Annotated in this window: 98 protein-coding genes, 1 tRNA gene and 1 rRNA gene (1 of these 100 running past the window's edge); 36 read left to right on the top strand and 64 right to left on the bottom strand. The window is 43.7% G+C overall.

Annotation, left to right across the window (positions count from 1 at the left end; all coding sequences use genetic code 11):
* Nucleotides 1-174, top strand: partial view of a sulfite exporter TauE/SafE family protein gene (locus L2748_RS04660; protein WP_220780535.1) — the end only. The gene continues 639 nt to the left of window position 1, outside the view; only the last 174 of its 813 coding nucleotides appear in the window; its start codon lies off the left edge, out of view; the stop codon is at nt 172-174.
* A 748-nt stretch (nt 175-922) separates the two neighbouring features.
* On the opposite strand, the gene L2748_RS04645 is transcribed toward L2748_RS04660, so the two are convergent.
* The 8 genes from L2748_RS04645 to L2748_RS04610 all read right to left on the bottom strand — a co-directional run bounded on the left by L2748_RS04645 (nt 923) and on the right by L2748_RS04610 (nt 6,899).
* Nucleotides 923-1,093 (bottom strand): DUF6435 family protein, encoded by a 171-nt coding sequence (locus tag L2748_RS04645; RefSeq protein WP_220780534.1) that lies wholly within the window; start codon nt 1,091-1,093, stop codon nt 923-925.
* A 158-nt stretch (nt 1,094-1,251) separates the two neighbouring features.
* Nucleotides 1,252-1,809: an imm11 family protein gene (locus L2748_RS04640; protein ID WP_220780533.1), complete on the bottom strand. Its 558-nt coding sequence runs from the start codon at nt 1,807-1,809 to the stop codon at nt 1,252-1,254.
* 226 nt (nt 1,810-2,035) lie between these two features.
* Entirely contained in the window at nt 2,036-3,013 is a 978-nt protein-coding gene (locus L2748_RS04635) for a transposase (protein ID WP_220780532.1), read from the bottom strand.
* Between the two features lie 87 nt (nt 3,014-3,100).
* On the bottom strand, nt 3,101-4,687 hold the full coding sequence (locus L2748_RS04630) for a hypothetical protein (protein WP_220780531.1): 1,587 nt from the start codon (nt 4,685-4,687) through the stop codon (nt 3,101-3,103).
* Between the two features lie 351 nt (nt 4,688-5,038).
* Complete coding sequence (locus L2748_RS04625) at nt 5,039-5,215, bottom strand: DUF6435 family protein (RefSeq protein WP_220780530.1); 177 nt, start codon at nt 5,213-5,215, stop codon at nt 5,039-5,041.
* Between the two features lie 262 nt (nt 5,216-5,477).
* Nucleotides 5,478-6,161, bottom strand: a complete 684-nt coding sequence (locus L2748_RS04620) for a lysozyme inhibitor LprI family protein (protein ID WP_246616121.1) — start codon at nt 6,159-6,161, stop codon at nt 5,478-5,480.
* Nucleotides 6,162-6,239: 78 nt separating this feature from the next.
* On the bottom strand, nt 6,240-6,614 hold the full coding sequence (locus L2748_RS04615) for a hypothetical protein (protein WP_220780528.1): 375 nt from the start codon (nt 6,612-6,614) through the stop codon (nt 6,240-6,242).
* Nucleotides 6,615-6,719: 105 nt separating this feature from the next.
* On the bottom strand, nt 6,720-6,899 hold the full coding sequence (locus tag L2748_RS04610) for a hypothetical protein (protein ID WP_220780527.1): 180 nt from the start codon (nt 6,897-6,899) through the stop codon (nt 6,720-6,722).
* Nucleotides 6,900-6,997: 98 nt separating this feature from the next.
* Here L2748_RS04610 and L2748_RS04605 point away from each other — a divergent pair, with 98 nt between their 5' ends.
* The gene (locus L2748_RS04605; RefSeq protein ID WP_220780526.1) at nt 6,998-7,168 is read left to right on the top strand and encodes a hypothetical protein; all 171 of its coding nucleotides are present in this window, start codon (nt 6,998-7,000) and stop codon (nt 7,166-7,168) included.
* A 313-nt stretch (nt 7,169-7,481) separates the two neighbouring features.
* On the opposite strand, the gene L2748_RS04600 is transcribed toward L2748_RS04605, so the two are convergent.
* From L2748_RS04600 to L2748_RS04550, 11 genes are all read right to left on the bottom strand, one after another.
* A complete protein-coding gene (locus L2748_RS04600) occupies nt 7,482-8,765 on the bottom strand; it encodes a winged helix-turn-helix domain-containing protein (protein ID WP_220780525.1) in 1,284 nt (427 codons plus the stop codon).
* A 226-nt stretch (nt 8,766-8,991) separates the two neighbouring features.
* Nucleotides 8,992-9,837 (bottom strand): ABC transporter permease, encoded by an 846-nt coding sequence (locus L2748_RS04595; RefSeq protein ID WP_220780524.1) that lies wholly within the window; start codon nt 9,835-9,837, stop codon nt 8,992-8,994.
* Nucleotide 9,838: 1 nt separating this feature from the next.
* Nucleotides 9,839-10,747: an ABC transporter ATP-binding protein gene (locus L2748_RS04590; protein WP_220780541.1), complete on the bottom strand. Its 909-nt coding sequence runs from the start codon at nt 10,745-10,747 to the stop codon at nt 9,839-9,841.
* A 59-nt stretch (nt 10,748-10,806) separates the two neighbouring features.
* On the bottom strand, nt 10,807-12,123 hold the full coding sequence (nosD, locus tag L2748_RS04585) for a nitrous oxide reductase family maturation protein NosD (protein ID WP_220780523.1): 1,317 nt from the start codon (nt 12,121-12,123) through the stop codon (nt 10,807-10,809).
* Nucleotides 12,124-12,190: 67 nt separating this feature from the next.
* The gene (locus L2748_RS04580; protein WP_220780522.1) at nt 12,191-12,679 is read right to left on the bottom strand and encodes a nitrous oxide reductase accessory protein NosL; all 489 of its coding nucleotides are present in this window, start codon (nt 12,677-12,679) and stop codon (nt 12,191-12,193) included.
* Between the two features lie 318 nt (nt 12,680-12,997).
* Entirely contained in the window at nt 12,998-13,945 is a 948-nt protein-coding gene (gene nrfD / locus L2748_RS04575; RefSeq protein WP_220780521.1) for an NrfD/PsrC family molybdoenzyme membrane anchor subunit, read from the bottom strand.
* 2 nt (nt 13,946-13,947) lie between these two features.
* A complete protein-coding gene (locus L2748_RS04570; protein WP_220780520.1) occupies nt 13,948-14,655 on the bottom strand; it encodes a 4Fe-4S dicluster domain-containing protein in 708 nt (235 codons plus the stop codon).
* Between the two features lie 78 nt (nt 14,656-14,733).
* Nucleotides 14,734-15,471 (bottom strand): tetratricopeptide repeat protein, encoded by a 738-nt coding sequence (locus L2748_RS04565; protein ID WP_220780519.1) that lies wholly within the window; start codon nt 15,469-15,471, stop codon nt 14,734-14,736.
* 31 nt (nt 15,472-15,502) lie between these two features.
* On the bottom strand, nt 15,503-16,306 hold the full coding sequence (locus L2748_RS04560) for an FKBP-type peptidyl-prolyl cis-trans isomerase (protein WP_220780518.1): 804 nt from the start codon (nt 16,304-16,306) through the stop codon (nt 15,503-15,505).
* A gap of 42 nt (nt 16,307-16,348) precedes the next feature.
* Nucleotides 16,349-16,777, bottom strand: a complete 429-nt coding sequence (locus L2748_RS04555) for a rhodanese-like domain-containing protein (RefSeq protein WP_220780517.1) — start codon at nt 16,775-16,777, stop codon at nt 16,349-16,351.
* Nucleotides 16,778-16,843: 66 nt separating this feature from the next.
* Nucleotides 16,844-18,874: a multiheme c-type cytochrome gene (locus L2748_RS04550; protein WP_220780516.1), complete on the bottom strand. Its 2,031-nt coding sequence runs from the start codon at nt 18,872-18,874 to the stop codon at nt 16,844-16,846.
* A 556-nt stretch (nt 18,875-19,430) separates the two neighbouring features.
* Here L2748_RS04550 and L2748_RS04545 point away from each other — a divergent pair.
* From L2748_RS04545 to L2748_RS04535, 3 genes are read left to right on the top strand one after another with little or no spacing between them, the layout of a single operon-like run.
* Complete coding sequence (locus tag L2748_RS04545) at nt 19,431-21,404, top strand: heme lyase CcmF/NrfE family subunit (RefSeq protein ID WP_220780515.1); 1,974 nt, start codon at nt 19,431-19,433, stop codon at nt 21,402-21,404.
* Nucleotides 21,401-21,859, top strand: a complete 459-nt coding sequence (locus L2748_RS04540; RefSeq protein WP_220780514.1) for a cytochrome c-type biogenesis protein — start codon at nt 21,401-21,403, stop codon at nt 21,857-21,859. Before L2748_RS04545 ends, L2748_RS04540 begins: the two co-directional genes overlap by 4 nt.
* Complete coding sequence (locus tag L2748_RS04535) at nt 21,852-22,436, top strand: TlpA family protein disulfide reductase (protein WP_220780513.1); 585 nt, start codon at nt 21,852-21,854, stop codon at nt 22,434-22,436. The genes L2748_RS04540 and L2748_RS04535 overlap by 8 nt, the downstream gene beginning before the upstream one ends.
* A gap of 178 nt (nt 22,437-22,614) precedes the next feature.
* Here the strand turns inward: L2748_RS04535 and nhaC are convergent, their stop codons facing one another.
* The 3 genes from nhaC to L2748_RS04520 form a co-directional block, all read right to left on the bottom strand.
* The gene (gene nhaC, locus L2748_RS04530; protein ID WP_246616120.1) at nt 22,615-24,159 is read right to left on the bottom strand and encodes a Na+/H+ antiporter NhaC; all 1,545 of its coding nucleotides are present in this window, start codon (nt 24,157-24,159) and stop codon (nt 22,615-22,617) included.
* A gap of 302 nt (nt 24,160-24,461) precedes the next feature.
* Nucleotides 24,462-24,920, bottom strand: a complete 459-nt coding sequence (locus L2748_RS04525; RefSeq protein ID WP_220780512.1) for a hypothetical protein — start codon at nt 24,918-24,920, stop codon at nt 24,462-24,464.
* Between the two features lie 12 nt (nt 24,921-24,932).
* Nucleotides 24,933-26,711: a S8 family peptidase gene (locus tag L2748_RS04520; protein ID WP_220780511.1), complete on the bottom strand. Its 1,779-nt coding sequence runs from the start codon at nt 26,709-26,711 to the stop codon at nt 24,933-24,935.
* Nucleotides 26,712-27,301: 590 nt separating this feature from the next.
* On the opposite strand from L2748_RS04520, the gene L2748_RS04515 reads away from it, so the two are divergent.
* Nucleotides 27,302-27,523 (top strand): hypothetical protein, encoded by a 222-nt coding sequence (locus tag L2748_RS04515; protein ID WP_220780510.1) that lies wholly within the window; start codon nt 27,302-27,304, stop codon nt 27,521-27,523.
* A 139-nt stretch (nt 27,524-27,662) separates the two neighbouring features.
* Nucleotides 27,663-28,241, top strand: a complete 579-nt coding sequence (locus L2748_RS04510; RefSeq protein ID WP_220780509.1) for a nucleoside triphosphate pyrophosphohydrolase family protein — start codon at nt 27,663-27,665, stop codon at nt 28,239-28,241.
* 95 nt (nt 28,242-28,336) lie between these two features.
* Here the strand turns inward: L2748_RS04510 and L2748_RS04505 are convergent, their stop codons facing one another.
* Nucleotides 28,337-29,494 (bottom strand): hypothetical protein, encoded by a 1,158-nt coding sequence (locus L2748_RS04505; RefSeq protein ID WP_220780508.1) that lies wholly within the window; start codon nt 29,492-29,494, stop codon nt 28,337-28,339.
* A gap of 217 nt (nt 29,495-29,711) precedes the next feature.
* On the opposite strand from L2748_RS04505, the gene L2748_RS04500 reads away from it, so the two are divergent.
* Nucleotides 29,712-30,713 (top strand): alpha/beta hydrolase, encoded by a 1,002-nt coding sequence (locus L2748_RS04500; protein WP_220780507.1) that lies wholly within the window; start codon nt 29,712-29,714, stop codon nt 30,711-30,713.
* A gap of 20 nt (nt 30,714-30,733) precedes the next feature.
* On the opposite strand, the gene L2748_RS04495 is transcribed toward L2748_RS04500, so the two are convergent.
* From L2748_RS04495 to L2748_RS04480, 4 genes are all read right to left on the bottom strand, one after another.
* Nucleotides 30,734-31,264 carry a hypothetical protein gene (locus L2748_RS04495; protein ID WP_220780506.1) on the bottom strand — a complete coding sequence of 177 codons (531 nt, stop codon included), beginning with the start codon at nt 31,262-31,264 and terminating at the stop codon, nt 30,734-30,736.
* A gap of 372 nt (nt 31,265-31,636) precedes the next feature.
* Nucleotides 31,637-32,503 (bottom strand): 4-hydroxybenzoate octaprenyltransferase, encoded by an 867-nt coding sequence (gene ubiA / locus L2748_RS04490; protein ID WP_220780505.1) that lies wholly within the window; start codon nt 32,501-32,503, stop codon nt 31,637-31,639.
* 208 nt (nt 32,504-32,711) lie between these two features.
* Nucleotides 32,712-34,877 carry a DNA helicase II gene (uvrD, locus tag L2748_RS04485; protein ID WP_220780504.1) on the bottom strand — a complete coding sequence of 722 codons (2,166 nt, stop codon included), beginning with the start codon at nt 34,875-34,877 and terminating at the stop codon, nt 32,712-32,714.
* 116 nt (nt 34,878-34,993) lie between these two features.
* Complete coding sequence (locus tag L2748_RS04480; RefSeq protein ID WP_220780503.1) at nt 34,994-35,347, bottom strand: RidA family protein; 354 nt, start codon at nt 35,345-35,347, stop codon at nt 34,994-34,996.
* Nucleotides 35,348-35,710: 363 nt separating this feature from the next.
* Between L2748_RS04480 and L2748_RS04475 the strand changes: the two genes are divergently transcribed.
* Nucleotides 35,711-37,738, top strand: coding sequence for a putative bifunctional diguanylate cyclase/phosphodiesterase (locus L2748_RS04475; protein ID WP_220780502.1), 2,028 nt, complete (start codon nt 35,711-35,713; stop codon nt 37,736-37,738).
* Here the strand turns inward: L2748_RS04475 and L2748_RS04470 are convergent.
* The 4 genes from L2748_RS04470 to L2748_RS04455 form a co-directional block, all read right to left on the bottom strand.
* Nucleotides 37,728-38,141 carry an NUDIX hydrolase gene (locus tag L2748_RS04470; protein ID WP_220780501.1) on the bottom strand — a complete coding sequence of 138 codons (414 nt, stop codon included), beginning with the start codon at nt 38,139-38,141 and terminating at the stop codon, nt 37,728-37,730. The genes L2748_RS04475 and L2748_RS04470 overlap by 11 nt on opposite strands.
* Nucleotides 38,142-38,264: 123 nt before the next feature.
* Nucleotides 38,265-39,200 carry an SPFH domain-containing protein gene (locus L2748_RS04465; RefSeq protein WP_220780500.1) on the bottom strand — a complete coding sequence of 312 codons (936 nt, stop codon included), beginning with the start codon at nt 39,198-39,200 and terminating at the stop codon, nt 38,265-38,267.
* Nucleotides 39,200-40,129: an SPFH domain-containing protein gene (locus tag L2748_RS04460; RefSeq protein WP_220780499.1), complete on the bottom strand. Its 930-nt coding sequence runs from the start codon at nt 40,127-40,129 to the stop codon at nt 39,200-39,202. Before L2748_RS04460 ends, L2748_RS04465 begins: the two co-directional genes overlap by 1 nt.
* Nucleotides 40,130-40,156: 27 nt before the next feature.
* Nucleotides 40,157-40,639, bottom strand: a complete 483-nt coding sequence (locus tag L2748_RS04455) for an NfeD family protein (RefSeq protein ID WP_220780498.1) — start codon at nt 40,637-40,639, stop codon at nt 40,157-40,159.
* Between the two features lie 396 nt (nt 40,640-41,035).
* On the opposite strand from L2748_RS04455, the gene L2748_RS04450 reads away from it, so the two are divergent.
* The gene (locus L2748_RS04450; protein WP_220780497.1) at nt 41,036-41,788 is read left to right on the top strand and encodes an outer membrane protein OmpK; all 753 of its coding nucleotides are present in this window, start codon (nt 41,036-41,038) and stop codon (nt 41,786-41,788) included.
* Between the two features lie 60 nt (nt 41,789-41,848).
* Here L2748_RS04450 and udp read toward each other — a convergent pair whose 3' ends face one another.
* Nucleotides 41,849-42,607, bottom strand: coding sequence for a uridine phosphorylase (udp, locus tag L2748_RS04445; protein WP_220780496.1), 759 nt, complete (start codon nt 42,605-42,607; stop codon nt 41,849-41,851).
* 492 nt (nt 42,608-43,099) lie between these two features.
* Here udp and L2748_RS04440 point away from each other — a divergent pair, with 492 nt between their 5' ends.
* Nucleotides 43,100-43,315, top strand: coding sequence for an HP1242/YdcH family protein (locus L2748_RS04440; protein WP_220780495.1), 216 nt, complete (start codon nt 43,100-43,102; stop codon nt 43,313-43,315).
* A 65-nt stretch (nt 43,316-43,380) separates the two neighbouring features.
* On the opposite strand, the gene L2748_RS04435 is transcribed toward L2748_RS04440, so the two are convergent.
* Nucleotides 43,381-43,842 (bottom strand): hypothetical protein, encoded by a 462-nt coding sequence (locus L2748_RS04435; RefSeq protein ID WP_220780494.1) that lies wholly within the window; start codon nt 43,840-43,842, stop codon nt 43,381-43,383.
* Between the two features lie 212 nt (nt 43,843-44,054).
* Between L2748_RS04435 and L2748_RS04430 the strand changes: the two genes are divergently transcribed.
* The 4 genes from L2748_RS04430 (at nt 44,055) to L2748_RS04415 (ending at nt 48,230) form a co-directional block, all read left to right on the top strand.
* A complete protein-coding gene (locus L2748_RS04430; protein WP_220780493.1) occupies nt 44,055-44,903 on the top strand; it encodes a mechanosensitive ion channel family protein in 849 nt (282 codons plus the stop codon).
* A gap of 252 nt (nt 44,904-45,155) precedes the next feature.
* Complete coding sequence (locus tag L2748_RS04425; RefSeq protein ID WP_220780492.1) at nt 45,156-46,196, top strand: outer membrane beta-barrel protein; 1,041 nt, start codon at nt 45,156-45,158, stop codon at nt 46,194-46,196.
* 166 nt (nt 46,197-46,362) lie between these two features.
* Nucleotides 46,363-47,295: a LysR family transcriptional regulator gene (locus L2748_RS04420; protein WP_220780491.1), complete on the top strand. Its 933-nt coding sequence runs from the start codon at nt 46,363-46,365 to the stop codon at nt 47,293-47,295.
* The gene (locus L2748_RS04415) at nt 47,292-48,230 is read left to right on the top strand and encodes a LysR family transcriptional regulator (RefSeq protein WP_220780490.1); all 939 of its coding nucleotides are present in this window, start codon (nt 47,292-47,294) and stop codon (nt 48,228-48,230) included. Before L2748_RS04420 ends, L2748_RS04415 begins: the two co-directional genes overlap by 4 nt.
* Nucleotides 48,231-48,255: 25 nt before the next feature.
* On the opposite strand, the gene L2748_RS04410 is transcribed toward L2748_RS04415, so the two are convergent.
* The 4 genes from L2748_RS04410 to L2748_RS04395 form a co-directional block, all read right to left on the bottom strand.
* Nucleotides 48,256-49,140: a radical SAM protein gene (locus L2748_RS04410; RefSeq protein WP_220780489.1), complete on the bottom strand. Its 885-nt coding sequence runs from the start codon at nt 49,138-49,140 to the stop codon at nt 48,256-48,258.
* A gap of 51 nt (nt 49,141-49,191) precedes the next feature.
* Nucleotides 49,192-49,656 (bottom strand): GNAT family N-acetyltransferase, encoded by a 465-nt coding sequence (locus tag L2748_RS04405; RefSeq protein WP_220780488.1) that lies wholly within the window; start codon nt 49,654-49,656, stop codon nt 49,192-49,194.
* A 135-nt stretch (nt 49,657-49,791) separates the two neighbouring features.
* Nucleotides 49,792-51,375: a DHA2 family efflux MFS transporter permease subunit gene (locus L2748_RS04400; protein ID WP_220780487.1), complete on the bottom strand. Its 1,584-nt coding sequence runs from the start codon at nt 51,373-51,375 to the stop codon at nt 49,792-49,794.
* Nucleotides 51,375-52,448 carry an HlyD family secretion protein gene (locus L2748_RS04395; protein WP_220780486.1) on the bottom strand — a complete coding sequence of 358 codons (1,074 nt, stop codon included), beginning with the start codon at nt 52,446-52,448 and terminating at the stop codon, nt 51,375-51,377. The genes L2748_RS04400 and L2748_RS04395 overlap by 1 nt, the downstream gene beginning before the upstream one ends.
* 94 nt (nt 52,449-52,542) lie before the next feature.
* Between L2748_RS04395 and L2748_RS04390 the strand changes: the two genes are divergently transcribed.
* Nucleotides 52,543-53,484: a LysR family transcriptional regulator gene (locus L2748_RS04390; protein WP_220780485.1), complete on the top strand. Its 942-nt coding sequence runs from the start codon at nt 52,543-52,545 to the stop codon at nt 53,482-53,484.
* A gap of 80 nt (nt 53,485-53,564) precedes the next feature.
* Here L2748_RS04390 and L2748_RS04385 read toward each other — a convergent pair whose 3' ends face one another.
* Together L2748_RS04385 and L2748_RS04380 are read right to left on the bottom strand one after the other, a co-directional pair.
* Entirely contained in the window at nt 53,565-55,400 is a 1,836-nt protein-coding gene (locus L2748_RS04385) for a multiheme c-type cytochrome (protein WP_220780484.1), read from the bottom strand.
* Between the two features lie 493 nt (nt 55,401-55,893).
* Complete coding sequence (locus tag L2748_RS04380) at nt 55,894-56,259, bottom strand: isochorismatase (RefSeq protein ID WP_220782045.1); 366 nt, start codon at nt 56,257-56,259, stop codon at nt 55,894-55,896.
* A gap of 221 nt (nt 56,260-56,480) precedes the next feature.
* On the opposite strand from L2748_RS04380, the gene L2748_RS04375 reads away from it, so the two are divergent.
* Nucleotides 56,481-57,356 carry a LysR family transcriptional regulator gene (locus L2748_RS04375; protein WP_220782044.1) on the top strand — a complete coding sequence of 292 codons (876 nt, stop codon included), beginning with the start codon at nt 56,481-56,483 and terminating at the stop codon, nt 57,354-57,356.
* A 164-nt stretch (nt 57,357-57,520) separates the two neighbouring features.
* On the top strand, nt 57,521-58,249 hold the full coding sequence (locus tag L2748_RS04370; RefSeq protein WP_220782043.1) for a YebC/PmpR family DNA-binding transcriptional regulator: 729 nt from the start codon (nt 57,521-57,523) through the stop codon (nt 58,247-58,249).
* Nucleotides 58,250-58,479: 230 nt separating this feature from the next.
* Here the strand turns inward: L2748_RS04370 and yedF are convergent, their stop codons facing one another.
* From yedF to fdhD, 3 genes are all read right to left on the bottom strand, one after another.
* Nucleotides 58,480-58,716, bottom strand: coding sequence for a sulfurtransferase-like selenium metabolism protein YedF (yedF, locus tag L2748_RS04365; RefSeq protein ID WP_012153712.1), 237 nt, complete (start codon nt 58,714-58,716; stop codon nt 58,480-58,482).
* A gap of 85 nt (nt 58,717-58,801) precedes the next feature.
* Nucleotides 58,802-60,073, bottom strand: a complete 1,272-nt coding sequence (gene yedE, locus L2748_RS04360) for a selenium metabolism membrane protein YedE/FdhT (protein ID WP_220782042.1) — start codon at nt 60,071-60,073, stop codon at nt 58,802-58,804.
* 236 nt (nt 60,074-60,309) lie between these two features.
* Complete coding sequence (gene fdhD / locus L2748_RS04355; protein WP_220782041.1) at nt 60,310-61,173, bottom strand: formate dehydrogenase accessory sulfurtransferase FdhD; 864 nt, start codon at nt 61,171-61,173, stop codon at nt 60,310-60,312.
* Between the two features lie 287 nt (nt 61,174-61,460).
* Here fdhD and L2748_RS04350 point away from each other — a divergent pair.
* Nucleotides 61,461-61,555: transfer RNA gene (locus L2748_RS04350), tRNA-Sec, on the top strand.
* On the opposite strand, the gene selB is transcribed toward L2748_RS04350, so the two are convergent.
* From selB to zntR, 9 genes are all read right to left on the bottom strand, one after another.
* A complete protein-coding gene (selB, locus tag L2748_RS04345; protein ID WP_220782040.1) occupies nt 61,533-63,449 on the bottom strand; it encodes a selenocysteine-specific translation elongation factor in 1,917 nt (638 codons plus the stop codon). The genes L2748_RS04350 and selB overlap by 23 nt on opposite strands.
* The gene (gene selA / locus L2748_RS04340; protein WP_220782039.1) at nt 63,446-64,942 is read right to left on the bottom strand and encodes an L-seryl-tRNA(Sec) selenium transferase; all 1,497 of its coding nucleotides are present in this window, start codon (nt 64,940-64,942) and stop codon (nt 63,446-63,448) included. The genes selB and selA overlap by 4 nt, the downstream gene beginning before the upstream one ends.
* A gap of 106 nt (nt 64,943-65,048) precedes the next feature.
* Complete coding sequence (fdhE, locus tag L2748_RS04335; protein WP_220782038.1) at nt 65,049-66,011, bottom strand: formate dehydrogenase accessory protein FdhE; 963 nt, start codon at nt 66,009-66,011, stop codon at nt 65,049-65,051.
* A gap of 2 nt (nt 66,012-66,013) precedes the next feature.
* A complete protein-coding gene (locus L2748_RS04330; protein ID WP_220782037.1) occupies nt 66,014-66,658 on the bottom strand; it encodes a formate dehydrogenase subunit gamma in 645 nt (214 codons plus the stop codon).
* A gap of 5 nt (nt 66,659-66,663) precedes the next feature.
* Entirely contained in the window at nt 66,664-67,566 is a 903-nt protein-coding gene (gene fdxH, locus L2748_RS04325; protein ID WP_220782036.1) for a formate dehydrogenase subunit beta, read from the bottom strand.
* 2 nt (nt 67,567-67,568) lie between these two features.
* Nucleotides 67,569-70,589 carry a formate dehydrogenase-N subunit alpha gene (gene fdnG / locus L2748_RS04320; RefSeq protein WP_220782035.1) on the bottom strand — a complete coding sequence of 1,007 codons (3,021 nt, stop codon included), beginning with the start codon at nt 70,587-70,589 and terminating at the stop codon, nt 67,569-67,571.
* Nucleotides 70,590-71,362: 773 nt separating this feature from the next.
* Nucleotides 71,363-71,758 (bottom strand): thiol-disulfide oxidoreductase DCC family protein, encoded by a 396-nt coding sequence (locus tag L2748_RS04315; RefSeq protein ID WP_220782034.1) that lies wholly within the window; start codon nt 71,756-71,758, stop codon nt 71,363-71,365.
* A gap of 124 nt (nt 71,759-71,882) precedes the next feature.
* The gene (locus L2748_RS04310) at nt 71,883-73,238 is read right to left on the bottom strand and encodes an SO_0444 family Cu/Zn efflux transporter (RefSeq protein WP_220782033.1); all 1,356 of its coding nucleotides are present in this window, start codon (nt 73,236-73,238) and stop codon (nt 71,883-71,885) included.
* A gap of 21 nt (nt 73,239-73,259) precedes the next feature.
* The gene (zntR, locus tag L2748_RS04305; RefSeq protein WP_220782032.1) at nt 73,260-73,745 is read right to left on the bottom strand and encodes a Zn(2+)-responsive transcriptional regulator; all 486 of its coding nucleotides are present in this window, start codon (nt 73,743-73,745) and stop codon (nt 73,260-73,262) included.
* Between the two features lie 370 nt (nt 73,746-74,115).
* Between zntR and purH the strand changes: the two genes are divergently transcribed.
* The 3 genes from purH (at nt 74,116) to L2748_RS04290 (ending at nt 77,827) form a co-directional block, all read left to right on the top strand.
* On the top strand, nt 74,116-75,705 hold the full coding sequence (gene purH, locus L2748_RS04300) for a bifunctional phosphoribosylaminoimidazolecarboxamide formyltransferase/IMP cyclohydrolase (RefSeq protein WP_220782031.1): 1,590 nt from the start codon (nt 74,116-74,118) through the stop codon (nt 75,703-75,705).
* Nucleotides 75,706-75,876: 171 nt separating this feature from the next.
* The gene (purD, locus tag L2748_RS04295; RefSeq protein ID WP_220782030.1) at nt 75,877-77,178 is read left to right on the top strand and encodes a phosphoribosylamine--glycine ligase; all 1,302 of its coding nucleotides are present in this window, start codon (nt 75,877-75,879) and stop codon (nt 77,176-77,178) included.
* 430 nt (nt 77,179-77,608) lie between these two features.
* The gene (locus L2748_RS04290; protein ID WP_220782029.1) at nt 77,609-77,827 is read left to right on the top strand and encodes a hypothetical protein; all 219 of its coding nucleotides are present in this window, start codon (nt 77,609-77,611) and stop codon (nt 77,825-77,827) included.
* A 20-nt stretch (nt 77,828-77,847) separates the two neighbouring features.
* Here L2748_RS04290 and L2748_RS04285 read toward each other — a convergent pair whose 3' ends face one another.
* Nucleotides 77,848-78,651, bottom strand: a complete 804-nt coding sequence (locus tag L2748_RS04285; RefSeq protein WP_220782028.1) for an SDR family oxidoreductase — start codon at nt 78,649-78,651, stop codon at nt 77,848-77,850.
* A gap of 99 nt (nt 78,652-78,750) precedes the next feature.
* Nucleotides 78,751-81,309 (bottom strand): putative bifunctional diguanylate cyclase/phosphodiesterase, encoded by a 2,559-nt coding sequence (locus tag L2748_RS04280; protein WP_220782027.1) that lies wholly within the window; start codon nt 81,307-81,309, stop codon nt 78,751-78,753.
* Between the two features lie 253 nt (nt 81,310-81,562).
* Here L2748_RS04280 and L2748_RS04275 point away from each other — a divergent pair, with 253 nt between their 5' ends.
* From L2748_RS04275 to L2748_RS04265, 3 genes are all read left to right on the top strand, one after another.
* Complete coding sequence (locus L2748_RS04275) at nt 81,563-82,264, top strand: spondin domain-containing protein (protein ID WP_220782026.1); 702 nt, start codon at nt 81,563-81,565, stop codon at nt 82,262-82,264.
* A gap of 11 nt (nt 82,265-82,275) precedes the next feature.
* A complete protein-coding gene (locus L2748_RS04270; protein ID WP_220782025.1) occupies nt 82,276-83,007 on the top strand; it encodes a spondin domain-containing protein in 732 nt (243 codons plus the stop codon).
* A gap of 87 nt (nt 83,008-83,094) precedes the next feature.
* Nucleotides 83,095-83,826, top strand: a complete 732-nt coding sequence (locus L2748_RS04265) for a response regulator transcription factor (protein WP_220782024.1) — start codon at nt 83,095-83,097, stop codon at nt 83,824-83,826.
* An 84-nt stretch (nt 83,827-83,910) separates the two neighbouring features.
* Here the strand turns inward: L2748_RS04265 and hemE are convergent, their stop codons facing one another.
* The gene (gene hemE / locus L2748_RS04260; protein WP_220782023.1) at nt 83,911-84,975 is read right to left on the bottom strand and encodes a uroporphyrinogen decarboxylase; all 1,065 of its coding nucleotides are present in this window, start codon (nt 84,973-84,975) and stop codon (nt 83,911-83,913) included.
* Between the two features lie 529 nt (nt 84,976-85,504).
* Here hemE and rsd point away from each other — a divergent pair.
* Nucleotides 85,505-85,972 (top strand): sigma D regulator, encoded by a 468-nt coding sequence (rsd, locus tag L2748_RS04255; RefSeq protein ID WP_220782022.1) that lies wholly within the window; start codon nt 85,505-85,507, stop codon nt 85,970-85,972.
* Nucleotides 85,973-86,254: 282 nt separating this feature from the next.
* On the opposite strand, the gene acnB is transcribed toward rsd, so the two are convergent.
* Nucleotides 86,255-88,852, bottom strand: coding sequence for a bifunctional aconitate hydratase 2/2-methylisocitrate dehydratase (gene acnB, locus L2748_RS04250; RefSeq protein WP_220782021.1), 2,598 nt, complete (start codon nt 88,850-88,852; stop codon nt 86,255-86,257).
* A gap of 401 nt (nt 88,853-89,253) precedes the next feature.
* On the opposite strand from acnB, the gene hxpB reads away from it, so the two are divergent.
* The gene (hxpB, locus tag L2748_RS04245) at nt 89,254-89,916 is read left to right on the top strand and encodes a hexitol phosphatase HxpB (protein ID WP_220783276.1); all 663 of its coding nucleotides are present in this window, start codon (nt 89,254-89,256) and stop codon (nt 89,914-89,916) included.
* Between the two features lie 82 nt (nt 89,917-89,998).
* Here hxpB and L2748_RS04240 read toward each other — a convergent pair whose 3' ends face one another.
* The 8 genes from L2748_RS04240 to ampD all read right to left on the bottom strand — a co-directional run bounded on the left by L2748_RS04240 (nt 89,999) and on the right by ampD (nt 105,830).
* The gene (locus tag L2748_RS04240; protein WP_220783275.1) at nt 89,999-92,215 is read right to left on the bottom strand and encodes a patatin-like phospholipase family protein; all 2,217 of its coding nucleotides are present in this window, start codon (nt 92,213-92,215) and stop codon (nt 89,999-90,001) included.
* A gap of 91 nt (nt 92,216-92,306) precedes the next feature.
* Entirely contained in the window at nt 92,307-96,770 is a 4,464-nt protein-coding gene (locus tag L2748_RS04235) for an EAL domain-containing protein (RefSeq protein ID WP_248957667.1), read from the bottom strand.
* A gap of 143 nt (nt 96,771-96,913) precedes the next feature.
* Nucleotides 96,914-98,341: a dihydrolipoyl dehydrogenase gene (gene lpdA / locus L2748_RS04230; protein ID WP_220763574.1), complete on the bottom strand. Its 1,428-nt coding sequence runs from the start codon at nt 98,339-98,341 to the stop codon at nt 96,914-96,916.
* 218 nt (nt 98,342-98,559) lie between these two features.
* Nucleotides 98,560-100,458 (bottom strand): pyruvate dehydrogenase complex dihydrolipoyllysine-residue acetyltransferase, encoded by a 1,899-nt coding sequence (gene aceF, locus L2748_RS04225; protein ID WP_220782793.1) that lies wholly within the window; start codon nt 100,456-100,458, stop codon nt 98,560-98,562.
* Nucleotides 100,459-100,471: 13 nt separating this feature from the next.
* Complete coding sequence (aceE, locus tag L2748_RS04220; protein WP_220782794.1) at nt 100,472-103,132, bottom strand: pyruvate dehydrogenase (acetyl-transferring), homodimeric type; 2,661 nt, start codon at nt 103,130-103,132, stop codon at nt 100,472-100,474.
* Between the two features lie 106 nt (nt 103,133-103,238).
* Nucleotides 103,239-103,991: a pyruvate dehydrogenase complex transcriptional repressor PdhR gene (gene pdhR, locus L2748_RS04215; protein WP_012153684.1), complete on the bottom strand. Its 753-nt coding sequence runs from the start codon at nt 103,989-103,991 to the stop codon at nt 103,239-103,241.
* Between the two features lie 362 nt (nt 103,992-104,353).
* Nucleotides 104,354-105,205: a beta-lactamase regulator AmpE gene (gene ampE / locus L2748_RS04210; RefSeq protein WP_220782795.1), complete on the bottom strand. Its 852-nt coding sequence runs from the start codon at nt 105,203-105,205 to the stop codon at nt 104,354-104,356.
* An 82-nt stretch (nt 105,206-105,287) separates the two neighbouring features.
* Complete coding sequence (gene ampD / locus L2748_RS04205) at nt 105,288-105,830, bottom strand: 1,6-anhydro-N-acetylmuramyl-L-alanine amidase AmpD (RefSeq protein ID WP_220782796.1); 543 nt, start codon at nt 105,828-105,830, stop codon at nt 105,288-105,290.
* Between the two features lie 232 nt (nt 105,831-106,062).
* Here ampD and nadC point away from each other — a divergent pair, with 232 nt between their 5' ends.
* The 9 genes from nadC to mutT all read left to right on the top strand — a co-directional run bounded on the left by nadC (nt 106,063) and on the right by mutT (nt 114,408).
* Nucleotides 106,063-106,947: a carboxylating nicotinate-nucleotide diphosphorylase gene (gene nadC / locus L2748_RS04200; protein WP_220782797.1), complete on the top strand. Its 885-nt coding sequence runs from the start codon at nt 106,063-106,065 to the stop codon at nt 106,945-106,947.
* 873 nt (nt 106,948-107,820) lie between these two features.
* A complete protein-coding gene (locus L2748_RS04190) occupies nt 107,821-108,246 on the top strand; it encodes a pilin (RefSeq protein ID WP_220782798.1) in 426 nt (141 codons plus the stop codon).
* A gap of 67 nt (nt 108,247-108,313) precedes the next feature.
* The gene (gene pilB / locus L2748_RS04185) at nt 108,314-110,023 is read left to right on the top strand and encodes a type IV-A pilus assembly ATPase PilB (protein ID WP_220782799.1); all 1,710 of its coding nucleotides are present in this window, start codon (nt 108,314-108,316) and stop codon (nt 110,021-110,023) included.
* Nucleotides 110,024-110,099: 76 nt separating this feature from the next.
* On the top strand, nt 110,100-111,368 hold the full coding sequence (locus L2748_RS04180; protein WP_220782800.1) for a type II secretion system F family protein: 1,269 nt from the start codon (nt 110,100-110,102) through the stop codon (nt 111,366-111,368).
* Between the two features lie 74 nt (nt 111,369-111,442).
* The gene (locus L2748_RS04175) at nt 111,443-112,354 is read left to right on the top strand and encodes a prepilin peptidase (protein WP_220782801.1); all 912 of its coding nucleotides are present in this window, start codon (nt 111,443-111,445) and stop codon (nt 112,352-112,354) included.
* Between the two features lie 20 nt (nt 112,355-112,374).
* Nucleotides 112,375-112,983, top strand: coding sequence for a dephospho-CoA kinase (gene coaE / locus L2748_RS04170; protein WP_220782802.1), 609 nt, complete (start codon nt 112,375-112,377; stop codon nt 112,981-112,983).
* A 4-nt stretch (nt 112,984-112,987) separates the two neighbouring features.
* Complete coding sequence (gene zapD / locus L2748_RS04165) at nt 112,988-113,722, top strand: cell division protein ZapD (RefSeq protein WP_220782803.1); 735 nt, start codon at nt 112,988-112,990, stop codon at nt 113,720-113,722.
* Between the two features lie 63 nt (nt 113,723-113,785).
* The gene (gene yacG, locus L2748_RS04160) at nt 113,786-114,019 is read left to right on the top strand and encodes a DNA gyrase inhibitor YacG (protein WP_220782804.1); all 234 of its coding nucleotides are present in this window, start codon (nt 113,786-113,788) and stop codon (nt 114,017-114,019) included.
* Entirely contained in the window at nt 114,019-114,408 is a 390-nt protein-coding gene (gene mutT, locus L2748_RS04155; protein WP_220782805.1) for an 8-oxo-dGTP diphosphatase MutT, read from the top strand. The genes yacG and mutT overlap by 1 nt, the downstream gene beginning before the upstream one ends.
* A gap of 600 nt (nt 114,409-115,008) precedes the next feature.
* On the opposite strand, the gene rrf is transcribed toward mutT, so the two are convergent.
* Nucleotides 115,009-115,124 (bottom strand): 5S ribosomal RNA (gene rrf / locus L2748_RS04150).
* Between the last annotated feature and the right edge of the window lie 219 nt (nt 115,125-115,343).

Genomic DNA, 115,343 nt, shown 5'->3' with positions numbered 1-115,343 from the left:
ACAGATGGTTTTGCAGGCTTCGTCTATTTGCCGGCACTGCTCGGCATTGTTTGCACCTCTTGGTTTACCGCGCCTTTAGGTGCCAAAGCCACTGCGAGCTTACCTGTACCATTAATCAAAAAGGTTTTCGCGGGCTTATTGCTAGCTATCGCTGCCAATATGTATTTTGGCTAAGATTTCCGAAAACAATGGCAATCATGACCCTGCACTGTCAGGGTTATTGCCATCGCGCTGTTTATTGGATCAATGGGTAATATCAGCCCAGACAGCGCCCATTTCTCACTAGCACAGGATTTTGCAGCTTCGTCTATTTACCGGCGTTACTCGGTATTTTGTGCACCTCTTGGTTTACCGCACTGTTAGATAGACGCTAAAGCCACTGCTAGCTTACCCATACCGCTGATTAAGAAGATCTTCGCATGCTTATTGTTGGTTATCGCCGTGAATATGTATTTTGGCTAAGATTTCTGAAAACGATGGCAATCATAGCCCTGCACTGCCGGGGTTATTGCCATCGCGCTGTTTATTGGCTTAATAGGCAATATCAGCCCAGACAGCGCACATTTCTCACTAGCACAGTGCTTTGCAGCTTCGTCTATTTACCGGCGTTACTCGGTATTTTGTGCAACTCTTGGTTTACCGCACTGTTAGATAGACGCTAAAGCCACTGCGAGCTTACCCGTGCCGTTAATCAAAAAGGTTTTCGCGGGCTTATTGCTAGCCATCGCTGCCAATATGTATTTTTGCTAAGATTTCCGAAAACAGTGGCAATCATGACCCTGCACTGCCGGGGTTATTGCCATCGCGCTGTTTATTGGCTTAGTCGGTAATATCAGCCCAGGCAGCGCCCATTTCTCACTAGCACAGGGCTTTACAGCTTAATACACTCGCAAAATCGTCAGCTGTTTTGAAGCTTTTTAGCTTATGGCTGCATCAGGTTCGATATTTGCTTATCAATTTCACCCGCTTCTGCCGTGAGTAGCGAGTAGGTTCTGATATCACCTTTTCTCTGTGCAAGCATCGCTTGTTCAAGCTTAGCAAAATACTGCTTTTTAAGTTTCTTAGCGGGATCTCGTTTAAATATTGAAAACACTGGCTATCTCCATTGATTCTCACATTTGCTCTGCAGCTTAGACACTGCTGCAATTGCTGATTGCAGCCAATTTTGTACAGTGGTTTGCTATACGCTGAATGAGTAAGAATGGATTAACTTAACAGCCAAAATCATTAAGCTACGCTCAAAGATGCAGCTTATCTTGCACCAGCCCAAGCACTCCAAGCTGTTACTGGAATAAATTGCACCCCCAATAGATTATGGGTCGCTAAGCTATCGACGATAGATTTGTGCACAACAGTCACAGGGCTGTGACCGACTTTAAATATCAACCTTTGACTGAGTTCGATATTGGAAAGCTCATCTGACAGCAAGAATCTATCAAGGTTTTTTATATTGCCTCTTATGATGGTCACTTTTGACTTTTTCTCATCAATCAACGAAATAAAGTTGATGACTTTCAATAGGTAAAACTGTTCAGATTTCTGGTCAATATTGGCAACGATAAATTGCACATACGGTAAATCAAACGAACGCAGCAGAGCGTACAGTTTTTCACTCAATAAAAACTTGGGTGAGTAATAAACATCGGCTAACTGTTCACTGTCACCTTTAGTCGTTATCCTGTACGCTAAAATCTCATCAACCGACAGCAATTCTCTTTTATTTTGCACGATTTCAGTCAACTCATTAGCGGCATCAAGCAAGCCAAACTGACAGTCTTCAGCCCAAACGTAATATTCTTGGTTAATCATTAATTGCTTTTTTATAGATTGCCACCCATTAATAATCAACAATATAACTGTTATAACGAAGCCTTACTCGAACTATAAATATGAGATGAAGCATTATTTGATGCCAAACAAGAAGTCTAATGATTAACAGGGTAAAACAGATGTGATTTGAGCAGAAAACCTAAAAAAAGAGCGTAGGAAAACAACCGTGATAGAACGATAAAACGAGTAATTAGTTTAGAATTTATTAGCCAACTTGTAGATACTGGCAACTATTCGCGAAGTGCCGTCGTCGCTTATCTAGGTGGTCGCAGTAATGAGTTAACTCCTGCAGTGAACCAACCGGACCAAGAAAAAGTTTGCCGAACTCAGTGGTAATTTTAAGCCAGTTATCACTTGGAATATTCAGCCTATCCAATATCTTTTCTGCGCTAGGAGAAACGGCTCCTCGCTTATCATCACGTATGATTTTGCCAGTTTCATCTACAAGCATTAAATAATCTTGTAGTGAAAAATTAATTCCTTTTGGTTGATATTTTTTCTCGTTGCCAATGAAGGGCAGCAATTTAGCAGGCTGCTTACCTTTTAGAGCCGCATGAACTCTTAATTTTAAGCTAGTGTAGTCCGATTTCTCTGGTGTTTTCGCCATCTTGGCACGAATAGGATTGAGCTCTACATAAGCCATACAAGCAAGCACTGCTGCTTCATCGAGCAATGCTTGGCTCTTGAATCGCCCCTCCCAGAAATGGCCTGTGCAGTTGTCTTCATAATTAGCTTGTCTAGCTATAGGCTCATTTAAACAACGCATAAACCAGCTGATATCACAGAGGCGTGAGCGATATGTCGCTATCTGGTGCTTGAGTGTAGCAACCATACACGCCTCTACCACATCACCTTTAGCAAACTTCTGACTTAAGTCAGTACCATTAAACAGTTTGTGCCACTGTTCAACTACCTCTCTATCTGACCAACGATTAACGGTTTCTAAATCGATATAAAGCACTACATGCAAGTGATTACTCATCACAGCATAGGCCGCAACATCGATGGCAAATATCTCTGTTAACTTGAGTATCTGAGCCTCAACCCAACCACGACGATGGTCGTAATTCTTGCCTGTGTATTTATCATCACCACACAAGAATGCTCGACGCACTACCCGGCTACAGCAATGATAATAAGGCGTGTCTTCAAGACTAATTAGCGTACTTCTAGCGCGGGGCATAACCACCTCCTACTTCAGCAATAACTAAAGCTTAGTAAGAGGTATACAAACATGCCATTTATCGTGGGTGTCTATGATTCCCAGTCTCTATGATTCCCAGTCGTCCTCATACCAGCCTCTGATGTTCTGCACTAAAGGCAAGTTTTCATCAAATACAACAGCTAACTTAGGGAGTAAATCATCTCTGACAAAACTCTCATGGTCGGTATCAATAAAGCTGACAAAGCGATTAATTAACGGCAGCTTAGTAACATCCCCTGTGGATGCCAGGGCATAGACAACATGGCATAAAGAGCCCGTACAATAATCCCCTTCCCACAAATTGTTTTTTAATCTAGTGGTGTCCAGATAATCACAATAGTTGGCGACCATTTCCTGCATAAGTTCAGCATGTTGCTGTACTGCTTGTTGGTAGAATGGTGTGGGTTCCACCTTATTGCCTGCGCTGTCGACTAGAGCGAATGAGAACAGATCGCCATAGCTTGCTGAACCGACATCTTTACAGAGCGCTAGCATTTGCTGCATCGCCTGTGGAATGTCATCAGTTTTAATCGGATGACAACCTGCCAACTGTTCAGCCAATATTGCCTCAGGCAAGTAACTGCGCTTTATATCTGGATGACTATTTGCAGGTTTGCTTGCTGCAGTAAATAGCTCAGCATGACCGTTAATATCGAGTAATAGACTTTGATCTTCAAAGGTCAGCAGCAGCTTATCTTCCTGCCAGCGCATCTCTTTCAGCTCTTCATAAAGATCTGCTAACTCCTCGAAATATTGCTCAGCATCCTCTTCTGGGCCTTCCTGCAATATATCAATGTCGACACTACGCTGTTGCAACTGCTCAAAGCTGTATGTACGCAGCGGTAGTTTACGAATAACCTCGCACAGCTCGATATCAAACAGTTCTAGCTGCAGTTGAATCGCTTGTTCGCCATTGTGTTCAGCACTTTGCGCTATGACAGGGGCCGCCTCCCAACTCAGCATGACACCAAGGTTGGCGGTCAAATTCAATGCTGGCATGCACAAGTCATTGTTAGCGTTACCTACTCCAGGTAGGGGAAGCAAAGACTCTTGCTGCGCCAGCAAATCCAATCGATAAAATTCATGCGCCGTGGCGTTCTCCCAGTTTGAATTGGTATTACATGCATACAACCACAGCTGCCCTGCTATTGGTTCTGTTGGGCGATAAACATCGAGGGTATAGCAGTCTATCTGAGGCTCAAACTCTTCATCATCGTCAGTGTCTAGTTCGCTATCTTCATCCTCTTCATCCTCTTCGTCATCTTCATCGTTGAGCTCAAATGGTATTCTGAAGTCACTGAGGATAGACAGGTTATTGCAATCTAAGCGAACCAAGGTCGGAATGCCGTAGTCATTTTCATTGTTCATGGCCACCATAATGGCAAAACCACCACGAGAAAGAACAGCACCAATGCTTACTTTACCCGTCAGCTGTTGAGTGTGGGTCAAGCTTTGGCTAGGAATATGAAAGCGGCTGAACTTGCCGTCCCAGTCCCCCAGCAGCAGATGCTCGCCTTGAACCTCTTGCAAAATAAGATGACTATGCTGAGTTTGCAAATACCAGATAACCGTCTCGCTGCCATCTTGGTGACGCTCAATAATCCTCAGTCCCGGGCTTGGAGAACTTACAGCCTGTTCTATGTAATAACGCATACTTTTCCTTGTAGGATTTCTTACTAGAATTTCGTTTTTCTCAAGACAATCAGCCTGAACCTGAATCAGCAACAGCCGTTCGCCAACATAAACAAGGTTTATTCAGAGCATAATATTGCGCATCAGGGTAAGTACTACTCTGATAGATATCAATGGCTTTGCAAAAATTAAAAGTTCGTAAAATACAAAAGGCGCTAATCTCAGGCAAACTGTGACCCTATGTCAGCAGTTTTGATAAGCCTCCATTAATGCTCAATCAATCTGTTATTTGCTGGAGATTTTGGCAGTTCGGCGAAGTTAGTGAGCTTGAGCTTAGTAAACTTTAACGTGGTGAACTTTATCGTGGTGAGCTTAGCTTGGCGAATTGTTGAGATTGGATATTTGCTTATCGATTTCATCCGCCTCGGCGGTGAGTTCAGAGTACGTTTTGATATCACCATTTCGCTGCGCAAACATCGCTTGCTCAAGCTTGGCAAAATATAGCTTTTTAAGTTTCTTGGCAGGATCTCGTTTAAATATTGAAAACATTAGTTACCCCATTAACTCTGGTGTTTAGTCTATTGCTCAGACAGGCAATTGCTTTAACACTTACCGGACGATGTGATTTGTCCATAGCTATACGTCGAAGAGGTAAGAAAGGATTAACTTAGCAGTTAAAATAGACATTTAGATGACGGCATTTACCACATAGCTAAAACAAGCGGCGCGAGAGCTTATAAATAAGCAAACTCCGCTTGTTTGTGAGGCTAGCTCGGCTTCATTGAGTCACTATCTTCCTCTACTCGCATTTTTACTTTGATATGCCTTGTGATGAATAAGCCACGCAATCTTCAGGCACGGCGATAAATGTCTCTAACGTGCGCCAGTCATTGCTATTTTTATCAAAGTACAGTCTGTGAGAAGACACAGAGTGATAAGTGCCTGAGGTGATTTGATTACCCATGGTAACGCGGTTGCCCGGCGCTATTGAAACTGTCCAGATATTATCACCGTCGATCATTTCAAGCTTAGTGTCAGAGATAACCCCCGGCGCTTTAAAGAAGTCTTTAGGGTATGACTCACAATAATACTTTAAGCGTTGGCCGTAGGAGCTATAAATGGTTCGCATATTACAATGCTGATAATAGTCTTTAACTGAAAGCTGTTTACCTTCAGATACTTGCATTAACAGTTCTGTAATGCGTCGCTGGTAAACATCTTTACAAGCTGGAGTATTATCACTGCAATCTTTATTGCGCTGTTTAAGCCAAGTTCTTTGCGAATGTTTTAGCTGCAATTTGTCATTATCAGTAAGCTGGGCTCGATACAGTTTGTAAGCAGCCATTAACTCGGTGTCTAGCTTACTCAGCTCATCATCAGCACAGATCTGCTTTTCAATGTTAGCCTTGGCTTTAGTGCAATCGAAACTGGCTGCATACCCGAAACTTGAATACCCGAGCAGACATGCCAGTAGAGTGATTAGCTTGAGGTTCATCACTTGTTTAACCCTATATTTATCATCCTATTATCTAATATGGGGTTGTCTCATAATCTCAGTTGATAAGCAATCAACTCAACAAGGCCTATGAGAGTCGGTTTTTGAATAGTTTACTCTGACCCAACTTTTACTGACCCAACTTTTAAATGTCGCAAATAGTGAACCAGAAATTTTAACGTATTTAGACGGTGTTGCTTTGTCGTGTGATTGATTATCAAACAGAGGAAAGGCTTCAAGCTCTTTTGAAAGTTTTTTCAACATTGCAGCTGTGGAAATGTTGAATGATTTAGTTTCCGAAGCTCTAACTCCAACGGAGGCGAACAAGGCTTTAATTCCAGCATTCATACTTTCTGTTTTAGTTAATTGAACAGAGGGAGATTCCCCCTCAACCTCTTCATACATAGAAGATATAAATTCTACATCTAAATACAAAATATCTTTAAAGTTCAAAGCTCAACCTCCAAGCCTGTTAACGCCTCATTAAAAATGAAAAGTTGTTGCCCTAAATTAACGATAAAAGAACGGCCAACTACTTTTTCCCTTATGAACTACTTACTAGGATCTTTTTACATACATTTTTAGATGCATCCTCGCTGAAGACTCGCTATCTAAGCCGCGTAGCTCCGTTACTCTAGTGCTACCATCGGGAAGGTAAACATGAAGCGTATCTTCAAAAACTGTGTAAGAAGCAGTTATGGTTTCACCATGGTGTTCTATGCTAATTTCTTCACTCATAATGGCATCCTTGTTAGATAACGAATTTGACTCAAAATAATTATAAATCATTGTTTTAAATAGTAACACCTAATATTTCTGACATAATAATACAGCGAATGTGCTTTTATAATACAGAAATAGATGATGTTCTCGGCGTAATACTGTACTCACAGAAAGCACCACTCCCCATCGAAGTTGCCGAGGTCATTGAAGACAAATCGCGTGAGCGAGTCATGGATGACGAGATAGCCTTAGGTGAGCCATGGACGGCGAATATGAGGCGGTAGCGATTTTAGAAAATGACTGAGGATCTACAACTTCGTCGGGGCGTCATGGTGGATGCAAGGAGGATAAGGACGAGCAGTCCTCCTTGCCCGGGTGTGGGATGGAATCCCACGACGTTTATCAGGCGCAGCCTGATAGGTGGCACAGCCACGACCTTTATCAAACACAGTTGGATTGTTCTACACCAACAAAGCTCAGCAGCAGAGCTACACGCAAAAAATGGGCACAAAAAAGCCCACATAACCGTGGGCTTCCAAAGTGATACTCTGCACTCAACAAACACGCCAAGCTCAACCAGCTCAGCTCGATATGAGCCTAAATATCGAATCTCTCATAATGGTACCAAGCCGTAACTTGCCCAAACAGCGGGATAGTCCACACCGCGGTTTTATGATCTTGATGCACACGGATAAAATACAACTCTTCATCCTTAATATCGCGTTTACGTAAATCGCGATAAAAACGCACTGCCGAGTCATTTAACTTATCCGGCTTTATCAAATCTTTTTGCTCAACCTTAACCTGGAAAATATCCACGTTTAAGTCATCAATCATGCCGGAATACTGCTTAAACTTACCGCGCAACTTGTACTTAATCGGCGTGGTTAAACAGTCTTGGTCGGTTATACAGGTAGAGGAGTAAAACTCGCCGGTGTCGTCTGAATCGTAAATCAGCGACATATTAATATCGGCGCGAATAAGTAGCTCATCCTTAACCGGAAAATACACATCCGCTTGGTAGTTATGCTCGAGGAATGCGCCGCTGGTGTCGGTACTTTCTGGCAGCATTACCCGGTTATAACGAATGCGCTGCTCCATCGCGGTTGATAACTCAACAAACTCTTTTAAGTTAAGATCTGCTGGATCTGAGTCGACAGAAGTTAAGTTTATCAATCCCTTACCTGCACACTGCGCTTCATCTTCACCTGGACACAGTGCCATCGAATAATTTGCACCGTCGGTCGCCGCAAACGCATAAAAGTCTTCGTAGCAGGTTAAAAAGTTAGTGTCTGGCTGCAGGTGTTTTTCCCACATAAACGGATGCAAGTGCGGCGCATCGTCTTTGTATAACAGCTTACCACTGCCTTTTAAGCTGCCCACTTGCAGCTCAAAATTATCTTGCACCGTCCAGCTGGCTAAATTCTGTTTAATCTTGTGGTAGTCACTGAAATACCACGCCATAACGAGCAATAGCAAAGCAACCACAATGCCTGATATTTTAACCAGTAGAGACACATCGAAAAATGCTGCCTTCATTGACTCAGCGTCATTTACCGCTAGCATTTTTACATGTGACTGAGTCGAAATATGCAGCTGATAACCGCGACGGGCGATGGTTTTAAGTTGTACTTCTCGGTAAGGATCGAGCTTTTTACGCAGGGTACTAATACATTGCGTTAATGAGGTGACGGCCACCACGCGATCGGGCCAGCCAGCACTGAGCAGTTCTTCTTTTGAACAAACAGGCTTAGAGGATAGTAACAGGCGATGTAATACGGCTGACTCAGAGAAAGTCAAAATCACTTTCTTACCGCTCATATGGTCAACAAGCTGGTTAGCCTCTGTATCCAACTCCAAATAAGGAGTAATTTTCAACACAATTAACCTCTTCTATTTATTCTACTTATCGATGTATTGGGTATTAAACCTCGCGGATTCTACAGCTAAGTACTTAAGTAGAATGTGATTATTGGCGCAAAACAGTCCAAGCATGCACATCATTTTCCGCTAATGTTCACAGTTTTATAAATGAGTGATATTACCTCTTTAGTAATAATGTTTTTTTCGGCGTAATATCACTTTCATCAGCATTAACTAAACCAGCCTAAAGCGGCTTATGCTTAAATATTCGGTGAGAAATCGCTGTCAGCGTGCCGATCCACGCAAACAATAATGCGTACATACTTGCTAAGCCCCAGTCTGAGCTTGCGAGCATAGTTAGACTGCCGCTGGCGCTATTGCCATCGATAGCCACTAGGTTAATTGCACGGTAAAGGTCGGTTGGGCTCATCGCGATAAGCGCATTGATAACGTACTGATTGGCGAACGAGAAATCTGATACCAAAATAGTCAGTAAAATAAGATCGTAAATCAGCACAAACAAAAACCAAACCAGCAGTAATCCACCTATCGCCTTGGCTTTTTCAGTGCTTTTTAAACTGACAATATAGCTGATCAAAATAAAGGTCAGGGCTAGCAAGTTACTGCTTACCAAGAACTGCACGAATGCGCTAATCAGATCCGCTTTATGATAATGCTCGCCAAGTAGCAAAAGCAGCACTGCGGTGATGCCAAAAGCGACCCCTGTAGCAAGCAGCATAACGGTCATATGCCCAAGCAGTTTGCCAAATAAGATCTGCATGCGAGTTAACGGATAAGACAATAACAGTAACAAGGTGCCAGACTCGTCTTCGCCAACAAAAGCGTCATAGCTGAGTAGAATCGCGGCTAACGGGATAATAAACACTGAGATAGTAGATAGACTGCTCATTAAGGCGTCGATTTCAGGCAAATATAAACTGCCAGTCACCGCGCTACCCGCAAAACTCACACTCAACGAAAGCAATAAAAACATGCTTCCCATAAAGGCTAACCAGCGGTTACGTGAACTGTCGCAAATCTCTTTATAAGCGATAATCAAAATTGGCGAGGTAAGTTTGTTTATATACATTTTAAGATTGCTCAGCTGGGGAGCGTAGAGATTGCCCCATTAAATCGTGGTAAATGTCTTCGAGTCTTGGCTGTTTAATTTCAAAGTCGAATATTTGGCATTGGGTAACCAGATGTTTAATGATGTCAGCCTTATGCATGGCGCTAAACTGCAATAAGCCTTGATCATAAAACTGCTGCAAATAAGCGTTGGTTTTAACCCGCTCGCTCAACTCGCTAAAGCCAATGGTGATCTTTAACGCGCTGGCTTTACTCAGCTCGCTGCAGCTGCCTAATGCTCGGCGCTGCCCTTTTGCCATGATAAGCGCAATATCTAAATGCGCTTCAACCAGTGACAATTCATGAGTTGAAATCACCACCGCACAACCAGACTGTTTTAGCTGATTAATTTTGCCATAAAGAAATTGTGACGCTTGAGGGTCAAGTCCGACGGTTGGCTCGTCAAGCAGCAGGATTTTAGGCTCAGACAAAATGGCCTGTGCCACGCCTAAACGCTGCTTCATGCCTTTTGAATAGGTTTTCAATTGACGATGCTGCGCATAACCTAAACCAAACTCTTCAATTAGCGACTCGATACGCGCTTGGTTAACGCCTTTTAGGGCGCCAAAGTAGCTTAATACTTCCCGCCCACTGAGCTTGTCGTAAAAGCTCACATCTTCAGGCAAGTAACCGATGTCGACGCAATTTTGTTGGTGATTGGTGTAAGCGCTCTGCCCCATCACTTCGGCCTTACCGACGGTAGGTGAAATCAGCCCTAGAATCACTTTAATTAAGCTCGATTTACCGGCGCCGTTGTGGCCTAGTAGTGCCATGGTTTGTCCGGCGTTGACCTCAAAGCTGACGTTATTGAGTGCGGTAAAATCGTTATATTGTAGGCTAACATCGGTTAGCTTAATTGACGGGGGAACCATCACGCTTCCTGTATTATTGTGTTCAAAAGGCAAATTAACTGCGGTGTACTGACCCATGTTTACAGCTCCCTGTCAGTGGTTAACAGCGGAAAACTATCGATGATGCCGGTAGCCGGACCAAATTCAAACTGACCTTGCACCCAGCGCAGCAGTGCTACCACCGGGCTGTTCATTAAGAATCGCGCCTCTGGGTAAAGCCAAAACAATTTGTCCAGATTGTCGTTTGGACGATAAGCTTTATCGGCAATGCCATCATGGTTGGTGTCCCAGCCCATATAACCACTCCAGTAATTGCCACGCCCATCATGACTCCACTCTAATAAGGCGTCGCCAACGTACTTGACTTGGGTCTTGTTATTCACAAACTGGTTGCCGTAAACCTTATTCTTCTCACCGCCCATCGCCATATAGATGCCAATATCGCTGGTTGAAAATAAGTTATAGGTAATTTCATTGTCGCGGGCGCCGTAGATAAAAATACCTTTCCCTTCGTTGCCAAGCTCTGGTGTGCCTTGTGGGTTATGCCCTAGACTCATACGATTGTTGCTGACGATACAGTGGTTACTGATATTAAGCAGTACGCCAAAATCTAGGGTATTTGCAGCCTGATTTTGATGCAGATTAACAAACTCTGAGCTCATGATGGCGTAGCCACCATCGACATTATTCACCTGATTACCGTAGGCTTCATCATGTTTGGTGTACATGTAATGAATGCCGTATTGCGCCGAGTGAAAGCGGTTATCAAACACTAAGCTATTAGTGCTGGTTTCTAGGTAAACGCCGTCTCTCACATCTGAAATTTGGTTGTCGTGGATGACTGAAACATCAACCCCTTTAAGGTAAACGCCATCGCCCCTGTCGAGCTTATAAAGCCTGCCATTACCGGTAATGACGTTATTGGCAACGGTAATATGGCTGGTGTTTTCGGCGTAGATACCAAAACCATCACCTTGCAGCTTGCTTGATTCAATACGCACTCGCTGTGCTTGCTCTTTAATTAAGATGCCAGCATTGAGCTCGTATAAGTCGCCGCCCCAATTCTGGATTTTTAAACTGGTTAAACTCACATCTGAGCTAAACACACTGATAGCGCTGCCAGTGCCCTTGGCATCAATAACGGCGCCCGGTTCACCAATAAGCTGAATAGGCTGATGGATTTCAAAATGGCCTAAGTAATTGCCCGCTTGCAAGGAGACAGTATCGCCGGCGCTAACGGTTTTTAATTGCTGGGTCAGCGAGTCACTGTCGTGTACAGAGTAGTTAGCAGCAAAGCTTGCCGGACAAAGCAGTAATCCTATCCCTGCGCTAACACAAAGCTGCTTAGCGGTGCGATAAAACAAACGAAAATTGACGCCAGATGTGACTGTATTCATAGGTAACTTCAACCTCAAAGGTAAGTAGTCACTTACCTTTGAGGTTATTTAATAAGGGATAAAACGATTATTCGCCGGCTAATAACGCTATGGTAATCTTGTCATAAGCTAGCACTGCGCCACCGAACTCTTCGGCAAATTTAGTCGCATCTGCTTGCTGCTTAAAGCTTGCCACTGCTGGCCCCATAACCGCTTTTTTACTGGTGCCGTATACATACCAAGCGGTCTTGGCATCAACAAAGGCATCATCTGTTGGCTTTTGCCAATCAGTCGCCCCAGCGTCATGGACAAATAAGGCTTCAATTTGGCGTTTGTTTTCGCTCTGTAGTGCGAAGTTAAACATATCGCGGGTTGAGCAAAACTTGGGAACCTGGGTTTGACCTTTAAGGTGTACTTGGCCTTTTGGACCAGGGTACTTAGTTATCATCATGCCGCAAAGGTGGCAGCGGTCATGATCATGAATAGCCTGAGCCGTATATTGAGTAGCATCAGCGCTGCTATCGCTGCATGCATTTAAAAAGGGCAAAAGAAATAACAAACAGATTAGCTTTTTCATTGTGTCTCCAGATTCAATCATGCTTTCAGGCTAGCCCTTCGATAGCCTTGCAGGGCGGCATATCAAAGGGCTAGCTTACTCGCAGTTAGTTCAAACAGAGCTCGGCGTATGTGCCATTGCGTACCATAGGGAAGCACTCAACAGCCCGTATTACCGCTTGCTAGAACTAACGTTCTTTGTATCGAGTTATTGGTCACTCTGGATGTGCTAGTCATCCTAACTCGCTAACCAGAGCGACCGCTAACTGTCTACATTTTGTCAATGCTCTCAAAGGCTTTGTTAACTCGGGGAAACTAACAAGCGCCTAATAACAAAAGACTAAATGGCATTTAACTGGCCGGCGTAAATCACAAACATACGCAAGCACATCATGCCTACTACTGCACATATGCCAGACATGTAGAAGGCTTTAGCTGAATGGCTAAAGGCTTTACCTGTGGCAAAGTTAAGCAGTAATGGACCAACAAAACCAATACCCACAACACCAATCCAGAACACGTTCGCCCACACACCGGTATGGAAACCAGCGAATGCCGCTTGTGCACCTGCATTACCTGTAGCCAAAGACATGATAATCATGAATAGGAACAGGGCTTCAGCTGCCATTACCGGCCACTCAATGGCGTGCAATGTGTGCATATCTTTGCTGTGTAAGTCTTCTTTGAATACTGATACTGCAATCATTTTCGCAGCTGCAGCACCCGCAGAAAGACCCGACGCAACAAATAGCGCAGGCAATACTGAAGTATTGATAATTGGGAAACGGATTAACGCTGAGATCAAGAAGCCGGTATAAGCACACACTGACATAGCAAGTACAAGTACTGCTTTTTCAGATGGCGAACGTAGGCCACGTAACTTGTCGATAATAGGCAGTAAGAAGTTCAAAGGCTTATAAGCTTTGATCTCTTCTTCCATTGCAAACAAGGTCACTAGCGCAACTAATGGAATGTATGCAGATAACGCAATAACACCCACTGACATCACTGAGTTTAGGTTGTAGAACACCAAAATACGCCAGAAGAACAGCGGATTAGTTAAGTCTAAAACCAAACAGATCATACCCAGTGCAATCGTTACTAATGAAACTAAAGACGCCGCCTTTAAAAAAGGTGTGTTTTCAGTTTGCTTTTTATAGAAACGAATGAACAAAGCAACCGATAGTGCGCCGCCAGAGATACCAGCAAAGAACAGGTAAACCGCAATTGGCCAAGGCCAAGCGATGCCTTGTGAAAGGCCCATTGTAAATTCAATATTACCGTCCATGATTACACTCCTAACTTCACAATAGGTATGTAACGCAAGCTAGGTTCTGTACCAAAACCTGGCTTAATACGCACCGAGTCCTTCACAGCTAATAACTTACTCACATATGAAGTCGGATCGTTTGCATCACCAAAGATAAGTGCGTCATAACGACACTGCTGCACACAAGCAGGTAGCTCGCCAATGGCAAGTTTGCTGTTTAGGCAGAAGTCACAGTTATCGGCAACATCAGTTTCTTTGTTGATGAAACGCGCATCGTACGGACAAGCACCAATACAGTACTTACAACCAGCACATTTCGCCGCGTCCATGGTCACAATGCCCGTCTTAGGATCGCGATGAGCCGCGCCCGTAGGACAAACTGTTACGCATGGTGCGTTTTTACATTGTTGACATGAAACACGGACGAACTTACGTTCACAACCACAACCCGTTGTTTTGCCACAATGCGGGCAAGGCTGACCTTCAACTGCGCCTGATTGCTGTTCCATTAGTAGTCGAGACTTGCCTTCAGGTAAGTGATTCGCCTTGTTACAGGCATCCTTACACTCACCACAACCGACACATTTGTTCTGGTCGAAAACCATTACATAATGCGGTGTGTTGGCACTTTCCTTTTCTTTGACCGAGCTGCACCCTAGCGGTGCTAATATCAAAGAGCTGGCTCCAAGACCTTTCAGGAACCTCCGTCTCTCTAGATTTTCACTCACAGCATCCTCCGATAATCGGTTTGAAACCGACACGTAATTTTTATAATTTAATATTTTTTCTGGTCGTTAAATTAGGTATTAATTAGCAACGACGGATTTAACCTGAGTTAATTTCTGCGTAGATTTATTAATTGCAAAGTTAATAGCTTCTCGATTAACAACTTGCACTTTATTGGTTAAAGCAATATTCCAGTTATCAATCGCTTTTTGATATTTACCGTTAAGGTAAGCATCGTTAGCCAATAATAAGCGGGTATTTAATTCTTCATGATGTAGAGTTAGCGCCCTCGCAATCACTAAAGAAGTCTCCATGTTGATTACACGATCATCTCGGTAATACATAGATGTTGCTTTAAGCCCTAAGGCTTGGCTGTTTTCACTATCAATTACAAGTAACTGTTCTAATGCTCCGATTGCGTCATTGTACAAACCGCCATCAATATATGACTGAGCGAGCCCTAACAAGACCAGTGGTTCTCCGGGATTATCTTGAGCAAGTTTCTGGCTTTTATTAATCTCAGCAACCAGTAAATAATCAATATTATAATCAGCTTTAGCCGAATCTAATTTTTGATAGCTACCAATGGTTAAATAAAGCAAAACAGAAACACTGACAAAAAATAAACCGATAAACCCAAAGTTGTAATTATTGCTTGCTTTAACATCATTTAAGCTGATGTTTAAATTAGAGCCAAAGATATCTCCAACATCTTTTTCAAGTTCGGCAAGCTTAGAGTCAAAATTAATATGATGACAAAAAAGGTACGCGAACGAACAGAATAAGATAATTGAAATACTAATAAGTAACGTGTTCATCTTGGCTCTATATCAATAATTAATATCAAATTTATTTGTGTGGATTGGCGCCCATAGAGCCGCCCATCATGCCACCCATACCCATGCCACTTAGTCCCATGCCGTGAGCACCTTCACCAGGCGCTTCAACTTTGACTAATTCAACCTCAAATACCAATGTCGAGTGAGGTTGGATCATGCCGACAACACGGTCACCGTAAGCAAGTGCAGGTGGAACTGTTAATTTAAATTTTGACCCTTGAGGCATAAGAGCAAGGGCTTCTTGCCAGCCTTCAATTACGGTAACTAAAGAGAAACGATTAGGTTCGTCACGATCATAAGTGCTGTCAAACTCAGTACCATCAATCAAGGTGCCTTTGTAATGCACAGTAACAACGTCATTGCCCGCAGGCATCGCGCCGTCACCCATGGTGATCACTTCATATTGCAGACCTGATTCAGTTTGCTTAACATCGCTGTTCTTAGCATTTTCAGCCATGAAAGCTTCACCCGCTGCTAAGTTCTTAGCAGTCAGTGCATCTAACTTAGCTTGCCTCGCAGCATTAAGCGTTTCAGCGCGTTGGTTAAGGTAAGTAACGATTTCCTCTTTAGACATTTTTGTCTCATCTTTCAAAGCATCGAGTAAACCATTAACGACCTGAGCCATATCAACTTCTGCACCTAACTGAGACTGGCCATATACCTGACTAGAGATATGGTGACCAAATGATGCGCCTATGCTGTACGATTCCTTCTCAACGTCAGTACTCAAGTCGCTAGAAGCAAAACACGACGCAGACACTGAAAGGGTTAGACAAGACACAACGGCCAAGACACTTTTTTTAAGCTTTTTCATACAATCAATCTCACTAAACTAAAAATAAAATTACATAATCCGTTATGGCTTTTCTGTTACTCGATTCGCTAAACGCCAGCCGTAGATCCCATCTGGCATTTGTAGAACATTGGTGTAACCCAATTTCATCACGTGTCGAGCAGCAATTTCACTGGCATTACAAAGACGGTTTGCACAGTAGAAAACCATGAGTGCGTCTTTGTTTTTTGGCAGCAAGTCTTTCCAATTTTTTACGTTGAAATAAACAGCGCCTGGAATGAATCCTTCTGCCCATAATTCCAAGGTGTTGACATCAAAGAAGTAAACTCCCTCTTTGCCCACTAAGGTTTGTGCTTCCATCATGGTCACCGTTTGTAGCGGTTCAGCATAATATTTAGCCGGGCCCATCTCTTCACCACCACCGGCATAACTGCCTGTTGATAGCATTGATAACAAGACGGTGAAAACGACACTTCCCAGTACTCTATTCATAATTTCTCTCTTTGTTACCTCAACCTAAGTACGCCTAGGTTGAGGTCGGTATTAACTCAATTACATTTATTTAGCGCTGTAACCAACACCATCAAGAATGTTTTGAGCTTGGGTAACATAGGTTAGTGCTGCGTCTAGACGCTTCTGGCTGTAGCGGAAGCCATGAACACCCCATGAACCATCTTCTTTAATTAGTTCAATCGTTTCTTGTGCTTTCTCAGCTAGCATTAGGACTTCAGTCTTGTCAGCAGTAGACAGCTTAGTCACTTCTAGTAGCATATCGATACGCTCAAGAGCTTGTTCAACTTGAGCAAACACCTCTTTAACAGGCTTTTGCATCTTCATTACTTCACCGTAGATTTCCATCTGGTCGTCGTAATGTAGGCCAACTTCTAGCTCAGACTGGAATGGGCTATGACAACCCTTGTTATCCACTACGTCTTTGTCAGAAATCGCTGTACGAGCACAAGTCCACATTAAGTCTAAGTAGTTATGACCGTCTTCGTTCTTAGCAACAGTCCAACCTTTCACGCTTGAATCACGTGGCTGACCTTCAGGTGGGTTAAGTGTCTTACGCTCTGGGTCGATATCAATCTTCCACATGTGAGTACGACGAACCGCGTCAAAACCTGCGTTGTCTGGGAACTGGATTGCAGCGAAGTTCTCACAGCTACCCATGTTTGGCATGTGACAGCTTTGACAAGTTTGGTTGCTGTGAGTGTCAGTATTGTCAGCAATCGTTGCTTGCGCTTCGTGACAGTCAACACAGTCTTTCTTCAGCTTTGGTGTAGAGAAACCAGATAGGAAATCGCCATCTGTTACTTCATGCGGATCGTGACAAGTTGTACAACGCATGCCTTTCTCGTAGTGAGCAGAAGCAAACATCTGTGAACCTTCAGTACCACAAGATGGACAAGCAGACTTCATGTATACGCCGAATGCGTATTCCATTTTCTCTTGAGCTTGTTCAGTATCAGCTAGTGCGTCAACGAAGAAGAAGCGCTGGTGACAACGTTCACAGTTAGACTGCATGCCACCCGTACCGCCATCTAAGTGACCGCCCGCGCCATGACATTCTTCACAAGCAATACCTTTAGAGATAGTGTGCTCTTGTAGCTTCTTAGCATCGCCAAGTGCATCAAAGAACTCTTCTTTATTTTGGAAGTCGAACTTGTACGTGTGACACATTTCACAGTAAGAACTACCAGGCTGGAACAGCATCTCTTTTTCGTACTTAGCACCGTATGAAGTCATACCCCACTGGTGTGAGCCTGAAGCGCCAAACTCTTCTAGTGTTACTGGGAACTCTGGAATTGCTTTATTAATTTTCTTGGCCATCTCTGGCGTTAACCATTCAGCCCAACCGCGAGAGAACTGGTTACCACCGGCTACCATTTTACCGGTACCTTCAGATAGTAGACCGTCACGAACGTGGTAAGTACCGCGTACTAACCATGAATCTAGGAAACCGTACTTAGTACGAGGTGTACCGATGATTGCGTAAACATCATTAGCACGAACACCGTCTGGTAGCATTGATGCTTCACTACCGTATAACTTGGCATTCAAATCACCGTTTGGTACTTCTTTATCGGTAATTTCACTTGGGAAACGCACTACGTTAGCGTGGCGCGAACGTTGCCATTTTTCATATTGAGTCGCGTGACATTCAGCACACTTCTCTGGACCTACGAAGTTGTTTGGGAAATCCAATGTTGATTTAGCACCTAGACGGTACTGAACAGCACTTGGACGACCAACACGCTTGCTGTATGCCTGGCTTCCGCCGGTATCTAAATATTCTTCACCACGGTCACTAATATGGTAATCACCAATTAAGTTACCTTCTTCTTGATATTTGAACATTGGATGGTTTTGAAATAAGAAATCAAATAACTCATCTTCTTGAACAATATAATCGTGTAGTGATTTAACACCTATCGTTCTTTCTGTACCCGCATAGTTTGCAATTGCATTCTTAGCAGATGCACCCATTTCTGGGATGCTATTGTACTTATCACCAGCAGCACTAGCGTTACCTATTGCGCCGAAACAAAACAGTACGCTTGCGACTGCTTTAAGTTTCCAACTTTTCATCATCACTCCTAGTTATAACCTAGTTATAGTATTTTCATCATCATTCAACTAAGGCACTCTCTTGTTTAGCCGAACAACTGAACAATTGAGTTGCAGCTATTTTCCACATCTTTTTTGCAAAAAATACGCGCTACAGCAAGAAATGAGATCTCGAAAATCGCAGATAGTAAAAAATCACTAAAAATGATTCAAAAACATAAGGATACACGAATTTAAAAGCGGTGTTTTTCACTTGTGATAGCATTTTTTGATATCTAAAAGAACCTAAAAACACCCCGTTTACACGTGAAAAAATATCAGAAGAGAGACTTGGTCTTATAAAGGATAGGAAGGTCACAAAACACATCGCTAATATAACCTACCCTTAGATAAAATGGCTTTAAAGTAGCTTTATATAAAGAAAGCTCAACGCATTGCGATGAATAAATGAGCAGGCAAGATTAAACAGTTAATAATAATTACCACTTAATACTTTGCTATATATCGATACAAAAAGAATGAATTTCAAGCAAATTAACTTTTTATAGAATAAGTTAATTAATAGAGAGCAAATAAGATGTTCCCAGAGTTAGGACTTATTTTTCTTATCATTAGCACTGTGACCGCTGTGTTACTTTCATTTATTCCGCTCTATGCTTCATATACTAAAAACCATTACTTATTTAGTTATGTAAAAACACTGACGGCATTAATGACGGTAACGATTAGCGCTTCTATATTATGTTTACTTATTTCGTTTTTACTCGATGACTTTTCCGTCGCTTACGTTGCCAATCACTCAAATACTCAGTTAGCCACCTTATATAAAGTGGCAGCGGTTTGGGGTAGCCACGAAGGTTCTATGCTGTTTTGGGTGGTATCGATAGCGATTTGGGGCTGCTTAATTGTGTTCTCATCGCGCTACCAAGCCCCCCTATTTATTGGCCGCATGATTGCCATACTGGCGTTTGTGATTGCCGGCTTTAACTTATTCATGCTGTTTACCTCTAACCCGTTTGCACGCCTGTTACCTAACTTCCCGATTGAAGGCCGCGACCTTAATCCCATCTTGCAAGACATAGGATTAATCTTCCATCCGCCGATGCTGTTCTTAGGTTACGTAGGCTTAACCGTGACGTTTGCTGCGGCGATTGCAGCTTTGCTTGGTGGCAAGTTTACGCAACAACATGCGAGTTACCTGCGCCCTTGGGTACTGATGGCTTGGGTATTTTTAACTGGTGGTAATGCATTTGGTTCATGGTGGGCATATAACGAGCTTGGCTGGGGCGGATGGTGGTTCTGGGACCCTGTAGAAAACGCTTCGTTTATTCCTTGGCTAGTCGCCACTGCTTTACTGCATAGTGTGGTGCTAAGCCATCAACGTAGCAGCTTTAAGATTGCCACCTTATTACTATGCCTATTGGCGTTCTCACTCAGCTTATTGGGCACTTTCTTAGTGCGCTCAGGCATAGTGCAGTCAGTGCATGCTTTTGCCTCTGATCCAACTCGCGGCATGTCAATTTTATTTCTACTCGGGGTATTTGTTTGCGGTGCGTTAACCCTGTTTGCCCTCAAGGCTAACTTAATCAAATCTAAATCAGACTTTGCGCTTATCTCCCGCGACACAGTGATGTTATTGGGTAATATCGTGTTAGTCGTTGCCGCTATTTCGGTATTACTGGGGACTTTCTACCCGCTGCTGTTTGAACTGCTTAATTTAGGCACCTTGTCGGTTGGCGCGCCGTACTTTAATAGCATTTTTGTACCACTCACCTTTGTCGCAGTTCTGCTTATGGGCGCGGCACCACTAATTAAGTGGCAACAACAATCGTTAAATCGCTTATACCCGCTTGCTGGCTTATTTATTGCGGCTTCACTGATTGGTGTATTGGTTGCCATGCAAACCCGTGATGGCTTTAATCCTTGGGTATGGCTTGGGGCAACATCGGCAAGCTGGATATTCTTCACTTTAGGCTACTTGGTGTTTAGTTTACGTCAGCAAGGCATTGCTGTTATCAGCCAAAAAGCCGCCATGATCATTGCCCACTTTGGTGTAGCCATTACCATTATTGGCGCCACGGCAGTGTCTAATTTTGAAACCCAAGAGTTATTAAGAATGGGGCCGGGGCAAGGTAAAGTGGTGGCGGGTTACACCTTTGTCTATGAAGACACTGTCGATGTGGACGCTAAAAGCTACACTGCGATTCAAGCCAATATTCGGGTAACCGACAGTAGTGATAACTTTGTTGGTTACATCACGCCACAGCGCCAAACCTTTAAGACCAATGCCATGGAGACAACGCAAGCGGGTATTATACGTAACTTAGTGCGTGATCTTTATGTATCGAGCGGCCAGCAACTGAGCGAAACTGAGTATTTGGTGCGCATTAGCCATAAGCCACTTGCTTGCTGGATTTGGATTGGTGGCCTAATGATGATGCTAGGCGGCTTGATTGCTGCAATGTCAGGACTGTATAACTTACGCCGTCAACAGGTGGCAGCAACTAAGCCGCTGACTACAGCACAATTTGCAGTTAAGGAGCCAGCATGAGTCACGCGTACACCTCAACGCTAATGCGCTTATTAATCGGGTTTGCCGTGTTGCTATGCATTAGTCTTTCTGTGCAAGCCTCAGCACAAACGGCTAGCGATAAAATCCATTACACCCCAGATCAAATCCGCGACTTGGGCTTTGAAATCGCCCATGAACTGCGCTGCCCGATGTCGGTCAATCAAAACCTGTTTGACTCTGGTGCGCCGATTGCCAGTGAGCTAAAAGGGCAGATTTTTTTAATGCTGGAGCAAGGTGAGTCTAAGGCAGAGATCATCGACTTTCTAGTACAACGCTATGGCGAAAAAATTCGTTACCAACCCAGCTTTTCAGGCGCAACAGCCCTACTCTGGTTTGGTCCTATTCTACTGCTATTTGGCATTATTGCGTTTGCAGTAATGTGGATCCGTGAACAACGTAAACATCAAGATATAAAGGCTAACACCTATGAATAAAACACACCTGTTGAGCGGCTTATTGGTGCTCTCATCATTACTTATGCCAGCGCAAGCACAAGTTGCTTCAAATAAGGTTTACAACACCGGTGAAGCCATTGAAAAGCCGCTAATTATGTCGCGCTTTATTGAAATGCAGTCGGCACGTTCAGTACCTGAAGTGATGTTTACTGACACCAAAGGCGAGCAGATTAGCCTAAAACAATACAAGGGTAAGTTAGTACTGGTTAACCTGTGGGCGACTTGGTGTGCACCTTGTATTAAAGAGATCCCGCAGATGGAGAACATCCGCCAAGTTAATAAAAATAATGACTTGGTTGTGGTACCAATCTCAATTGATGAAGAAAGCGATAAGGTGCAAGCCTTCTTAGATCGTCATGATCTAGGGCATTACCAAACTTGGTTAGACCCAAAGAAAACCATCGACCAAATTATGCCAGCCGATGTTGTGCCAGCCACTTATGTATTTGACGGTTCAGGCAACCTTGTGGGCTTCTTACGTGGTTACCTCGACTGGGGTGACAAAGAAGTGCAGCCGTACCTTGAAAAGCTAACTGCTAAGTACGCCAAGCGTTAGTCGTTAGCATGAGTCGCTATGCGGCTTAAGCAGGTGTAGTTGATTGGACTTCATGTCCAATCGGAATTGGTTCCTCGCTAAACACCCATTTCGGTGGGTTGATTTTTTCACCCTCTCCATGGTGATATTTGGCTTTGCCAATAGCCTTGTCGGCGGACACCGACAAGGCTTTTTTTAACTAAGCCGTCGCCTCTTCTTGCGCAATTATGCGCTCAATTTTAAAGTCGTACTTTGCGTAAGCCGCACTAATTAACGGACACACTAGGTTAAAAAATGCATAAGGCAGATACGCAATAGTTGCGACGCCTAATGTGCTAGCCATATAGGCGCCACAGGTATTCCACGGAATAAGTGGGCTAGTAATGGTGGCAGAGTCTTCTAACGCACGACTTAAGTTTACTGGTGCAAGACCGCGCTTAGCATACTCGACTTTGAGCATGCGCCCAGGCAAGACAATGGCGATAAACTGATCGGCTGTAATTAAGTTGGCGCCAATACCACTCGCAAGCGTGGTTAAAATTAAACTGCCGCTGGATTTCACTAGGCCTAAAATGCTTTGCAGAATACGTTTAAGTAAGCCGGTCACCTCCATGATACCGCCAAAGGTCATGGCGCACAGAATCAACCATACCGTATTCATCATGCTACTCATGCCGCCACGGCTAAGCAGATTATCCAGCACTTCATCACCCGTGGCTGCCGTATAGCCATTAAACATGGCAACCCATATCCCTTTAACCAATGCCACCAGCGGCATTAAGCTGTCGTCATTGGCAAACTTAACCACATTATCAAACTGGAACAATGCTGCGCATACCGCACCAGCAATCGTACCTATGATGACAGTCGGGAACGCTGGGATTTTCTTATAGGCTAAAATCAGCACCACCAGCAGAGGCAGTAATAAGTGTGCGCCGGGATTAAACAGGGTATCGATTAAAGATAAGGTGGTTTCAAAGTTATTGCTGTCGACGTTTGTTTGGCTATTAAAACCTAAAATCAAGAAACCTATCATGGCGATGATAATACTCGGTGCTGTGGTCCATACCATGTGCCTTATATGGCTAAAAATATCGGTTCCAGCTACCGCTGGCGCTAAGTTAGTGGTGTCTGACATGGGTGACATTTTGTCGCCAAAATAGGCGCCACTTATAATCGCACCAGCAGTAATTTCAACGCTTAGTCCCATTGCAGATGCCACGCCAACTAGCGCGATACCTAGCGTACCCGCTACCGTCCACGAACTACCAATACTGATAGCCACCACCGCGCATAATAGACAGCAAGCTGCATAAAAGTATTCAGGGTTAAGCACTAACATGCCGTAATAGATCATCGTTGGCACTGTGCCTGACAATATCCAAGTGCCAATGAGCGAGCCTACGGTAAACAGAATCAATAAAGCGCCAGTGGCAAAGCCAATACTGCGCACTATGCCCTGCTCCATTTCAGCCCAGCTATAGCCATTTTTCCAGCCAATTAATAACGCAATACAGCCCGCCATAATCAAGGCAATTTGATTAGCGCCGTATGAACTATCGGATGAAAACAAATAAACCGCGGCGGTGAGCATACAGACTAAGGCGATAATTGGGGTTAGCGCATCAAGTAGAGAAGCCGGGGTATGCTTATCATCCTCAAAAGAGCCATCAATGGTTGACTGCAAATTTGACTCATTTGGGCATTGTGTTTTGGCTGATTGAGGTTCAGTTTCCAAGGCCATGGCATTTTCCTTTTAGCTCTTATTATTTTTTACGCAAATACCGTTCAGCGACGATTTAGCATTGCGCACAGCCAGCCATGTTTACATAAACACAACAATCACGTCCAACGAGTAAACTTAGGATAAAATTAAACGGCAGCCGCATACTTAATATGTATTCACAGCAAGCAGCGCAAATGCACATACCTATGCACAAATACACAATAAAGTAATTGAATAATCTTCAGGATTAATTTAGATATTACTAAAAAAACGGCCTTTCAAGTTAAACCTGAAAGGCCGTTACTACTTTTTAACGTTAATTACTCAGGATTATATTTATTATTTGCCAGTTCAATTTTAACGGCTTTGATCCGACTATCATTGAACAGGTTATCATTCAAATTGAGTAAATCGACACCCTCATCAGCCTTAAAAACGGCTGAGTTGCCATTGGCAAATACCAGCTGCAACTGTAAGTCTGCTGCAACTTGTTTTGCATTTTGTCCGTCTACTAAGGTGACAAAAATAATACCTGTTGCCTTAGACGCTAAACTAAAACTGCCTTTAGTGACAACATCACCCGCAAACAACTTCACTGTGTCTGCAAAGTTACTCGTCGCGGAAGGCTCAATCACCTTATTAAATGTCTGACCATTGACCACAACAACTTCGCTGGTTTGAATTTCAACTGGTGAAGCCAGCTCTTGCAAACCATTAGCCATACTAAGCGATGAAAATAGCGTCACTGCAGCGGCAGATAAAAAGATAGATGGTTTCATATTAATGCTCCTTTAGTGACCGATTACACGCATTGACCAGTTTTTGATCACACCCGGCTCTTGGTTATTATTAAGTGGTACAAAAAAGACATTTGCACTGTTGAAGTAAGCAATAAAAGAAAACTGCTCTTCACCATTGGTATCAACCGCTCTCAAAGTCCACTCACCTTTTGCTTGTTCACCATAGAATTGGTTACTCAGCAGCAACTGTTGATCAAACCCTGTAATACTTGGATCAAGTGACTGTCCTACTAATCCATTTCTTGGAGTTTGTAATACTGAACGGGTTCCTGCTGGCGAGATAAGCTCTATGGCTAAATCAGGTAGACGAGAGTGATCTAAAGTGAGCTGTACTTGTACTGATTCCACGGTAATATCGTCACTAAACTCTAGGCTCGACTCACCACCAGCTAAACTTGCATCTGGTACTTCGACCATAAGATCACTACCCACCCAAGGTGTGATAATTTCTGCCGGCAATACATTATTGGTCATACGAGCACGGCTCATGGCTTTGTCCAAATCAACAGCACCAAAACCATAGAAAGCATGAAAATCAACACCAGCAGCATTCGTTGTCCAAGGATCGACTGCTTGGTAGCTAACCAACTCACCTGCATGGTTAACAAAATCAAGACTAACACCTGAGTTTGCTGCATCAGTTTTACTTGTCGTTTCCGCTAATAAAGCCCTTACATCTCTAGCTGTTAACGCATGGTTAGTCGACATGATGGCGGCAATGGCACCTGAAGTATTTGGTGCTGCAGAAGAGGTACCATTCATGGTGCTAGTATAATTACATTCAGGGTCTAACTCTGTTCCCCCATGCAAACCATTACTGCCTAATCCTGCTGAAGTATTCATCCCAGCATCACAGCCCATTAGATCTGTTGTCACCATTGCTGGAGCATTAGTACCATATTCGCCTGCGGGGGCTGCAACCCAGACATTACTACCGACCGACGAGTAACTAGTACGGGTACCATCTGCAGTAATCGCACTTGTCACTAGGTTGTAGTAGTTTGAATTATCATAAGATTGGTTACTATTGTGCATAGGCAAACCTAAATTGTTGCCACCAGCAAAGAAGTCACCAGGTAAAACAAAAAAACCACCACTTCTAAAATAACGGTAACCATTACCTGCTGACTTAACAAATAACGCACCACGCCCCCATGCAGCATTCTGGCTCACATCAGCCATCACTCCAATTTCAAAATTGAATTGTGGGTCATTCAAATCAGCTTTAATCGGATCAATAGGGCTAAAACCATAACTTTGGTTAAAGACTCGCACATCCTGAGTACTAGTGCCCTTACCATGTGATATTAACCAGCCTTCAAATGTTTGCTCTGATAACCAGTTAAATCCTAGTAATGAAGTATTTGACGCCACACCTCTAACACCTTCACCATTATGACCTACGGCACCAATCAAACCCGCTACAGCCGTACCATGCCCATTAGGATCTTCAGGGTAATCAGCTGGGTAAGTAGAGTCTGATATGAAGTTCTGGCTTCCAGAAGTCACGTTTGCAGCTAAATCAGGGTGATCAATCTGGACACCGGTATCAATAATCGCAACTTTAATCCCGACACCGGCAATACCAAACGCTTGCGTAAGCTGAGTATTAAGATCATTACCTGCCGTGCCTGACGTTTGGGAGAAAGCATTTTGCCCAGTATTATTTAAATGCCATTGCTGTGAATACAACGGATCCGATGCATATGCTGTCGAAGCTATCCCTACGCCGACCATAGCCAATGCTAACTTTGAATATTTCAAATTCATATTAAGCCTCAAATGATTAATAGTTATTATCCGCCCAGACAAGATGAATACATATTCACTTGCTGGCGGTTTTTGACATTACATCATTCATCAATACATCGACATTTTGTTGCATGCACAACCCGAAAACCGAGTAACAAAATATTTACATTTATTTTTTATTGTTATTGCCAACACAAAGGTAACCAAAGCCATCAAACCATTAAAATTCAATGAATTACAATAGTACAGGCAGGTATAACCCTGATTTATATAAAATAGAACTCATACTCAGGCAAAAGAGGGAGAAGCGAGTAAGCACGCGAAGTTAAAGCGTAAACTCATATATAATTATGCAAAAAAAGCATTATATATTAACAAATACGCTACAAACCGACCTTGTAATGATGCGGAACAGCTGCTAATGACAGCGCTATCAAAAAATAATTTATGCACAACTTTGATAAAAACATTAAATAAAGTGCATAATAAAGTCCAAGTCATACTGCCTGTAAAAACAAAGCGAGCCCTTTGACAAATTGCGGCAAAATGACCGAAATACCAATAAAATCAGTTAACTGATTGTGTTAAGCCGCCAGTTTAGGAGCATTATGGAAGAGTTTAACATTAGTCGATTAAACACTCGCCTTGGCATAGTGAAGCTTACTGGTGCGACTAGCCTTGATGAACAGACGAATCAACAGCATATAACTGTGCATCAGCTGGAGATAATGGGCTGTGATGGTTGGGTAGAACTGGATGTTAATCATGACCAAAGCAAAAAAATGCTCAAACGGCTACATAGCGAAATAATCGCTCACTTAGGTTTGTAAGCTGTTCGCTCAAGCAAGCGTGTCACGCCGGTTATCTTGATATTAATTGTCAGCAACACTTACCTGAGACTTTTATTTCATGGGTTGTTTCTTTAGTATGTCGGCTCTTAAATCCATTTAGCTGCAAAGGCCAATTCCCATGAAACTATCCGCTTTGGATCAACCACTATACGATCATTTATATCGCGACATTCGAGAGTTCCGCGCAACTTTTGATCTACCGATTGAAGATATCAGCACTTTGGATGATAAAGCCGATACGCTGCATACCTCATTGGCTATCGAAGAGTTAACTGAACTTGCAGAAGCTGATAGCCGTGTTGAGCAAGCCGATGCGATTGTCGATTCAGTCTATGTATTGATGGGGCGCTTGGTTCACCTAGGTGCAACTCAAGTTAATGACCGTGTTGAAATTAGCTACGTTATCGACTTACTTTTACATGTCGCTAAAAACCGCGAAATCGACTTTGTCACTTGTTGGGACGAAGTGCACTCAAGCAACATGAGCAAAGTATGCCGTAACGAGCAAGAGCTTAACGAGACTATCGAATTCTACGCTAAACAAGGCGTTGAAATTGTGGGTAGCACTAAAGGTGAATTTATCATTGCCAAATGCGCAAAAGATGTTGATATGGCGGGTAAAGTAGTTCGCCAAGGTAAGGTACTAAAATCGGTTTACTACCGCCCAGCTGATTTAGAGAAATTGGTAAAAGCTTAAGCTTTGCATCTAGTTTAATGTCATCGTTTTACACAAAAATAAGCAGAGCCAACGCTCTGCTTATTTATCAATTCGGCATGCAGTTATACTTGCCACTAGCTCACCTTATTTAAGGCTTGTTGCTCCGAGCTAACCTCCGTATCTAAAGTTAACTCACTATCTAACTGCCCTGACTCACTCAGCAAGGGTTGTAAGGACTGTATTAGTTCTATCGGTTTATCGACCACTAGGTAAACCTGTTCAATCTGTTCTGGTAATTGCCCTAACCCACCAAAGTAGGTTTGTGGTTGTTTAAATGTCAGTAATATATTGGCTGCTTTTCCTCTACCAAATTGGAGGAATTCCGATTCAGGCTTACCAGCAGATTTCGTGTCTTTTTCAATAGCGCTTTCAACCTTATAACTGAGTTGAACCTTAGTGTTGGTGTGAATTTTCGTATTAGTCCAGTCACCATGTTGTACTGACTCTATATCATCGAATTTTACCGCCATAAAACCCCACATAGAGTTATTAAGCACTAGCTTATTGCCTTGACTATAAACAGAGAAGTGACGTGAGACACGGTAATTAGCTGTCACAAACACCAAGCTATAAGCGAGAATGCTCGACACGATAAGTGCCAGCAGCTCACTCCAAGTAGCAATAAGAACATAGCTTAATGCGGACAACATCACTGTTGCCGTAAGCAGTAATAACCAGTGCCACACTTTGGCTGAATACAGATTAAGGTTGGCTAAATTACAGCAGTGGTGGCGTGAAAACCAAGGAATAGCGTAATACCAACTAGCAGGTTCGGATGCCAGAACCAAGGCTAACGTTCGCTTCTTTTCATCCTGATACTTATCAACAATGTGCAAGCGCGGATCGCCCTTTAAAGATCGCGCTTGCCATAGCCCCTTCGCAATACTGACCATTAAGTAAAGTTCAATGACTAATAACACTGCGATAATCGGATAACGCAGCCAAGCAATAAACTCAAAATAACTGGCGAGTTCAGCCGGAAAGCTAAAGCGGGCCATCAAGCTGCTCAAACTAAAAACCACTAGCATCTTCCACCAGTGCTGCTGACCTACATAAATAATGCAGTAAGCATACATAGCTGGCAGTATGACAAAATAACTCGCTGCTGCCGCAATGGTTAGCGGCAGTGCATTTGTCATTTCCATTGATTCAGGTAACCATTGAAAACCCACACAATAAACAACAATGGCGCTTAGCAAAAACAGTAATCGATATTTGATACTACGGCGCATGCTCTGATCCTTGAGGCTTGTTAAAACAATGTAACAGTTGATATGGTGACGCCTTGGTTACAAAACAAGCTTCACTCTCTATATTTAATCGGCAATTGAGTTATTTACGACCACTTCAGCAAACTTAAGTTGAGTGTTTTTGACGCAAAATGTATAAGATTTTCTACGAGTAAAAGGTTAAGATATCGACACAACGGATTGATAAGTTGAGCTAATAATGTCCATATATCACAGTTACATACAGCGCTTTGTGTTATTCACTATTCTGCTAATCACCGTGTATCCAAGTACCAGCATAGCCGGCAATCACCTTATCGACGCTAAGGTTATGCATAACAGTCCATTTAATATTCCGCGTACTCACACCGTAAAAATTAAAGACAATGAGCGTAGTTATAAGCTTTATATCAAGCTACCTAAAGGCTACAAATCATCAAAAAATCGCGACATTGACTATCCTGTCATTTATTTAACCGATGCTATGTATACCTTTCAAATTATGTCTGGCGTAACTCGGTTTCCAATGAATGCCAAACAGATGGCACCGGCGATTATTGTGGGGATCTCGTGGGAGTTAGGTATGCAAGGTGACACCAGCCGTGTACGAGACTACACACCGACAGTTGATAACAGCTGGAGCAAAGTCACCGGCGGAGCTTACAGACACCTAAAATTTCTAAAGCACCAGGTGATTCCTTATGTTGAGCAAAACTATCGAACTGCGCCTAATCAGCGCACCTATGTGGGTAATTCACTTGGTGGGTTATTTGGTGCTTACATCTTAGTAAAACAGCCTAACTTGTTTACTAACTACCTATTAGGCAGCCCCTCTTTTTGGTGGCAGCAGCAACAACTGCTAAAACAATTGGAAGCGAATACACAGGTTCTAAATAAAGTTAATGCCAACGTTTTTATTGGCATAGGTGCCTTAGAACATAATAGGCAAGGTGGCGATTCAGAGTTTGACATGGTGAGTGATGCGAAGCACTTTATTCAGTTACTCAATAGCACTGCCGCCCATCAAACTAAACAAACCTTGAAGTCTAAGCTGCTCATTATTAACGAAGCTAATCACGCTACAGCATTTGCAACCACTGCAATTCACGGCATGGACTGGTTGTTTAATGCTGAAACAGGTAAAAGCCTAGCTAACTTAAAAAGTGAACCTGCACATAAGCCTGTGTCAGCGACTAAGCCTGCAAAAAGTGAAGTATTTTAATTAAGTTAACGACTTAAAGACTAACTGACTTCACGTTGTTCAATTTTCAAAATACAGGGCGTTTTAATTACGACCTTACTGCTATTGTGTACAAGCTCGTGCTCATACCAATGTATGTATAAGCGTAATTGCGCATTATCGGCAAACTGGTTGCTGTTGTAAAAGTCACGGTAACAACGGTTATGCCGCATATAACCACTGTGGTAGAGCTTGAGTATGCGCTGACCTATATGTATTTCACGAAAGTCTACGCCGTGGGCTGAATTATGCGGGAAATGATAATCACCGTAGCGATAACTACCATCGAGTATCTCGATGTTTTGCCCCTTAGTGAGCAACGCATTTAATTGCAATGCATCAACTCGACTGGTTAAACACAAACCGCTCAAGCCTATGCAGCAAAGAACTGCAAGAGACCATCTAAGAAAACCTTGCGGCTTAAAGCAACAGAGTAAAAACCAGATAACCAGTATTGATAGTATTATAAATAGTAAAGCCAGTTCATAATCAGCCCATTGGCTGGCTTCATAGCTAGTGATCCAAGCAGCCATTCATACCTCCTTGCATACAAATCCTTTTGTTGTGCTGTCGACACAAGCCACCACGTTGAGTAATAACCTAATAGGCTAAAGTGTCACTTCAATGATCCTTCATTGAATAAATCAGTAATGGTGCACTTAGGATAAGTATAGTCAGCGATAGTTACCTTGACTGACTGAGGTAGATTTATTGTGGGGATTGATTGCAAGAGTATGCGGGATTGATCAGCTAAGAGCAGTTTTTAGCAAACGAATGCAAGGTGATTAAAAGCAAAAAGTGACAGCAGCAAACACTCTAGAACACTAAGATATTTATTCTGCTCGGTATAACAAATATAAAAAAGCGCCCCACTAAGGGGGGCGCCTTGATAGCAATAGGTTAAATTAGCCCAATACTAAGTAATCCAAAGTTAACGCAGTGTATAGAACAAACCCCGCCCAGTTATTATTTAAAAAGGCTGTAAAACAATCTGCACGCTCTCGAGCAAATATCAGCTTTTGTTGGTACAAACCAAAACCGATAAAGGACAGAATGCCTAAGGCATAGATTTCGCCTCGCCCAGCCACCATGCCCGCAATGATCAAACAGCTTAAGGCTGCTAATTGAAATGCACCGATGATATGACGATCGAAACGGCCAAATAAAATCGCGGTCGACTTAATACCGATTTTCAAATCATCATCGCGATCAACCATGGCGTACATGGTGTCGTACGCGACCGTCCAGCACCAGTTAGCTGCAAATAACCACCAAGCTTCAGCAGGTACTGTCCCTGTTTGCGCCGCATAAGCCATGGGGATAGACCAGCTCCATACCGTGCCCAAAAACATTTGCGGCATATTGGTATAACGCTTGGTGAAGGGATAAATAATGGTAAGAATGATGCCGACAATAGACAACTGCACTACAACAGGGTTTAGCATCAGCACTAGGCCAAATGAAAACAAAGCGACAACCAGAAACAGTAATAAAGCTTCTTTACTGGAGATTTCACCGCTGGCTAGCGGCCGAGCTTTGGTGCGTTCAACGTGGGCGTCAAGATTTCTATCTGCGTAGTCATTAATAATGCAGCCGCAAGCTCGCATCGAAAATACGCCAATCACAAAAATAATAAACACTTTCAGATCAGGCAGACCACCTGCAGCAAAGGTCAACGCCATCAAACATGGCCACATTAATAACAAGGTACCAATGGGACGGTCCATACGCGCAAGTCGCATATAAACGTCTAGTTTATCCCTTAAATTCATGATTAGGCTCTCCTACAACGTCTTCGGCCTTTAGTTTTGTAACCGCATTATGACTGAGCTGTAACAGTATTCAACCAGTATTGAGATAAATAAAATTACTGCTTGTTTTATGTGCTAAAAAATAAGGCCGAGCATAGTGCTCAGCCTTAGATTGAAGGGGCGTTAATCAGGTCATACCCAAGCGGCTATCTATATCTGCTTAGCCAAATTACACTTTTTCTAAACGGGCGTAAGCGATCACTAACCACTTACTGCCGACATCGAAAAAGTTAACCTGAATACGCGCTTGTGCACCGCTTCCTTCGTAATTAGTCACAGTACCTTCACCAAACTTAGGATGCATCACACGTTGGCCAATCTTAAAGCCTGAATCATTAAACGCATCATCTTGTTTGCTAAAGCGACTACTCACTGCAGGCGCTGAAACTTGAGTACGCATACGGATCTCTTGCACATACTGCTCTGGGATCTCTTTGACAAAACGCGATGGTCTAGCAAAGCTTTCACGCCCATAAATACGACGCGATTCAGCATAAGTGATATACAGCTTTTGCATCGCTCGGGTCATACCCACATAACAAAGGCGGCGCTCTTCATCGAGGCGATCACCTTCATCAATGGCCATTTGGCTTGGGAATAATCCTTCTTCGACGCCAGCCATAAATACCATTGGGAACTCAAGGCCCTTTGCAGAGTGCAGTGTCATTAGCTGCACCGCATCGGTAAACTCATCCGCCTGACCTTCGCCGGCTTCTAATGCTGCATGAGACAAGAAAGCATTCAGCTCGCCCATATCCTCAATTTCTTCTGGCATCACAAAGCTACGCGCAGCGGTCACTAACTCTTCTAAGTTCTCTACACGAGCGCGCGCCTTTTCGCTCTTCTCCGCTTCGTACATAGCCTTTAGACCTGACGTTTGGATCACATGATCTGTCATGCGGTGCAGAGATTGCTCATCAGTATCCATACGCATGGCAATAATCAAATCCATAAAGCCACGTACAGCGTTTGCAGCACGACCTGCGAGGACTTTCTCTTCGAGTAAGCGAACACTCGCTTCCCACAAAGTCATCTCTTGCTGACGCGCTGTGGTGCGAATGATGTCTAAGGTACGATCGCCAATACCACGGGTTGGTGTATTCACCACACGCTCAAAAGCCGCATCGTCATTCTTGTTATTGATTAGACGCAAATAACCCATTGCATCTTTAATCTCTTGGCGTTCGAAGAATCGTAGACCGCCATAGATGCGGTAAGCGATACCTTTATGTAATAATGCCTCTTCCAGAACACGTGACTGCGCGTTAGAGCGATATAAAATAGCGCAATCTTCTAACTTGCCACCTTCATCTTGCCAGTCAGTTATACGACCAACAATAAAGCGTGCTTCGTCCATCTCGTTAAAGGCACAGTAAAGCCCAATTGGCTCACCGTCTTTATCGTCAGTCCACAGCTTTTTCCCCATACGATCTGGGTTATTAGCAATCAACTCGTTCGAGGCATTTAGGATGTTACCGCTCGAGCGGTAGTTCTGCTCTAAACGAATGGTTTGCGCTGCGGGGAAGTCGGCTAAAAACTTATGTAAGTTCTCTACCTGTGCACCACGCCAGCCATAAATCGACTGATCGTCATCACCAACGATCATCACATTGGCCGTTGAGCCAGCAAGCACGCGGATCCACGCATATTGGATGGCGTTGGTATCTTGAAACTCGTCCACCAAGATATGTTTAAATCTGTCTTGATAATGATCGAGAATATGCGGTTTGTTAAGCCACAGTTCATGGGCTCGAAGTAAAATCTCAGCAAAATCTACTAGACCAGCGCGATCGCATGAATCTTGATAGATTTGATAAATTTTGAGTAAGTTTTGCTCAATAGGAAACCCGCCAGCATCAATATGTGATGGGCGTAAACCTAAGTCTTTCTTACCATTGATATAGCCTTGAGCTTGCCTTGGTGGATATTGTTTCTCATCCAAGTTAAGGCTTTTTAAAATGCGCTTGATTAGACGCAGCTGATCATCTGAGTCCAAAATTTGGAAACTTTCAGGCAGATTGGCATCTTTATAATGGGTGCGCAATAAGCGGTGTGCTAAGCCGTGGAAAGTCCCTATCCACATGCGGCTCATGTTGCCACCAGCGACTTTCTCAACACGCTCACGCATCTCTTTTGCCGCTTTATTGGTAAAGGTTACCGCTAAAATTGCATAAGGGCTTTGCTGCTCAACCTGCATTAACCACGCAATTCTGTGGGTTAACACGCGCGTTTTACCACTACCAGCCCCCGCCAACACTAGCATGCTAGATTGCGGTGCACCAACAGCTTCGCGCTGCTTATCATTTAGGCCGTCGAGTAAAGAAGATACGTCCATTATTGCCTCCAAAAAATCAGGCGGGCAGTATAACAGATGCAAAGAACGAGAGGGTAGAATAAGCCAAAGAGATAGCGCTAAGTGCGCCACCTCTTTACCGATACAACAAGCAGTAATTATGCTTTTTCAGCAGCAACCACTGAAATCTCAACTAACAGAGCCTCACGTGCCATTTTAGCTTCAACACAGGCACGAGCAGGTGCAAAACCTTGTGGTACCCATGCGTCCCAAACCGCATTCATTTCAGCAAAGTACTGCATGTTTTTAATATAAATAGTTGCCGACAAAATATGCTCTCTATCGCTACCAGCTTGCTCTAGCAAAGCATCAACTTTTTCAAGCATAGTGCGCGTTTGCTCAGTGATGTCTTGCTCGGCATCTTTTGCCACCTGACCACATAAGTAAATAGTGCCATTGTGTTTAACAATGCGGCTCATACGGGCGGCGGTTTCTATTCTTTCAATCGTCATATTTTGCTCTTACGCTTAGTTAATAATTTGGTCTAACAATCTCTTTCAGGCAAGAGTCTAACTAGCAGAATATATTTTTCCAGTAAAAATATACTTAATATTCATAAAGATATTTTGCATACCTTTGTATGATTTTTTATTTTGCTATTTAACTCCTATACTTAGCTTTCAAAGGTTATCAACGGAATTGATTTCTAGATATTTAAAGGACTAAACATGCTATTAAACTCGCGGCACTTAACTCCCAAAATACTCATCTCTCAAGCAAACATATCATCAGCATGTAGGCTTCGTCCGCTTTTACCTCGTCAATTTAATTTATTCGTTTCTGTTACAGATTAAGATGAGTTAAGGAGCCGAGAAATGAAACTAAACAGCAGAGCGCCACGCACATTTAGATACCTTTACCTAATAGCCGCAATACTCACCGTTGCGACAGCGGCTTTTTGGCTATTAATGCCAAATGCTATCACAGCCAATATCCAGATTATCATGGTGCTTTTCTTAATGAGCAACATCACTCTCTTTGGTTTTTTATGGCGTTACTCTCGCATACATGCTGCGCCGATACTGAATAATACACACGAAGAAAAACAGCATATATATCAACTTCAATCTGTTGCCGCAGTAGAAGCACAAGCAGAACCTGCAACAACACCTGTCGACGAAACGTTACTATCCGCTATTCTCGATTCTGCTGCCGTTGCCGTTTATGCCGTTGATAGCCAAGGTAAATGTATATACGCCAACCCACAGTGTGCTTATCTACTTGGTTATGACTCGCCAACACAATTAATCAATTCACATATGCGCCAGCTTACGGATAACAGTGCCGTATCAAGCGACATGAATGTGACGACACAAGATATCAAAGAGGATATTTTTTGGCGAGCTAACGGTAGTAGTTTTCCAGTAGAGTACAAATCACAACCTTTAGAACTGAAAGATAAATCTAAAGGTGCTGTCATATCGTTTTATGATAATAGCGAACGCTTAGAGGCCGAGGCACTAATTCGACATCAAGCTCATTATGATACTTTAACCGATCTACCTAATCGTTTTTTAGCGTTAAAACGCTTAGAACAACTGGTTGAATCTAGTGAAAGAAACGGCAACAAAATTGCTGTTATTTTTCTCGATTTAGATGACTTTAAGAAAATTAATGACTCTCTCGGTCATGAGGCTGGCGATCAGCTATTAATTACGGCATCAGAGCGATTGCTCGGGGCCACCCGCGCTGAAGATACTGTAGGCCGACTAGGAGGAGATGAATTTATTATCCTACTCGACTGGCTCTCAAGTGCTAATGACGCGCAGCCCCTTGCCGAAAACCTTATCGCCGGTTTTAGAAAACCATTTTATATTGATAATCGCCAGCTTATCCTCACCGCAAGTATTGGTATTGCGATTTATCCTAACGACGGTAAAAACCCATCAGAGCTGTTACGAAATGCCGACTCAGCCATGTATCACACCAAAAGCATTGGCCGTAATACTTACTCTTATTTTACCCATGCAATGAACAAAGAAGTCTCGCGCCGCTTAGCCATTGAAGAACAAATACATGGTGCCCTCGAACGCAATGAGCTTAGCGTACATTATCAAATTCAATTAGATATTCTTGATGGCAGTATCATGGGCGCAGAAGCACTATTACGCTGGAACAATCCGACCTTAGGCTCAGTGTCTCCAGCAGAGTTTATTCCAATTGCCGAGCAAACCGGTGTTATTGAGCCTATGGGTGAGTTTATTCTTAAACGTGCATTAGAAGCGGCAAAGACATGGCAAAATCAGTTTAACGATAACTTTAGAGTCGCAATTAATTTATCACCAAGGCAGTTTAGAAATCCTCACCTTGTGCAAGCGATTAAAGACCAAGTAGAACTAATGGGAATGAAGCCTGACGACTTAGAGCTCGAAATAACCGAAGGCGTTTTACTCAGTGGTCATGCTTATACATTAGAAGCATTGATGAAATTAAGTAAAGCTGGTTTTTGTATTTCTATGGATGACTTTGGGACAGGTTATTCATCACTAAGCTACCTAAGAACATATCCATTCAAGATTCTTAAAATTGACCGTAGCTTTATCAATGATATGAATAAAGATGAAAAGAGTCATGAACTTATCATTGCAACCATAGAGATGGCTCACGCACTAGGGATTCAAGTCATCGCAGAAGGCGTTGAAACGCAGGAGCAATTAGATGAGCTTAGCTTTATGATGTGTGATTATGCACAAGGCTTTTTAATCAGTAAGCCAGCCCCATTTGATGAATTACTGCAAATAGGCGAAAACTATAAAGAGCTGCATCAACAGATAGTAAAGCAAGCTAAGCCTAGCTCGAAAGGCTACGTGTCGCGAGAACGCAAAGTTCACGCTAAAATTTAGCGCTGCAGACTACACCTTTATAGTTTAAACAGTCTTGTACTCTTTGCTTTTGTACTGGGCTCAATTGTGACACGGGGGTATAGCTATACTCGCTATGCTCCTTACTCAGTTTAATGCGCGAAATATCATCTAGTTCACATAAAAAAATAAACGCCTGTGATTGATAAGCTTGGTGATAATAAACCCCTGTTAAATACTTAATATTTATCGAAACACCAAGCTCTTCTACACATTCGCGCTGCAAGGCCTCATGAATTGTTTCGCCAGGCTCCAATGCTCCACCTGGCAAGCCCCAGCGATAATCTCCATAAGTCGCTTTAACTAAAAATACCTTAGGTTCGACTTCACTGCGCTCAATAATTACAGCGTGACTACTCAGGCGGAACTTATCATCAAATGCCATTAGGTTTACCTCTCTTAAGCAACAAGCTTGATTTAAAATCGCTCTAGATAAAGTAAAAAATGCTAGTCCCAAAGGGGACTAGCATTTTTATTTATTCACCTAAACTAAGACAATTGCAACAGCCTACTTTGGTGTTTCTTCAAGGCCGATGCTATTCATCCAATGTTCAAAGTCCATCATGTTGCCTGGCAAAATAACTTTGCTTTGGCCACTGCTAACACCATCAAGCTGCTTAAGATATTGCGCACCTAATTGCATACGCACCACATTCTTACCGCCCGGAGCTGCAATCACAGATGCCATACGCTCAATCGACTCAGCAGTAGCTCGTGCAATCGTTAAGATCTCTTCGCCCTTACCTTCTGCTTCGTTAATACGGCGCTGCATTTCACCTTCTGAATGGTTAATGGTTTCCGCTTTTATACCTTCAGAGCGATTAATCTTACTTTGCTTATCACCTTCACTTTTAGCCAGCAATGCACGGCGCTCGCGCTCTGCATTCACCTGCATTTCCATAGCATTCTTAACCGTTTCAGGTGGGGTAATATTCTTAATCTCATAGCGGTGTACACGAATGCCCCACATCGCACCGGCTTGGTCTAATACTTCTACCACCTTAGCACTGATCACGTCACGTTCTTCAAATGTGCGATCTAAATCTAGCGTACCAATCACGCTTCGCGTCGTGGTTTGTGCCAGTTGAATCGCCGCGTAGCGGTAATCTGTTACGCCATAGCTCGCTTTAACCGGGTCAATGACTGAGATATAGATAACCCCGTCGACTTCCACATTCACTTCATCACATGAGAAACACTCTTGTGGTGGAACATCAATAGTTTCTTCTTTTAGATCGTGGATATAAGCCACTTTATCGACAAAAGGAACTAAAGCATGGAAGCCCGCATCCAATGTTGAGTGATATTTACCTAAGCGCTCGACAATGTAAGCTGATTTGGTCGGAACTAAGCGAATCGATTGAAACAACTTAATCACGAAAATAGCGAAAATTAGACCCCAAATGGCCATCACGATCATATCGGTATTAATGCCTGCAATCATTAGCGTGCTCCTTTCACTGAGTTAGCAGTTACTGCGCTAGTAACTTGCTCCATGCCTTCAAAAAAACCTTCTATTTTAGCTAGTTCCGCTGGAACAACTGAGACATCAGCCTCTTCCAATATCTTGCCAACTTGGGCAATAAACTGCTCTTTCAACTGCATATTCATTGCTTCATTGCCGCCCTCTTTCGCCAACGCCGCCGAGACTAGTTCCATACCTTCTGCCTTAGCACGAGCAATAATCGCAATCTCCTGCGCGGTACCTTTAGCTTCGTTAATTCGACGCTGCTTTTCACCTTCGGATAGGTTAATTGCTTCTTGACGCTCACCTTGCGACAAGTTAATCATTGCCGCTTTTTCAGCATTAGCTAAGGTAATTTCAGCACGCTTACTGCGTTCAGCTTCCATTTGCTTTTCTAAGGTATGGATCACTTTGCGCGACGGAGTAATATTTTTAATCTCATAACGCAGCACCTTGATCCCCCATGGGTCTGATGCCTTATCAATCTCTCGTACTATCGATTCATTCAGGCTATCTCGCTCTGAAAAGGTTTGGCTAAGACTGAGTTTACCGATTTCTGAACGCATAGTGGTTTGTGCAAGGTTTACGGCTGCGCGGCGGTAATCTTCAATACCGTAACTGGCAAGCTTACCGTCCATCACCTTAAGGTAAACTAAACCATCTACTTCTAGCTGGGTGTTATCTTTTGAAATACAACTCTGTGGCGGCACATCAAGTACTTGCTCACGGATCTCATGCTTGTATGCGACGCGGTCGAAAAATGGGATTAGAAAATGAAAACCTGGCTGCAATACGGTGCGGAATTTACCTAGGCGCTCAATCACATTGACCTCACGCATAGGCACAATCAGCAGTAATTTGTAGAGAATGAAAAAAATAAAAAGTACAAAAAGTGTAATTCCGAACATAAATAGATTCCTTCCTTATTAAATCAGTTACTTTTGTTCAGGGAAGCGTTCGCTATCAGCCAAAATTGGCTCAACCACTAACGCAATATTATCGCGGCAAATAATCCTCACTTGAGAGCCAGCAACAATTTCACTGCCATCTCCCAGCGCAGGCCATTCGCAGCCTTGAAACTCTATTCGCCCCAGCTCTTGTGCTGGTCCAATAGTTTGTTTAACAGTAGCGAGCTGATTATAAATATCGAGCTCTTCATCTGTATTGTCGACGTGGGCGTCACCGCCGACTAATTTTTGAGTCACCTGACGAAATGCCAGTAAAAGGACCATAGATGCGATAAACCAAAGCGTTAGACTTTGGACTATCCCTTCGACTAAACCTATAGTCAAAGCGCCAGCAACTACGAGGCAAGCAGCACCTAACAGAATCACAATACCTCCAGGTAAAATGATTTCAGCCAGCATAAGAATAATGCCGATGCATGCCCAAATTAGAATGGGATTTGAAAACTCCATATTTCCCCCTGAAATGAAAGAGTCAAGTAATGACTATATCAGTAGAGACTGTTTAACGCGACATATTATGTCAACATTAGTTGCGTTATCAGTGTAAGCAAAACTATCCAAAACAGCTTAACCGCAACCCTAGCACGACCTTAACCTAGAGTAAAAAAGTTAACCGCCAATAATACATAGTTTGCACTCGCAAATAATAAACACGACCATAAAAGTAACCAATACCAATTAAAATCAATTAATTGCATCAACAAGCAATTCTGAGCAGATAATGAAAATTTATAAAATCTTTGACATTGTTTTTATAACGCTTATATTCCCGCCATTGAAACGCCTGTTTAAGTTTTTGCTTGAACTTGCAATAGCTACCGACTCTTAAAAACAAAAGGTTTGACGATGAATAAGCAACTTCTTTGCCTAGCTTTACTGGTTAGTCCCCATGCAATGGCTGACAATATGGTTAATTGGTGGGACGCTAGCGTCACCGGACTTTATGGTGATAACTACGACCTAGCCCCTTCAGAAAACCAGACGACTGTAACCTTTGAAACGGCGGGCGACTGGAAGTACGGTGATTGGTTTGCTTTCCAAGATTTAACTTATTTTAATGGTGCAAACGGTGGCAAAAATAACACCACTTACGGTGAAATCTCTACTCGCTTAAGTGCCGGTAAAATTTTAGGTAAACCAGTAGGTTTTGGTCCAGTAACTGACCTATCATTAGCCTTGACGTTAGAAGAAGGTGAAGGCCCAGTCAAAACCTTTTTATACGGCGTGGGCACGGATATCAAAGTGCCTTACTTTAGCTACTTCCAGCTAAATACCTACCGCAGACATGCGTTAAGTAGCGACAACATCAGTGATGGCTGGCAATTAACACCATCATTTAGAATGGACTTCCCTGTAGGTAATTCTAATATCGTATTTGATGGTTTTATTGACTGGGTATTTGCTAGCGACGACTCTGCTTATGAAACTAACTTCCACTTTAATCCACAACTTAAGTATGACTTAGGTGCCGTGGTATTCGGTGAGCATAAAAAGAATAAGTTGTTTGTTGGTATCGAATACGATTACTGGAACAACAAGTATGGCGTTAATGGTATTGACCAAAACACTTACTCAGTGATAGCTAAATATCACTTCTAGAACATTTTTCAGCATTAAAAAAGGCGCTATAAGCGCCTTTTTTATCAATAGTTTTTTGACTTAAGCAAGTAGCTTTTTAGCTGCTGCAACTACAATTGATACCGCGCTTACCTCGGTCTTCTTCATTGTTGCTTCATCAGGGATCTCTTGCTGGGTGCGGTTTACAATTACGCCCGCAACACACGCTGCACGCCAACCTTGTGAGGCACACATGGTAAATAGCGTTGAAGATTCCATCTCGTAGTTAAGTACCCCAAGTTCCTGCCACTGCTCCATTGAGCCTTTGAACTGACGAGTCACACGTCCTGTCACTGTGTCGTAACGCTCTTGTCCTGGGTAGAAAGTATCTGACGATGCAGTAATACCAATATGTGGCTCTAAACCAGCATCACGACTTGCAGCAACCATGGCTGTAGTACACTCAAAGTTTGCTACTGCAGGGTACTCCATTGGCGCAAAGTGCAGGCTTGCGCCATCTAAACGCACAGAAGCTTGAGTCACAATCACATCACCCACGTTCACATGTGGCTGAATCGCACCAGTTGTACCCACACGTAAGAAAGTACGTACGCCTAATTGCGCAAGTTCTTCAACGGCAATAGAGGTAGATGGACCACCAATACCGGTAGAGCAAACAACCACTGGTTTGCCATCAATATAAGCCAAGTAACTGGTATATTCACGGTGACTTGCTAAAAACGTCGCGTTCTCCATTAGTTCTGCAATACGCTTAACACGCTCTGGATCGCCTGGCACGATCGCTAAGCTAGCACCATCTAACATCTCTTTAGTTAAGCCTAAATGAAATACATCAGACATCGTGAAAACCCCTTTCATTTTTGAATTTATAAATCGATTTATTCCGACTGTAACCTACAACCGACAGCAAAAAGGTTACACAGATCACACTTCGAACCGCTAGAGTAAATGAATTGTCGTAATATAGTTACCAAATCAATCAAAGTACCGAGCTAAAATATAGCAGTTACGCTTTATTGCGCCAGCCTGATAGCTAGGCTTCAGCTTAAATATAATTTTGCCGTCCCAATCAAACTGCATAACTACAAACTGAATATTAGCAATGACTTAGATTGCATAAAAATGATGAAACAACCCCAAATAGCCACGATAAGTGAGAAGGTTTACAGCCTAGTAAAAGCGTAAAGTTTTAACGTCCAGACACGGTAAATAAAGTTCTCAAAGCAATCGTTTAAAATTCGATCAACATCACATTTAGCAATGATAAATCGCGCTAGTTTAAAACTGAGTTAAACGATTAATCCGCAATAAAACCGCTAAAAGGACGCCTGCATGTTTCCAGAATACAGAGAACTTATCAGCCAACTAAAAACATCTGATGCACACTTTCAAAAGAAGTTTAATAAGCACAATGAACTCGATGAGGAGATAAAAAACCTGGAAAAAAGTAATGCGAGTGATTACACATCGGAAGTGCATGAATTAAAAGTAAAGAAGCTGCACTTAAAAGAAGAGATTTACGATATTCTTAAAGGCCATACGGCATAGTAACCACTTAGAATAAGAAGTGAAATCAATAAAAAAGGGCGCTTAGCGCCCTTTAAAAGTCTTATTTATGACTTCAACATCGCCAATAAATCTTCTGTTGTTTCAAAAAACAGAATATTGGTTACCTTGTTATTTTCCAACTCAATCAAGGTCGCTTGATCTTTCTGCGCTGGTAGTGGCAGAGTCTGTTCACCTTCACTATCTAGTGCCACTCTATAAGGGAACTTCTTAAACTGCGGCAATGCCACAAAGCGAGCAATGAGTGACGGCATACCACTAATATCTGCTACATAAATTAGCCCAGCGTCTTTCGTCAATGCAGGCTCGGCTTCTAACGCTTCTTGAATTAACGTACCACCGTCCATGCTACGACTAAACAATACACGGGTTGTACTAGCGTCCACTTGATAAACGGCTTCATGCTGATCTTGTAGTTTAATGTCTGTGATTTGATCGCCAACTTGATAGGTGTTAGCCAAAACGGACGTAGTAAACAGGCTACATAAAACAAAAATAAGTGCTTTCATAATTGACTCTTCAAATTAGAATTAGCAGAAAGAATAACCTATTATTTATTAAGCGACAGTAAACTTAACGGCAAAGCATGATCCCCTTCACGCAAAGCTCTTTAGTCTGTAATGAAATCAATTTATTCAGCCATACATATATAAATTATAAGTTACAAAATGTTGTGTTTTCAGTAAGCTAATCTCAAAGGCTTGTCATATAGGATGCAGAAATGGAAGAGCAAGGATTAGACCAAGAAATAGCCCAACTACAAAACGCCTACACGGCTATTACTGAGTTTTTAGTACAGTACAGCTTCAGTATTCTTGGTGCCGTGATTATCTTTTTGATTGGCCTATGGATTGCAGCCAAAGTCGCTAATTTAGTTACCCGTATTTTTGAAAAACACCAAATAGACATCACCCTCAGTAATTTCACCAGCAACTTCGTCCGTATCTTAATAATTGTCATGGTAGGCATTATCGCCTTAGGTAAATTAGGCATTAGTGTCACGCCTATGGTTGCCGCTATTGGTGCCGCCTCTTTAGGTGCTGGTTTAGCCCTACAAGGCATGTTAGCTAACTATGCGGCTGGTATTACCATTATTGTGACTAGGCCGTTTATTGTCGGTAATACCATCGAGGTTAAGGGGGTTGGTGGATTAGTAAAAGATATCCATTTAGGTATGACAGTACTGACTAATGAAGAAGGCGAAGAAATCAACATTCCCAACAAGCACATAGTTGGTGAGATCTTACACAATTCATTTGCCAACAAGCTGGTCGAAACCAAGTTTAATATCAGCTATCAGGCTAATACTGAAGAAGTCGTTGCCATGCTCGCTAAAGTGCTCGCCGATAGCCCTAGGGTATTTGAAGGCGATAAAGCCCAAGTGGGTATCAATGATTTTAATAGTATCGGTATTGAGATCGGTATTGAGATCGGTATTCGCTATTGGGTACCAACCGACAGCTACTTCCAAGATAAGTACCAAACTAATGCAGAACTATTTAAAGCATTAAAACAGGCGAATATTGAAATTCCTTGTCCGGTAAAACAGATCCATATCCAAGAGCACTAATACCAGACTGTATAAGCTCATCGATACTTAGCGGCTTCTATTAGCGCTAAGTATTCGTTTTATTCATCATCCAAATCACTTATATCAAAACCCTGTGACCTCGCGTTTTAGCGCATTTCAAGTCAAAAACAAGCAAAACCCATAAGTAAAACAAATAATCATTATTAAACTCACTCTATCGCTCTGATTTAGCGCTTACTGCAAAATGCCTCCATTGAAATCGAAGACAGATTAAAACTCAACGGAGATAACATGATGAACAAGACACTAATTGCATTAGCTTTAATGGGTACATGTACGGCAGCAAATGCAGCTGACATTGACAACACTTGGTACATAGGTGCTGGCGCTGGACAAAGCAACTATGAGTCAGTACACGCGGTTAGCCACCTAGGAGAAGATCGCGATTTTGCATGGAACGCCCTAGTCGGTTATCAATTAAACAAATACCTTGCCTTTGAAGCAGGCTGGCAAGATTTAGGTGCTACCGATGATACTCACATGTGGGGTGGTTTAGACGGTAGCCAAAAAATCGATGTTGATGGCTTTACTTTAGGCGCTGTTGGTACTTTGCCGTTATCTGAAAAATGGTTCTTAACCGGTGAGGCAGGTGCTTATCAGTACCACCTTGCACACCAGATGAACGCGAATAAGTACGTGAGTGCTACCGATACAGCGGCATACTTTGGTGCAGGTATTGGCTATAACATCACAGACTCTTTAGCAATTTCAGCCAAATACCGTCGCTTTGCTAACATTGATGAAACGGCATGGAACACGGCGAACATGGACGCTGAAACAGTTGGCTTACAACTGACTTACCGATTTGGTGTGAAGCCTGCGGCAACTGCTGTCGTATTGCCTGCAGTTATCGAAAAACAAACTAAGCCAATGCCTCGTCCAGAGCCGCAGCCTGAGCCTGTTTATGAGATCATCACTGAAACCAACAGCGTGGCTGTGTTCTTTGGTTTTGACTCATATGAACTAAGCAGCGACGCTAAAACTAAACTAGATCAAGTGATCACTCTTTCAAAGCAACAAGATGAAGATGTCATCCTGTTAAGTGGTCAGTCTGATAACCAAGGCAACAGCGAGTACAACCTTAAGCTTTCTGAAAAACGTGTACTACAGGTAGAAGCTTACTTAGAAAATCATGGTGTTGAAGTCAAGCATATCGATACTGAAGCAGTAGGTGATCAAAATGCACAAGCAAATACTCGTCAAGAGCGCGCACTTGAGCGCCGAGTAGTTGTGACTTTGACTAGCCAAGCACAAGTATTAGTGACTCAATAGAAATTAAGCGTATCACTACTGGTAGCCATCAGTATAAGGACCCGACCCCGCTAGGATGGCGAAAAGATACCTTAAAATAGAGCCAAGGATGGCTCAACCAATCTGCATAAACCTATTCAAGAAAATTTTTATCGTTTATAGTCAGTTTCTTAAAGAGGAGTAGGTAATGCTGACCCAGCTCAACCTTGAACGCCTAAAGAATTGCGATTTAAACCTATTACTTGCTTTAGCCGTATTGCTCAATGAGGCCCATGTTTCTAATGCCGCTAAGCAGTTAGGTCTATCTCAATCTGCTATGAGTCAAATGCTGAAACGCTTGCGCTTAATGTTTGCCGACCCACTGTTGCTTAAAAGCAATAACGGTATGACGCTAACTAATAAAGCCCAAGCTATTGCGCTCGAACTGACACCATTACTCGATAAAACCGCGCGTATTTTAGAAGCTGATCATTTCAACCCCAAAACCGCTCAAGGGCGGATCCGCTTTATAATGAGCGATATCACCGCACAACTGATTATCACCCCGCTTATCGCCTTAATGAGTGAACAAGCACCTAATATTGAGCTTGAGTATATTTCCCAAAGCGGCAATGGATTTCAGCTACTCAGGCGCGGTCAAGTCGATATGGTAATCGGCTTTTATGATGATGTACCTACGCCACTATTAAGCGAAGTAATAGGTCAGGCACCTTGGCAAATGGTGACTCATAGAACCAGTAATAGCCAGCTAAGCCAATTAGATAGAGACACGATTAAATTATTACGCTACCAATTTCAAGAGCATAACCAACTGTATTCATTAGCGTCGTTAGAGCAAATCGACGCGCTAGATGCCGCCTATGCGCTCACAACAGCCTCACTAAGTGCTCTGTTGTACGCACTACAAACTAATAATACCGCTACCTTGTTACCTCATTTTGCCTTACGGATTTTACCTGAAAATGAAACCAAGGAGTTTGATTGGTTAGGCACACCGATTAACCTTGATCTCAAACTTTGTTGGGATCGTCACCATAGAAGCCCTGAGCTGCTGCAGTGGTTTAGGCGTCAGCTGACAAGACTATTACACCAACATCTACTTTTAGAAAAAGCATTATGAATTTAACCGATTTAAAAATTATTCAGCAATGTGACCTTAACTTGTTGCTCAGTTTAACCATTTTGATTGAAGAGCAAAGTGTTTCTAAAAGTGCTGAAAGACTGGATATCTCTCAGCCAGCCATGAGCCAAAACTTGAAAAAACTCCGGGCAATGTTTAATGACCCATTATTTGTTAAACATGGTCAAGGTATTAAGGCGACAAGTAAGGCCCTGCGCCTTTATCACTCATTAACAGAATGGCTCTATTTAAGCGATCGCCTGATCTCGCAAACGGCTTTTGACCCAATGGAAAGTCATGGGGTGATCCGTGTCGCCTTTATGGATGATTTAACCCAATCTATGATCCCAATGATTTTAGATAAAATCTTGTTATTGGCGCCGAATATAGAGCTGGAATTCGTGCATAAGCCTAAAGATGTGTTTTCACTATTAGAATCAGGAGAGATAGATCTTGCAGCAGCGGGAGCTGATACTCCTCCTGCCAATATACATGGACGACATATTTCCAATACAGATTATTGTGCGGCCTACAGCGTTGCTCACCCTCTGGCTAAACTTAAACACCCCACACTAGCACAAATATTTGCTTATGATACCGCTGAATATTCAGCATCTAATTTAGTTGAATTAGAAGTGAATCAACTGGCATTGCAACACCACTTACAACGTAAAATCACCTTTTCCAGCGGCTCATTCCAAGTCATGTTACAAGGCTTGCTCGCCGGTAAACACGTGGGATTTGTGCCCCAGCGAACCCTCAAGTCGCCACGATGGCAATCAAAACTAAAGGGGGTGCAGATTAAAGAGTTAATGCCATTTGATAGTACCCTATACTGGCATGCTAGAGTGCATAAAGATCCGCTAATCCAGTGGTTTAAAGACCAATGTCTAGCTATTATCAACCAGTTAAAACAACAAGCAGCCCTGACTTAAACCACTATTATTTTAACGGCGTAGACTATAACCCTCTTTGCCACTCTTGGCGTAAAGCAATACGCTCCGGTGTTGTCATTGCCGCCTCAACTTGGGCGACTAGGATAGCTTTATCTTTACCTAGTATGCCTTTAAGTACTAAATAATTAGATGCGTGATCTGAGCGAAACACGGTTTTATCTAGCTCTAGATGGGTCAACAAAGTATGCATCTCAGTAAATAACTGCGCTTGATTCGGTAACTGAAAATGCCCGTCAAAAGCGGCGTCCATACGCTCGGTACCTAAAGGCAGAGTCACCACTAAGGTCGACAAGTATTCTGGCTGGGCTGCATTCATTAATTTGGCAGAGTTTTCAGCATGCTGCTTAGATAGCTCAACGCCACCTAAACCATTTAATATCATTACTGAAGCCTTAATACCCGCGGCTTTAATTTTTTGCAGCGCCGCTAAAGAAGAGGCGTAGGTTTCACCTTTTTTAATCCGTGTAAGCACTTCATCATCGCCACTTTCACAACCGATATAAAGCAAGCTTAGACCTAACTCTCTTAAGCGCTGCAGCTGCTGTGGCGTTTTGTTATTGATATTGCGTGGTAAGCAATAACTGCTAATACGGGTCACGTTAGGTAGGTATTGTTTTATCAACAAACAGATGGCTTCTAAGCGTGCAAAAGGCAAAGTCATCGCATCACCGTCAGCCAAAAATACTCGGCTGATATGCGCATTAGAGTTAGCCACCGCCATAAGATCTTGCTCAATCTTATCGGCCTTTTGCGCTCGAAAGCGTTTTTGTGGCTCTGTGTACATGTCGCAAAAGCTACATTGATTCCAGCTGCAACCATTAGTGACTTGCAGGATCAGAGACTTCCACTCCGATGGTGGACGAAATACCGGTTCAATATAGTTAAGCACGACTCACTCCTTAATAGCGCTATATCATTTCAGCCATTATATCAGCCAATATTAAGCTTCTACTGTGTTCACTCGCAGCATATCAATGTGCGGAATGCCGTCTTCTAAATACATCTCAGACACAGGTTCAAACCCCTGCTGTTGGTAAAAACCTTTGAGGTGCTCTTGACCACCTAGCTGAATATTATGCTCAGGCCAGCGCTTGTTAGAAATAGCAATCGCCTTTTGCATCAGGGTATGAGCCACGCCACCACCACGCGCCGCTTCAGCCACAATAACGCGGCCAATACTGGCATCAGGATAACTTACACCTGGCGCTAACACGCGTGCATACGCTTGAATAACACCTTGCTCATCAACGCCTAAAAGATGCTGAGTTTGAGCATGACGATCTTTATTATCAAGCTCTGGATAGGGACAGTTTTGCTCGACCACAAACACGTCCACGCGCAGCTTCAGTAGATCGTACAACTCATTCAATGAAAGTTCAGAAAAAGACAGGGATTTCCAAAGCATAGGAAACACTCCAAAACAACTTAGTAGAGCAGCAGTCTAGCACTTCAGTATGATAAAAACAGGCGCTAAATCGTAAACCCAGTAGAGTAATTTGAATTTAGATTTAGCAACTTTAGTAATTAGGGGCTTTATCAATTAGTGACTTGCTGGCACTTGAGCGATAGGTTTACGGATAGACAACACCGAGACCACAGCCACCATCAGCAAAGCTGCCATAATAAAGAACACATCGTTATAGGCCTGCACCATAGCTTGTTGCTGCATGGTTTGCCCAAGCAAAGCTGATGCTTGTTGGCTCGCGGTGATTGGATCAGATCCCGCCGCCTGCAACATGCCCGCAGTTTGCTGTAAATATCCATTAGCAAGTGGGCTCACTGCCGGTAAGGTTTCTTTCATCTGCGCCAAATGCACTCGACCTAAGTTGTCGGTCAAAGTCGACACTAAAGCGATACCCACTGCGCCGCCGAGGTTACGCACCACATTTAGCACTGTCGACGCTGACGCATTTTCAGACTTTAGCAGTCTCGAGGTTGCCAACATACCAATGGGTACCATAATAAACGGCTGGCCAATGGCTCTAACAACCATAGAAGCAATCAATTGCGGACCGGCAAAGTCTGCTGTCATATGGCAGTTCATGTAATAACTCACGCCAAACATAAAAAAGCCAAAGCCTGCTAAATAACGATTATCAAAACGCTGCATTAGCTTGGGCATAAACGGCAAAATCAATAACTGTGGAAAGCCGAGCCACATTAACACCTCACCAATTTCTAGTGAGTTGTAATTTTGAATTTGCGACAGGTAAAGCGGCACCATATAAATCGATGAAAACAGCGCTAAGCCCAGTAAAAAATAAGCTATGGTCGATAAACTAAAGTCACGATTTGCCAGTAATCGTAAGTTGACCAATGGATCTTTTTTCTTAAATTGCAGATAAACAAAAATCGCAATATTTACCGCCGCTACAATCGCTAAGTTACGGATAAGATCTGAGCCAAACCAGTCTTTACGGTTACCCTCTTCAAGCACCACTTCTAGGCAGCCCATACCCAAAGCCATAGTCACCACACTGGTCACATCAACATTTTTAAGCTCTGGCCAATTAATTGGCTTTTTAACTAAGCCGTAAGCCAGCATCGACATCACCACCAATCCAGGCGGAACATTGATGTAAAACAGATAGTGCCAACTAAATTGCTCGGTGAGCCAGCCACCTAATGTTGGGCCAATTGATGGCGCAAAAGTCGCGGTAATGCCAAAAAGCGCCATGCCTACCGCGCGTTTACTGTCGGGTAAGTACTCTAAAATCAGCCTAAAGGCCATGGGGATGAGTGCGCCACCAAAAAAGCCCTGCATCGCCCTAAAGGCGATCATAGACTCAAGGTTCCAAGCGACCGAGCAAAGCAGTGACGCCAATATAAATATCGCGCAATTCCATAGCATATAGCGACGAATATCTAGCCCTTTACTGAGCCAGCCTGATAGTGGAATGGCGATCATCTCCGCGACTAAATAAGCCGTCGCGATCCAAGAGCCTTCCTCTAGCGTAGCCCCTAAGCCGCCTTGGATCTCTTTCATCGAGGCATTGGTGATTTGGATATCCAAAATCGCCATAAATGCACCGATAAGCCCGCCAAATACCGCTATCCAAGCGCGGCGACTGCCTGGCTCAACTTGCTCAAATGGATGCAAGGTTTCAGCATTAGCCGCAGACATTAGTATTGCGCTCTGTTAGCAACAACATCCGTGCTCAGTGCATCACTCGCTATATCAACCTTCACCAAAGCACTCAGCCCAGGAACAATTCTGCCATGCTCAAGTTGCGTGGCAGAGTCGCTATCAAGCCGGATACGCACAGGGATCCGTTGCACAATTTTGGTAAAGTTACCGGTCGCATTTTCAGCAGGTAATAAACTAAATTTAGCGCCAGAAGCGGGTGCTAAGCTATCAATTACCCCAGTAAAATGCTTGCCAGAAAAAGCATCTAGCTCAATCGCAACTGGCTGACCAGCATGCATGTGGGCAATTTGGGTTTCTTTAAAGTTAGCAGTGATCCACACAGCTTCATCTGGCACTAAGCTGTAAATAGCCTGCCCCGGCTGTACATATTGACCTTGCTGAGCACCACGTTTACCAATAATGCCGCTAAACGGCGCGGTAATTCGCGTGTCGGCGAGTTGAATTTTCGCCAATGCCAAACCCGCTTTTGCTTGCTCAACACTGGAATCCGCCTCAACTAATTGGGCCGTTAGCACTTTTAGCTCACGCTGCTTAGCAACGAGCGCCGCTTTAGCTTCATCAACATGGGCACTAGCGGACTCAAATCCAGCTTGCGCTTCATCAACCGCATCTTGCGAGCTGTAGTTTTTAACTTTTAACTTTGATGCGCGGCTTAATTGCTGCTGACTGCGAACTTGCTCTGCTTCTGCTGCCACGACACTGGCTTTAGCTTGTGAAATTAACGCCTGTTGCAAGTCAACTTGTGCATGCAATGTTTGCCCCTGTGCTTTAGCACTAGACAATGATGCTTGGCTTTGCGCGACCTTGGCCGCAAACTGACTACCTTCGAGTTGAGCCAATAACTGGCCTTGCTCAACATGCTGATTATCTGTAACAAATGTGGCCGTTACATAGCCCGGGACTTTAACGCTAATATGAGAAATATCGGCTTCTACATAGGCGTTATCTGTAGATTCAAAATTACGTACTTGGGTCCACCAGTAATAACCGCCAGCGACTAACGCAATAATAAGTACAGGAATCCCGAAATATAACTTAGTTTTTGACATGAATGACTCCTTGATTAGTGAGTCATAGTTTACTACTGTCTCAACATAGTTATTAGATAGCTAAAATATTACCCACTGTTTCACAGGTGTAACAATGATAGATCTCAACCGCATCCAAATGTTTGTTCAAGTGGTCGAACAAGGTAGCTTCACTAAGGCTGCTAATGCTTTAGGTCTGACCAAAGCCACCGTAAGCCGTAAGGTAGCTGAACTCGAAGCTGATGCCGGCGTACAGTTACTCTATCGCACGACTCGTGCACTCAAACTCACAGAAGCTGGCGCGGATTACTACCATAAAGTTAATCGCATTTTAGTGGACTTAACCAATGCCGAAGACCAGCTCAGTGCTAGGCAGCAAACCATTAAGGGGCACTTAAAAATTGTCTGCCCTATCGAAATGGGTCAGCTGTATTTCGGACGGATCTTTGCGAGATTTTTGGCGCTGTATCCAGATATCACCATTGAAGCAGAGCTAACGAATCGACAAGTGGATGTGATTGGTGAAGGCATTGATATGCTGTTTCAGATCACCGAGCAAACAGATGATCGCCTGCAAACTTACGCCTTAATTAATACGCCTAAAATATTAATGGCAAGTCCCAAATATATCGAAAAACACGGTACACCAACGACGCCAGAGCAGCTGAGCACACACCAATGTATTCGCCTCGGTTCACCCCATATCGACGGCAGCTGGACCCTGTTTAATGGCAAGCAATGGATAACAGTAGAACCCACATCTCGACTAGAAACCAACAACATTACCTTAATGCGTGAAGCCGCTATTGAAGGCCTAGGGATCGCTGCAATCCCTATGGTTATTGCCCATGATGCCCTAGAGAAACAAGAGCTGGTCACCGTCTTAAATGACTTTCCTATGAAGCAAAGCTTAGTGACTATGAGCATGCCACAGCGGGTCTATTTACCACGCCGTTACCGGGTGTTTATTGAGTTTCTCTATGAAGCACTTTTTACTAATTGGCAAAATAGAGTGTTAGATGTGCCAGACTTTATCCAGCGACCTGGCTTTGATTAGTAACTAAAAAAGGGCTCTATAAAAGAGCCCCAAAAAAGTGATGGGTTAGCCGGTTGCAGGGAGCAGCTAACCGTTACTTTTTATTCTTTACGGTCAAACACGTGGTACTTTTCAATACCGTATGAACGACCTTCTGCATGACAAGTTGCACAAGACTCTGAAGTGCCTTGACTGAACCAATCCCCAGTATGGTCAACTGGAGTATTGATTTCGCCGCCATTCGACTTCATGTGATTAAGCGCTTGGTCACTATCGTGACATGCAAAACAGTTAGCCGTTACCGGGCTTGATGCAACACCTGATTGTCCACCGTTAAAGGCTTTCGATAACATGTACTGATTAGGTACAGCATTTAGGTCGATACCTTCAGCATGACATGCAACACAGTTTTCTGCGTTTAGCTTAGTCGCCGAGTTTGGCTCACCTGATACAGCAGAGCTGCCTACACCCCAGTGCATGCTGTGAACCATAGGACCAAAGCCTGGTGCAGAGCCCTTAGAGTTACGGTCTTGGCCATTGTTGTGGCACGCCACACAACCTAAGCCACCATCGGCGTAGCTGCCATTTTTGTGGTAATTGCTTTCGTTGTTATGACAAGTGCTACAGCTATCCATAGTGACGCTATGGCGACGCTCGTAAAGCTCGCCCGACATCATATCTGAGTAACCATGCAAGGTAACACCGTCATAACTCGCATCTTCACCAAAGTTAAAGGTAATGCGTGAACTTGCCATTAACTCAGGGAAAGTCGCATCTAAGCTGGCAAAACAGACTGAAGCGGTACCGTTAACATCATATGTAGTCGTGCTAGTTCTTGCTGCACGCCCTACAATCGAACCATTATCATAACCATGCAGGTAAGCGCCTAGGTAAGACACTGTACCGTCAGCTAATAAGCTTTCAAGATTAAGCTGCTCTTCGCCTTTAAACAAAGCAATATCAGTACAGTAACCCGCATCCGTATTCATATAAGGTGCTGATACAGTAGATGAATGCTCATCACGTACCGTGGCTTTTTCAGCAACTTTCTTATGGAATAAACGCACATCGTCTGACTCACTAAAGCCACTGTATGTCATTGCAACTGCGGTCGTACCGACACCAGCAGCGTCATGACAATCGGTACACGTTTGCATAGAGTTCACTTTAGTGATCGGCTCTGCATGACAGGTGTAACAATTAGCAGGCTCAAAGTCTTTCTCAAACTTCTGATGGTTGATATGACCAATCTTTTGCATGGAGTTGCGCGCATAACCACCCTCGTCACGCACCACGTTACCGTGACACATCATACAGCCGGCAACTAAGTCAGTTTCACCGTCTGTATCTATCGCAGTATAACTAGGATGTTTGAGGCTAGATTCAGCGTAATCAACGTGACAACCATGACAGGTTGCAGTTGAGGTTGTGTGTAAACCTTCTGTTTTATCGACAATAATGTAGGCAGACTTAGCAATTTTTTCGCTGCCACCCACGGCGATGCGAATAATTCCCTCTGTACCAGCATTAACCGCAGGCATAGGTGCTAAGAACTCATAACGACCATCTTCAGTCATAGTCAGACTCGCGCCTTCGGTTTCATTCGACGCGCTACCACCCGCAATCGTCCCTTCAAAATCAGGACGGCTACGAGCAATGCCCTTGTCAGTTAACTCTGCAACTTCCGCACTTACTTTTTCAAGGCCGCTAACTAACAAGCCTTCTTCGTTAGTGACTTCAAATTCGAAACGCACTGCGCCCTCTTCAAGAGTATGGCTTAGCATTTCAACATTAGTGGTTTCGGTCACTTCAACTACCGGTGGTAGCGGACTGGTGCCATCTTCACCGTCACTACCATCTTTACCATCGCTACAGGCTGCTAGACCGAAAGCGGTTGCGACGATTAACGCCACACTGCATTTATTAAATTTTCTCATCATCACTCCATAATTTTTATTAAGTCGTGACCTTTTACTCCCCCGTCAATACCTTAAAGTTTCAACTAGGGCTTTTATGTGACTAAATTCTCAACAACATACTTCTTTAGAGGTATGACTCACATAAATAAAAAAATAAAAATTGACCAAAAACAATTTAAGATTCAATTAATTAGCGCTCGAAAATACTCTGTAGAAAAACAGCTTTATTAACAACAACTAACAAAGAAAGTAACCCAAGAAAAGGCTATCTTAATGACTAAGAATAAATCACAAATTAATGAAAAATTAAGCGACAGGCATGCGGTAAAAAGCGATAGTGACGTGAGCGTTAATATTCAGAAATAATAGGCTGTAAACCAAAGCTACTTACTGGTTATAGGGTATAAACAAAAATCCCTTAGTTACTGATTAATATAAGCTCAAGCAAGTTCGCTTACTTGAACTTATACATATTAATATTTGCTTGTGGTTATAACAGCAGCTATGCCGCCTAACCTAAGACTTCAAACTCATCATCCACCAGCTTAGCCGTACCATCATCTTGCAGTACCCAAATTTCTTTGTGGACTACGCCATGGGCTTTATTCATTTTCCAAGCCGTAGTTAATAATACAGACTTTTCATCTAGCACTTTAAACTCAGGGCTTGTGTATTCAACATCGCAATAGCCTTGATCAATCAAGTTTTGCCAAAATGCTTGAATCGCTTCGCGACCCACAAATTCGCCGAAAGGACGGGCTAACATTGGCGCATTGGCAGCATATTGCGCCGCGCACAGTGCTGCATTTTGAGTGTTAAAACCTTGCATCCAAGTGGCGCTGGCCAGCTTTACCGCATCGAGTAATTGCTGTGACATAGTGTGTACCTGTATTTAGTTATCAATTTATGCCATCAGTTTACAGCGATAATTAGCATTGATAACCTAGGTAAACTTGTAATCACTGTTCGATAATACAGAACAATAATTATAGTCTTTATTAATGCAGCGCTTGTTAATGCAGCAGATTGAATTCTCAAGGAAAAACCAGATTCTGTGCTCGCAACCAATAAGGTAACACCATGGATCATTTAAGGCATATGGCCATATTTAAACAAATCGTCGATAGCGGCTCGATAAGCGCTGCGGCCGATAAGCTTAGTCTGTCTAAATCTGTGGTCAGCCACCATTTAAAATCACTAGAGCTAGCGGTGGGTGTGCAGCTATTGCATAGAACCACTCGCAGACAACAACTCACTCCCGCAGGTAAAGATTTTTACCAGCGCTGCGGCGAATTAGCCAATATCTCTAACCTAGCGTGGCAGCAAGCTAGAGAAAGTGCCGACAAGCTAGCGGGACCAATTACAATCAGCTCACCGCACGCTTTAGTCGACAACTATATCGCGCCAACTATTGGCAAGCTATGCCAAGGCAACCCTATGATTAGGCCGAGCATTCAGGTGCAAGATCGCCGTATTGATCTGCTTGGGCAAGATATCGACCTCGCGGTGCGCGTCGGTAAGTTAGCATCGAGCAATTTAATCCAGCGGAAAGTCGGCGAGTTTCGCGATGTACTCTGTGCCAGCCCCGCTTTTATTGCGCAGCATCAACAACGAATAGCCGCCGAGCAATGGCAAGAATTAGATTACATCGCTAATTCTTGGCAGGGGCAAAATATCGAGCACCAACTACAAGCTAAAGCCAATACAGCTGAGGCAGCACTCACGCTAAGCTTTAGTGCTAATCGCTTTGCCGATACTTCATCTGCTGTGCTGTCATTAGCAAAAGCAGGCTTAGGTGTGGCCTTATTACCTGATTTTGTATTTAAGCAGCAGCCCTCACTCGTTGAACTCATAGCCACGCATCAATGTCCACTAAACAGTGTGTATGCCTTGCATGATTTTGGCCGTACACCGCCGCTGTTAATCAAAAAAACCATCGATGCGCTGCTTGAGTCTTTTCAATATCAAGCATAAACAGTAAGCCAAATGCTCTTCGCAATGGAATGAAGAGCTCTAGTTGCTGCTATTAAACAAAATTAATCGCTGCGTTTAGCATTTTTAAAGGCCTGTACCTGATTTATTTCGATAAAGCTGCTAACATTGCTGGCAATTTTTTAGGCTTAGTGAGAAAGATCAAGATGGGTAGAGCATACCAAAACAAAAAAGAATCCATGGCGAAAACGGCTGGGCAAAAAACTAGAATTTATTCTCGTTATGGGAAAGAGTTGTACGTTTGCGCCAAGAACGGTGGTTTCGATCCAGAAGGCAACCTTGCACTTCGCACCATGATTGCCAAGGCAAAGAAAGACCAAGTACCAGCACACGTTATTGAACGTGCAATTGAAAAAGCTCGTGGCGGCGGTGGTGAAGACTACGAAACAGCGCGTTATGAAGGTTTTGGTCCTGGCGGCTGTATGGTTATTGCTGACTGCTTAACTGACAACGTAAAACGTACTTTCACTGAAGTTCGCCAAGCATTCGTTAAAAACGATGCCAAGCTAGGTGGCCCAGGTACTGTTGGTCACATGTTCGATCACCAAGCGGTATTCGTATTCGCTGGCGACGACGAAGATGCAATCCTTGAAATGCTAATGATGGCTGACGTTGATGTATCTGACGTAGAGCTAGAAGATGGCATGATCAGCGTTTACGCACCGCACACAGAGTTCTTCAAAGTCAAAACTGCATTAGCAGCTGAACTACCAGAAGACACTGACTACGTTATGGAAGAAATCACTTTCTTACCACAAACAATGACAGAGCTTACAGACGCAGAAGAGATTGAGCAATTCGAGAAGTTCCTTGCTGCGCTTGAAGATTGTGATGACGTTCAGAACGTTTACCACAACGCTGAGCTACCACAGTAATTAATCGTTCTTCGATAAACGACTACTGACTTGCTCATCGCAAGTCAGTAAAAAGGCACTCATTGAGTGCCTTTTTTATTGCTCGTAAACAAGCTTATTTCTTTAGCAAATAACGCAGCATCACGCCTTGCTGGCTGATGTCTAAAACCTCGTAGCCGTGGTTCTTAGCGTCGCTTGAAAAATAATGTTATTAATCGATTACCCAAGCCACTCGTGACAAAGCTGTTCAACTATTTCTTAAGCAAGTAACGCAACATCACGCCTTGCTGGCTAATGTCTAAAACTTCATAACCGTGGTTCTTTGCATCATTAGGAATGTTATTAATAGACTGCGAGCAGTCGGTAATCACTTCCAATACTTCACCCGCTTTCAATGATTGCATCGCTTCAAGCGTGGCAACCGCTGGGTATGGACAAGGCTCACCGTAAATCTCTAAATTGTAATCAGGTACGATAGATGCAGGCATAAACTGCTCCTCAGCAAAAATCGGCTCAGGTTAATTGAGCCGAATATAGAACAAATAGAATAAATCTTATTTTTAAAACCGATCTTTAAGCTTGTGTGCTAGTCGCTAATTCTTTATTTGCAGCTAACTCTTTATTAGCCGCTAGCGCTGCAAGCTTTGCAGCCACCGCTTGCTGTTCACGCTTCTGCTTGCTAAAAAAGTGCTTTTCCCACATTAAAATCAGCACAAAAGATAAGCCCAGCAATAGATAAGTCACCGCTAAGCCACCAAGCGGCCCAAATACATCTAGCAGGTTTACCTTATCCCAGCTAGTCGCTAATGGTTCAGCCACCACGTCCCAGTAATAAGCTAATATAGTTGCACCAACGATATTACCAATACCCACCCACCAAAAGTGCACTTGACCTTCTAATGCGCGGTACATCCAGCCGGTTTCACAACCACCCGCGATAACGATACCGATACCAAACAGTAAGCCGCCAATCACCGCATTCGGGCCAGCCCATAGGGTTTTCGGTGTCATACCTAGCTGCACATAGCTATAAATGCCGATAACGCTGACTGCCATACCTAAGATAATGGCCTTAGCCATATGAGTACGACCGGTGATCCACATATCTCTAAACGCTGAGGTAAAGCAGATCTGCGCACGCTCAATCAATAGACCAAACATCATCCCCATAAACATGGCAATACCAAGCTTAGTCGAGCTTTGCATCACATACAGCGACAAGCCAATCATAGCTGCAAATACCACCCAGCCTAGGCGAAAACGGTTTTGCACTTGATTCGGATTAGGTTTAGCGATTTTTTTCAAGCCGCCTGCTTTTAGCGTGGCAGTTGAACGGAAAAACGGTAACAAGGTGATCTTAGCGCCGATATAAGTACCTGCGGCAGCAGCAAAGGCGAAGATCCACGCATGCAAGGTAAACTGCGGAATACCGGTAAAGAAAGCCGCCAAGTTACAGCCCATAGCAAGACGCGCACCAAAGCCTGCAATCATGCCGCCAATCAGTGCCTGTGCAATACGCTTTTTAGAACTCGGCATACGCAGCTTTAGGTTGTTTGCCCACAGCACCGCCGCCATACAGCCACCAAACATGCCTAAGATCATCACGCCGCCGACACGATCTAGCGGTGTGCCATTAAGGCCAATGATTTTAAAGTACTGCCAGGTTTCCGGCTCAGCGCCGAACCACTGCAATACATGGCCACCCCAGCGCGTAAATTCGCCGGTTACCGCCCAAAGTGAACCGGTAAGACCAAAAAAATAGGTCGACAATATTCCCGCCGCAATAACGGCAGCAAAAGGCGACCAGAATTTAATAAAAAACTGATTTTTAAACGTTAACCACATATTTAAAACTTACCAAGTAATATGAAACACTTAATTTAAGCGTTTAAGCTAAGCACTAGACTTATTACTAAGCTAAACCCAGTAAAACGAAACTAAGTTAAACGAAACTAAGTTAAACGAAACTAAGTTAAACGAAACCAAGTTAAGCCAAGTAATCACTCTAAACACTTATTTTATTACGCTTAAATTAAATTCTAAAACCCAAACACACACCAACAGTTAAAATAAAGCCTTAACTAGATCACTGCTAAGTTATTATTTTCAACATTAGCTAGCGTTTCATTACATAAATACAACCTTTCAGGATGGGTATATATTGTCACCCTATTTTCACGGCAAAACCCAACCAAAGTAATATTTGATTTGTGCGCGATATCAATCGCTAACGAAGTTGCTGAAGAAATTGCAAATATAATACTAATATTTGAAATGGCGGCTTTTTGCACCATCTCAAAACTGGCTCGACTGGTTAATAACAACGCAGAATGACGAGTCTCGTTATCGATATTGATATGACCAATTAATTTATCGAGTGCGACATGACGCCCCACATCTTCGAAGCAGCACATAATATCACCTTCTGCCGACAACATGGCAGCAGCATGTGTGGCACCGGTCAAATTAAATGCATTTTGATGCTTATGCAGGTTAGATAAAGCCAACTTCAAGCTATTTAGGTTGAATCTTGCAGTGTCTGTGACTTGCACAATCGGTTTAAGCGTTTGCTCTATCTGCTCTATGCCGCAAAGGCCACAACCGGTGCGCCCAGCAAGACTACGTCTATGCTGTTTAAGCTGCATAAAGCAGCGCTGCGACACCTCAATATGAACCAATACACCACTGGCTATGGTTTCAATTTCAATAGAACGGATATCGCGTACGCTTGCAATAATTGATTCAGACAAGCTAAAGCCAATGGCAAACTCTTTTAGTGCGGTTGGGCACGCCATCATCACGACATGAGAAATACCATTGTAAATCAGTGCGACTCTGACCTCTTTCGCCACCGTTTCTATTAATGACTGCTCTCTGTCATTACGAAAACACGTCACTGAAGCTTGCTCAGTTATATTATTTAAGCCACATACAAGTTCCGTCATAAAGCTGTTCCATCTCTTCAATTAAATAAGATCACACTAGGGGCGTTAATATTGCCAATATGGATAGATGTAAATAGGGCTCACATTTAGTAAACATATAAGTCGATTAATATCATTTATAAAAACACTGGTTCCCTTGAGCTATGCTGCAACTATTTGGTAAATAATGTCCCACTCTTCATCGTTATTACCGATAAATATAATTTGCACTCACAGTTAATAAAGTTTGCTGCAAGCCGCTATTGTTTAGCCAAATACAATTACCTATTATTCGCCGCAAGTGATACGGAAGAACGTCGTTTCCGGTGAAACGTCTGGATTTCAAATCCAGGTGGGGCTGCCAGCAGTCCCGGGTAGGTTCAACTCCTATGTTCTTCCGCCAAATCACTCGCTATAAAAATACTGCTATCTCTAATTACTCTCGAATTGTCTTTCTTCTTGCGCCACGTTAATCCACTGCGGTCATAAAACTCTAATAACTGAATACTGGCTTTGCGGCCAAGCTTAATGATTGCATTGAAATCAGCGGTCTTGATCTCACCACTCACCTTGATTTGATTACGAATAACATCTGCATAGAAATACAAGCTTTCGGTGAGCATAAAGCGGTCTTTAATAATCGCTGACAGATACCCCAGCTGAATAAGCTTACGGCACAGGCTGCGCACTACCGTCAGCTCAAGGTTTAGTGCTTGAGCTAAGTCTGATGACCATAACGGGCCGTTGGCGCTAAGCAGTTGCTGCTTTATCTGCGACCACAGCTGCTGCTCAGCATCCGACAGCGCTAGGTTATGCCGTGGCAGATGCAATAAGCCTCGGGTACTTTGTAGCAACTTTTGCTCTCTAAGCCCATCGGTGAGTTGCAACAATACAGGCAGTGGATATTGGTTATGAGTCATGCGCTGCAGGCGATTAATACTCAAACCTAATAGCTCAGGCGACTGCTGATGATAGTCAGCGATAAGTGCTAGCAGTTGCGCTTCAATCTGCTGCTGCAATGCACTTGATAACAGATAGCCATCGAGGCTAATCAGCTGCTCGTCTGCCAAACAGGCAGTTTGTTCAGTTAACTGATTGGCCCACATAAAAGCCGACTTTGACACGCAGTGATGATTTATTTGCACCTGCAAGCTCGCCGTAAGCGAGTCACACTGTTTAAGGTTTTCTAAGTAAGCTAAGCGCTCATCGCTGCGCTTGCCGCGGGTTGGCGGATTGATGTCTAACACTCGCAGCGCACCTAATGTGGTTTTAGCGGCGCTGTCGCGCACGACGATTCTATCTTGCTCGACACAACCAAGTGCTTGCTCACATTGCAGCTCAACTAAGGCGCTACCGTCTACCAGTTTTTGCAGCAAACCCAAGCGTGCCGTGGTGTGGCGATTACCAAGATGCACTTGCACGCTTTGCCAATGCTTAAATGGCAATACAGATTCAAATACACCACAAATGACTTTAGCTGGTTCAATTGTTACAACGGCAGGGTCAAGCGCCGTTAGCCAATCTCCGCGCTCTGCGCCGCGATGCGCATCAACGCCAGTTATATTGAGAGCCACCCGCTGACAATGATGGGCGTTATCACTTGCTCGACCTTGGCTATGTAGCGTTCTGACTTTTACCGGTTTGCGCTGACCCGATAGATACAGGTTTTGCCCTTGTTTGACGTGGCCGCTAATAACAGTTCCGGTTACCACAAGACCCGCACCTTTTACGCTAAAAGTTCGGTCAATTGCCATGCGAAAGCTTGATTGCTCGCGAGTCTGTTTAAGCTTTGCCATTTGCATTTGCGCAAGCTGAGTAATCGCATCGCTTAACTCACTAATACCAAAGCCTGTTTGCGCCGATACCACATAGATATCAGTTTGTCTTTGGTGTGTTGCTAGTAGCTCCGCCACCTCAAGCTTAACCATCTCGACACGTTCACTGTCGACTTTATCTTGCTTGGTGAGCACCACAATTAAGTGTTCAAGATTAAGTAGCTGCAAAATGGCTAAATGCTCATGAGTTTGCGGCATCACCCCATCATCACAAGCAATAATCAATAGTGCATGTTTGGCACAACTCACCCCAGCCAGCATGGTATTAATAAACTTGCTGTGACCCGGCACATCGACAAAGGCTAGGCGCTCACCATCCGTTAAATCCATAAAGGCGTAACCCAACTCGATGGTCATGCCGCGCTTTTTTTCTTCCGGTAACCGGTCGGCATCTGTGCCTGTTAGTGCTTGAATGAGGCTGGTTTTGCCGTGATCCACGTGACCTGCGGTAACAATAATCATGATGCGGCCTCCCCGGTTTTCTCCTCAAAGCCAATCTCTCTATGAAAGCCCATCTCTCTATGAAACCTAAGTAGGCTTGTTGTCAGGACTTCGATAAGCTGGCTGTCACTGTCAGTGCCGCGCAAGTCTAACCACAACTGATTAGCGGTAATTCGGCCAATAATCGGCGTGCTGGCAGCTTTAAAATGCTTATCCAGCTGCAACACAGTTAGCGAGCTGTGGCCTTTGGCTGCAGCAGGATTTACAGCAAAACATAAGGCGACAGAATCAAGCAGTACATCAGGTTGCGAGCCACTGCCCACTTGGGTTTGGCAAGCTTGAATTGTTATATCAAATATGCTGCTATCGGCTAATTGCTGCTGCAGTGTTTGTGCAAGCCGATCAAGTTCAACCAAAGGACGGGATAGCTTTCTAAAAATAGGTAACTGGCTATCTAGCGTTTGTGGATTACGGTACTGCATCAAGGTCGCTTCAAGCGCAGCCAAAGTCATTTTATCGCAGCGCAGTGCGCGCTTTAGTGGGTGCGCTTGTAGCTTAGCAATCAGCTCCGCATCACCAACTACTAAACCTGCTTGCGGTCCGCCGAGCAGTTTATCGCCAGAAAAACTCACCAGATTAACGCCGTCTTTTAGCATCTGCTGCGGCATTGGCTCTTTTGATAAACCAAAGCGCGACAGATCCGTCAGCGCGCCGCTGCCAAGATCGGAGATCAGTGCAATGCCCTGCTCTTTACATAAAGCCGCAAGCTCAGCTTCTTCGGTGACTTTTGTAAAACCACTAATATGATAATTACTGGTATGCACCTTCATAATTGCCGCGGTGTTTTCAGTAATCGCGGCGGCGTAATCTTTAAGATGAGTGCGGTTAGTGCAGCCCACTTCCACCAGCTTGCAACCCGCCTGCGCCATAATATCGGGGATCCGAAATGCGCCGCCAATCTCCACCAGCTCACCACGGGAAACTATCACCTCTTTACCGGAGGCGGTCGCTGCCAGCATCAGTAAAACTGCGGCGGCGTTGTTATTGACGATGCAGCAACTGTCTGCACCCGTTAGCTCATGGATAAGTGTTGAAATTGCGCTGTCACGGTGGCCACGTTTACCTTGGCCCATATCGAACTCAAGTGGCACAGGGCTGCGCATCACTTGGGTAACCGCATCGATTGCGGCCTCACACATCTGCGAGCGCCCTAGGTTGGTGTGCAATATGGTGCCGGTTAAGTTAATCACTGGGCTCATACTTTGACGCTGGGCTTTGCTAATACGGCTGGCTAACTCGGTTGTAATATTGCTTATATCTAAGCACCAGCTTGGCAAGCTTTGTCGCTCAGCGATCTGCTGACGCGCATCTTTAAGCATTTGCGCCAATAAGGATTTAATCCAAAGCTTACCCTGCTGGTCGATAAAACCTATCACTTGAGGTATCAGCAGCAAGCTGTCCATTGCAGGTAAACAACGGTATAGGGCTTGAGTGGAGTTGATAGCTTGAGTCATAGGTCTTCGTCTAGTTGTTGGAATCATTTTGAATCGATTTAATAAAAGAGCCGCAGCGAAATGCGGCTCTTGCTTACTAATAAACTTAAAAGTTGCTTACAGCTGGCTAGTGGATATCACCGACTTTAGGCTGAGGCTCGGACTCCATAGGCTCTTGCTCATGAGCAAGTAGCAGCGGATTCACCGTGGTAGCACTGTATCCTTGCTCAACTAAATGGCTGTCCATCACTAAGGTCGCCAAGTCGTCGGCTGCTACTTCTAGTCTTGGGTTGATGTCGGTAAAGAACATCTTGGTATACCCCTTACAGGTGTCGCAGCTTTCTACCCGAATAGCGGCATTAGTTTCGGTTTCAGCCCACAAAAGTACGCCCTTGCTTTCGCCGCATGAGGTGCACTCGGCGCGCACTTCATGCCACTCGGTTTCACACAAGCTGCAATGCAAGTAGCGCAGGCCAACACGTGGTTCTTCCTTGATAACGCTCCCCACTGGGTGACTGCCACACACTGGGCATAAACGCTTATGCGCCTCACCTTTATCAGCCAAATTTTGTGCAACATCAACCGCCCAATGTGACCAGTACACTGACAGCGCCGCCCAAATAAACAGGCTGTACTGCGCAGGCACTTCGGCAAAGCGACCGCCAAGCATCGACTGGGCGTAACCTTGCAGTACATCAGCTTCCGCTTTAGCCAGTTCCTTTAGTACCACATGCAAGTCAGTACTGACTTTAGGCATAAGCTCACTAATCAGCTCCAGCAATACCGACTGCCAATAATTGCCCCATTCAAAATGCTGCTGCGCCATCGGCTGGTTTTGGCTTAGATCTAACTTTGGCTGAGGGCCAAAGCAGCTCTTTGCCGCCTCACCGTAAAGTGCCGCTACCTTTTCTTGGGCGCCAACTAACTGCTCAAGCAAACCAAAGTATTCTGTTAATCCAGACTCTTCGGCGAGCTCTGCAAGTCGCTTAGCGCGAAATTGATAAACGGCTTTTGGGTCAGCTGCGATCACGGTTTTAATGTCCAATGACTGACCAGGGATCTTTTCAGCGTCGAGTATTGCTGTGCTCATAATTAGTGTTTTTCCTGCTTATTAGTCTTTAATTCAGGATCGTTTAGCATGTTAGGGTGGTGCTTCTTGCACCAAGCCCGCGACACATAGCCGTACAACATGCCTGCAACCGATCCTTCTACCCACGTTGCCATCCAAAAGTGCACAATCACGAAGATCAACATGATCACTGCACAGATTGCGTGGATCAAAATGGCCCACTGAATAGCAATTGCTTCAAAGTAAGGGGCAAAGTAAGGCTGCCACATCATGATGCCGGTAATCGTCAATGCGATTGAGGTCACCACGAAGGTACGGAACAGCACTTTTTGACCTGGGTTGTAATGGCCGATAGCGGGGATCTTGTCCTCGTTTTCGAACATTACGTCCTTGATAGCTAACATCCATGTCAGGTCGTTCTTTTCCCACTTGTTATGGTGGTAATAGCGAACTAGCATCACCATTAACGGCAGACACATCATCAAGCCGGCAATTGGGTGAACAAAGCGCGCCATTTGTGGCGTACCTGCAATCGATCCCAACCATTGAAATGATGGGAAGAAGAAAGCAAAGCCGGTGAGGAATGTCACCAAACCTGTAGCAACCACAAACCAGTGACAGATGCGGTCGAACAACTTATGGCGCAAAATCATATTCTGCTTATGCATGAGCGTTACTCCTTATCTGACTTATCTGAGTGAGTGTGGTCGAACTGCGCAGGCTCGTCCTCTTCAACAAGGTTACGACCCACAGTAATGCGGTGTAAGCAAGCAACAGCAACTGTTGCCATGATGCCCGCCGCACCCAATGGTTTAACCACGTCTTGCCATAACTTAACTGGCACACTCGTTTTCGGATCCGCTGGTAAGCCATAGTCTTGCGGCTTATTAATGTCATGCAAAATCATGATCATGCCTGTACCACCCACACCTTCTGGGTTGTATAGACCGGCATTAACATAGCCACGCTTACGCAGTTCTTTAATCCGTAAGTCGGCAATAAACAGCATGTCTTCACGGGTGCCGTACTTCAGTGCGCCTGTAATACAAGACTTCACACAAGCTGGCTCTTGGCCTACTTGGATCCGGTCTGAACACATGGTGCACTTGTAAGCTTTTTGATCGATAGGGTCGAGTCTTGGTACGTCGAACGGACAAGCCGACACGCAGTAACCACAACCTGTACACTTATCTGAATCAAAATCCACCACACCGTTTGCACGCTGCACAATGGCACCTTTAGTCGAACAAGCGGTTAAACAGGCTGGATCGTCACAATGCATACATGCGCTATGGGCGAAACGCCAATTTAGCTTGTTATCTCGCTCAACTTCTTGGTACTTCATCAATGTCCAACACTCAGAAGACAGGTCCATTGGGTTCTGGTAAGAACCTTGGAAACTACCCACTGGTGCACGCAGATCGTTCCATTCAGAACACGATACCTGACACGCTTTACAGCCATTACACTTAGTGGCGTCGAATAACTTAGCCACCTTACTTAACTTACGTCGTACCTGCGCTGCAGGAGTGAGCTCTGATGTGCCAGAGCTTAAAATGATATCTTGAGCAGACATGATTAAACTCCCTCAGCCTTAGCGATATCCACTAGGAACGCTTTAAATTCAGGTACCTGGGTATTCGCATCGCCCACTTCAGTGGTCAGTACGTTACAGCTATAACTTCTGCGCGTAAGACCGTTATGGCCACCATGACGTGGTAAGCCCACAGTGTGTACCATCTGGCCGTGAACTTTCAGTGGCTGCAGACGCTTAGTGACTAATGCTTTAGTTAACAAGCTACCGCGCTTAGAACTCACCTTGACCCAATCGCCATTAGCAATGCCTTTCTTCTCTGCAAGAATTTCGTCTAATTCAACGAAAGTTTCCGGCATAGAAATCGCTGCTAAACGACAATGAATCGTCCAGAAGTTAAAGTGCTCGGTTAGCGAGTAAGTGGTACACACATATGGGAATTCAGTATGTGAACCCAATGTCTCTTCCACGCCCTCTAACAAACGTACCGCAGGGTTACTAATCACATTAGGGTGTAATGGGTTAGTTCCAATTGGTGACTCCATCGGCTCGTAATGCTCAGGGAACGGACCTTCTGCCAGTAGTTTTAGCGAGAAGAAACGACCCACACCTTCAGGCTGCATAATGAACGGATGCGCCGACTCTTTTGGTGGTAACGTCATATTGAAGTCACCCACATCGATGCCGTGCCACTTACCGTGATTCCACTCAACGATTACACGTTTTGGATCCCATGGCTTACCGTTAACGTCACACGATGCGCGGTTATACAGTACGCGGCGGTTTTGTGGCCAAGAGAACGCCCAACCAGGAGTGATACCTTTACCTGACGTATCAGAGTTATCACGACGTGCCATCATGTTGCCGTCTTCGGTCCAACTACCAGAGTAGATCCAGCAACCACATGACGTACTGCCGTCATCTTTTAACTGACTAAAGCTATCAAGCTGCTTACCGGTTTTAAGATCGATACCGTTAAGCTCTTTCGCCACTTCTTCGCCGTGTGGGAAGTATGGATTGTGGTAACCAGCCCAGTTAACCGCTTCAATCGGCTCAGGCAATACACCACCTTCAGCTTTATAAAGCTCACGCAGCTTCATCAAAATGCCCGATAGGATCTCTGCATCTGGCTTAGATTCGCCTGGCGGATTAGCGCCTTTCCAGTGCCACTGCATCCAGCGACCTGAGTTAACAATACAGCCTTCTTCTTCAGCAAATAGTGTTGTCGGTAGACGGAACACTTCTGTTTGAATTTCGCTTGGTTGTACATCGTTAAACTCACCGGCTTTTTGCCAGAATACTGAGGTTTCTGTCGCTAACGGATCCATCACCACTAGGTACTTCAGCTTGCATAATGCCGCTAAAGTCTTGTTACGGTTTGGCATAGAGTTAATCGCGTTAACCCCTTGCACGAAATAACCGTTAACTTGGCCCTTGTACATCATGTCGATGTGCTTGGTGAAGTCGTACTGTAAGTCCCACTTAGGTAACCAGTCATAACCAAAGTTATTAGCCGCAGTTGCGTTCTCACCCCAGAAACTCTTCATCTGTGAGATAAAGAACTTAGGATAGTTAGACCAATAGTTTGTTTGGCCAGGACGTAATGCCTTAGGCGTATAGTTTTCTAAATATGTGCTTAAATCTGTATCGTTATCATTTGGTAGCTTTAAGTAACCCGGCAGGTTCTGACATAGCAGACCCATGTCGGTTGCGCCCTGTACGTTTGAGTGACCACGTAGTGCGTTAACACCACCACCCAATACGCCGATATTACCCAGTAGCAACTGCACTAATGCCATAGAACGGATGTTCTGTGCGCCTTTAGTGTGGTGGGTCCAGCCCAATGCATACATGAAGGTCGCCGCTTTATCATGAACGTGGGTGCTACCAATTAGCGCACAAACTTTTTCATAATCTTCAACTGGCGTACCGGTAATATTGCTTACGGTTTCAAAGTCGTAACGGTCAACGTGATGCTTTAATAAGTTCCACACACAACGTGGGTGCTCATAAGTTTCATCGACTTTGGCATAACCATCTTCATCTAATTCGTAGTACCAAGAATCCTTGTCGTAAGTACGACTCTTGTCATCAAAACCACTAAATAGGCCTTCATTGAATTCGAAATCTTCACGAATGATGTAACTCGCGTTGGTGTACGCTTTGACATACTCGTAGTTAACTTGTTTAGTCTCAATGAGGTATCGACTTAGACCTAAAAGGAATGCGATATCAGTACCACTGCGAAGTGGTGCATAGCAGTCAGCTAATGCTGCACTGCGGTTAAAGCGTGGATCCACAACCACCAACTTGGCGTTATTATGTTCCATAGCTTCCGTTACCCAACCGAAACCGACAGGATGTGCTTCAGCGGCATTACCGCCCATGATCACCACGACATTAGAGTTCTTAATATCGATCCAGTGGTTGGTCATGGCACCGCGCCCAAATGTTGGAGCAAGACTTGCTACCGTTGGGGAGTGTCAGTTACGCGCAATAGTATCGATGGCCACTAGGCCAAGAGAACGAGCAAACTTGTGAGTGATAAAACCACCTTCGTTTGGTTGTGCAGATGAAGTCATCATGCCGGTACTCAACCAACGGTTTACTGTGGTGCCATCGCTATTTTTTTCAATAAAGTTTTCATCGCGGTCGTCTTTCATCAGACGGGCGATACGACTAAATGCGTCGTTCCAACTGATACGCTTCCACTCGTTAGTGCCTGGCTCGCGTACTTCAGGGAAATGGTTACGGTTAGGGCTATTTACATAGTCGACTAGACCGGCACCTTTAGGACACAATGCGCCGCGGTTAACCGGATGGTCAGCGTCGCCTTCAATGTGGAAAATCGCTTTTTCAGCGTTTTTACCGTTGCTGCCATGGCTGTACATCAACAAGCCACAACCCACTGAGCAATAACAGCAGTTATTGCGGGTTTCTTTTGCTTTCAACAACTTATACTCACGAGGCGCAGCCATCGCAGTGCCGGGCATTAATCCCAACGCTGATATTGCCGATGTGGTCGCTCCGCAGGCACACAGTTTAAAAAACTGTCGTCTGTCCATATCACCCTCACACAATTAGTATTGCTACACTGACCGACTATCTCATCTTCGGCACGTAGTTTTGGTTTTTGTCGTTAAAGCGCTTTTGCTTTGTACCGTGCGATTACCCACAAGCTAAACAAAGGCTAATCAACGCAAAATGATTATCCCCAAAGTCAGCTATACGCACAATTAATAACACATGACGAGCATCACACTAAATCATGAATGAAACTTAAAACCAAACAAAACAGCAAATGCAAAATTAAAAACCAAAATAAACAAACTAAAGCACAGTAAGCAGAATTAAAACCCAAGAACAACCAACTAAAGCCACTAAGACAAAAAGACCCACACAATTAAGACATATTGTCGCAAAAAACAGTCTTTTTAATTGTTAAATCTATTCAACAAAACAACAAAGCAGCCATAATGAAGTGGCTTAGCAGTGAGTGCTGTAGCAGGTTTCAATATACTTTTTTTGTAACAACACCAATATGGAGGCCAAATAATCATTGAAGAGCTATAGCCCCAAAAAGCTCAGTTAGACAATATGGCACAGCAAAAAGCCACCTATTATCTGTATCTATTACGCTAGCGCTTAAAAACGGCAGCATTTGCCGTTGTCGTTTGCTGCAGCAATCTAACTAGCTTGGCCAACAACTGGATGAATTTTAACCGCAAAGCGACCAAAATGACTTATTGCGCCATTTTGACCAAGCTTACTTATATAAAAAAGTGAGAGGAATATCTTGATAGGAACGCGCTAAAGAATAAGCGCTTTTCAGTTAACCCTATGACTTATTGCTTGGTAGTCCACATAGATCTTTCTTGCCAAAAAGTCGATAACGATGCTTTGCCAGTAAGTTGTAAGCACCATCTCGTAGTCCTTTAGGCAAAATACCGACATATTTAATAACTGCCGCCATACCAGTAAAAGATTTGGCAATTTCAATCACAGCGTCACTGCGTAAATAGTAGCGCTGCTGTTTAAGCAAAATCACGCTATCGAGGGCGATATCAACAAGCTGATGCTTAGCCAGTAACAGCTTGCCCTCTGGCGACTGCAACGCCACAAAGCGAAAGCTAGCATTAGGAGCATGCCGCACAATAAAGCTCACAGCGCCATCACATAGGTTGCATACGCCATCGAAGATCACCACAGCAGTTTGTTCAGTATTCTTTTGCAAGCCAGCTTCTCCTCAACACTATTTATCCCGACGCTTTCTTTCTAACACGGTTTAGCGCTAAAAAACAAAGAGGCGCTCAATGAGCGCCTCTTTAATAATGCAGATAAAACTATTGTTAAAGCATTTAAGAGCAGCAATCTCGGCGCCACCAGTTTTTAGGCAGCTTATCTAAGAAAACCTTAGCCATGAGTATCGCAAGGATCACCCCAGAGGTGTAAACGATACCTGCTGGTAAAAGCTCATGCTGCTCACCAATTTGTGGCATTACCACAAAGCCAAAGGTATCCACTAGGTAGTTAACCAAGATGCCAGACACTAATGCTACACCTAACACGCCACCTAAGTAACCATATAGGGCGCGCTTACCGAGTTCTTTAGTCACTACACCTAAGGTGGCAATGTTGGTTGCTGGACCCGCCAACATAAACACTAATACCGCACCAGGTGACACACCTGCTAATAGTAAACCTGCTGCAATTGGCGTTGATGCCGTGGCGCAGATATACATAGGCACAGAGAGCAGCACCATCACTAGCATAGCTAGAATGCCGTCGCCCCATTTAGCCATAAAATCGGCTGGTACATAGGTTTGTACTAATGCCGCGAAGAATAAACCAATTAGCAACCAGACAGTTGTATCACGCACTAAGTCTGTTGCCGCGTAATGTAAGCCTTTGCCTATACGACTAATAATAGAGGTGCCTTTTAATTCTGTGGCTATATCTTTAGTCGACTCACAGCAGCTTTCAGCTTCGCCATCGCTATGGCTGTGAGCTTGAGTGGCTGTAGCGGTTTTGTTGCTGCTACAGCAAGATGACTTGGCTTCAATTACAGCTGCAGGAGCTTTACTTGAGCAGCATGAAGACTTTTCGGTTTTAGATTTTTCAGCTTTAGGCGCAACAGTTTCAAGCGCTTTTTTACTGCTACAACAAGACGTCACAGCCTCAACTTTAGGCTCGGCTTTTTTGCTACTGCAACATGAGCTGACAGGCTCTGCTTTCGGCGCAGCCTGTTTACTGCTGCAGCAAGATGCTGCTGGTGCAGCTTTGGCATCAGACTCAGCGGATTTAGTCACAACTGGTTCATCGTCATCGCGGCCAACTAACAGACCTGCAACGATAGCACTGGTTACCGCTGCTATCGGTCTAACAATCGCCATAAATGGCCCAAGCAATACGTAAGAAACCGTGACTGAGTCAACGCCCGTTTCAGGCGTTGAGACTAAAAATGAAGTGGTTGCTGCTTTAGAGGCACCACTGCGGCGCAAACCAACAGCAGCAGGGATCACACCGCAAGAACATAATGGCAGCGGCGCGCCTAGCACAGCAGCTTTAACTGTGGTTTTAAAACCATGGCCACCTAGTTGCTTCTGCATCCATGCCATAGGCACGAACATCTTCAACATGCCTGCTAACACCAAACCCAATAGTAACCATGGGGCTGACTCTAGAAACAGCTCAATAAAGTTCTCTAATAACATAACTACTTCTCACGTGTATTTTTAAGTATGCGATTTATCGTTGCAGTTTTTGGTGAACTGCCTTTCGTCATGACTATGCTTATCGTTTTCACAGCGAATGCTGTCGGTATTGGATTCTAATGCCTCAAGAATCGAGCAATGCTCCGCACTTTCTGGGCCACCGCAGCAAGCTTGCGACAAACGCTGCAAAGACAATTGAAAATGGTTTAACTCAGCGATTTTCGCTTCAACGTGCGCCAACTTATCATCGACCATGCCTTTTACATCGGCGCAGGCCCAATTGGATTTATCCAGCTCAATCGACAACAATTCGGTGATCTCAGCAAGGGTAAACCCCACCGCTTTGGCGCGCAGAATAAAGCGCAAGCGTTCGGCATCCGCCTCGGTATAAATACGGTAACCGGAATCTGTTCGCGATGATGGCGCAAGCAAACCATGCTTTTCATAAAAGCGCAGCGTGTCTGCCTTTACCTCACACTGCTTTGCAAGTTCACCAATTCGATACATGCCTAGCTCCCAATCAATCTAAATTCTGTTTACTATTCAGTTTTAAACTCAAACATTAGCCAGTGGTAAAACCGACAAAAACAACAGGATTTTGCCACTGTAATGACTAGAGTATAAACCTTGGAGTTGTATCCAAGGTCAAGAGTTATTCTGCACCTAAATGGATAACAAAGCTTGTTCTGCTGAACGTATTGTGAAATCGCGCAGAAAAAAACACCGCCAGAGGTAAATTTACGGTAAAATATGCGCGCCGTGACGGGAGAGTAAAAAACTTGAGGGACTTTTGGAAAGCAGTGTAGACGTTTATCGCGTGAGACTGTTCTGTTTTCCGAAAGATCCTTAAAAATAACTACTGGACCCTGTACCTACAATGAATAATGCCAGACCTATTCGTCGCGCGCTGTTAAGCGTTTCAGATAAAACCGGAATCCTAGAGTTTGCACAAGCGTTGCATGCTCAAGGTGTTGAACTACTTTCTACTGGTGGCACCGCACGCCTTCTGGCTGATAATGGTGTGCCTGTCATTGAAGTGTCAGATTATACTGGTCACCCAGAGATCATGGATGGCCGCGTTAAAACCCTGCACCCTAAAGTGCATGGCGGCATTTTAGCGCGTCGTGGTATAGACGAAATCGTAATGGAACAAAACAATATTAAGCCTATCGACTTGGTAGCGGTTAACTTGTATCCATTCGCAGCAACTGTGGCTCAAGAAGGCTGCACGCTTGCAGACGCTATCGAGAACATCGATATCGGCGGACCAACTATGGTTCGCTCTACCGCTAAAAACCACAAAGATACCACTATCATCGTTAACGCTAACGACTACGGCCGCGTAATTGCCGAGATGCAAGCGAACGAAGGTAGCACCACTCTTGAAACCCGCTTTGATTTAGCAATTGCCGCGTTTGAGCACACTGCTGCATACGATGGCATGATTGCTAACTACTTCGGCACTAAAGTTCCAGCGCACAGCAAGGACGAGTGTCATGCCGATTCTAAGTTCCCACGCACTTACAACACTCAGCTAGTTAAAAAGCAAGACTTGCGCTATGGCGAAAATAGCCATCAGACAGCTGCTTTCTACGTTGACACTAACCTTGATGAAGCTTCTGTTGCCACAGCTGTTCAGCTGCAAGGTAAAGCACTTTCATACAACAACATTGCCGATACTGATTCTGCACTTGAGTGCGTAAAAGAGTTCGACGAGCCAGCTTGTGTGATTGTTAAGCACGCTAACCCATGTGGTGTAGCAATTGGTGAAAACCTGCTTGAAGCTTATAACCGTGCATTCCAAACTGACCCAACATCAGCGTTCGGCGGCATCATCGCCTTTAACGGCGAACTAGATGCAGCAACAGCAAGCGCGATTGTTGAGCGTCAGTTTGTTGAAGTGATCATTGCCCCGAAAGTGAGCCAAGCAGCACGTGATATTGTTGCCGCTAAAGCTAACGTACGCTTACTTGAGTGTGGTGAGTGGGCAGCTAAGACCACCAGCCTAGATTACAAGCGCGTAAACGGCGGCTTATTGCTGCAAGATCGCGACCAAGGCATGGTTGGTCTTGAAGACGTAAAAGTTGTTTCTAAGCGTCAGCCAACAGCTGAAGAGATGAAAGACTTAATGTTCTGCTGGAAAGTGGCCAAGTTTGTTAAATCAAACGCGATTGTTTACGCCAAGAACAGCATGACTATCGGCGTAGGCGCAGGCCAAATGAGCCGCGTTTACAGTGCTAAAGTTGCTGGCATTAAAGCCGCTGACGAAGGTCTAGAAGTTCAAGACTCAGTTATGGCATCAGATGCATTCTTCCCATTCCGTGATGGTATCGACGCTGCAGCTGCTGCTGGCATCAGCTGTATCATCCAGCCAGGCGGCTCTATCCGCGATGAAGAGATCATCGCAGCGGCAGACGAGCACGGCATGGCAATGGTATTTACCGGTATGCGTCACTTCCGTCATTAATTTATATGAAGCTTTAGGTTCTCTTTGCTTGAAGCTTCTAAAAATTGATTTTTAACGTTTAGCGCAAAGTCATCGGTTATTGAACAAAGAAAACACACGGAATGTATGCCAATACATGAGTATGTTTGATGCAGTTCAAGGACCGATGAAGAAGCGATTAAGGATTAAAAAATGAAAGTATTGATTATTGGCGGCGGCGGTCGCGAACATGCATTGGCGTGGAAGGCTGCGCAATCAACGCAGGTTGAAACTGTTTTTGTAGCACCAGGTAACGCTGGCACAGCATTAGAGCCAAAGCTTGAAAACGTGGCGATTAATGTTGAAGAGATCTCAGCCTTAGTGGCATTTGCCGAAGAGCAAAAAGTGGCTATCACCATCGTTGGCCCAGAAGTGCCATTGGCACTAGGCGTAGTTGATGCGTTTAATGAAGCAGGCCTGCCTATCTTCGGTCCAACCAAAGGTGCTGCGCAGTTAGAGTCTTCTAAAGCTTTCACTAAAGACTTTTTAGCCCGTCACGATATTCCAACGGCAGCTTACTCAAACTTTACTGAGATTGAGCCAGCTAAAGCCTATGTTAAGCAAGTGACTGGCTTAACGGGTTTCCCTATCGTGATTAAGGCCGACGGCCTCGCGGCAGGTAAAGGCGTTATCATCGCCGCAGATCAAATTGAAGCCGATGCTGCGATTGAAGATATGCTAGCCGGCAACAAGTTTGGTGAAGCGGGCTCTCGCGTCGTTGTCGAAGAGTTCCTTACTGGCGAAGAAGCCAGCTTCATTGTGATGGTAGACGGTAAGAACATTCTTGCTATGGCCACCAGCCAAGATCATAAAGCACGTGATAACGGCGATCATGGTCCAAACACTGGCGGTATGGGCGCGTACTCTCCAGCGCCAGTTGTTACCCAAGCGGTTCACGACTGGACTATTGAGCATGTTATTCGCCCAACTGTTGATGGCATGGCAGCTGAAGGCAATGTTTACACAGGTTTCTTATACGCAGGCTTGATGATTTCACCCGATGGCAGCGCTAAAGTACTTGAGTACAACTGCCGCTTTGGCGACCCAGAAACTCAACCAATTATGATGCGTCTTAAGTCTGATCTGGTGGAGCTATGCCTAGCATCGACCCGCGGCGAGCTTGATCAAGTGACCGCTGAGTTTGACTCACGCGCAGCTGTAGGTGTAGTACTTGCTGCAGGCGGTTACCCAGAGGCTTATCGTAAGCACGATGTGATTGAAGGTCTAACTCTTGGTGATAACAACGCTAAAGTGTTCCATGCAGGCACTAGCATGCAAGACGGTCACGTAGTGACTAACGGCGGCCGCGTATTATGCGCAACAGCCCTTGGCAATACAGTAACGGCAGCACAGCAAGCGGCTTATAGCTTAGTTGATGCTATCCACTGGGATGACGTCTACTTTAGAACTGACATCGCTTACCGCGCAATTGCCCGTGAAAACGGCGAAGGCTAATACACTTAAAGCAATTTGCATAAAAACGGTTATCGATTAACCGTACTGACATTGCCTACCGTGTAATATTGGCCCGTGAAAACGGCGAAGGCTAAACAAATTTAGTTCTAGCTTAAAAAGCCCTGTTAATTCAGGGCTTTTTTATGTCTGCTTTATACGTTCAAACTTGATACTCAAATGCCTAATCGCGAGCATATTGCGCCGCTTACAGTCCCTTTAAAGCCTATGTTTTCTACTTACAACTTGTAAACCCAAATCGATTAATCCTGAATTTTGTGATCTAAGTTACATAAATGCCGTATCTGAAAGCGCATTCTAGGTCCATCAGCAATAGATACTTTCAAATTAAAGTGGCTACTATCAAAGTCGTTTTTATAAAGAAGTGCATCAAAATTGCCAAGGATTAAACTTAACAAACTGGGGTTGGACAATGAAATATTCAGTAAGCGATCTTATCTATCAAGGCGAGACATCTGGCGTACATAACTGGGACACACTGTCAGGTTCCTCTTTTTACTGGCACCCAGATTGGCTACATATCGCCGAAGATATGACAGGTCATAACGCCGCAGCACACATAGAACCAGCTGCCGACAAAGCCACAAAAAACGAAGCGGCTGAAGCCATAGTTAAACACCTTAATAAGTAAAACAGTTAGTTAGCCTTGAATTAACTTCCAGAGTCTATCGCCCTACGCGCTATCTTATCAATTAAGCCGGGGGCGATAATCTTAAACCAACGCCCTACTCGCCCTCGTAACGAAGTCACTAATAAACGCTGCCGCTTAGCAATTACAGGTAGCATAATATTTGCGCACTGCTCTGCCGTCATAATCCTACTTTCTTGCATTGGTGTATCGCCCAAAGGTTTACCCTGCTCATCAAGCGCACGTTTATGGATTTCACTGACAACAAAGTCTGGGCAAATAACCGTTACCGCAACCTTGTCATCGCTAAGTTCAATCCGCAGGGAGTCAAAAAAGCCAATCATGGCGTGCTTAGAGGCCGCATAGCCAGAACGTGTTGGTACGCCAGTCATTCCTGCTAACGAGGCAACAGCAACGATTTGACCCTGGGTCTTTTTAAGATAAGGAATGGCTTCGTGGGTAAGATAGGCTGGACCTAAATAATTAACCTGCATGATTTGCGATAAAACACTTAAGTCTTCTAGCTCATCAAAGCGTGACCACATGGTCATACCGGCATTATTGATTAAGATATCCAGCCGACCATAAACGCTAATACACGCTTGAATTAAGCCTGCGCACTCGGCTTCCTTTGCCACATCAGCTACATGCACCAATGCCTCACAGCCAAGCTCAGCCAGTTCGGTGGCAAGACTTTGCAAACGCTGCAGGTTGCGTCCGCTAAGCACTAAACGACAATCATCGGTCGCTAACGCCAGCGCGAGGGCGCGCCCAATTCCCTCTGACGCACCAGTGATAATAATAACTTTGTTGTTAAAGCTTGGCATATAACTTAGCTCTATTTGCGACTATGTCACCCAAACCTCACATATTTCAGCGACTATCGCAAATAGTCATTATCAGCTAAGCGCTTGCGCTTTAAATGCTTATGCTAGCAACTGTTCGCTAACCAGATCGCCTTGGTAACCATCAAGAGGCTGTGGTCGGCCAATCCCGTAGCCTTGACCGTAATTGACCCCAATTACATCTAGTTTATCGATGATCTCTTGGTTTTCTACAAATTCAGCAACGGTTTCAATTCCCATCACTCGGCACACATCATTGACCGATTTAACAATGGCGTAGTCTTTAGCATTACTGGCTAAGTTTTTAACAAAGCAACCATCTATCTTGACATAGTCTACTGGCATCTCTTTTAGGTAACCATAAGATGCAAAGCCACTACCAAAGTCATCTAATGCAAATGTGAATCCTCGCTTGCGCAGATCCATTAGCATCTTCATCGCTCTTTTTTGATGCTGAATAGCACTGGTTTCAGTGATCTCAAAACATACACAACTGCTTGGTATTGCATAACGAGCTTGCTGACGCAGGATATAATTGACCATTCCCTCTGCACCAAGGCTACTGCCAGATAAATTAATGGATAAGCAGTGATCACCCCAAACTTGTTTATTAAGCGACAACCATTTAAATGCTTTTCTAATCACCTCTTTATCGACCTCAACTATGAGCTTAAAACGCTCCGCAGCAGCAATAAATTGGGCAGGAGGTAACACTCGGCCACTTGGATCTTGAATACGAAGCAAGATCTCCATTCGTTGTCGTCGGCCGTGAGAAGAGAGTTTTTTGATTTTTTGGTAGTAAAGGATTAGCTCATTTCTTTCTATCGCTTCAGCAATACGAAGTGCCCATTTTGCAGCATTGCGTTGATAGTTAAGTTCTCTATCGCGATCGTCATAAAAATGTATTTGATTACTACCTTTGCGTTTTGCCGCATCACAAGCAATCTCAGCGTCTTTGAGCAGCTCAATAGTTTGCTCTTGATGACTGAATGCAAGCGTAATCCCTGCGCTCATCCCCACCTGATATAAGATACCTTGATGCAATACCTTTTGCTGACTCACATTGGCGATAATTGCTTTAAGCAACTTAGCCCCATAGAGCGCGGATACATCCCTGATGGCTATAGCAAATTCATCGCCATTCAAGCGCGCAAATAAACAGTCACTAGGTAGACTCGCTTTAATCACTTTAGCAACTTTAGCAACTTTAGCTAGCATTTGATCACCAACCGTGTGACCACAAATATCATTGATCAGCTTAAACTTCTCTAAATCTAGATGCATTACCGCTAACGCTCGACATCCTTCTGAATAAGTTGCAAACCTTTGCTCAAACGCCGTTCTATTTAGCATTCCAGTCACTGGATCAATATATGTTTGTCGCAAGAGTTGCCGCTTAAACTTGCTCTCCTGAGTAACATCTTTAAGAACCAATACAGCATCGGTGATCTGCGTCGATAAATGCACAATATTTCGGATTGAAACAGCCATAAGTCTAGGTGTATCAATGTTTAATCTCAGCTGTGCAGTTTCAGTTTCTAAACTACCACTTTGAATAAACTTAATGACATTATCACTGACTCCCCGATGACTCTGAAGCAACGTGTGTAACTCCTTACCTTCTGCTTGCTCTTTGCTAATACACAATAAACGTTCAGCATAAGGGTTGATATAGCTTACTCGACCTTGATTATCAACGAGTACAACCGCATCAGATATGGCTGCCAAGGTAATTTTAGAGCGCTGCTCTTGCATATAGAACTTTGACAGTAAACCATTCATGTTATTGGTCAGATGATTAATACCGTAACTAAACTCATGATTAATATAAGTCTGATCGATTGCCATAGGATCAAGTTGTGTAAGTTGCTCAGAGAAACGTCTGAAAGGTTTAATCACGGTCAGCCTTATTCCCCAAAAGACCACCAGTAGCAAGGTAAAGGTTGAACCTAAAGCGCCAAGCGCGAATAAGCTATATTGCCACACGAGTCGGGAGGTTGGCTGAGTAGCAAACACAACGGCAAGATGCGCTGGTGCCATGCCAGATAAACTGGGAGTATCAAGTTCGGCTACAACTGAATCGTCTGGTAAAAACAACCTAGGCTGTGCTCTACCTGCACCGACTTTTACTTGAGTCGCAAAATCTACACTTCCAAGACTCGCTAAATAGTCATCGGTTAACGGGCTTAATAGCACCCTGGGTTCAGACTGCGGCAACACTTGTATATTGATGAAATATCCAAGATTTTGTTTCACATCAAAATAGACACCAGCATGGATAGCTTGAGATTGCAGCTCGCGAGGAAGACTAATCCCTCGCTTTGTTAGGCTACTCAAAGGCAACACCTGACCGCTCAGTCCCTGCTGAACTTGCTGAGTATCAAATAATGACGGTAATAGTGTTAACGGAGCTGATGACTCCGTGGCGACATTTAAGGCAGAGGCCTCTAAATAGGACTGAAGACTGTCGAGATCTTTATCTATCTGTAATTCAATAGTATCGAGCTCTTTTGCAATCACATAATTACGTAAATAATCGGCTTCACTATTTAACCAGCTCAATCCAGCCAAACAAGCGACTACGATTAGCGGTACACAGCAGCCAAAGATCACTAAGATCAATTTTTTGCCAATTTGCATCTAAGGAATACTTCTCTAATTCAAAACCCGCCAACACTGGCTACGACTTGGTTTGCGCAAGCAAAGTACCCCATTTTCGCAACAGATAACACCTACCCGATGCACAGATGTTGATAAAAACATCAACAATCTTAATCTGTTTATATAAAAAAATGATTCAGACGCCAATTGTTATTCTTTTGTGATAATTAAGCGATATTCAAGTGAGATCCCTTTGCCAAACTAAGGTCATACATTGCAAAGGAGAGTCATCATGAAGCTTAACCAAATCAGCAAAATATTTATTATCGGTAGCGTAATTAGCTTGCCTGTCACGGCGGCAGAATTAGAGATTAGCGTGACCAACTTAACCCACGGAAATCATTTCACCCCACTGCTTATTGCTGCTCACGATATGGATAGCCATCTTTTCCAAGCCGGAGAAATGGCGACACCAGCACTACAGAAAATGGCCGAAGGTGGTGATATTGGCGATTTAGATGCTGCTGTCACTGGAGTTGGCGGTGTGACAATTGCTAACCCTGCTGCTGGACTGTTAGCGCCAAGTGGTAAAGTAGATAGCATAATGCTCGACACAGGTGATATGACTCATCTGTCGATTACCGCCATGGTACTGCCCACCAACGACGCCTTTGTCGGCCTAGATGCTTGGAAGATCCCAACTGAAGCAGGTAGCTATACTTTTACCCTAAATGCTTATGACGCAGGCACCGAAGCGAATGATGAAATCGTTAATGGCGGAGGTATGTCAGGCGTTCCCGGGATCCCAGCAGCACCAGGAGGCGATGGTGGTATGAATGCAACCGGAGTCATGGATATGAGCAGTAACGACAAGGTACATATTCACCCAGGCGTACTAGGTGACACTGATTTACAAGGCGGTATGAGCGACCTTGATAGCCGTGTGCATCGCTGGTTAAACCCCGTTGCTCGAGTTACTGTCGTGGTGAAATAGGAGAATAGCTAATGAATAATCCTAACAAGTACCTAAGATATAGCGCCGTAGCGCTCATTGCCTCGGGGACATTGATTCTCGCTGGCTGCTCAGACAATAACAATGACAGCCCTGCACCAATAGCACCGCCAGTTGTCGCCCCTGTCATGCAAAACTATACCCTTGCTGTGACGAACTTAACGGCTAATCAACCAATGTCGCCCATAGCTGTGGTAAATCATCAAGTTGACACTGTACTGTGGAGCAGTGGTGACAGCGCGAGCCTTGCCTTAGAAACATTAGCGGAATCAGGCGATGCCAGTGGCTTAAGTGACGAACCTGCTGTGACAGAGCTCATCAGTGGTAGTGGGATATTATTACCCGGCGCCAGTGAAAGTATCTCGATGAGCATCAACAGCGACCAAGTTGCCGCTCTCTCTGTGGTAACTATGCTGGTTAATACCAACGACGCTTTTGCCGGATTCAGCGGCTACGATTTATCAGAGCTTGCGGTCAACGAGTCCATGAGCTTTAGAGTGATTGCTTACGATGCAGGCACCGAAGCCAATAGCGAAGCTAAAGGCACCATCCCCGGACCTGCCGATGGCGGCGAAGGTTTTAACCCTGCCCGTGATGACTCAGATAAAGTTCATGGCCACCCAGGTGTCATCAGCGCTGATGATGGTTTGGCAGAGTCGGTACTCAATGCCTCTCATCGTTTTGATAACCCAGTGCTTTTAATCACCATAAGTCGCACCGAATAAACGGATTTAGAGTGGTTAAAAATAGTACGAAATAAATGTTCCCATCGGCAGGTCTAGTAATCAAGGAACCGCCTTTGGGAACAAAACATGAATGGATCACCCACCAGCAATGAGCATCAAATAACGAAGCGCATACTGCTAGTAGAAGACGAGCAAGATCTTGCTAAACTGGTCATGCTCAATCTTAAAAGCATGAATCACCATGTTGTTCACTGTACTAGCTTACAGCAAGCTAAACACCATTTAGCCAACGCCCAAGTCGATCTTATCTTAATGGATAGAATGCTCCCCGATGGTGACGCCATTACGTTATGTCAGCAGTTTCGTCATGCAGGTAACCAATTACCTTGTATGATGCTTAGCACTAAAGGCGAAGAGGCTGATATCGTTTTAGGGCTAGAATCAGGTGCCGATGACTATCTGGTAAAACCCTTTAGTCTGCTCGAACTTAACGCTCGGGTAAAAGCGCTAATACGCCGCTCGAAGCTAGCAGAGAAGCAAGACCATGCCATCAAGTTTGAAGGGATTACGATTGACTGTAATACGCGAGAGGTCATCGCCTTTAATGAAGTACTTGAACTCACAGCCAGAGAGTTTGATCTTTTGCTGTACCTTGCTCAACACCCTAAGCAGGTATTTAGCCGTATGCAATTATTAGAGGCTGTCTGGGGATATTCATACTCAGGTTATGAGCATACAGTCAATAGTCATGTAAACCGTTTACGTTCCAAGCTATCTCGCAATGTTCGCACTTCAAAGCTGGTCAAAACCGTATGGGGCGTGGGCTATAAATTTACCCCGCCAGCGGCATCAATGTAGCCAAAGCCTAAATCACAAGCAATAAAAAAGGCCCAGTAAACTGAGCCTTATTAAAGGTATATCATTCGCCGTTAGGCAAGCTAATTACTTGTGGTATTTAGCCGATAACTCATGCACTGAGTTAATGAATGAGCCTGCGCGCTCTGGATCAACGTGCTGGTGAATACCATGGCCCAAGTTAAATACGTGACCAGTACCTTCACCGTAAGAAGAAAGGATTTGATCCACTTCTTGATGAATACGCTCTGGCGTACCGTAAAGTACTGATGGGTCCATGTTACCTTGTAGAGCAACTTTATGACCAACGCGGCGACGTGCATCACCGATATCTACAGTCCAGTCAAGACCTAGTGCGTCACAGCCGGTTTCAGCCATAGACTCAAGCCATAGTCCGCCACCTTTAGTGAATAGAGTCACTGGTACTTGGCGACCGTCTGCGTGGCGAGTTAAGCCATCAACGATTTTTTGCATGTAACGTAGTGAGAATTCACGGTATGCGTGGTGAGAAAGCGCGCCACCCCATGAATCGAAAATCATTAGAGACTGTGCGCCGTTTGCCACTTGAGCGTTCAAGTACAAAGTCACAGAGTCAGCTAGCTTGTCTAGTAGCATGTGCAAAGTCGCTGGCTCTTCGTAGGCCATCTTTTTGATCTTTTCAAATGCCTTGCTAGAACCGCCTTCAACCATATAAGTCGCTAGGGTCCATGGTGAACCAGAGAACCCGATTAGTGGCACTTCACCTTTAAGCTCACGACGAATAGTGCTTACAGCACGCATTACATAGCCAAGCTCGTCTTCTGGATCTGGGATGCAAAGCTTTTTGATTGAATCGATAGTGTCTGTAGGACGTTCGAAACGTGGGCCTTCACCCGCTTCAAAGTACAGACCTAAACCCATTGCATCAGGAACAGTAAGAATGTCTGAGAATAAGATTGCTGCGTCTAAGTCGTAACGACGTAGTGGCTGTAAAGTCACTTCACAAGCTAAGTCTTGGTTCTTACAAAGAGACATGAAGTCGCCAGCTTCTGCGCGGGTGGCTTTATACTCTGGAAGATAACGACCAGCTTGACGCATCATCCAGACAGGAGTTCTGTCGACAGGCTGTTTTAATAACGCACGTAAATAACGATCATTCTTTAATTCTGCCATTTGGCTTGATTCCTAAACTTATAGTGATATCCGCTTGGGGCAGTAGTTTAGCATTTACGTTAATAAAGTAACCTGTATAGGTAAAATAATGTGACAAGTAACGCGACTAATTTTGGCAACTCAGAGGTAGTTAACAGAATCCTTCTAATTAATGTGGTTATTTTGCGGTGATAAACTCCAGTTCACAGCTCTACATTAAAACGTGAAATAGATTCACAACTTAGCTTAACCTAGGCTGTATGGTTCGCAATGTGACAGAAAAAAGTTGCACCAAGGTGCCAGCTTTGGTATAAAAAGTCTGCGCTAGCAAGAACAATCAAGAAGCTCGTCGCATCGAGCCCGCAAAAACTTTACTCGCCCAGCGATAGATTTCTATCGCTGGGCATTTTATTTTTTAGCACTTTATTTACAAATATTGCGCTGGTTTGTCCATTTAGCAATTCCTCATAAATCGAACGAAAATGGTTGATCAAAACCACATTCTTCCCCTACATTAGAGATACAGAGATGGATTTTATCGGGGAAGATCATGCTAAGAAAGCTAGAGAAGGCCGAACAAAAGTGGGGCGGCTCAAATACTCTTATAGATCAATGGCTAAATAATCGTCGCAACCTACTCATCAATTATTGTCAAATTGCTGGGATCCCGCCGTACGAGGTAACAGATAAGTCATTACCTGCATTTGCGTCAGTCAAACAGTTCTGTGATCAACTCATGGACTATGTGTCTGAAGGTCACTTCGAGATTTACAACCAAGTTGTAACTGCATGCGAGAAAAATGGTCACTCCAGCCAAGAACTTGCGCAGCAGCTAGTGCCACAAATTAGCGAAACCACAGATACCGCCTTAGACTTCAATGATAAATATACTGAAGCCGATGATGAAAAAGTGCTATTTCATTTAGATAAAGACTTATCTTCTTTAGGTCATGCAATGGAAACACGCTTTGCACTAGAAGATAAACTGTTAGAAGTGCTACATAGCAAACACTCTTAGCGCGTTATTGACTGCGCCGACTCATTGCCGACCAGTTATCGATTAGACGAGTTTACTCGTCTAGCTTTTGCTGCTTATAACTTAGCTCACACCAAACCATCTCCCAGCTAATCATTTCCCCCCTGAAAATGTCCGTCAGCTAGCCGCCCTCTTAATGATATGCTTCTAAAACAATCAGCTTTAGAGTACTTATACCAATCAGTATAAGAAGTGATTTAGGGCTGAAAACAAAAAGCCTGCTCGTTAGCAGGCTTTTTTAGGCAAAAAGTTTAAATCAGTTGATTAAACTGCTGATTGAAAAATCACTTCATCAGCTTTTGCAGTGTACGACGCAATCTGGTCGAAGTTCAGGTAACGATAAGTGTCAGCTGCAGTGGCATCTAACTCTTTAGCGTATGTCTGATACTCATCAGGAGATGGTAAACGACCAAGTAACGCAGCAACTGCCGCTAGCTCAGCAGAAGCTAAGTAAACGTTAGCACCAGTACCTAGACGGTTCGGGAAGTTACGCGTAGAGGTAGAAACTACCGTCGCACCTTCAGCAACACGTGCCTGGTTACCCATACACAGTGAACAACCCGGGATCTCAATACGTGCACCGACACGACCGAAGATAGCGTAGTAACCTTCTTCAGTTAGCTGATCGCGGTCCATCTTAGTTGGCGGCGCAATCCATAAACGTGTTGGCAGTGTTGATGCAAACTTATCTAGCATCTTACCTGTTGCACGGAAATGACCAATGTTAGTCATACAAGAACCAACGAATACTTCGTCAATCTTAGTATCGACTACTGATGACAATAGAATCGCATCATCCGGATCGTTTGGCGCACAAAGAATTGGTTCTTTGATTTCGTTCAAATCGATTTCGATAATCTCTGCGTATTCTGCGTCGCTATCAGCCTGCATTAGCTCTGGGTTCGCTAGCCACTCTTGCATCGACGTAATACGACGCTCGATAGTACGACGATCGCCGTAACCTTCAGCAATCATCCACTTAAGCATAACGATGTTTGAGTTTAAGTACTCAATGATAGGTTCTTTATCAAGCTTAATCGTACAACCTGCTGCACTACGCTCAGCCGATGCGTCAGAAAGCTCGAATGCTTGCTCAACTTTAAGCTGCTCAAGACCTTCAATTTCAAGTACGCGACCAGAGAAAGCGTTGATTTTGCCTTTCTTCTCAACGGTCAATAGACCCATTTCAATCGCTTTGTGTGGGATTGCATGTACCAAATCACGTAGCGTGATACCAGGCTGCATTTCACCTTTAAAGCGCACCAAAATTGACTCTGGCATATCCAGTGGCATAACGCCGGTTGCTGCAGCGAATGCAACAAGACCAGAACCTGCTGGGAATGAAATACCAATTGGGAAACGCGTATGCGAGTCACCACCCGTACCAACGGTATCAGGCAGGAGCATGCGGTTTAACCACGAGTGAATCACACCGTCACCTGGACGCAATGCAACACCGCCACGGTTCATGATGAAATCAGGAAGCGTGTGGTGAGTATTGACGTCAACTGGCTTTGGATAAGCCGCGGTGTGACAGAAAGACTGCATGGTTAAGTCAGCACTAAAACCAAGACAAGCTAAATCTTTAAGTTCATCACGAGTCATAGGACCGGTAGTATCTTGCGAACCCACAGAGGTCATCTTAGGCTCACAATATTGGCCTGGACGAATACCGGTAACACCACATGCTTTACCTACCATCTTCTGTGCAAGGGTAAAGCCCTTACCTGTGTCAGCCACATCTTGTGGACGCACAAATTCAGCAGATGCTTCAAGATTTAGTGTTTCACGTGCACGGTCTGTTAGACCACGACCGATGATTAATGGAATACGGCCACCAGCGCGAACTTCATCCATCAATACGTCAGTTTTCAGTGAGAACTGTGAAATCACTTCATCAGTACCATGACGCTTAACGATGCCTTCATATGGATAGATGTCGATAACATCACCCATTTCCATCTTGCTAACGTCTAGCTCGATTGGCAATGCGCCCGCATCTTCCATAGTGTTGAAGAAGATTGGTGCGATTTTGCCACCTAAGCAGAAACCACCAGCACGTTTATTTGGCACGTTCGGGATGTCATCACCCATAAACCAAAGCACTGAGTTAGTTGCTGATTTACGCGATGAACCTGTACCAACAACGTCACCTACGTAAACTAACGGGAAGCCTTTTTCTTTTAGTGACTCAATCTCTTTGATTGGGCCGATAGTACCCGCTTCGTCAGGTACGATACCGTCACGCGCGTTCTTTAGCATGGCTAATGCGTGCAATGGAATGTCAGGGCGTGACCATGCATCAGGTGCTGGAGATAAGTCATCGGTATTGGTTTCGCCTGACACTTTAAATACTGTCAGTGAGATTTTCTCAGCAAGCTTTGGACGTGAAAGGAACCATTTAGCATCGGCCCAAGCGTGAACAACCTGCTTAGCGTAATCATTACCTGCTTGCATTTTTTCCACTACATCGTGGAAAGAATCAAACATTAATAGTGTATGTGAAAGCGCTTCAACCGCTAATGGCGCTTGCGCTTCATTATCAAGTTGCGCAATCAGTGGCTCAATGTTGTAACCACCTTGCATGGTGCCAAGCAGCTCAACAGCTCGCTCAGATGACAGGATTGAAGATGATACTTCGCCTTTTGCGACAGCATCTAAAAAGCCTGCTTTAACGTAAGCGGCTTCATCAACACCTGGTGGGATACGATTTTCAAGCAGATCAAGGATAACAGCCTCTTCACCTGCAGGTGGATTCTTTACCAATTCAACTAGCTGTGCCACTTGTTGGGCATCTAATGGCTTAGGGACTACGCCCTCTGAAGCACGTTCTGCGACGTGTTTACGATATGCTTCTAGCACGGCAACCTTCCTCTTATTTTGGCGTTCTTACAGCGAAACCGCTCGTCTTCAAATTGAAACTGACAGCTCGGCAGGCTCACCCTTATTTCGAGCGCTATTATACTACAGCTTTGCAAAAGTATGAATCCGATCACGCTTAAGCAAAAGCAAAACAGCGCTCAATCGACATCTCGGGCTATACAGTAAAACGATTAGCTCAAAAAGAAAACTAGACCATAGTGTGAAACTTTGATCTAAATTATATAAATCATATATTTAAAATAAGTTAACAGCTATTTACTTAAGCGTTATCAGTGAAAAAGCCTGTGATTCCGTTGAGCTTAATCGTATGATTATTTATAGAAGATGGCTTTTTCACAGCTAATATTCACCAAAGTTATAATGAACATAATTGGATACTTATGAGCAAACCAGTATTAAAAGCGGTTATTTTTGACATGGACGGCGTATTAATCGACTCAGAACCCGTTTGGCAAATCGCTATTTTTGAAGTGATGACCAAACTGGGCATAAAGCTTTCAATGGCGGATATGCTGCTAACGACTGGGCTCAGAATCGACCAAGTAGTTGAATTTTGGTATGCGCGTTCTCCTTGGCAGGATTACAACAATCAACAAACTGCCCAGGCCATTGTTGATACGGTTGTTAGCCATATAACGCGTGACGGTGAAGCAATGCAAGGTGTACTCGATGCCTTACGAGCATGTCAGCAGCATAAGCTTAAAATCGGTCTGGCAACATCGTCTTCAAGTCAAATCATTGAGGCTGTTTTAAGTCGGTTAGAGATTGGAAACTACTTTGACGCCATCGAGTCAGCTGAATCTCTCGCTTACGGTAAACCTCATCCTGAGGTCTATTTAAACTGTGCTAAAGCACTCAATATTGATCCACTGAATTGCTTAGCGATTGAAGATTCATTTAATGGATTAATCGCCGCTCGCGCCGCAAATATGCAGACAATTGCGATCCCTGAGCCGCAACATGCAGCCCTTGGAAAATGGGTAATCGCTCATCAACAACTGGGTAGCCTGAACGACTTAGCTGACTTTTTGGCTCGTTATTAAAATATCTATCAAGCAGAAAAACAAAAGCCCACCAAACGATGGGCTTTATTACGTTTAACTGGCAATGATTTGCGGTAAAGTACTACCAGTTCTTACCGATAAATAAGAATACGGTTTTCTCGCCATCGTCTGATGCACCAAAACCAAAGGCTGCTGGTCCAACGCTGGTATCTATGCCTAAGTACAAACTGCCGGCGTAAATTAAGTCATCGAGCGACACATTATCTTTTTGGTTCCAGACATTACCCGCCTCAATACTGGTACCAAGATATAGCGGGTACTCAGTCATGCCCAGCACATCACGTCCCAAATCATATTGATACACAAAGGCACCAAAAACCTTATGCGAGCCATAAAGCGCATTCTTGTGATAACCAGACAGATTTAAAAATCCGCCGAGCTCTGAGACGTTAACGGTAAAGGCGCCGTCTTTATCAACCGTGGCAAATGATGCAATACCCACAAATGCATGATTGCCCACCCCAACGGCACCACGCCAATCTGCTTCATATTGCATTGAAAAATCTGAAGACTCGGCTAGACCATTTAAATCGTAACCTTCTTTACGCATATACATATTGAAAGTGAAACGGTTACCCGATGTAGGGAAGTTAATGCTATTTAGGTCATCATAGGCGAACTTAAAATAACCGCCGTAACCGTCATAAGGCACGCGACCAAACGTCCAGAGGTCATTTTCTAGATCGCCTTTCTCACCCAACAAACCGATCTCAACCATACCATTTTGGGTGTAATTGATACCAATACCCAGCTCAGCTCGATAAGCGGTCTGCTTTAGCTCCAATACCCGATTATTATTTTCAAAAAATCCCCAGTCTTTTAGCTCATACTCTACTCGAGCGCGGCTAAAATAAGTTTGATCTTTCGCGAGTGGTTGATAAAACTCAGAAGCGATTAACTTATCAAAACCAAGCGATAGCTCATTGCGCCATTCGCCGCCGTTTTCGGTAAGTTCAGTCATGGTATAAGCCATATCTAAGGATATGACTGAATCGAGACTAAAATCATCTTCCCAGCTAAAACCAAGTTGAAAGTAATTTGGTCCCCAAGATTTAGCCTTAGTGCGTACAGTGAGCACACGGCCTTCAGGGGTATCGGTAAATTCAGCATCAACACGTTCGAATTTATCTAGCGCGTAGATCCTATCTAACCCTGCCTCTAAATCTTCGACTGTGACATTGTCACCCACATCAAGCTCAAGATTATCGGCAAGCAGCTTTTCACTTACCTTAGAGTCATTATCATAAATCACTTTAATCAGTGGTCTGTCGATATCATCCAACCATTGCTGACTTTTGCTTTTTTTACTGACGACATACTGCTGATAGTCTTTGTTATCGACACTGTATTGCTCTAACTTATCAGCCTGTTCGCGAGCCGCAATCTCGCCTAACGGCAAAGCGATTGGCATAATGCTAAAGTCAGTGGTACTTAGCTCACCAATATTAGGCCTAATTAGAATGTCATGATCAGTTAGCAGTGCCTTTTGTCTGTCAGAGCTGGCATTGGTAAGTATTGTGGATAATTGATTAAGCACAGCGACGGTACTATTAATCTCTTGCTGCTTCATTAAGGGCGAGCCAATATCCACAGCGATAACGATGTCAGCTCCCATGGCCTTCACCACATCCACAGGCATATTGTTAGCAATGCCGCCATCAACCAATAAATTGCCATCTATAATTGCTGGCTGTAATGCACCGGGGACAGAAGCTGATGCCTGCATGGCAGCAACAATACTGCCAGAATCTAGCACTACGGGTTCGCTAGTGGCTAAGTTGGTCGCCACTGCACGATAAGGAATAGATAATTCGTCAAAATCGCCAAACTGATGCACTAAGTTGGTTGAACTGCGTAAAAGCTGCGACATAGACTGGCCACGCAACAAACCTGCAGGGGTTTTCACCTCTTCATCGCTATAACCAATATTGATTGGAATATTAAATTGGTCTCGCGTCTCTTTATCGCGATAGCTCAAAGCCTCGCGAGGAATGGTATCAGAATAGCCTAAATCCCAGTTGGTATTCATCATAATGGCTTCGATTTCAGCCGCACTATAACCCAGCGCATACATGCCGCCAACGTAAGCACCAATACTGGTCCCTGCAATATAGTCGATAGGGATTTGTTTCTCTTCGAGTACCTTTAACACACCAATATGTGCCGCACCTTTAGCACCACCGCCACTTAAAACCAAACCGATTTTAGGACGCTCTTGGGCAAACGTTAGCTGCGGGCATGCAATAGCTAAACAAAGAATAATAATTCTATGTATCATGATGACTTATTCGACTCTTTTAGTAATGTCTTAACGTATTTGATTTATCCAGTACAAGCAATGTTTAGCGAACTATTGCCTGACAAGACTGCTAGCCATTCAAGCACTTTGCTTGGTGCAGCCCCATATATTGTTCTATTTCGACTATTGGCATAGGTTTAGCGAAATAATAGCCTTGAATAACATAGCAACCCCGACTAAATACCTGCTCGAGCTGCTCGTGGGTTTCAACCCCTTCAGCAACCACATCTAGCTTTAAGTTTCGCGCAAGTTCAATAATACTGCTTGCTATAGCTTGGTCCGCCTTATTGCTGGCGATATCGATCAAGAAGGAACGATCGATTTTAAGGGTATTTACATCAAAGTGCCTGAGGTAGGCGAGTGAAGAATAACCCGTGCCAAAGTCATCAATCGCGACATCTATACCTATCGCTTTTAACTCACTCAAATGCTGCTTAGCCACTTTCAGCTCTTTCATTAATACGCCTTCAGTGATCTCCATTGCCAGTGCTGTATTAGGCATCTGCGTCTCAATTAATATCTGCTGAACGCCTTTAATAAAATCTGGCTGCCTAAAATGAAGAGCTGATATATTTACCGACACTTTTAATGGAGTTTCGAGCTCTCTAGCCCACTTAGCACCACACATGCATGCTTCACGCATTACCCAACGATCAATCTCTACAATCAGCCCACAAGCTTCGGCAACTTTGATAAAGATATCGGTACGCACATACCCTTCAGTAGGGTGGTTCCAGCGCAATAGTGCTTCAACCCCAATCAATTTATCATTTTGTAAAATATCCACTTGTGGTTGAAAGTGCAGTTCAAACTCTTTTCGCTCAATGGCTTTACGCAGATCAGCCTCAAGCCTTAAATGATAAAGCGCTTCAGCATTACGCTCCTGAGAATAATACTTAAAGGTGCCCTTGCCTTCTTCCTTTGCATGATACATTGCCAGATCAGCATTCTTAATTAATGCCTCCGGCTGTTTAGCATCCTCAGGCCATAAGCTGACGCCAATACTGGTTGAAATATAAAACTCTCGTCCATAAAGCTCGAACGGCTTTTCAATACTGGCGAGCAATTGCTCACATAAATAATTAATTTCATCAATATTTGGACTATTACGTAGCAAGATAACAAACTCATCACCGCCGAAACGACACGCTATATCATCATTGGTAACGAGGGCTTTTAGACGGTTAGAAGCTTCAACCAACAACGCATCTCCCATGCTATGACCATATGAGTCATTAACATGTTTAAATCTGTCTAAATCTAAAAACAGTAAGGCTAAATTACTGCCTTCCTTCTCAGCTTGATACACCGACTGAGAAAGCTTGCTTGAAAAAAGTGTTCGATTCGGCAGTGCGGTAAGTACATCATAATTTGCCAAACGGCGGAGATCAGACTCTGCACGCTTACGTTCTGTGATATCAGAGAAAACAACAACATAATGGGTTGCATCTCCATTTGAGTCCAAAATAGAAGACACGTTTAGCCAGACCGCGCGCTGTTGACTGTTTTGACTAACTACACGGCACTCTCCAGCCCAGTTAACGCCTTGTTCAAGTAAGCTCGCTATATTGCGCCCAAGCTCTTCCCCCTTAAGAACATCATTAAAAGGCATTCCGGTTAGCATTGCAGCATCAAAGCCAATCATATCTTGGGCTGCTTTATTGGTCACCTCTATCACTTCTTCACTGTTAAAAATCAACAATGCCTCGGAGGTGTTTTCGAATGCTTGAGCTAATAAATAGATATCGTCTTTTAACTTTCGTTGCTCAGTAATATCGCTATAGATACCTGCAACTCTTTCTATGCCACCAGTAAAACTATTGCGCTTCACCGGTCGCCCCATAACTCTTAACCAGCCCCAGCTTTGATGTCTAGTCCAGTAGCGATATTCAACTTCAAATCGATCTGTTCGCTCTAAAAGCATATCTTGCCAAGCCGCTAAGGTCTCTGCAGCATCTTCTTTATGAATGGCAAACTCTTCTAGCGTTAAATATATCTGCTGTTGGCCTGAGCCTAAAAGCCCTGCACTATTCTCAACTCGAAATAGCTGATTATCTAATTGCCATTCCCACAGCTCAGAATTACTGCCTTTTAAGGCTTGTTTTAAGCGATCTTCACTTTCACTTAGCGCTGAGTTTATCGCTCTAAAAGCTTTAACTTGCCGTTGCCGGATAAAAATAACCCCTAAACCAGCTAAGAGTAACAGTAAAATCAATAGACTTTTAAACCAAGAGGTTTGCCACCAGAACTTTTCTACATGAAAGCTAAACGTAAAAGGCGTTGTAGACCAAATGCCATTATCTAAACTGATAATTTCAATGGTATAAATACCAGATTCTAAACCGGAAATATTGAGTTGGGATTTGCCATCAAGAAAAAGAAAATTAAGCTGACTATCTTCACCGTCTCGACGTAAACGGTATTTAAGCTGCAACGGTTCATCATCTAGATAATTCTTTTTTGCGAGCTCAAAACTAATCAACTCAGCGCCAGGCTGAATGTGAGAACCCGTTTGTGGCAGTAAATGCAATTCCGTATGGTCTTCAAAATAGATCTCCATCGATTCTAATATCACCGATTCATTTGGGATCCTATTTGCTAATAAGTCCACATCAACAAGCATTACACCATTTGGCGTTCCTATATACAAACCTTGCTCTGAAGCAAAGTAAGCCCCTTCATTAAGCACACTACTAATCAAGCCATCTTTGGGTGAAATAGCAATAACCTCACCGCTATTCAAGTCTTGCCTAATCAAGGTTCTTGGACAGCCCACCAGCCTGTAATGACTGAAGTTCTCAATAAAGTAGATGCTATTACAGTTAACATTCCACTTCTTAGTTATGTTTTTAGTTTCGCCGCTTGTCACTTTAAAGGCTAAAACTCCTTGAGCCTCAAGCCCAAGCCATAGCTCCCCAGGTGCCACCTCATTAATAAAGCGTATGTTCAAACTCGTTTGGTTATTAGCGATAGTTTTCATATAAGAATGAAAAACCATTTGCGAGTCTAGATAACCAAATAAACGACTCCCACCTATCCATAGTTTGTTATCAGAGCCACGGGACACGTCCATAACATTGCTCATGGCGGAAGTATCATCGCCTGTCGTTAAATCGACTCGTTTAGGCTCACTAAAACCTTGTTCCCAATAAAACAAGCCGCTATTAGTGGCAAACCAAATCCTTCCTTGAATAAACGTATCAAGATAAGTGTTATACACGATCTTATTATTCAATGAGCTCTCGCCAGATGACCAACTGGCAAAGCTCTGGCTATAAAAAGTATTTTTATTTACGACCGACAAGCCATTGGTAGTGGATAGCAATAAATGCTCACTATCTAAAGGAGTGATTTTTAGAATACTGTCGTTTAAACCTATTCCATGTGGCGTAATCAAATAGGACTTTTGCGTCAGCTTATCGACTAAAGTTAACCCACCATCAGTCCCTAGCCAAAGGTGGTTATCATTTGCATACAGCGCCCACACAACTTCATCGCCCAACTTATAAGGGGCTGCTTTGGTGTACTTATCTTTTATAAATTTAGGCTCTGCCGCTAACACCGCAACGCCATCACCTGCTCCTCCGACCCAAATTAAACCAGAAGCATCAACAGCGATATCGTAGGTATTATCAATATTGGATTTAACCGCCAACTCATTCGCATAGCGGGTTGTTTGTCCCGTTTTGGGTGACCACTTTAATAAGCCTAAACGCGTAGCAAGCCAAAATTCACCATATTTGTCTTCAGCAATATTAGTAATAAAGCCTTCTAACTCTGGAGTATTCGTAATCTTTAATGTGGTTAAATCAATTTTGAATAACCCTTTACTCGATGAAATCCACGCCTTTCCGGAAGAGTATTTTAAAATATGATGAATGTCCCCTTGGGCTTCACTCCAAGGCAAAACTTGCAATCTAACACCATTAGCATCGCGCACTTCTAACTGGCGGCTTTTTCCTAGTAATAACCGGTTACCTTCTAACGGCATCATAATGTGCCATAAATCTTCAGCAGTATTTGGTAGAAAGCTAACTCTGTTCAAAGTCATTTTTTGCGGGTTAAAGCGTAATAGCTCTCCTTCATAGGTCAGCAAAATACGCTCACCGTTACTCGTTTCAACTTGCGAGACAATACCGCTGCCGCGATAATCGGGGAATAGTAAAGTTGTACCGAACTCTAGAAATTGATTGGCATAAATATCATAGAGATAAATTTTATGTATGCCACTGACCAGGATGTATTGCGAATTGATGGGCGCAGCTAAGTAAAGTATGTTGTCGCTGAGTTTTGACTGTAAGCCTGCTTTGTCTATGCGGCGGATTTTATTACTACTGACTCTATATAAGCCTTCATCTGTAGCTAACCAAGTAAAACCATGTTGATCAAAGCTAATATCCCAGACTGTGGCATTAATCAGTCCATCGCTTGCAGAAAACACCCGCTGCACAGCGCCACTAGCCCATACAGGCGTAGCGCACGTTATTATCAATAGCAGCAAAACCAACCAAACTTTTTTAATTATTATTCTCATCTGCTTTACGACTTTTCAGACTAACCTAACTGTATCATTCCGATAACAAACATTCATCCTTTGAACATTTAAAATGCACTATTCCGACCTGTTTAAATACAAAAAAAGCGCTCATAAGAGCGCTTTTTTATATTAGTAAATGCTTACTTTTTCTTCTTTGCCTTTGGGTTTGGCAAATCAGTGATTGAACCTTCATAAATCTCAGCCGCTAAGCCTACTGACTCATGTAAAGTTGGGTGAGCGTGAATGGTCAATGCTAAATCTTCAGCATCACAACCCATTTCAATTGCTAGGCCAATTTCACCTAGAAGTTCACCACCATTAACACCAACAATAGCGCCACCAATAACACGGTGAGTCTCTTTGTCGAAAATAAGCTTAGTCATACCGTCTGCACAATCAGATGCGATTGCGCGGCCACTTGCAGCCCATGGGAAAGTCGCAGTTTCGTAAGCAACACCTTGCTCTTTTGCTTCTTTCTCAGTTAGACCAACCCAAGCTACTTCTGGGTCTGTGTAAGCAATTGATGGGATAACTTTAGGGTCGAAGTAGTGCTTAAGACCAGAAATCACTTCTGCAGCTACGTGACCTTCATGCACACCTTTGTGTGCAAGCATTGGTTGACCAACGATGTCACCAATTGCATAGATATTTGGTACGTTAGTACGCATCTGCTTATCAACATTGATAAAGCCACGCTCATCAACATTAACGCCAGCTTTCTCTGCGTCTAAGCCTTTGCCGTTTGGAATACGACCGATAGCAACCAATACTGCGTCGTAACGAACAGGCTCAGCAGGTGCTTTCTTGCCTTCCATTGTTACGTAGATGCCGTCTTCTTTAGCTTCTACAGCTGTCACTTTAGTTTCAAGCATCAAGTTGAACTTCTTCTTGATCTTCTTGGTGTAAACGCGAACAACGTCTTTGTCTGCAGCCGGGATAACTTGGTCGAACATCTCAACCACATCAATATCACTGCCTAGTGAAGAGTAAACTGTACCCATTTCTAGACCGATGATACCGCCCCCCATAACAAGTAGCTTGCCTGGAACTTCTTTAAGCTCTAGCGCATCAGTAGAGTCCCATACACGTGGGTCTTCATGAGGAATAAATGGCAATTGGATTGGGCGAGAACCCGCAGCAATAATTGCTTGCTCAAAATGAACAACTTTAACGCCGTCTTCACCTTGAACTTCTAGCGTGTTAGGACCAGTGAACTTACCAAGACCGTTAACCACGTTAACTTTACGCATTTTAGACATGCCGCCTAAACCGCTAGTTAACTGACCGATTACTGATTGCTTGTACTCACGTAGCTTATCAAGATCAATCTGAGGTTCACCGAAAACAACACCGTGGCTAGAAACCGCTTTTGCTTCTTCAATCACTTTAGAAACGTGAAGCAAAGCTTTAGAAGGGATACAACCCACGTTTAGACATACGCCGCCTAACGTGCTGAAACGTTCAACGATAACAGTATCTAGACCTAAGTCTGCAGCACGGAATGCAGCTGAATAGCCAGCAGGGCCAGCGCCTAGTACAACTACCTGAGTTTTAATTTCGTTACTCATGTTTTCCTCTATTCTTTTTATGTCGTTGGTGGCATCGACTTAACGATAAAAACCGACTCAACGATAAACTGTGGCCAAATCTTGTAAGGTGGCCGCATTTTAACCTTTGTTTGATGCTGATCACAATCCTAGAAACGCTTAATCTTACTGATGTTTACTATTTGTATTAATCAAGCGGCTTAGAAAATAGGCTGCTTGTATTAAGCAGCCTATTAGGATTAAAGCACTAAGGTACGAATGTCTGACAAGCAGTTATTCAAGTACGTGATAAAGCGAGCACCATCGGCGCCATCAATCACACGGTGATCGTAAGACAGTGATAGCGGCAGCATTAAGCGCGGCTCAAACTCTTTACCATTCCAAACAGGCTTCATATCTGACTTAGACACACCAAGAATGGCAACCTCTGGCGCATTAACGATAGGTGTAAATGCTGTACCACCAATACCGCCTAAGCTTGAGATTGTGAAGCAACCACCCTGCATATCTGCAGCGGTTAGCTTGCCACCACGTGCTTTCTTAGAGATCTCTTTCAGCTCATCAGATAGCTCGTGAATGCCTTTCTTGTTCACATCTTTAAATACTGGAACAACTAGACCGTTTGGCGTATCAACCGCAATACCTACGTTAACGTACTTCTTCAAAATTAAGCTTTCGCCGTCTTCTGACAATGAAGAGTTAAAGGTTGGAAATGCTTCTAGCGCTTTCGCAACAGCCTTCATGATAAACACAAGCGGTGTGATCTTCATGCCAGAGTCTTTCTTCGCTTCGGCAGCATTTTGCGCCTTACGGAAAGCTTCTAGTTCAGTGATATCAGCATCATCCCACTGGGTAACATGCGGGATCTTCACCCAGTTACGGTGTAGATTAGCACCAGAAATCTTCTGAATACGTGATAACGATTTAACTTCTGTTTCACCAAACTTGCTGAAGTCCACTTTTGGCCATGCAAGTAGGTTTAGCTCGCCGCCACCAGCTGCAGTTTTAACTGCGCCAGACTCAACTTGCTTAATAACCGCTTTAATGTAGTTTTGCACGTCTTCTTTCACTACGCGATTCTTACGGCCAGTACCTTTAACGTTAGCTAGGTTAACGCCTAGTTCACGCGCCATACGGCGGATAACTGGAGAAGCATGAGCGTATGCACTGTTTTCAACGAAGTCTTCTTTCGCTGCAGGTGCAGAAGCCTGACTAGCAGGAGCTTGGCTTGCAACAGGAGCTGCAACAGGAGCTGCAACTGGTGCCGCTGGAGCTGCAGCTTGAACTGGAGCAGCAACAGGTGCGCTACCAGCCACTTCAAATGTCATAATCAAAGAGCCAGTCGATACTTTATCGCCTTGAGCCACTTTAATTTCTAACACTTTACCAGCAAACGGTGCAGGCACTTCCATCGCCGCTTTATCACCTTCAACAGAGATAAGCGATTGCTCTTCAGTTACAGTGTCGCCAACTTTAACCATGATTTCAGTCACTTCAACTTCATCACCGCCAATGTCTGGCACGTTAACGTCTTGTACTGATGGTGCCGATGCCACAGCAGCCGGAGCTGCTACTGGCGTTGGAGCCGCTGCAGCAGGAGCTGAGCCAGCAACTTCAAATACCATTACCAAGCTACCAGTAGACACTTTGTCACCTACATTCACTTTGATTTCTTTTAGCACGCCGGCAAATGGTGCAGGCACTTCCATAGAAGCTTTGTCGCCTTCAACACTCATCAGTGATTGCTCTTCAGTAATGCTGTCGCCAACAGTTACTAAGATTTCAGTCACTTCAACTTCGTCGTCACCGATGTCTGGGACGTGAACTTCTTTTAGCTCAGCCGCAGCTGGTGCAGCAGGAGCCGCAACAGGTGCTGACTCAACTGCAACAGGAGTAGATGCTGCGCCTTCAGATTCAAAGATCATAATCAATGAATCGGTAGACACCTTGTCACCTACAACCACTTTGATTTCTTTAACAACACCCGCTTTCGACGCTGGAACTTCCATCGCCGCTTTATCGCCTTCAACAGAGATAAGCGATTGCTCTTCTTCTACCTTGTCGCCAACGCTAACAAGGATCTCTGTTACTTCAACCTCATCCGCACCGATGTCTGGTACATTAATTTCGATTGTCATTTTGTATTGCCTCTTACGCGTATAGCGGGTTTGTCTTGTCAGCGTCGATGTTGAATTTAGCAATTGCAGCTGCAACTACTGACTTTTCAATATCGCCACGTTTAGCGAGTTCATTCAGCGCTGCTACAACAACGTAGCCAGCATTTACTTCAAAGTGACGACGTAGGTTTTCACGGCTGTCTGAACGACCAAAACCGTCAGTACCTAGTACTTTGAATGATTCAGAAGGCATAAATGCACGAACTTGTTCAGCATAGTTCTTCATGTAATCGGTTGCTGCAATAGCTGGTTCAGTGCCCATTACTTGAGTAATGTACGCAGTCTTTTGCTCTGCTTCTGGGTGCAACATGTTGAAACGCTCAACATCTTGACCTTCACGAGTTAGCTCGTTGAATGAAGTCACAGAGTAAACATCAGATGCTACACCGTACTCTTCACTTAGAATTTGAGCCGCTTTACGTACTTCGTTCATGATAGTGCCCGAGCTCATTAACTGAACCTTGTTGCTACCAGTGTACGACTCAAGCTTATAGATACCTTTACGAATACCTTCTTCGCTGCCTTCTGGCATTGCTGGCATTGCGTAGTTTTCGTTCATCAGCGTCAAGTAGTAGAACACGTTCTCTTGGTCACCATACATACGACGGATACCGTCTTGCATGATTACTGCTAACTCGTATGCGAATGTTGGGTCATAAGAGATACAGTTTGGAATCGTGTTCGCTTGAACATGGCTATGGCCATCTTCGTGCTGTAGACCTTCACCGTTTAGCGTTGTACGACCGGCTGTTGCACCTAATAGGAAACCACGTGCTTGCTGATCACCTGCCATCCACGCCATGTCGCCAACACGTTGGAAACCAAACATAGAGTAGTAGATGTAGAATGGGATCATCGGCAAATCGTTAGTGCTGTATGACGTTGCCGCAGCAACCCATGAAGACATAGCACCTAGCTCGTTGATACCTTCTTGCAATACTTGACCAGAAGTCGCTTCTTTATAGTAAGACACAACGCTGCGGTCTTCAGGTGTGTATTCCTGGCCATGCGGGTTGTAAATACCGATTTGACGGAACAGACCTTCCATACCGAAAGTACGTGCTTCGTCAGCAATAATAGGAACGATGTTCTTACCAATGCCTTTGTTCTTTAGCAAGATGTTCAGCGTACGAACAAATGCCATAGTAGTTGAGATTTCACGCTTTTGCTCAACAAGCAAAGAGCTGAACTCATCAACAGCAGGAAGCTCTAGAGCTTCAGTGAAATTAGGCAGACGCTGTGGCGTGTAACCATGAAGCGCATCACGACGAGCGTGTAAGTACTTGTACTCTTCAGAACCTTCTTCCAGCGTTAGGTAAGGTAGTTCAGAGACTTTTTCATCGCTTAGTAAATCTTCTAGACCTAGACGATTACGTAACTGTAGTACGTGCGTCATGTCCATTTTCTTCACGCCGTGAGCAATGTTCTTGCCTTCAGCCGCTTCGCCCATGCCGTAACCTTTAACTGTTTTAGCTAAAATTACCGTTGGCTTGCCTTTGGTTTCTTGTGCATTTTTAAATGCAGCGTATAGCTTAGATGAATCATGACCACCACGCTTAAGCGCGAAGATCTCTGCATCTGTCATATCTGATACAAGGGCAGCAGTCTCAGGGTACTTACCAAAGAAGTGCTCACGTACATAAGCGCCATCTTTTGACTTAAATGTCTGGTAATCACCATCGATAGTTTCATTCATAAGCTGTAGCAGCTTACCAGTGGTATCTTTAGCGATGAGTGAATCCCAGTTGTTACCCCAGATCACTTTAACGACGTTCCAACCTGCGCCTCTAAATAGACCTTCAAGCTCTTGAATGATCTTACCGTTACCCATAACAGGGCCATCTAGACGCTGTAGGTTACAGTTGATAAGGAAACATAGGTTGTCTAGCTTTTCACGTGAAGCGAAAGAGATAGCACCGCGTGATTCTGGCTCGTCCATCTCGCCATCACCTAGGAATGCATATACGCGCTGCGCTGAAGTATCTTTCAAGCCACGGCCATCTAGATACTTAAGGAAACGAGCCTGATAAATAGCAGACATTGGGCCAAGACCCATAGATACCGTAGGGAACTGCCAGAATTCAGGCATTAGCTTAGGATGCGGGTATGAAGGAATACCTTTGCCATCCACTTCTTGACGGAAGTTATCTAACTGCTCAGCAGTTAAACGACCTTCTAAAAATGCGCGTGAGTAGATACCTGGAGAGATATGACCTTGATAGTAAACTAAATCACCACCATCAACTTCGTTTGGTGCACGGAAGAAATGGTTAAAACACATTTCATAAAATGATGCAGCAGATTGGTAAGACGCCATGTGACCGCCAAGATCTAAGTCTTTCTTAGATGCGCGCAGTACGATCATGATCGCGTTCCAACGGATAATTGAACGCAAACGGCGCTCAACTGTAGTATTACCAGGATATGCAGGCTCTTGGCTCGTAGGAATAGTGTTGACGTAGTTGGTCGTAATACCCGTCGCCATATCGACACCATCTAGACGCGCCTTATCAAGTACTTGCTCAAGTAGGTACTGAGCACGCTCAACCCCTTCTTCGCGTACAACTGATTCTAGAGCAGACAACCACTCATTAGTTTCTAGTGGATCGATGTCATTAAGCATATGTTCAGACATTTTGCAGTCCTTTCCTATACGTAATACCTAAGTCACTACTGCAGTGATTAGTGTATTTAAATTTTGAAATATTGGCTGGCAACAGGTGGTTCGCTAAAGAATCGACCTATACACCACTCTTTAATCGACGCAGGCTACGCTGCAATCGGCTGTCTTCTTCCCTTACTGACAGCATCACCTCTTCAATGTAACTTAAGTGTTCATTGGAGGCTTCGCGTGCTGCTTCAGGGTCACGGCGAATAATTGCAGCAAGCAGGGCTCGTCTGTGATCATTAGCCGTAGTAGAGGCTTCTTCGCGTCGGCTTAAAAGCTCTAAGTTTTGTGCCACGTTTTTATGCAGCACAGGAGATAAACTCAATACAAGGTGAAGCATAGCCACGTTATGTGACGCTTCGGCAACCGCGCGGTAAAAGCGCACAATCGCATTAGCTTGATCTTCAATTAAATTAGCTGACTCAACTTCTAAAATCGTACGTTTGATATTTTGCATATCAGCATCGTTACCACGAAGTGCTGCAAAATACGCCATCATGCCTTCAGTAGCATGACGAAACTCGAGTAAGTCGTACTGACTTTCTGAATCTGAATGCATAAGTTCAACAATTGGGTCGGCAAGACTTTGCCAGAGCTGCTCTTTTACATAGGTTCCGCCGCCTTGACGACGCATTAACAAGCCCTTTGCTTCAAGCTTTTGAATCGCTTCACGCAAAGAAGGGCGTGAAACTTCAAATTGCAATGCCAGTTCACGTTCAGGTGGTAGCTTTTGACCAGGCTGAATACTGCCCTCTAAGATCATCTGCTCCAACTGTCCCATAATGACATCGGATATTTTTGGCTGGTTTATTTTGCTATAAGCCATGTGGGCCTCAGCTCCTATTGTAAATTGGTCTTACCAATTTAATTGACTGAGCGCACTTTATCAAATCACACTTTGAATGTCCAGTTAGTGATCTACATCAAATCTATGCGCGATGTGTGAGCATAGCTGATTTTCACCATAATGGGGTCTGACCAATGTGCCAATTTTGAATATGCTGCGCGTTGATAATAATTATTATAAGCAATTAAACATGGAGAGATTTTTGGTAAATGGATAAGAATTAAAAGTGATTAAACGGCCCAACAATTAGCGTTGAACCGTTCAGGAATCAGCCTGACTAGTTTCGTAAAACCAAATTTAGGACTGGCTAATTATTAGCTAATCACAAGCTCGACCGCTGACTAATTAACCACCCCAAAGATGGTCATCAGAGACAAAACTGTAATCAGTAAAATAAAATTACGTTTACTTAATTGCAATAATGCAATTGTTGATTGTAAACAAACTGGTGCAGAAGAAGCTTCCGGCAAAGTTTCTGCCGCAACGGCGACATTTGCAATGATGTCTCTCGTTGCAGATTTAGGGTTAAACGCAAGCGATAACCAAGCAGATATCCCCTGTCTAAAATGGCCACTTAATACATAGCCAAATGCAAACACCCGGCTTGGTAACCAATCGAGTACAAACAGCAAAGTGTCAACCAAAGGCAGATTGACATAATTAGTACGATTTTGCTCACTATAAAAGCGCACCGTACAATAAAGGACTGCGCCCACAGGCCCTAACAGAATCAAGAAAAGTGCAATGGCACCATAATAACGATAGTTAACCCAAGCAACACTTTGGCCTACCTTTTTCCCTAATTCATGCTCATTGACTGACTCTAAATCCTGACCCGGCTCAAGTTGTCTTGCATAATGAAAACATGCCTGCGAATCACCTCTACAAGCAGCTTGGATATAAGATTTAAAAGCTTGTCTTTGGTTATTATGACTAAAGCAAAGTACGGCTATTGCGACCCATAAAGCAACGCTCAGCGCCCCCCAAAAAATACCTGCAGCCAACCAAAGTAACAGGTAAACAATCACCGCAGGTAATATCACGGCTGCTGTCACCTTAAGTAACGAAGATTTTTGCTGCTCATGCATCAATGATTGATGATATCTGGATAACAACACATCAAACTGCCACGCGTTGGGCAATAGTCTGAGTCGTTCCACTAGAATTGCCACTAATAATGCAAACAAAGCCATAAGCTTTCACCCTGAATGTTAACTCGTGAACGCTTAAACCATCAGCTATTGCCGAGTGTTAATAGCGAGTATTCACGGAAATTTACAATGCAGCTTTATAGCGCTGCCAATCAAAACTACTACCTGGGTCTGTTTTACGCCCCGGCGCGATATCACTATGCCCTGTTATTCTAGCGGGCGTAATCAAAGGATAACTAAGCATTAAGCTTTTCGTCAGTTCAACCAACCTTAGATACTGCGCTTCTGAATACGGCAGGTCGTCAGTGCCTTCAAGCTCAATACCGATAGAAAAATCATTGCAAGCTTGTCGATTATCATATTGTGATACACCAGCATGCCATGCTCTATCATCGCAAGACACGTACTGAACCAATTCACCATCACGTCTTATAAGAAAATGCGCTGAAACCTCTAATCCCTGCAACTCTTTAAAGCTGTTATCGGCCTCTATATCAAGTTTGCCTAAAAATAGCTGCTCAATATAAGGCAGACCAAAACATCCTGCTGGTAAGCTTATATTATGGATCACCAACAAACTGACTTCTTTAAATGGTCTCTGATTAAAATGCGGCGATAAGCAATGCCTCGCCTGAGTCACCCAGCCATCGAGTAAAGTTAATCCCAAAGTAGCGTCTCAACAATATAGCAATTAAATTTACTTTAGCAGTTTTAACTCTATGAATATAGCAGCAGTTTTAACAATTAAACCTATAGAAAAGCCCGCGAATACGACTCATAGCGCAATATATTGCTAGCTTCCTCCCTAAAGCTTTATGTTAAGATTACTCCACTATTAAAGCGTGCCCACTATATAACCTAAGTAACGATCTAGTTATAAGCCTGTAAGGACGACTACCATGCTTGAAAATGACATTCGACTCGCTGTAAAAGCCGCTTTGGATGAAGATTTAGGTCACCAAGATCCCAATAGCAGTCTATCTCTAAGCCAGAGATTTGATGCAGATATCACAGCCATGCTTATCCCAGCAGAAAAAATTGCCCAAGCCAGCTTAATCACTCGAGAGGAAGGCGTGTTTTGTGGCAAAGCTTGGGCTGAACAAGTTTTCAATCAATTAGGCGGCGAGGTTGCACTGCATTGGCATGTCGATGATGGCGATCTTGTTGTACCTAATCAATTATTGTGTGAATTAGAAGGGCCTGCGCGCGCCATTTTGACCGGCGAGCGCACCGCGATGAACTTCATTCAAACGCTTTCTGGTGTTGCGAGTCTAACCAAACGCTATGTCGATAAGTTATCAGGCACTCACACGCGCTTGCTTGATACGCGTAAAACGATTCCAGGATTACGTACAGCGCAAAAGTATGCAGTAACATGTGGCGGCGGGCAAAATCATCGCATCGGTCTTTTCGATGCTTTCTTGATCAAAGAAAACCATATTATGGCTTGCGGCAGCATAGACAAAGCCGTTAAAGCTGCTAGAAAGCTGCACGCAGACAAACCGGTAGAGGTTGAAGTCGAAAGTATTGATGAGTTAACTCAAGCACTTGATGCACAATCAGATATTGTGATGCTAGATAACTTTGACGTAACCATGATGCTAGAAGCGGTTGAGCTCAATAATCGTTACAAAGCAAAGGGCCTAGGTGTAAAGCTTGAAGTGTCTGGTGATGTCACTATTGATACCATTAGTAATTTTGCCAAAACCGGCGTTGATTACATCTCTGTTGGTGCGCTAACAAAGCACGTGCGCGCGTTAGATTTATCATTAAGACTCAAATAAGATTTAGCGGCAGATAGTTATTAAAAACCTACTATCTGCCATTATAACTAACAGAGTAAACCAGGTGATAAGCACGCCTAATTGATGATTCTGTTATTAAAAGATGTAGCGGCTTTTCCTGCTAAAAAAACTAAAAATTTAGAACTGCCTCTTTAAAAAAATTCCGTTTAAATCTCGTTAATTTCATAAATGCAAATGAGAAAATATACTTCTTATTTATGCTCAAAAGCTCCTTTTACACAAAATCTAATCGCAACAACGATCACCTTTGACACACAACAAAAATATGACGCAAACAAGATAAGTGTCAAAAAACCACCAAACAAACACCAAGAAAACCAACCGAACACACAAAAACAACCACATTTACAACAAAATAACGCTTTAATTACATTCAACTATTCCAATTCACCAAACTTTGTACTAACTTGGACCTATACCGAGTTTGATACTCGGTTTTAATGATTAATAGCAGGTAAGAAGCTTAGTTTTTACGTAATTTAGCTTAGTCTTTTTCTCAAGCTCGAATAGCGAGAACACTTGAACAAAATAGTACCTAAGCTCTGTTACATTTTTGCTAAGCAGTTATCGCTTTTGATTTGATTACGAGTAAAAAATGTATGCCTAGTCGTCGTGCTATAGAAAGCCATAGTCAGTTTGGATACAACGACAAGCGAACGCAGGAGCACCGAGCAGATTGAGGCATGCCCGCACTGAATAATGATTTTACATCTGTGCTAACCTAATTCGACGCTAAGCAAGCCCGTGCTTTAGGCAAGCTTACAAGGTACTGGTTAACCATTATTGATTAAATCAATAATTCTAAGCTTTCTAACGGAGATAGACATGAACGCAATGATGAATAGAGCAAAAATGAATAACACTAAGGGTTTCACCCTAATTGAATTGATGATCGTAGTGGCGATTATCGGTATTTTGGCTGCAATTGCATTGCCAGCTTACCAAGATTTTACTAAAAGAGGTCATGTTTCAGAAGGTATGGGTCTTGCTTCTGCGGCTAAAGCTTCTGTAGTCGAGTATTATGCTGCTGCTGGCGCTACTACAGGTATGGATAATACTAAAGTAGGTTTAGCTGCAGCAACCGCAATTAATGGTAACGCGGTTAAAAGTGTAACGGTTGGAGATGCTGGTGCAATTACAGTAGTGTTCAATACAAAAGTAAAGGATGACGCTACATTGATTCTAGTGCCAGCTTACAATGCCACTAACGGCAGTGTTACATGGACTTGTAACACCGGTGATTTAGAAGACAAGTACTTACCACCTAGCTGTCGCTAGATATTTATAACCTAACCAAACTCTATAACAGTTTGGTTAGGTTTAAATACCTGACTTAAATTAATTCATGACAAGCATGGGGTTACATCTTGGTCTAACTGCACTATTTATTCGCAAAGGCTTGCTTAGCGAAGAGCAGATTACATCTACAATTTCGGATTCCCGCAAGCGAAAAACTTCCTTTGTCAGCACTATCATTCATAACAAACTGTTGTCTGCAAGAGACGTAGCCGAGATATGTTACGAGGAATATGGCACCCCTCTGCTAGCTTTGAACGAATTTGATATTAGTTCAATCCCTGAAGATTTCCTCAATAAAAAATTAATAGAGAAACATAGATGTATACCATTATATAAACGTGGTAATCGTCTTTACATCGCCACATCAGATCCGACTAATATCAGCGCGTTAGAAGACTTTCAGTTTAGCGCGGGCTTGCACACAGAAGCTATTTTAGTTGAAGACGATAAGCTAAATACTGCTCTTGAATCTGTTTTGGAAGATGACATTAGCAGTCTAGATTTAAGCGCAATAGACGAAGAAGCATTAGCAGCAATAGAAGTCGCAGATTCTGATAAAAATGACGAAGATCAAAGCGGTGACAAAAAAGATGACGCCCCTATCGTTATCTATATCAATAAAATTCTTACTGATGCGATTCGTAAAGGTGCGTCAGACCTGCATTTTGAACCCTATGAGAAACGCTACCGTATTCGCTTTCGCATCGATGGTATTTTACACGAAGTATCAGAACCACCAGTAAACCTTTCCGGTCGCATTTCTGCACGCTTAAAAGTCATGTCAAAGCTCGATATAGCCGAGCGACGGGTACCGCAAGATGGTCGTATAAAAATGCGCTTATCACGTACAAAGTCCATCGATTTTCGTGTGAGTACCTTACCGACAATTTGGGGTGAAAAGATTGTAATGCGGATCTTGGACTCTTCGTCTGCTCAACTTGGTATTGAAAAGCTCGGCTACGAAGACGACCAACGTTTATTATATGAAGAGATGCTTGCAAAACCGCAAGGGATGATTTTAGTAACAGGTCCTACCGGCTCAGGTAAAACAGTATCGCTATATACAGGTCTAAATATCCTTAATACTGAAGCACGCAACATCTCGACTGCAGAAGATCCGGTTGAAATTAACCTAGAAGGCGTTAATCAAGTCCATATCAACCTAAAAGCGGGCTTAACATTCGCCTCAGCACTGCGCTCATTTTTACGTCAAGATCCTGATGTGGTGATGGTTGGTGAGATCCGTGACTTAGAAACCGCCGAAATAGCAATTAAAGCTGCGCAAACAGGTCACTTGGTACTATCAACGTTACACACCAATTCGGCAGCAGAAACCCTGACTCGCTTAATCAACATGGGCGTCCCAGGCTATAACATTGCCAGTTCAGTAAACCTGATTATTGCTCAGCGCCTATCAAGGCGCCTATGTCCAAACTGTAAAGAGCCAGAAGATATACCTAACGCTGGATTACTAGGCTTTGGCTTTAGCCAGCAACAAGTCGATGCAGGAATAACGGCCTTTAAGCCCACAGGTTGCGACCAATGCTCCGGTGGCTATAAAGGTCGTGTCGGTATTTACGAAGTAATGAAAATGTCTGATGAAATTGCCCGCACAATTATGGAAGGTGGTAATTCGTTACAGATTCTTCAACAAGCAAAACGTCAAGGCATGCGAGACCTCAGAGATTCAGGGTTATTAAAGGTTATTCAAGGTGTTACCAGTATTACCGAGATAAATAGGGTAACTAGCTATTAATATTTAGCCACTTTTAAGACATAAATATATGTAATCAAAGGCGAAGCCTTATAACTCTAAAATAAAAAGGACTAAGATGGCGATTGCAACCAAAAGCTCAAAACATTCCAGGGAAAGGAAAAAGAGCCAAAAATCACAGCCAAAAATAATTAACTATACATGGAGCGGCACTAACCGCGACGGTATTAAAACATCAGGTGAACTCAGGGGCGCCTCTAGTGCTGAAATTCGCGCTCAGTTAAAAGCTCAAGGTGTTATCCCAAAGGCTGTTAGAAAAAAATCGCCACCGCTTTTCAAGTCAGAAAAAAAAATAAAGCCGATGGATATCGCGATGATCACCCGCCAGATCGCGACAATGTTAGCAGCAGGAGTGCCAGTAGTTACGACACTTGAACTACTCAGCAAAGGTCATGAAAAACCTAAAATGCGCGAACTATTAGCTAATATAGTTAATGATGTTCAATCAGGTATTCCATTATCAGACTCATTGAGACCACATAGGCAATACTTTGACGACCTTTATGTCGATTTAGTTGCCGCTGGAGAACACTCTGGTTCGCTTGATGCGGTTTTCGACCGAATTGCAACTTATAGAGAAAAATCCGAAGCACTTAAGTCAAAAATTAAAAAAGCCATGTTTTACCCTGCCGCCGTTATGGTCGTAGCCGTGTTAGTCACCGCCTTACTACTTCTGTTTGTTGTACCGCAATTTGAAGACATTTTTAATGGATTTGGTGCTGAACTCCCAGCCTTTACACAGTTAATCATCAATATTTCTCGCTGGCTACAAGCTTCTTGGTACTTCTTTGTTATAGGGATTTTTGTTGCTGTTTGGTCCTTTAAACGCGCGCACCTAAAATCTCAAACATTTAGAGACAGAGTGGATGAATTTGTATTAAAGATTCCTGCAATTGGTGACATCCTGCATAAAGGTGCTATGGCACGTTTTGCAAGAACGCTAGCAACGACCTTCGCCGCAGGTGTGCCTTTAATAGACGGTTTGGAATCCGCAGCTGGCGCTTCAGGTAACGCTGTTTATCGCAAGGCTATTCTAAAGATTAGAACCGAAGTGATGTCAGGCATGCAGATGAATGTTGCTATGCGTACAACAGGTCTATTCCCAGACATGCTCATTCAAATGGTCATGATCGGTGAAGAGTCTGGCTCATTGGATAACATGCTAAACAAAGTCGCCAATATTTACGAAATGCAAGTTGATGATGCTGTAGACGGCTTATCGAGCTTAATAGAGCCTATAATGATGGTTGTGATTGGTGGTGTTGTAGGTAGCCTTATTGTCGGTATGTATCTGCCTATTTTTGAAATGGGTAATGTAGTAGGATAACGCGCGGCTACATCTGTTGATACAGAAATGGTGTAGTAGATAGCGCCTCTAAAATTGATAATTTAAGAATAATAATGACTGAACTAATAGCTGTTTTTAGCCAACACTCTTGGCTTTTTATTTCACTAAGTTTCATATTTGCAGCCGTAATAGGTAGCTTTCTAAACGTCGTGATTCATCGCATGCCAATAATGATGAAACGCGAGTGGCAGCATGAGTGTAACCATTATCTAAGTGAATATAAGCAAGAGACTTTTAATGCTAACAAAAAGCAACTAGAAGCCCCTATTGACGCATTTCCCGAAAAATATAATCTGGTTATTCCGGGCTCTGCCTGCCCAAAATGCAAGGCGAATATTAAGCCAATACACAACCTACCTATTTTAGGTTGGCTAATGCTCAGGGGGAAATGCGCATCCTGCAGTAACCCAATCTCTGCTCGCTATCCTATATTTGAGCTTATTACAGGCTTACTCGTCGCCTTTCTCGCCTGGCACTTTGGTCCGACGATTGAATTTGCAATGACCTCTATACTGACCTTTTGTCTTGTAGCGCTGACCGGCATTGATTTAGATGAAATGTTATTGCCCGATCAAATCACCCTTCCCTTATTGTGGCTCGGTCTTATCATCAACTTAAATGACACCTTTGCTAGCACATCCGATGCCCTAATTGGTGCAGCTGCAGGCTATATGAGTTTGTGGTGTATTTTTTGGGCCTTTAAGCTATTAACAGGCAAAGATGGAATGGGCTATGGCGATTTCAAACTGCTTGCTGTTTTTGGCGCCTGGTTTGGTTGGCAAGTGTTACCTTTAGTTATACTGCTGTCATCATTGGTCGGCGCCGTTGTGGGAGTTACTCTTATTGTCTTTAAGAAACTAAACCAAGGTAATCCTATTCCATTTGGACCTTATATCGCTGCTGCAGGCTGGATAGCCATGATATGGGGTGAAAACATTACTAATTGGTACCTTTCAACCTTATAAGAATTTCAGGGACTTAAACTATGGCTGATTACATCATCGGTCTCACTGGTGGCATTGGCAGCGGTAAAACAACCGTTGCCAATATATTTGCCAATATGGGCATAGTCTTAGTTGATGCAGATATCGTTGCCAGAGAAGTTGTATCTAAAGGCTCTGAAGGATTAAAACGAATAACCACCCATTTGGGCACGATAATTCTATTAGAAGACGGCAACCTCAATCGTAGCAAGTTAAGACAAATTATATTCGACGACGACAAAGAAAGACTTTGGTTAAACGCTCTGCTGCATCCGATGATCAGAACATCGATGCTGCAGCAGTGTAAAGACGCACAATCAAATTATGTAATTATGGTCGCGCCCTTGCTATTTGAGAACGGGTTAGATAGGTTAGTAAATCGAACACTTTTGGTGGATATTTCACCTGAGTTGCAAAAGCAAAGAACGGTAACTAGGGACGCTGTTACCGCTCAGCATGTAGAAAATATAATAGGTAGTCAGGCTTCACGAGCCGAGAAACTATCAAAAGCTGATGATGTCATAGACAACCAAGGAGAGATATCAGCGTTAAAGTGCAAGGTAGAAGCACTACATAACCTTTATTTAAAATTATCCAGTAAACCTGAATAAAATCATGACAGAATTGATCTATGAACAGCCTTTAAATGAAAAAACTCGTAGTTATTTGCGCCTTGAGTATTTGGCGCAGCAATTACAGGCAAACCTAGATCATGACCATCAACATCGTTGCTTTGATCCACTTTTCTCTCTATGCGAATTAACGGAACGCTGCGATTATCGCGGCGAAGTGTTAAAAGACATAGACAGACAACTATTTGCCCTATCCAAATGGCAGTCTTTACCCACCATAGACGATCAACAACTCTCCCTGTACATTGCTAAATTGAGCGCTGCAAGGGATATACTGATAGCAGCTCAACGCCCCGGCCATGAACTGAAACAAAATCGCTTTCTGACAGCTTTAAGACAGCGCTTTAATATGCCGGGGGCAAGCTGTAATTTTGATCTACCACAATTGCACTATTGGTTATCTAAGCCTTGGAGTGTCCGCCAAGAAGAGTACCAAGATTGGATGAGCCATTTTGCAAGCTTGTTGTCGCCTGTGAACCTACTATTAGAGCTAACTAGACAAACTACAAGCTACCAAATTAAACATGCAAACGGTGGTTTTTACCAAGGTACTAGCGAACAACCACTATCGCTAATTAGAGTAAAACTCGCTGCTGAACAAGGTTGTTACCCAACCATCAGTGGCCACAGAAACCGTTATGCTATCCATTTTGTCCGATTTGATGAACAGAAGCATTCAGATCAAGCAATTGAATTCGAGTTGGCAACCTGCAACTAAACCCTTTAAAATTCATTATATGAATTTTCAAAAGTCAGCTCTTCTATACTGACAAGGTCTACTATGTCTTTAACTGTAAAATGCCCAACTTGCCAAACTAGCGTAACCTGGGATGCTGAGTCAAAATTTAAACCTTTTTGTAGCGATCGTTGTAAGCTTATCGACTTAGGTGATTGGGCTTCAGAAAAACATGCTATCCCAGTAAAGCCTGAGTTTGATCCAGAAATGTTAGACCAGCTAGGCTATGATGAAGCAGACTTCTTTGTAGATGGTCCATCGGATGACGGGAAGCATTAATGAGTAAAGTAGTACATGTTGCTGTAGGCGTTATTCAAGATCCTCATAACAGAATCCTGCTCGCTAAGCGTCCACAAGAGCTACACCAAGGTGGTAAATGGGAGTTTCCTGGTGGTAAGGTTGAAAAACTAGAATCAACCGCTGAAGCACTAATTAGAGAGCTCAAAGAAGAAGTCGATTTAGATGTTCTTGACACGGAGCCCTTGATGGAGATTCATCATGACTATGGCGATAAAAAAGTATTCCTAGATATCCACTGGGTAACCAATTTCAAGGGCGATGCAAAGGGCTTAGAAGGCCAAGAAATCTGTTGGGTAGCAAAAGAACAACTTACTCAATATGAATTTCCTGAAGCGAATAAAGCTATCTTAGAAAAGATCCTTAGTTAGTTTCAACGATTACAAATTACAGATTTAAAAAGCCCGCCACAAAAGCGGGCTTTTTTGCGTTTGGCGCCTGGAAATGACCTACGACCACATGGATGTGGGAAGTGTCGATTATGCACGACTATATGGATATAGGAGGTAGAGTAACGCAGGAGCAGTTACCGAGGAGCATATAATCGTCCTCGGCTCGCGTAGCTAACACATGGATCTGAAAGCAAGGTGCTTTGAGTACCTGTTGAATGTTGAGAACTGATGACAGCAAAGGATAACGAAGTGCTATTTCTTAGATAGGTGTTCATCTATAAAAAGCAGAATTTGCACAAATTCCAGACGTAAAAAAGCCCGCTACATCGTAGCGGGCTTTCTCGCTTCTCTTTCGAGAATGATTAGGCGCCTGGAAATGGCCAGCTTCGAGCAAGCTCTCCGCGTTCACCCCATGCATCAAACTTCGTTTGATAAGCACAAGGGCTTCCCCCTACTCCACATGGTTACTGAAGCTCACTGCGTTCGGGCTTTTTATTTCCCCATGTTCGTTCGGTCATCTTTCCAGACAATAACGAAAAAAGCCCGTTGCATTAGCAACGGGCTTTCTCGTTATTTGGCGCCTGGAAATGACCTACTCTCACATGGGGAGACCCCACACTACCATCGGCGATATTGCGTTTCACTTCTGAGTTCGGAATGGATTCAGGTGGTGCCACAACTCTATGGTTTCCAGACAAATTGGGTAAATTCGAAAAGCTGGACTCGCGATGCAAGTCTTAAAAATTGGGTTCACACTACATTAAGTGTCACTCTTTTCAGAGTAAGTTCTAATTTTGTCTTTAGAAACATTAGTTTCTCATACAAAACCCATCAGGGTTGTATGGTTAAGCCTCACGAGTCATTAGTACAAGTTAGCTCAACGCCTCACAACGCTTACACACCTTGCCTATCAA

Origin of the sequence: Shewanella sairae (assembly GCF_023283535.1) — a bacterium.
GTDB lineage: Bacteria > Pseudomonadota > Gammaproteobacteria > Enterobacterales > Shewanellaceae > Shewanella > Shewanella sairae.
Note: the sequence above shows the minus strand (reverse complement) of the source record. Positions and strands in the feature narration are given on the sequence as shown.

Coding starts and splice junctions, on each gene's coding strand:
- L2748_RS04640 (WP_220780533.1), bottom strand. CDS start 1,809: ATGATTAACCAAGAATATTACGTTTGGGCTGAAGACTGTCAGTTTGGC.
- L2748_RS04635 (WP_220780532.1), bottom strand. CDS start 3,013: ATGCCCCGCGCTAGAAGTACGCTAATTAGTCTTGAAGACACGCCTTAT.
- L2748_RS04630 (WP_220780531.1), bottom strand. CDS start 4,687: ATGCGTTATTACATAGAACAGGCTGTAAGTTCTCCAAGCCCGGGACTG.
- L2748_RS04625 (WP_220780530.1), bottom strand. CDS start 5,215: ATGTTTTCAATATTTAAACGAGATCCTGCCAAGAAACTTAAAAAGCTA.
- L2748_RS04620 (WP_246616121.1), bottom strand. CDS start 6,161: ATGAACCTCAAGCTAATCACTCTACTGGCATGTCTGCTCGGGTATTCA.
- L2748_RS04610 (WP_220780527.1), bottom strand. CDS start 6,899: ATGAGTGAAGAAATTAGCATAGAACACCATGGTGAAACCATAACTGCT.
- L2748_RS04605 (WP_220780526.1), top strand. CDS start 6,998: ATGTGCTTTTATAATACAGAAATAGATGATGTTCTCGGCGTAATACTG.
- L2748_RS04595 (WP_220780524.1), bottom strand. CDS start 9,837: ATGTATATAAACAAACTTACCTCGCCAATTTTGATTATCGCTTATAAA.
- L2748_RS04590 (WP_220780541.1), bottom strand. CDS start 10,747: ATGGTTCCCCCGTCAATTAAGCTAACCGATGTTAGCCTACAATATAAC.
- nosD (WP_220780523.1), bottom strand. CDS start 12,123: ATGAATACAGTCACATCTGGCGTCAATTTTCGTTTGTTTTATCGCACC.
- L2748_RS04580 (WP_220780522.1), bottom strand. CDS start 12,679: ATGAAAAAGCTAATCTGTTTGTTATTTCTTTTGCCCTTTTTAAATGCA.
- nrfD (WP_220780521.1), bottom strand. CDS start 13,945: ATGGACGGTAATATTGAATTTACAATGGGCCTTTCACAAGGCATCGCT.
- L2748_RS04565 (WP_220780519.1), bottom strand. CDS start 15,471: ATGAACACGTTACTTATTAGTATTTCAATTATCTTATTCTGTTCGTTC.
- L2748_RS04560 (WP_220780518.1), bottom strand. CDS start 16,306: ATGAAAAAGCTTAAAAAAAGTGTCTTGGCCGTTGTGTCTTGTCTAACC.
- L2748_RS04555 (WP_220780517.1), bottom strand. CDS start 16,777: ATGAATAGAGTACTGGGAAGTGTCGTTTTCACCGTCTTGTTATCAATG.
- L2748_RS04550 (WP_220780516.1), bottom strand. CDS start 18,874: ATGAAAAGTTGGAAACTTAAAGCAGTCGCAAGCGTACTGTTTTGTTTC.
- L2748_RS04545 (WP_220780515.1), top strand. CDS start 19,431: ATGTTCCCAGAGTTAGGACTTATTTTTCTTATCATTAGCACTGTGACC.
- L2748_RS04540 (WP_220780514.1), top strand. CDS start 21,401: ATGAGTCACGCGTACACCTCAACGCTAATGCGCTTATTAATCGGGTTT.
- L2748_RS04535 (WP_220780513.1), top strand. CDS start 21,852: ATGAATAAAACACACCTGTTGAGCGGCTTATTGGTGCTCTCATCATTA.
- nhaC (WP_246616120.1), bottom strand. CDS start 24,159: ATGGCCTTGGAAACTGAACCTCAATCAGCCAAAACACAATGCCCAAAT.
- L2748_RS04525 (WP_220780512.1), bottom strand. CDS start 24,920: ATGAAACCATCTATCTTTTTATCTGCCGCTGCAGTGACGCTATTTTCA.
- L2748_RS04520 (WP_220780511.1), bottom strand. CDS start 26,711: ATGAATTTGAAATATTCAAAGTTAGCATTGGCTATGGTCGGCGTAGGG.
- L2748_RS04515 (WP_220780510.1), top strand. CDS start 27,302: ATGGAAGAGTTTAACATTAGTCGATTAAACACTCGCCTTGGCATAGTG.
- L2748_RS04510 (WP_220780509.1), top strand. CDS start 27,663: ATGAAACTATCCGCTTTGGATCAACCACTATACGATCATTTATATCGC.
- L2748_RS04505 (WP_220780508.1), bottom strand. CDS start 29,494: ATGCGCCGTAGTATCAAATATCGATTACTGTTTTTGCTAAGCGCCATT.
- L2748_RS04500 (WP_220780507.1), top strand. CDS start 29,712: ATGTCCATATATCACAGTTACATACAGCGCTTTGTGTTATTCACTATT.
- L2748_RS04495 (WP_220780506.1), bottom strand. CDS start 31,264: ATGGCTGCTTGGATCACTAGCTATGAAGCCAGCCAATGGGCTGATTAT.
- ubiA (WP_220780505.1), bottom strand. CDS start 32,503: ATGAATTTAAGGGATAAACTAGACGTTTATATGCGACTTGCGCGTATG.
- uvrD (WP_220780504.1), bottom strand. CDS start 34,877: ATGGACGTATCTTCTTTACTCGACGGCCTAAATGATAAGCAGCGCGAA.
- L2748_RS04480 (WP_220780503.1), bottom strand. CDS start 35,347: ATGACGATTGAAAGAATAGAAACCGCCGCCCGTATGAGCCGCATTGTT.
- L2748_RS04475 (WP_220780502.1), top strand. CDS start 35,711: ATGAAACTAAACAGCAGAGCGCCACGCACATTTAGATACCTTTACCTA.
- L2748_RS04470 (WP_220780501.1), bottom strand. CDS start 38,141: ATGGCATTTGATGATAAGTTCCGCCTGAGTAGTCACGCTGTAATTATT.
- L2748_RS04465 (WP_220780500.1), bottom strand. CDS start 39,200: ATGATTGCAGGCATTAATACCGATATGATCGTGATGGCCATTTGGGGT.
- L2748_RS04460 (WP_220780499.1), bottom strand. CDS start 40,129: ATGTTCGGAATTACACTTTTTGTACTTTTTATTTTTTTCATTCTCTAC.
- L2748_RS04455 (WP_220780498.1), bottom strand. CDS start 40,639: ATGGAGTTTTCAAATCCCATTCTAATTTGGGCATGCATCGGCATTATT.
- L2748_RS04450 (WP_220780497.1), top strand. CDS start 41,036: ATGAATAAGCAACTTCTTTGCCTAGCTTTACTGGTTAGTCCCCATGCA.
- udp (WP_220780496.1), bottom strand. CDS start 42,607: ATGTCTGATGTATTTCATTTAGGCTTAACTAAAGAGATGTTAGATGGT.
- L2748_RS04440 (WP_220780495.1), top strand. CDS start 43,100: ATGTTTCCAGAATACAGAGAACTTATCAGCCAACTAAAAACATCTGAT.
- L2748_RS04435 (WP_220780494.1), bottom strand. CDS start 43,842: ATGAAAGCACTTATTTTTGTTTTATGTAGCCTGTTTACTACGTCCGTT.
- L2748_RS04430 (WP_220780493.1), top strand. CDS start 44,055: ATGGAAGAGCAAGGATTAGACCAAGAAATAGCCCAACTACAAAACGCC.
- L2748_RS04425 (WP_220780492.1), top strand. CDS start 45,156: ATGATGAACAAGACACTAATTGCATTAGCTTTAATGGGTACATGTACG.
- L2748_RS04420 (WP_220780491.1), top strand. CDS start 46,363: ATGCTGACCCAGCTCAACCTTGAACGCCTAAAGAATTGCGATTTAAAC.
- L2748_RS04415 (WP_220780490.1), top strand. CDS start 47,292: ATGAATTTAACCGATTTAAAAATTATTCAGCAATGTGACCTTAACTTG.
- L2748_RS04405 (WP_220780488.1), bottom strand. CDS start 49,656: ATGCTTTGGAAATCCCTGTCTTTTTCTGAACTTTCATTGAATGAGTTG.
- L2748_RS04400 (WP_220780487.1), bottom strand. CDS start 51,375: ATGTCTGCGGCTAATGCTGAAACCTTGCATCCATTTGAGCAAGTTGAG.
- L2748_RS04395 (WP_220780486.1), bottom strand. CDS start 52,448: ATGTCAAAAACTAAGTTATATTTCGGGATTCCTGTACTTATTATTGCG.
- L2748_RS04390 (WP_220780485.1), top strand. CDS start 52,543: ATGATAGATCTCAACCGCATCCAAATGTTTGTTCAAGTGGTCGAACAA.
- L2748_RS04385 (WP_220780484.1), bottom strand. CDS start 55,400: ATGAGAAAATTTAATAAATGCAGTGTGGCGTTAATCGTCGCAACCGCT.
- L2748_RS04380 (WP_220782045.1), bottom strand. CDS start 56,259: ATGTCACAGCAATTACTCGATGCGGTAAAGCTGGCCAGCGCCACTTGG.
- L2748_RS04375 (WP_220782044.1), top strand. CDS start 56,481: ATGGCCATATTTAAACAAATCGTCGATAGCGGCTCGATAAGCGCTGCG.
- L2748_RS04370 (WP_220782043.1), top strand. CDS start 57,521: ATGGGTAGAGCATACCAAAACAAAAAAGAATCCATGGCGAAAACGGCT.
- yedF (WP_012153712.1), bottom strand. CDS start 58,716: ATGCCTGCATCTATCGTACCTGATTACAATTTAGAGATTTACGGTGAG.
- yedE (WP_220782042.1), bottom strand. CDS start 60,073: ATGTGGTTAACGTTTAAAAATCAGTTTTTTATTAAATTCTGGTCGCCT.
- fdhD (WP_220782041.1), bottom strand. CDS start 61,173: ATGACGGAACTTGTATGTGGCTTAAATAATATAACTGAGCAAGCTTCA.
- selB (WP_220782040.1), bottom strand. CDS start 63,449: ATGATTATTGTTACCGCAGGTCACGTGGATCACGGCAAAACCAGCCTC.
- selA (WP_220782039.1), bottom strand. CDS start 64,942: ATGACTCAAGCTATCAACTCCACTCAAGCCCTATACCGTTGTTTACCT.
- fdhE (WP_220782038.1), bottom strand. CDS start 66,011: ATGAGCACAGCAATACTCGACGCTGAAAAGATCCCTGGTCAGTCATTG.
- L2748_RS04330 (WP_220782037.1), bottom strand. CDS start 66,658: ATGCATAAGCAGAATATGATTTTGCGCCATAAGTTGTTCGACCGCATC.
- fdxH (WP_220782036.1), bottom strand. CDS start 67,566: ATGTCTGCTCAAGATATCATTTTAAGCTCTGGCACATCAGAGCTCACT.
- L2748_RS04310 (WP_220782033.1), bottom strand. CDS start 73,238: ATGTTATTAGAGAACTTTATTGAGCTGTTTCTAGAGTCAGCCCCATGG.
- zntR (WP_220782032.1), bottom strand. CDS start 73,745: ATGTATCGAATTGGTGAACTTGCAAAGCAGTGTGAGGTAAAGGCAGAC.
- purH (WP_220782031.1), top strand. CDS start 74,116: ATGAATAATGCCAGACCTATTCGTCGCGCGCTGTTAAGCGTTTCAGAT.
- purD (WP_220782030.1), top strand. CDS start 75,877: ATGAAAGTATTGATTATTGGCGGCGGCGGTCGCGAACATGCATTGGCG.
- L2748_RS04290 (WP_220782029.1), top strand. CDS start 77,609: ATGAAATATTCAGTAAGCGATCTTATCTATCAAGGCGAGACATCTGGC.
- L2748_RS04285 (WP_220782028.1), bottom strand. CDS start 78,651: ATGCCAAGCTTTAACAACAAAGTTATTATTATCACTGGTGCGTCAGAG.
- L2748_RS04280 (WP_220782027.1), bottom strand. CDS start 81,309: ATGCAAATTGGCAAAAAATTGATCTTAGTGATCTTTGGCTGCTGTGTA.
- L2748_RS04275 (WP_220782026.1), top strand. CDS start 81,563: ATGAAGCTTAACCAAATCAGCAAAATATTTATTATCGGTAGCGTAATT.
- L2748_RS04270 (WP_220782025.1), top strand. CDS start 82,276: ATGAATAATCCTAACAAGTACCTAAGATATAGCGCCGTAGCGCTCATT.
- L2748_RS04265 (WP_220782024.1), top strand. CDS start 83,095: ATGAATGGATCACCCACCAGCAATGAGCATCAAATAACGAAGCGCATA.
- hemE (WP_220782023.1), bottom strand. CDS start 84,975: ATGGCAGAATTAAAGAATGATCGTTATTTACGTGCGTTATTAAAACAG.
- rsd (WP_220782022.1), top strand. CDS start 85,505: ATGCTAAGAAAGCTAGAGAAGGCCGAACAAAAGTGGGGCGGCTCAAAT.
- hxpB (WP_220783276.1), top strand. CDS start 89,254: ATGAGCAAACCAGTATTAAAAGCGGTTATTTTTGACATGGACGGCGTA.
- L2748_RS04240 (WP_220783275.1), bottom strand. CDS start 92,215: ATGATACATAGAATTATTATTCTTTGTTTAGCTATTGCATGCCCGCAG.
- L2748_RS04235 (WP_248957667.1), bottom strand. CDS start 96,770: ATGAGAATAATAATTAAAAAAGTTTGGTTGGTTTTGCTGCTATTGATA.
- lpdA (WP_220763574.1), bottom strand. CDS start 98,341: ATGAGTAACGAAATTAAAACTCAGGTAGTTGTACTAGGCGCTGGCCCT.
- aceF (WP_220782793.1), bottom strand. CDS start 100,458: ATGACAATCGAAATTAATGTACCAGACATCGGTGCGGATGAGGTTGAA.
- aceE (WP_220782794.1), bottom strand. CDS start 103,132: ATGTCTGAACATATGCTTAATGACATCGATCCACTAGAAACTAATGAG.
- pdhR (WP_012153684.1), bottom strand. CDS start 103,991: ATGGCTTATAGCAAAATAAACCAGCCAAAAATATCCGATGTCATTATG.
- ampE (WP_220782795.1), bottom strand. CDS start 105,205: ATGGCTTTGTTTGCATTATTAGTGGCAATTCTAGTGGAACGACTCAGA.
- nadC (WP_220782797.1), top strand. CDS start 106,063: ATGCTTGAAAATGACATTCGACTCGCTGTAAAAGCCGCTTTGGATGAA.
- L2748_RS04190 (WP_220782798.1), top strand. CDS start 107,821: ATGAATAACACTAAGGGTTTCACCCTAATTGAATTGATGATCGTAGTG.
- pilB (WP_220782799.1), top strand. CDS start 108,314: ATGACAAGCATGGGGTTACATCTTGGTCTAACTGCACTATTTATTCGC.
- L2748_RS04180 (WP_220782800.1), top strand. CDS start 110,100: ATGGCGATTGCAACCAAAAGCTCAAAACATTCCAGGGAAAGGAAAAAG.
- L2748_RS04175 (WP_220782801.1), top strand. CDS start 111,443: ATGACTGAACTAATAGCTGTTTTTAGCCAACACTCTTGGCTTTTTATT.
- coaE (WP_220782802.1), top strand. CDS start 112,375: ATGGCTGATTACATCATCGGTCTCACTGGTGGCATTGGCAGCGGTAAA.
- zapD (WP_220782803.1), top strand. CDS start 112,988: ATGACAGAATTGATCTATGAACAGCCTTTAAATGAAAAAACTCGTAGT.
- yacG (WP_220782804.1), top strand. CDS start 113,786: ATGTCTTTAACTGTAAAATGCCCAACTTGCCAAACTAGCGTAACCTGG.
- mutT (WP_220782805.1), top strand. CDS start 114,019: ATGAGTAAAGTAGTACATGTTGCTGTAGGCGTTATTCAAGATCCTCAT.